Origin of the sequence: Neobacillus pocheonensis, from assembly GCF_050477905.1 — a bacterium.
Classification (GTDB): Bacteria; Bacillota; Bacilli; order Bacillales; family Cytobacillaceae; genus Neobacillus; species Neobacillus pocheonensis_A.
Genome location: NZ_JBCNAD010000033.1, coordinates 57,672 through 173,014 on the forward strand (window position 1 = coordinate 57,672; position 115,343 = coordinate 173,014).

120 protein-coding genes and 1 pseudogene (2 of these 121 cut by a window edge) are annotated in these 115,343 nt (G+C 43.1%); 97 read left to right on the top strand and 24 right to left on the bottom strand.

All coding sequences use genetic code 11. The features are described 5' to 3' along the window. From ABES02_RS18440 to ABES02_RS18485, 10 genes are all read left to right on the top strand, one after another. Positions 1 to 1,693, top strand: the 3' portion of a protein-coding gene (locus ABES02_RS18440; protein WP_430138031.1) for a (Fe-S)-binding protein. Its footprint begins 419 nt before the window's first position; 1,693 of the gene's 2,112 nt are visible here — the last part of the coding sequence; its start codon lies off the left edge, out of view; its stop codon occupies positions 1,691 to 1,693. Between the two features lie 256 nt (positions 1,694 to 1,949). After that, positions 1,950 to 3,137, top strand: coding sequence for an acetyl-CoA C-acetyltransferase (locus tag ABES02_RS18445; RefSeq protein ID WP_430138034.1), 1,188 nt, complete (start codon positions 1,950 to 1,952; stop codon positions 3,135 to 3,137). Between the two features lie 271 nt (positions 3,138 to 3,408). Further along, complete coding sequence (locus ABES02_RS18450) at positions 3,409 to 4,260, top strand: 3-hydroxybutyryl-CoA dehydrogenase (protein WP_430138036.1); 852 nt, start codon at positions 3,409 to 3,411, stop codon at positions 4,258 to 4,260. A 171-nt stretch (positions 4,261 to 4,431) separates the two neighbouring features. Then, positions 4,432 to 5,562: an acyl-CoA dehydrogenase gene (locus ABES02_RS18455; protein ID WP_430138039.1), complete on the top strand. Its 1,131-nt coding sequence runs from the start codon at positions 4,432 to 4,434 to the stop codon at positions 5,560 to 5,562. 78 nt (positions 5,563 to 5,640) lie between these two features. Continuing rightward, entirely contained in the window at positions 5,641 to 6,780 is a 1,140-nt protein-coding gene (locus ABES02_RS18460) for an acyl-CoA dehydrogenase (protein WP_430138042.1), read from the top strand. A 168-nt stretch (positions 6,781 to 6,948) separates the two neighbouring features. Continuing rightward, positions 6,949 to 7,587, top strand: coding sequence for a TetR/AcrR family transcriptional regulator (locus ABES02_RS18465; RefSeq protein ID WP_430138044.1), 639 nt, complete (start codon positions 6,949 to 6,951; stop codon positions 7,585 to 7,587). Between the two features lie 25 nt (positions 7,588 to 7,612). Beyond that, positions 7,613 to 10,879, top strand: a complete 3,267-nt coding sequence (gene icmF, locus ABES02_RS18470; RefSeq protein ID WP_430138047.1) for a fused isobutyryl-CoA mutase/GTPase IcmF — start codon at positions 7,613 to 7,615, stop codon at positions 10,877 to 10,879. Between the two features lie 118 nt (positions 10,880 to 10,997). Next, the gene (locus tag ABES02_RS18475; protein WP_430138050.1) at positions 10,998 to 11,159 is read left to right on the top strand and encodes a hypothetical protein; all 162 of its coding nucleotides are present in this window, start codon (positions 10,998 to 11,000) and stop codon (positions 11,157 to 11,159) included. 138 nt (positions 11,160 to 11,297) lie between these two features. Next, positions 11,298 to 11,873, top strand: coding sequence for a DNA-directed RNA polymerase subunit delta (rpoE, locus tag ABES02_RS18480; protein WP_430138053.1), 576 nt, complete (start codon positions 11,298 to 11,300; stop codon positions 11,871 to 11,873). Between the two features lie 367 nt (positions 11,874 to 12,240). Further along, complete coding sequence (locus ABES02_RS18485) at positions 12,241 to 13,836, top strand: CTP synthase (protein WP_430138056.1); 1,596 nt, start codon at positions 12,241 to 12,243, stop codon at positions 13,834 to 13,836. 202 nt (positions 13,837 to 14,038) lie between these two features. On the opposite strand, the gene ABES02_RS18490 is transcribed toward ABES02_RS18485, so the two are convergent. Next, positions 14,039 to 14,545, bottom strand: coding sequence for a DUF2529 domain-containing protein (locus tag ABES02_RS18490; protein ID WP_430138059.1), 507 nt, complete (start codon positions 14,543 to 14,545; stop codon positions 14,039 to 14,041). Between the two features lie 179 nt (positions 14,546 to 14,724). Between ABES02_RS18490 and ABES02_RS18495 the strand changes: the two genes are divergently transcribed. The 36 genes from ABES02_RS18495 (at position 14,725) to ABES02_RS18670 (ending at position 48,750) form a co-directional block, all read left to right on the top strand. After that, on the top strand, positions 14,725 to 15,096 hold the full coding sequence (locus tag ABES02_RS18495) for a response regulator (protein ID WP_223594925.1): 372 nt from the start codon (positions 14,725 to 14,727) through the stop codon (positions 15,094 to 15,096). Positions 15,097 to 15,387: 291 nt separating this feature from the next. Further along, positions 15,388 to 16,245, top strand: coding sequence for a class II fructose-bisphosphate aldolase (locus ABES02_RS18500; protein WP_430138061.1), 858 nt, complete (start codon positions 15,388 to 15,390; stop codon positions 16,243 to 16,245). A 134-nt stretch (positions 16,246 to 16,379) separates the two neighbouring features. Beyond that, positions 16,380 to 17,024, top strand: coding sequence for a fructose-6-phosphate aldolase (fsa, locus tag ABES02_RS18505; protein ID WP_430138064.1), 645 nt, complete (start codon positions 16,380 to 16,382; stop codon positions 17,022 to 17,024). Between the two features lie 284 nt (positions 17,025 to 17,308). Further along, on the top strand, positions 17,309 to 18,598 hold the full coding sequence (locus tag ABES02_RS18510) for a UDP-N-acetylglucosamine 1-carboxyvinyltransferase (RefSeq protein ID WP_430138067.1): 1,290 nt from the start codon (positions 17,309 to 17,311) through the stop codon (positions 18,596 to 18,598). A gap of 162 nt (positions 18,599 to 18,760) precedes the next feature. Beyond that, positions 18,761 to 19,723, top strand: coding sequence for a class II fructose-bisphosphatase (glpX, locus tag ABES02_RS18515; protein WP_430138070.1), 963 nt, complete (start codon positions 18,761 to 18,763; stop codon positions 19,721 to 19,723). A 286-nt stretch (positions 19,724 to 20,009) separates the two neighbouring features. Further along, positions 20,010 to 21,275 carry a transcription termination factor Rho gene (gene rho / locus ABES02_RS18520; RefSeq protein WP_430138073.1) on the top strand — a complete coding sequence of 422 codons (1,266 nt, stop codon included), beginning with the start codon at positions 20,010 to 20,012 and terminating at the stop codon, positions 21,273 to 21,275. Positions 21,276 to 21,465: 190 nt separating this feature from the next. Then, positions 21,466 to 21,678 carry a 50S ribosomal protein L31 gene (gene rpmE, locus ABES02_RS18525; protein WP_430138076.1) on the top strand — a complete coding sequence of 71 codons (213 nt, stop codon included), beginning with the start codon at positions 21,466 to 21,468 and terminating at the stop codon, positions 21,676 to 21,678. Positions 21,679 to 21,801: 123 nt separating this feature from the next. Beyond that, the gene (locus ABES02_RS18530; RefSeq protein ID WP_430138079.1) at positions 21,802 to 22,413 is read left to right on the top strand and encodes a thymidine kinase; all 612 of its coding nucleotides are present in this window, start codon (positions 21,802 to 21,804) and stop codon (positions 22,411 to 22,413) included. A gap of 128 nt (positions 22,414 to 22,541) precedes the next feature. Beyond that, positions 22,542 to 23,015, top strand: coding sequence for a hypothetical protein (locus tag ABES02_RS18535; RefSeq protein ID WP_430138082.1), 474 nt, complete (start codon positions 22,542 to 22,544; stop codon positions 23,013 to 23,015). 111 nt (positions 23,016 to 23,126) lie between these two features. Next, positions 23,127 to 24,200: a peptide chain release factor 1 gene (gene prfA, locus ABES02_RS18540; protein ID WP_430138085.1), complete on the top strand. Its 1,074-nt coding sequence runs from the start codon at positions 23,127 to 23,129 to the stop codon at positions 24,198 to 24,200. Beyond that, positions 24,193 to 25,056: a peptide chain release factor N(5)-glutamine methyltransferase gene (gene prmC, locus ABES02_RS18545; RefSeq protein WP_430138362.1), complete on the top strand. Its 864-nt coding sequence runs from the start codon at positions 24,193 to 24,195 to the stop codon at positions 25,054 to 25,056. Before prfA ends, prmC begins: the two co-directional genes overlap by 8 nt. Positions 25,057 to 25,149: 93 nt before the next feature. Beyond that, on the top strand, positions 25,150 to 26,064 hold the full coding sequence (spoIIR, locus tag ABES02_RS18550; protein ID WP_430138088.1) for a stage II sporulation protein R: 915 nt from the start codon (positions 25,150 to 25,152) through the stop codon (positions 26,062 to 26,064). A gap of 110 nt (positions 26,065 to 26,174) precedes the next feature. Beyond that, entirely contained in the window at positions 26,175 to 26,621 is a 447-nt protein-coding gene (locus tag ABES02_RS18555) for a GNAT family N-acetyltransferase (RefSeq protein WP_430138091.1), read from the top strand. Between the two features lie 184 nt (positions 26,622 to 26,805). After that, on the top strand, positions 26,806 to 27,849 hold the full coding sequence (locus ABES02_RS18560) for an L-threonylcarbamoyladenylate synthase (protein WP_430138094.1): 1,044 nt from the start codon (positions 26,806 to 26,808) through the stop codon (positions 27,847 to 27,849). A 532-nt stretch (positions 27,850 to 28,381) separates the two neighbouring features. Next, entirely contained in the window at positions 28,382 to 28,939 is a 558-nt protein-coding gene (locus ABES02_RS18565) for a manganese efflux pump MntP family protein (protein ID WP_430138096.1), read from the top strand. A 353-nt stretch (positions 28,940 to 29,292) separates the two neighbouring features. Then, positions 29,293 to 29,736 carry a low molecular weight protein arginine phosphatase gene (locus tag ABES02_RS18570; RefSeq protein WP_430138099.1) on the top strand — a complete coding sequence of 148 codons (444 nt, stop codon included), beginning with the start codon at positions 29,293 to 29,295 and terminating at the stop codon, positions 29,734 to 29,736. 98 nt (positions 29,737 to 29,834) lie between these two features. Beyond that, positions 29,835 to 30,281, top strand: a complete 447-nt coding sequence (gene rpiB, locus ABES02_RS18575) for a ribose 5-phosphate isomerase B (protein WP_430138102.1) — start codon at positions 29,835 to 29,837, stop codon at positions 30,279 to 30,281. Positions 30,282 to 30,317: 36 nt separating this feature from the next. Beyond that, positions 30,318 to 30,884, top strand: coding sequence for a TIGR01440 family protein (locus tag ABES02_RS18580; RefSeq protein WP_430138104.1), 567 nt, complete (start codon positions 30,318 to 30,320; stop codon positions 30,882 to 30,884). A 170-nt stretch (positions 30,885 to 31,054) separates the two neighbouring features. Further along, positions 31,055 to 32,296 (top strand): serine hydroxymethyltransferase, encoded by a 1,242-nt coding sequence (gene glyA, locus ABES02_RS18585; RefSeq protein ID WP_430138106.1) that lies wholly within the window; start codon positions 31,055 to 31,057, stop codon positions 32,294 to 32,296. 126 nt (positions 32,297 to 32,422) lie between these two features. After that, the gene (upp, locus tag ABES02_RS18590; RefSeq protein ID WP_430138109.1) at positions 32,423 to 33,052 is read left to right on the top strand and encodes a uracil phosphoribosyltransferase; all 630 of its coding nucleotides are present in this window, start codon (positions 32,423 to 32,425) and stop codon (positions 33,050 to 33,052) included. 319 nt (positions 33,053 to 33,371) lie between these two features. Next, positions 33,372 to 35,567, top strand: a complete 2,196-nt coding sequence (locus ABES02_RS18595; RefSeq protein ID WP_430138111.1) for a S8 family serine peptidase — start codon at positions 33,372 to 33,374, stop codon at positions 35,565 to 35,567. Between the two features lie 291 nt (positions 35,568 to 35,858). Next, positions 35,859 to 36,083: an AtpZ/AtpI family protein gene (locus tag ABES02_RS18600; protein WP_430138113.1), complete on the top strand. Its 225-nt coding sequence runs from the start codon at positions 35,859 to 35,861 to the stop codon at positions 36,081 to 36,083. 2 nt (positions 36,084 to 36,085) lie between these two features. Continuing rightward, entirely contained in the window at positions 36,086 to 36,460 is a 375-nt protein-coding gene (locus ABES02_RS18605; RefSeq protein WP_430138116.1) for an ATP synthase subunit I, read from the top strand. 22 nt (positions 36,461 to 36,482) lie between these two features. Further along, positions 36,483 to 37,196: a F0F1 ATP synthase subunit A gene (gene atpB, locus ABES02_RS18610; RefSeq protein WP_430138119.1), complete on the top strand. Its 714-nt coding sequence runs from the start codon at positions 36,483 to 36,485 to the stop codon at positions 37,194 to 37,196. A gap of 51 nt (positions 37,197 to 37,247) precedes the next feature. Beyond that, the gene (gene atpE, locus ABES02_RS18615) at positions 37,248 to 37,460 is read left to right on the top strand and encodes a F0F1 ATP synthase subunit C (protein ID WP_223594889.1); all 213 of its coding nucleotides are present in this window, start codon (positions 37,248 to 37,250) and stop codon (positions 37,458 to 37,460) included. A 118-nt stretch (positions 37,461 to 37,578) separates the two neighbouring features. Then, on the top strand, positions 37,579 to 38,109 hold the full coding sequence (locus tag ABES02_RS18620; RefSeq protein WP_430138122.1) for a F0F1 ATP synthase subunit B: 531 nt from the start codon (positions 37,579 to 37,581) through the stop codon (positions 38,107 to 38,109). Next, the gene (locus ABES02_RS18625; RefSeq protein WP_430138125.1) at positions 38,106 to 38,642 is read left to right on the top strand and encodes a F0F1 ATP synthase subunit delta; all 537 of its coding nucleotides are present in this window, start codon (positions 38,106 to 38,108) and stop codon (positions 38,640 to 38,642) included. The genes ABES02_RS18620 and ABES02_RS18625 overlap by 4 nt, the downstream gene beginning before the upstream one ends. Before the next feature lie 26 nt (positions 38,643 to 38,668). Beyond that, positions 38,669 to 40,177 carry a F0F1 ATP synthase subunit alpha gene (atpA, locus tag ABES02_RS18630; protein ID WP_430138127.1) on the top strand — a complete coding sequence of 503 codons (1,509 nt, stop codon included), beginning with the start codon at positions 38,669 to 38,671 and terminating at the stop codon, positions 40,175 to 40,177. Between the two features lie 192 nt (positions 40,178 to 40,369). Then, positions 40,370 to 41,227 carry an ATP synthase F1 subunit gamma gene (gene atpG / locus ABES02_RS18635; RefSeq protein WP_430138130.1) on the top strand — a complete coding sequence of 286 codons (858 nt, stop codon included), beginning with the start codon at positions 40,370 to 40,372 and terminating at the stop codon, positions 41,225 to 41,227. Between the two features lie 204 nt (positions 41,228 to 41,431). Further along, positions 41,432 to 42,853 (top strand): F0F1 ATP synthase subunit beta, encoded by a 1,422-nt coding sequence (gene atpD, locus ABES02_RS18640; protein ID WP_430138133.1) that lies wholly within the window; start codon positions 41,432 to 41,434, stop codon positions 42,851 to 42,853. Between the two features lie 21 nt (positions 42,854 to 42,874). Next, the gene (locus tag ABES02_RS18645; protein WP_430138136.1) at positions 42,875 to 43,285 is read left to right on the top strand and encodes a F0F1 ATP synthase subunit epsilon; all 411 of its coding nucleotides are present in this window, start codon (positions 42,875 to 42,877) and stop codon (positions 43,283 to 43,285) included. Positions 43,286 to 43,569: 284 nt separating this feature from the next. Beyond that, a complete protein-coding gene (locus ABES02_RS18650; protein WP_430138139.1) occupies positions 43,570 to 44,853 on the top strand; it encodes an ABC transporter substrate-binding protein in 1,284 nt (427 codons plus the stop codon). 128 nt (positions 44,854 to 44,981) lie between these two features. Further along, positions 44,982 to 45,824 (top strand): carbohydrate ABC transporter permease, encoded by an 843-nt coding sequence (locus ABES02_RS18655; RefSeq protein ID WP_430138365.1) that lies wholly within the window; start codon positions 44,982 to 44,984, stop codon positions 45,822 to 45,824. A gap of 2 nt (positions 45,825 to 45,826) precedes the next feature. Next, complete coding sequence (locus tag ABES02_RS18660) at positions 45,827 to 46,747, top strand: carbohydrate ABC transporter permease (protein WP_430138142.1); 921 nt, start codon at positions 45,827 to 45,829, stop codon at positions 46,745 to 46,747. 80 nt (positions 46,748 to 46,827) lie between these two features. Continuing rightward, positions 46,828 to 47,841 (top strand): SIS domain-containing protein, encoded by a 1,014-nt coding sequence (locus ABES02_RS18665; protein WP_430138145.1) that lies wholly within the window; start codon positions 46,828 to 46,830, stop codon positions 47,839 to 47,841. 72 nt (positions 47,842 to 47,913) lie between these two features. Then, the gene (locus ABES02_RS18670) at positions 47,914 to 48,750 is read left to right on the top strand and encodes a PfkB family carbohydrate kinase (protein ID WP_430138148.1); all 837 of its coding nucleotides are present in this window, start codon (positions 47,914 to 47,916) and stop codon (positions 48,748 to 48,750) included. 168 nt (positions 48,751 to 48,918) lie between these two features. Here the strand turns inward: ABES02_RS18670 and ABES02_RS18675 are convergent, their stop codons facing one another. Next, entirely contained in the window at positions 48,919 to 49,905 is a 987-nt protein-coding gene (locus tag ABES02_RS18675; RefSeq protein ID WP_430138150.1) for an SIS domain-containing protein, read from the bottom strand. Between the two features lie 346 nt (positions 49,906 to 50,251). Between ABES02_RS18675 and ABES02_RS18680 the strand changes: the two genes are divergently transcribed. Continuing rightward, a complete protein-coding gene (locus ABES02_RS18680; RefSeq protein WP_430138154.1) occupies positions 50,252 to 50,971 on the top strand; it encodes a GntR family transcriptional regulator in 720 nt (239 codons plus the stop codon). A gap of 65 nt (positions 50,972 to 51,036) precedes the next feature. Here ABES02_RS18680 and ABES02_RS18685 read toward each other — a convergent pair whose 3' ends face one another. Further along, complete coding sequence (locus ABES02_RS18685; RefSeq protein WP_430138157.1) at positions 51,037 to 52,443, bottom strand: sigma-54 interaction domain-containing protein; 1,407 nt, start codon at positions 52,441 to 52,443, stop codon at positions 51,037 to 51,039. Positions 52,444 to 52,635: 192 nt separating this feature from the next. On the opposite strand from ABES02_RS18685, the gene ABES02_RS18690 reads away from it, so the two are divergent. The 18 genes from ABES02_RS18690 (at position 52,636) to spoIID (ending at position 71,206) form a co-directional block, all read left to right on the top strand. Next, a complete protein-coding gene (locus tag ABES02_RS18690; RefSeq protein ID WP_430138160.1) occupies positions 52,636 to 53,967 on the top strand; it encodes an aspartate aminotransferase family protein in 1,332 nt (443 codons plus the stop codon). A 5-nt stretch (positions 53,968 to 53,972) separates the two neighbouring features. Then, a complete protein-coding gene (locus ABES02_RS18695) occupies positions 53,973 to 55,394 on the top strand; it encodes an aldehyde dehydrogenase family protein (protein WP_430138162.1) in 1,422 nt (473 codons plus the stop codon). A gap of 113 nt (positions 55,395 to 55,507) precedes the next feature. Further along, positions 55,508 to 55,714 carry a hypothetical protein gene (locus ABES02_RS18700; RefSeq protein WP_430138165.1) on the top strand — a complete coding sequence of 69 codons (207 nt, stop codon included), beginning with the start codon at positions 55,508 to 55,510 and terminating at the stop codon, positions 55,712 to 55,714. A 660-nt stretch (positions 55,715 to 56,374) separates the two neighbouring features. Then, the gene (locus ABES02_RS18705) at positions 56,375 to 56,749 is read left to right on the top strand and encodes an NADH-quinone oxidoreductase subunit A (RefSeq protein WP_430138167.1); all 375 of its coding nucleotides are present in this window, start codon (positions 56,375 to 56,377) and stop codon (positions 56,747 to 56,749) included. Continuing rightward, the gene (locus ABES02_RS18710) at positions 56,740 to 57,252 is read left to right on the top strand and encodes a NuoB/complex I 20 kDa subunit family protein (protein ID WP_430138170.1); all 513 of its coding nucleotides are present in this window, start codon (positions 56,740 to 56,742) and stop codon (positions 57,250 to 57,252) included. Before ABES02_RS18705 ends, ABES02_RS18710 begins: the two co-directional genes overlap by 10 nt. A 3-nt stretch (positions 57,253 to 57,255) precedes the next feature. After that, a complete protein-coding gene (locus ABES02_RS18715) occupies positions 57,256 to 58,614 on the top strand; it encodes an NADH-quinone oxidoreductase subunit C (protein WP_430138173.1) in 1,359 nt (452 codons plus the stop codon). Between the two features lie 3 nt (positions 58,615 to 58,617). Further along, complete coding sequence (locus ABES02_RS18720) at positions 58,618 to 59,718, top strand: NADH-quinone oxidoreductase subunit D (protein WP_430138175.1); 1,101 nt, start codon at positions 58,618 to 58,620, stop codon at positions 59,716 to 59,718. Beyond that, the gene (nuoH, locus tag ABES02_RS18725; RefSeq protein ID WP_430138178.1) at positions 59,718 to 60,722 is read left to right on the top strand and encodes an NADH-quinone oxidoreductase subunit NuoH; all 1,005 of its coding nucleotides are present in this window, start codon (positions 59,718 to 59,720) and stop codon (positions 60,720 to 60,722) included. The genes ABES02_RS18720 and nuoH overlap by 1 nt, the downstream gene beginning before the upstream one ends. Before the next feature lie 59 nt (positions 60,723 to 60,781). Next, a complete protein-coding gene (gene nuoI / locus ABES02_RS18730; RefSeq protein WP_430138181.1) occupies positions 60,782 to 61,201 on the top strand; it encodes an NADH-quinone oxidoreductase subunit NuoI in 420 nt (139 codons plus the stop codon). Next, positions 61,198 to 61,716 carry an NADH-quinone oxidoreductase subunit J gene (locus tag ABES02_RS18735; RefSeq protein ID WP_430138184.1) on the top strand — a complete coding sequence of 173 codons (519 nt, stop codon included), beginning with the start codon at positions 61,198 to 61,200 and terminating at the stop codon, positions 61,714 to 61,716. The genes nuoI and ABES02_RS18735 overlap by 4 nt, the downstream gene beginning before the upstream one ends. Continuing rightward, positions 61,713 to 62,027, top strand: coding sequence for an NADH-quinone oxidoreductase subunit NuoK (nuoK, locus tag ABES02_RS18740; RefSeq protein WP_430138186.1), 315 nt, complete (start codon positions 61,713 to 61,715; stop codon positions 62,025 to 62,027). The genes ABES02_RS18735 and nuoK overlap by 4 nt, the downstream gene beginning before the upstream one ends. A 59-nt stretch (positions 62,028 to 62,086) precedes the next feature. Next, entirely contained in the window at positions 62,087 to 63,958 is a 1,872-nt protein-coding gene (nuoL, locus tag ABES02_RS18745; protein WP_430138189.1) for an NADH-quinone oxidoreductase subunit L, read from the top strand. Next, entirely contained in the window at positions 63,955 to 65,460 is a 1,506-nt protein-coding gene (locus ABES02_RS18750; protein WP_430138192.1) for an NADH-quinone oxidoreductase subunit M, read from the top strand. The genes nuoL and ABES02_RS18750 overlap by 4 nt, the downstream gene beginning before the upstream one ends. A 6-nt stretch (positions 65,461 to 65,466) precedes the next feature. Beyond that, a complete protein-coding gene (nuoN, locus tag ABES02_RS18755; protein ID WP_430138195.1) occupies positions 65,467 to 66,978 on the top strand; it encodes an NADH-quinone oxidoreductase subunit NuoN in 1,512 nt (503 codons plus the stop codon). 218 nt (positions 66,979 to 67,196) lie between these two features. Continuing rightward, positions 67,197 to 67,430 (top strand): DUF1146 family protein, encoded by a 234-nt coding sequence (locus ABES02_RS18760; protein ID WP_430138199.1) that lies wholly within the window; start codon positions 67,197 to 67,199, stop codon positions 67,428 to 67,430. Between the two features lie 236 nt (positions 67,431 to 67,666). Beyond that, the gene (locus tag ABES02_RS18765; RefSeq protein WP_430138202.1) at positions 67,667 to 68,485 is read left to right on the top strand and encodes a YwmB family TATA-box binding protein; all 819 of its coding nucleotides are present in this window, start codon (positions 67,667 to 67,669) and stop codon (positions 68,483 to 68,485) included. Positions 68,486 to 68,517: 32 nt separating this feature from the next. Then, a complete protein-coding gene (gene murA / locus ABES02_RS18770; protein ID WP_430138205.1) occupies positions 68,518 to 69,828 on the top strand; it encodes a UDP-N-acetylglucosamine 1-carboxyvinyltransferase in 1,311 nt (436 codons plus the stop codon). Between the two features lie 340 nt (positions 69,829 to 70,168). Continuing rightward, complete coding sequence (spoIID, locus tag ABES02_RS18775; protein WP_430138207.1) at positions 70,169 to 71,206, top strand: stage II sporulation protein D; 1,038 nt, start codon at positions 70,169 to 70,171, stop codon at positions 71,204 to 71,206. A gap of 281 nt (positions 71,207 to 71,487) precedes the next feature. Here the strand turns inward: spoIID and ABES02_RS18780 are convergent, their stop codons facing one another. Continuing rightward, positions 71,488 to 71,616, bottom strand: coding sequence for a hypothetical protein (locus tag ABES02_RS18780; protein WP_430138209.1), 129 nt, complete (start codon positions 71,614 to 71,616; stop codon positions 71,488 to 71,490). 427 nt (positions 71,617 to 72,043) lie between these two features. On the opposite strand from ABES02_RS18780, the gene ABES02_RS18785 reads away from it, so the two are divergent. From ABES02_RS18785 to ABES02_RS18795, 3 genes are all read left to right on the top strand, one after another. Continuing rightward, positions 72,044 to 72,877 (top strand): peptidoglycan DD-metalloendopeptidase family protein, encoded by an 834-nt coding sequence (locus tag ABES02_RS18785; protein WP_430138212.1) that lies wholly within the window; start codon positions 72,044 to 72,046, stop codon positions 72,875 to 72,877. A gap of 113 nt (positions 72,878 to 72,990) precedes the next feature. After that, positions 72,991 to 73,446, top strand: coding sequence for a hypothetical protein (locus ABES02_RS18790; RefSeq protein WP_430138214.1), 456 nt, complete (start codon positions 72,991 to 72,993; stop codon positions 73,444 to 73,446). A gap of 43 nt (positions 73,447 to 73,489) precedes the next feature. Beyond that, positions 73,490 to 75,487 carry a penicillin-binding transpeptidase domain-containing protein gene (locus tag ABES02_RS18795; RefSeq protein ID WP_430138217.1) on the top strand — a complete coding sequence of 666 codons (1,998 nt, stop codon included), beginning with the start codon at positions 73,490 to 73,492 and terminating at the stop codon, positions 75,485 to 75,487. Between the two features lie 96 nt (positions 75,488 to 75,583). On the opposite strand, the gene ABES02_RS18800 is transcribed toward ABES02_RS18795, so the two are convergent. Beyond that, positions 75,584 to 75,892: an MGMT family protein gene (locus ABES02_RS18800; RefSeq protein ID WP_430138220.1), complete on the bottom strand. Its 309-nt coding sequence runs from the start codon at positions 75,890 to 75,892 to the stop codon at positions 75,584 to 75,586. A gap of 67 nt (positions 75,893 to 75,959) precedes the next feature. Between ABES02_RS18800 and ABES02_RS18805 the strand changes: the two genes are divergently transcribed. The 6 genes from ABES02_RS18805 (at position 75,960) to ABES02_RS18830 (ending at position 80,511) form a co-directional block, all read left to right on the top strand. Next, positions 75,960 to 76,553 (top strand): pyroglutamyl-peptidase I, encoded by a 594-nt coding sequence (locus ABES02_RS18805; protein WP_430138223.1) that lies wholly within the window; start codon positions 75,960 to 75,962, stop codon positions 76,551 to 76,553. A 517-nt stretch (positions 76,554 to 77,070) separates the two neighbouring features. Beyond that, positions 77,071 to 77,343 (top strand): sporulation transcriptional regulator SpoIIID, encoded by a 273-nt coding sequence (gene spoIIID / locus ABES02_RS18810; RefSeq protein WP_007086083.1) that lies wholly within the window; start codon positions 77,071 to 77,073, stop codon positions 77,341 to 77,343. A gap of 301 nt (positions 77,344 to 77,644) precedes the next feature. Further along, complete coding sequence (locus ABES02_RS18815; RefSeq protein WP_430138225.1) at positions 77,645 to 78,646, top strand: rod shape-determining protein; 1,002 nt, start codon at positions 77,645 to 77,647, stop codon at positions 78,644 to 78,646. 552 nt (positions 78,647 to 79,198) lie between these two features. After that, positions 79,199 to 79,504 carry a DNA-directed RNA polymerase subunit beta gene (locus ABES02_RS18820; protein ID WP_430138227.1) on the top strand — a complete coding sequence of 102 codons (306 nt, stop codon included), beginning with the start codon at positions 79,199 to 79,201 and terminating at the stop codon, positions 79,502 to 79,504. A gap of 94 nt (positions 79,505 to 79,598) precedes the next feature. Further along, positions 79,599 to 80,033: a 3-hydroxyacyl-ACP dehydratase FabZ gene (fabZ, locus tag ABES02_RS18825; protein ID WP_430138230.1), complete on the top strand. Its 435-nt coding sequence runs from the start codon at positions 79,599 to 79,601 to the stop codon at positions 80,031 to 80,033. 130 nt (positions 80,034 to 80,163) lie between these two features. After that, positions 80,164 to 80,511, top strand: a complete 348-nt coding sequence (locus ABES02_RS18830; protein ID WP_430138233.1) for a hypothetical protein — start codon at positions 80,164 to 80,166, stop codon at positions 80,509 to 80,511. A 35-nt stretch (positions 80,512 to 80,546) separates the two neighbouring features. Here the strand turns inward: ABES02_RS18830 and ABES02_RS18835 are convergent, their stop codons facing one another. Beyond that, positions 80,547 to 80,801 carry a hypothetical protein gene (locus tag ABES02_RS18835; protein ID WP_430138235.1) on the bottom strand — a complete coding sequence of 85 codons (255 nt, stop codon included), beginning with the start codon at positions 80,799 to 80,801 and terminating at the stop codon, positions 80,547 to 80,549. 87 nt (positions 80,802 to 80,888) lie between these two features. Beyond that, positions 80,889 to 81,320, bottom strand: a complete 432-nt coding sequence (locus ABES02_RS18840; protein ID WP_430138237.1) for a YwpF-like family protein — start codon at positions 81,318 to 81,320, stop codon at positions 80,889 to 80,891. 246 nt (positions 81,321 to 81,566) lie between these two features. Between ABES02_RS18840 and ssb the strand changes: the two genes are divergently transcribed. Both ssb and ABES02_RS18850 read left to right on the top strand, forming a co-directional pair. Next, positions 81,567 to 82,010: a single-stranded DNA-binding protein gene (gene ssb, locus ABES02_RS18845; protein ID WP_430138239.1), complete on the top strand. Its 444-nt coding sequence runs from the start codon at positions 81,567 to 81,569 to the stop codon at positions 82,008 to 82,010. Then, entirely contained in the window at positions 82,000 to 82,233 is a 234-nt protein-coding gene (locus ABES02_RS18850; protein ID WP_430138242.1) for a hypothetical protein, read from the top strand. The genes ssb and ABES02_RS18850 overlap by 11 nt, the downstream gene beginning before the upstream one ends. A 210-nt stretch (positions 82,234 to 82,443) precedes the next feature. Here the strand turns inward: ABES02_RS18850 and ABES02_RS18855 are convergent, their stop codons facing one another. Further along, positions 82,444 to 82,884, bottom strand: coding sequence for a helix-turn-helix domain-containing protein (locus ABES02_RS18855; protein WP_430138367.1), 441 nt, complete (start codon positions 82,882 to 82,884; stop codon positions 82,444 to 82,446). Between the two features lie 179 nt (positions 82,885 to 83,063). On the opposite strand from ABES02_RS18855, the gene ABES02_RS18860 reads away from it, so the two are divergent. Both ABES02_RS18860 and ABES02_RS18865 read left to right on the top strand, forming a co-directional pair. Further along, positions 83,064 to 83,513, top strand: a complete 450-nt coding sequence (locus tag ABES02_RS18860; protein WP_430138245.1) for a hypothetical protein — start codon at positions 83,064 to 83,066, stop codon at positions 83,511 to 83,513. A 252-nt stretch (positions 83,514 to 83,765) separates the two neighbouring features. Further along, complete coding sequence (locus ABES02_RS18865) at positions 83,766 to 84,878, top strand: 3D domain-containing protein (RefSeq protein ID WP_430138247.1); 1,113 nt, start codon at positions 83,766 to 83,768, stop codon at positions 84,876 to 84,878. Positions 84,879 to 84,977: 99 nt separating this feature from the next. On the opposite strand, the gene ABES02_RS18870 is transcribed toward ABES02_RS18865, so the two are convergent. Next, a complete protein-coding gene (locus ABES02_RS18870; protein ID WP_430138250.1) occupies positions 84,978 to 85,349 on the bottom strand; it encodes a winged helix-turn-helix transcriptional regulator in 372 nt (123 codons plus the stop codon). 146 nt (positions 85,350 to 85,495) lie between these two features. On the opposite strand from ABES02_RS18870, the gene ABES02_RS18875 reads away from it, so the two are divergent. The 3 genes from ABES02_RS18875 (at position 85,496) to ABES02_RS18885 (ending at position 88,420) form a co-directional block, all read left to right on the top strand. Further along, complete coding sequence (locus tag ABES02_RS18875; protein WP_430138253.1) at positions 85,496 to 86,707, top strand: MFS transporter; 1,212 nt, start codon at positions 85,496 to 85,498, stop codon at positions 86,705 to 86,707. Next, positions 86,708 to 87,544 (top strand): aldo/keto reductase, encoded by an 837-nt coding sequence (locus ABES02_RS18880; protein WP_430138256.1) that lies wholly within the window; start codon positions 86,708 to 86,710, stop codon positions 87,542 to 87,544. 387 nt (positions 87,545 to 87,931) lie between these two features. Then, positions 87,932 to 88,420 carry a DinB family protein gene (locus ABES02_RS18885; protein ID WP_430138259.1) on the top strand — a complete coding sequence of 163 codons (489 nt, stop codon included), beginning with the start codon at positions 87,932 to 87,934 and terminating at the stop codon, positions 88,418 to 88,420. Between the two features lie 3 nt (positions 88,421 to 88,423). Here ABES02_RS18885 and ABES02_RS18890 read toward each other — a convergent pair whose 3' ends face one another. Continuing rightward, positions 88,424 to 89,818: a PLP-dependent aminotransferase family protein gene (locus tag ABES02_RS18890; protein WP_430138262.1), complete on the bottom strand. Its 1,395-nt coding sequence runs from the start codon at positions 89,816 to 89,818 to the stop codon at positions 88,424 to 88,426. A 115-nt stretch (positions 89,819 to 89,933) separates the two neighbouring features. Here ABES02_RS18890 and ABES02_RS18895 point away from each other — a divergent pair, with 115 nt between their 5' ends. Then, positions 89,934 to 90,857 carry a DMT family transporter gene (locus ABES02_RS18895; protein ID WP_430138265.1) on the top strand — a complete coding sequence of 308 codons (924 nt, stop codon included), beginning with the start codon at positions 89,934 to 89,936 and terminating at the stop codon, positions 90,855 to 90,857. Between the two features lie 86 nt (positions 90,858 to 90,943). Here the strand turns inward: ABES02_RS18895 and ABES02_RS18900 are convergent, their stop codons facing one another. Beyond that, a complete protein-coding gene (locus tag ABES02_RS18900; protein WP_430138268.1) occupies positions 90,944 to 93,835 on the bottom strand; it encodes a DEAD/DEAH box helicase in 2,892 nt (963 codons plus the stop codon). A 220-nt stretch (positions 93,836 to 94,055) separates the two neighbouring features. Beyond that, entirely contained in the window at positions 94,056 to 95,687 is a 1,632-nt protein-coding gene (locus ABES02_RS18905; protein WP_430138271.1) for an SWIM zinc finger family protein, read from the bottom strand. Between the two features lie 429 nt (positions 95,688 to 96,116). On the opposite strand from ABES02_RS18905, the gene ABES02_RS18910 reads away from it, so the two are divergent. From ABES02_RS18910 to ABES02_RS18920, 3 genes are all read left to right on the top strand, one after another. Next, positions 96,117 to 96,581, top strand: coding sequence for a VOC family protein (locus tag ABES02_RS18910; protein ID WP_430138273.1), 465 nt, complete (start codon positions 96,117 to 96,119; stop codon positions 96,579 to 96,581). Positions 96,582 to 96,704: 123 nt separating this feature from the next. Next, a complete protein-coding gene (locus ABES02_RS18915) occupies positions 96,705 to 97,094 on the top strand; it encodes a YmaF family protein (RefSeq protein WP_430138275.1) in 390 nt (129 codons plus the stop codon). Positions 97,095 to 97,213: 119 nt separating this feature from the next. After that, complete coding sequence (locus ABES02_RS18920; protein ID WP_430138277.1) at positions 97,214 to 97,510, top strand: RNA polymerase alpha subunit C-terminal domain-containing protein; 297 nt, start codon at positions 97,214 to 97,216, stop codon at positions 97,508 to 97,510. A gap of 576 nt (positions 97,511 to 98,086) precedes the next feature. On the opposite strand, the gene ABES02_RS18925 is transcribed toward ABES02_RS18920, so the two are convergent. After that, on the bottom strand, positions 98,087 to 98,695 hold the full coding sequence (locus tag ABES02_RS18925) for a cupin domain-containing protein (protein ID WP_430138279.1): 609 nt from the start codon (positions 98,693 to 98,695) through the stop codon (positions 98,087 to 98,089). Between the two features lie 340 nt (positions 98,696 to 99,035). Between ABES02_RS18925 and ABES02_RS18930 the strand changes: the two genes are divergently transcribed. Then, positions 99,036 to 99,182 (top strand): hypothetical protein, encoded by a 147-nt coding sequence (locus tag ABES02_RS18930; protein WP_430138282.1) that lies wholly within the window; start codon positions 99,036 to 99,038, stop codon positions 99,180 to 99,182. A 63-nt stretch (positions 99,183 to 99,245) separates the two neighbouring features. Here the strand turns inward: ABES02_RS18930 and ABES02_RS18935 are convergent, their stop codons facing one another. Together ABES02_RS18935 and ABES02_RS18940 are read right to left on the bottom strand one after the other, a co-directional pair. Beyond that, entirely contained in the window at positions 99,246 to 99,431 is a 186-nt protein-coding gene (locus tag ABES02_RS18935) for a hypothetical protein (protein ID WP_430138285.1), read from the bottom strand. A 163-nt stretch (positions 99,432 to 99,594) separates the two neighbouring features. Then, positions 99,595 to 100,800, bottom strand: coding sequence for a LysM peptidoglycan-binding domain-containing protein (locus ABES02_RS18940; RefSeq protein WP_430138288.1), 1,206 nt, complete (start codon positions 100,798 to 100,800; stop codon positions 99,595 to 99,597). 511 nt (positions 100,801 to 101,311) lie between these two features. Here ABES02_RS18940 and ABES02_RS18945 point away from each other — a divergent pair. The 5 genes from ABES02_RS18945 (at position 101,312) to ABES02_RS18965 (ending at position 104,024) form a co-directional block, all read left to right on the top strand. Further along, positions 101,312 to 101,677, top strand: coding sequence for a DUF805 domain-containing protein (locus ABES02_RS18945; RefSeq protein ID WP_430138291.1), 366 nt, complete (start codon positions 101,312 to 101,314; stop codon positions 101,675 to 101,677). A 348-nt stretch (positions 101,678 to 102,025) separates the two neighbouring features. Continuing rightward, the gene (locus ABES02_RS18950) at positions 102,026 to 102,370 is read left to right on the top strand and encodes a DUF805 domain-containing protein (RefSeq protein ID WP_430138293.1); all 345 of its coding nucleotides are present in this window, start codon (positions 102,026 to 102,028) and stop codon (positions 102,368 to 102,370) included. A 71-nt stretch (positions 102,371 to 102,441) separates the two neighbouring features. Further along, a complete protein-coding gene (locus tag ABES02_RS18955; RefSeq protein ID WP_430138295.1) occupies positions 102,442 to 102,846 on the top strand; it encodes a Gmad2 immunoglobulin-like domain-containing protein in 405 nt (134 codons plus the stop codon). Between the two features lie 126 nt (positions 102,847 to 102,972). Then, complete coding sequence (locus ABES02_RS18960; protein ID WP_430138369.1) at positions 102,973 to 103,476, top strand: acyl-CoA thioesterase; 504 nt, start codon at positions 102,973 to 102,975, stop codon at positions 103,474 to 103,476. A 164-nt stretch (positions 103,477 to 103,640) separates the two neighbouring features. Further along, positions 103,641 to 104,024: a cupredoxin domain-containing protein gene (locus ABES02_RS18965; RefSeq protein ID WP_430138297.1), complete on the top strand. Its 384-nt coding sequence runs from the start codon at positions 103,641 to 103,643 to the stop codon at positions 104,022 to 104,024. Positions 104,025 to 104,338: 314 nt separating this feature from the next. On the opposite strand, the gene ABES02_RS18970 is transcribed toward ABES02_RS18965, so the two are convergent. Beyond that, the gene (locus tag ABES02_RS18970) at positions 104,339 to 105,760 is read right to left on the bottom strand and encodes a PQQ-dependent sugar dehydrogenase (protein WP_430138300.1); all 1,422 of its coding nucleotides are present in this window, start codon (positions 105,758 to 105,760) and stop codon (positions 104,339 to 104,341) included. A gap of 181 nt (positions 105,761 to 105,941) precedes the next feature. Here ABES02_RS18970 and ABES02_RS18975 point away from each other — a divergent pair. Next, positions 105,942 to 106,169, top strand: a pseudogene (locus ABES02_RS18975) (cupin domain-containing protein); the annotation flags it as partial. 165 nt (positions 106,170 to 106,334) lie between these two features. Here the strand turns inward: ABES02_RS18975 and ABES02_RS18980 are convergent. From ABES02_RS18980 to ABES02_RS19000, 5 genes are all read right to left on the bottom strand, one after another. Then, positions 106,335 to 106,586 (bottom strand): hypothetical protein, encoded by a 252-nt coding sequence (locus ABES02_RS18980; protein ID WP_430138301.1) that lies wholly within the window; start codon positions 106,584 to 106,586, stop codon positions 106,335 to 106,337. A gap of 338 nt (positions 106,587 to 106,924) precedes the next feature. Continuing rightward, complete coding sequence (locus tag ABES02_RS18985; RefSeq protein ID WP_430138304.1) at positions 106,925 to 107,020, bottom strand: YjcZ family sporulation protein; 96 nt, start codon at positions 107,018 to 107,020, stop codon at positions 106,925 to 106,927. Positions 107,021 to 107,172: 152 nt separating this feature from the next. Then, positions 107,173 to 107,304, bottom strand: a complete 132-nt coding sequence (locus ABES02_RS18990; RefSeq protein ID WP_430138306.1) for a YjcZ family sporulation protein — start codon at positions 107,302 to 107,304, stop codon at positions 107,173 to 107,175. Positions 107,305 to 107,648: 344 nt separating this feature from the next. After that, entirely contained in the window at positions 107,649 to 107,798 is a 150-nt protein-coding gene (locus ABES02_RS18995) for a hypothetical protein (RefSeq protein WP_430138308.1), read from the bottom strand. A 327-nt stretch (positions 107,799 to 108,125) separates the two neighbouring features. After that, positions 108,126 to 108,209 (bottom strand): YjcZ family sporulation protein, encoded by an 84-nt coding sequence (locus tag ABES02_RS19000; RefSeq protein WP_430138372.1) that lies wholly within the window; start codon positions 108,207 to 108,209, stop codon positions 108,126 to 108,128. Positions 108,210 to 108,517: 308 nt separating this feature from the next. On the opposite strand from ABES02_RS19000, the gene ABES02_RS19005 reads away from it, so the two are divergent. The 3 genes from ABES02_RS19005 (at position 108,518) to ABES02_RS19015 (ending at position 111,563) form a co-directional block, all read left to right on the top strand. Beyond that, positions 108,518 to 109,627 (top strand): lactonase family protein, encoded by a 1,110-nt coding sequence (locus ABES02_RS19005; RefSeq protein WP_430138311.1) that lies wholly within the window; start codon positions 108,518 to 108,520, stop codon positions 109,625 to 109,627. Between the two features lie 321 nt (positions 109,628 to 109,948). Next, positions 109,949 to 110,434, top strand: coding sequence for a DinB family protein (locus ABES02_RS19010; protein ID WP_430138314.1), 486 nt, complete (start codon positions 109,949 to 109,951; stop codon positions 110,432 to 110,434). Positions 110,435 to 110,471: 37 nt separating this feature from the next. After that, complete coding sequence (locus tag ABES02_RS19015) at positions 110,472 to 111,563, top strand: low temperature requirement protein A (protein WP_430138315.1); 1,092 nt, start codon at positions 110,472 to 110,474, stop codon at positions 111,561 to 111,563. A gap of 163 nt (positions 111,564 to 111,726) precedes the next feature. Here ABES02_RS19015 and ABES02_RS19020 read toward each other — a convergent pair whose 3' ends face one another. After that, positions 111,727 to 112,167: a YaiI/YqxD family protein gene (locus tag ABES02_RS19020; RefSeq protein WP_430138317.1), complete on the bottom strand. Its 441-nt coding sequence runs from the start codon at positions 112,165 to 112,167 to the stop codon at positions 111,727 to 111,729. Between the two features lie 210 nt (positions 112,168 to 112,377). Between ABES02_RS19020 and ABES02_RS19025 the strand changes: the two genes are divergently transcribed. Continuing rightward, positions 112,378 to 112,932: a DUF3231 family protein gene (locus ABES02_RS19025; protein ID WP_430138320.1), complete on the top strand. Its 555-nt coding sequence runs from the start codon at positions 112,378 to 112,380 to the stop codon at positions 112,930 to 112,932. 151 nt (positions 112,933 to 113,083) lie between these two features. On the opposite strand, the gene ABES02_RS19030 is transcribed toward ABES02_RS19025, so the two are convergent. Continuing rightward, positions 113,084 to 113,578 carry an undecaprenyl-diphosphatase gene (locus ABES02_RS19030; protein ID WP_430138322.1) on the bottom strand — a complete coding sequence of 165 codons (495 nt, stop codon included), beginning with the start codon at positions 113,576 to 113,578 and terminating at the stop codon, positions 113,084 to 113,086. Between the two features lie 2 nt (positions 113,579 to 113,580). Continuing rightward, the gene (locus ABES02_RS19035; RefSeq protein ID WP_430138325.1) at positions 113,581 to 114,369 is read right to left on the bottom strand and encodes an alpha/beta fold hydrolase; all 789 of its coding nucleotides are present in this window, start codon (positions 114,367 to 114,369) and stop codon (positions 113,581 to 113,583) included. Positions 114,370 to 114,908: 539 nt separating this feature from the next. On the opposite strand from ABES02_RS19035, the gene ABES02_RS19040 reads away from it, so the two are divergent. Then, positions 114,909 to 115,343, top strand: partial view of a YdcF family protein gene (locus ABES02_RS19040; RefSeq protein WP_430138327.1) — the 5' portion only. 267 nt of this gene lie beyond the right edge of the window; the window shows 435 of its 702 coding nt (coding positions 1-435); it begins with the start codon at positions 114,909 to 114,911; its stop codon lies off the right edge, out of view.

The following is a 115,343-nucleotide window of genomic DNA, read 5'->3' on the forward strand; positions in this document are numbered from 1 at the left end:
TAAACGCAATTTCAAATCAGGTCTTGTCCTATTATTTATCGGCGGCTTGATGGTTTCGGTTTTAATCGGAAATGGCATGGGCATCATCTGGCACGGCGAAGAAACTACTTGGACAGAGCCGGTCGCTTCGGTGATTTCCGTTATTTTTTCAGGCATTGGTGAAACCGCCTCCATTGTGATCTTCTATATCGCCTGGTGGGCGCATCTCTTGTTCTTGTTAACATTCTTAGTATACGTACCGCAGTCCAAGCATGCTCACTTAATTGCCGGTCCTGCGAATGTTTATTTTAACCGTTTAGAAAAACCAGGTAAGCTGAAAAAAGTTGATTTTGAAGACGAATCCCAAGAAACCTTCGGGGTTGGAAAAATTGAAGATTTCACCCAGCACCAAATGATCGACTTTTATGCCTGCGTCGAATGCGGTCGTTGTACTAATATGTGTCCGGCTACTGGCACAGGAAAAATCCTGTCACCGATGGATTTGATTGTGAAAATGCGTGACCATCTCACCCATTACGGTGCGGCGGTTACTCAAAAGCAGCCATGGGTGCCGACCTTTGCGTTTGCAGGAACGAAGGGGAATCAAATTGCTTTGGCCGCAAGCGGACAAGGAGCAGAAGAAACAGCTGCTGCGCTTGCTTATAATCCAAGCTTAATTGGTGATGTCATTACCGAAGAAGAAATCTGGGCATGTACAACTTGCCGCAACTGTGAGGACCAATGTCCGGTTATGAATGAGCACGTTGATAAAATTATCGACCTTCGCCGTTATTTAGTTTTAACAGAAGGAAAATTGGACGCTGATGCACAGCGTGCGATGACCAATATTGAACGCCAAGGAAATCCTTGGGGCTTAAACCGTAAAGAGCGTGAAAGCTGGCGCGAGGTGCGCGACGATGTTCATATCCCGACTGTGAAGGAAATGAACAAGGCCGGCGAAGAATTCGAATACTTATTCTGGGTGGGATCGATGGGCTCCTACGACAACCGCAGCCAGAAAATTGCTTTATCATTCGCGAAATTGATGAACGAAGCTGGCGTGAAATTCGCCATCTTAGGTAATAAAGAGAAAAACTCTGGTGATACACCGCGCCGTCTTGGTAATGAGTTCTTGTTCCAAGATCTAGCGGCGAAAAATATCGAGGAATTTGAAAAGGCAGAGGTTAAGAAGATCGTCACGATTGACCCGCATGCCTATAATATTTTCAAAAATGAATATCCGGATTTCGGCTTAGAGGCAGAGGTTTACCACCATACAGAAGTTCTATTTGAGCTTGTGAGGGATGGCCGCCTTGTACCGACACAAACTGTCAACGAAACAATTACATTCCATGACTCTTGTTACTTAGGCCGTTACAACGATGTATACGATGCACCTCGTGAAATCTTGAAATCCATTCCGGGCGTGAAGCTCGTGGAAATGGAGCGCAACCGTGAAAAAGGAATGTGTTGTGGCGCCGGCGGCGGGTTGATGTGGATGGAGGAAGAAACAGGCCACCGCATTAACGTAGCGAGAACAGAGCAGGCACTCGCCGTCAATCCTTCCGTAATCAGTTCCGGATGTCCATACTGCTTAACGATGATTACAGATGGAACGAAGGCGAAGGAAGTGGAAGAAAAGATTGCCACTTATGATGTTGCCGAACTGTTGGAAAAAGCGGTTTGTGGTGAGTTAAAGTCAGTCGCATCTTAAGAATTTAAATAGTAGAGGTTGACTATTTTCGTGAATTCATAAAATTTTAGGAATTTTGCGTAAAAATATTTCAACTTCTACTTCTTTTTATGTAAAATATAATGTAGAGGTAAAACGCTTACATTTCCTTTTTTATGAAACGCTTTGACGCGTTAATTTTTTAGCAGTGAATTGAGCGAGCGTTCAGTCGCTCTAATCGAGTGCAATTTTTTTAAAAAGTTATGACTGAATATTGGGAAAAGGGAGAGTGTTTTGAATGGGGAAAACGGTTATTTTAAGTGGGGTTAGAACACCTTTTGGAAAATTCGCAGGGGCATTGAGCAGCTTCACGGCATCGGAATTAGGGGGAATTGCTGTTAAAGAGGCTTTAGTACGTGCAGATGTGAAGCCGGAAGAAGTGCAAGAGGTGATTCTTGGTACCGTGTTACAAGGGGGCCAAGGCCAAATTCCATCCCGTCAAGCAGCTCGGCATGCGGGTTTGCCGTGGGAAGTGAAAACAGAAACAATCAATAAAGTTTGTGCATCTGGTATGCGCAGTGTGACCTTGGCTGATCAAATCATCCGCGCAGGCGATGAAGAAGTGATTGTCGCAGGCGGCATGGAATCGATGAGCAATGCACCGTACATTCTGCCAAAAGCTAGATGGGGACTGCGCATGGGTGACGCCTCCGTCAAGGATTTAATGCTTCATGATGGTTTAAGCTGCAGCTTTACCGGTGTTCACATGGGCACATACGGAAATACAACGGCTTCTGAGATGGATATATCCCGTGAGGCACAGGATGAATGGGCATTTAGAAGCCATGAGCGTGCGATTGCAGCGATTGAAAGCGGCAAGTTTGCTGAGGAGATTGTTCCAGTTGAGGTGCCACAGCGAAAAGGAGCGGCGCTTGTTGTGGAGCATGACGAGGCACCACGGAAAGACACGTCTTTAGAAAGGCTTGCGAAACTTGCACCTGCTTTTAATTCATCAGGAACGATTACAGCAGGAAATGCCCCAGGCGTCAATGACGGTGCGGCTGCCCTCGTGCTGATGAGCGAAGAGCGCGCTGCCCGTGAAGGCCGTGCGGTTGAAGCGGTCATTTTGGGCCATGCGGCGATTGCGGTGGAAGCGAAAGACTTCCCACAAACACCAGGAATTGTCATCAATGAAATTTTACGAAAAACTGGGCGCAGCTTAGAAGAAATCGACCTTTTTGAAATCAACGAAGCTTTTGCGGCTGTTGCGTTAGGGAGCGGCCAGATTGCCGGACTTGACCTCGAAAAGGTAAATGTTAATGGCGGTGCGGTTGCCCTTGGACATCCGATTGGCGCAAGCGGGGCGCGTATCATTATTACTTTGATGCATGAACTGAAGCGCCGCGGCGGCGGTATCGGAATTGCGGCGATTTGCTCCGGCGGCGGTCAAGGCGATGCTGTGATGATTGAAGTTCCGAAAGGCTGATCTACTTATGAAAAAATGGATTCGCCGATAAATGAAGCAAATTCGCCGATAAAATGGAATATTCGCCGATAAATTAGGAAGAATCGCCGATAAATTTTGATTTTTCGCCGATAAATTTTGGTGCTATCCCGATTAAATAGTGTTTCGCAGATAAAGTATCGATTTTCGAAGATAAACCATGATTTTCCGCAGATAAACTCAGGAGAATCTATCAAACTTGTCAAAATATAGGGCCGAACACCTTATTCGGCCCCCATTTGGAGGGGAAAACATGAAAGTATCTAAAGTAATGGTCATCGGAGCAGGACAAATGGGCTCGGGAATTGCCCAAGTATGTGCGCAGGCAGGCTACAACGTGTTATTAAATGATCTCAAGCCAGAATTCGTCCAACGCGGCTTAGGAGTTATCAATAAAAATCTTTCTCGTAACGTCGATAAAGGACGGATGTCGGACCCTCAAAAGCAAGAAGTATTGGCAAGACTTACTATGTCAACCGACCTTAACGATGCAGCGGAGGTCGATCTTGTCATCGAAGCAGCTGTTGAAAACATGGAAATTAAAACGAAAATTTTTGCACAGTTAGATGATATTGCTCCGGCACATGCGATTTTAGCGAGCAACACTTCGTCCCTGCCAATCACCGAAATTGCAGCAGCAACGAAGCGCCCGGAGAAAGTTATCGGCATGCATTTTATGAATCCGGTTCCAGTGATGAAGTTGGTGGAAATTATCCGCGGCTTAGCGACAGCCGATGAAGTCTATCAAGTGATTGAAGACATGACAAAAACCTTAAGCAAGGTGCCAGTAGAAGTAAATGACTTCCCCGGTTTCATCTCGAATCGCATCCTTTTGCCAATGATCAATGAAGCGATTTATGCCTTGTACGAGGGTGTTGCCACGAAGGAAGCGATCGACGAAGTGATGAAGCTCGGCATGAACCACCCGATGGGGCCGCTTACCTTGGCTGATTTTATCGGCTTAGATACGTGCCTATATATTATGGAAACACTTCAGGAGGGCCTTGGTGACGACAAATATCGTCCATGTCCACTCCTACGAAAATATGTAAAAGCTGGCTGGCTTGGCAAGAAATCAGGCCGCGGTTTTTATACGTACGAATAACCGAGACAAGGTTCGTTTCCCCAATCGATTGCATTTTTTATACCAACGATATGATGGGGAATCTTGCGATAAAAATATATTTAGAAAGCCCAGTTCCACTCTATTTTTCGAAAAAGGGGTTGTTTGAGGATGAATACTGCCACTTTAGATTCTCCAAAAGGAGAGTTCAGCATGAATCTTACATTCACAGAAGAACAGGAAATGATGCGAAAAATGGTCCGCGATTTTGCTGAAAACGAAATTGCTCCATTTATTGAAAAAATGGAAAAGGGTGAATTTCCACGTGAAATTCTTCGCAAAATGGGGGAACTGGGCCTGATGGGGATTCCTGTTCCGGAAAAATACGGCGGCGCTGAAATGGATTTCACCTCGTATATCATCGCCATTAATGAGCTTTCAAAGGTAAGCGCCACTATTGGCGTTATCCTTTCGGTTCATACCTCCGTAGGGACGAACCCAATTCTTTACTTTGGTACGGAAGCGCAAAAGCAAAAATATTTGCCAAAAATGGCTTCTGGAGAGTATTTAGGAGCATTTTGTTTAACTGAGCCAAGCTCAGGATCCGATGCAGCGAGCTTAAAATCGCGTGCGGTTATGAGCGGCGATCATTATGTGATTAACGGCTCGAAGGTGTTTATCACCAATGGCGGTGAGGCCGATGTTTATATTGTTTTCGCTAAAACAAATCCAGAGTTAGACAGCAAAGGAATTTCTGCTTTTATTGTGGAAAAAGGGACTCCTGGCCTCATCATTGGCAAGGATGAAAAGAAGATGGGCTTGCACGGCTCAAGAACCGTTCAGCTTACATTTGAAGACATGAGGGTACCGGCTGAAAATCTTCTTGGCGCAGAAGGGGATGGCTTTAAAATTGCGATGGCCAATCTTGACGTCGGCCGCATCGGCATTGCCGCACAGGCACTCGGAATTGCTGAGGCAGCATTGTCGGCCGCAACTGCTTATGCGAAGGACCGTATGCAATTCGGAAAACCAATTGCCGCCCAGCAAGGGATTGGCTTTAAGTTAGCTGATATGGCAACTAGTGTGGAAGCGGCAAAACTATTAGTCTATCGTGCTGCTGATTTGCGTGGGCGAGGCGTGAAGTGCGGCCTTGAAGCGTCGATGGCGAAGCTGTTTGCCTCTCGGACGGCTGTTGAAGTCGCAACGGAAGCGATACAGGTTTTCGGAGGCTACGGTTACACAGAGGATTATCCAGTTGAACGATATTTCCGCGATGCGAAAATTACGGAAATTTATGAGGGCACGAGCGAGATTCAGCGGATCGTGATTAGTAAGAATCTTTAATTTTTATTGTAGAATTCAGCCCTATTTTTGTAGAATACACACTAAATTTTGTAGAAAGATTAAAGGAGGACTTCCAAAATGAACTTCAAACTATCTGAAGAACATGAAATGATTCGTAAAATGGTTCGTGATTTTGCTCGCAACGAGGTGGCACCAACAGCGGCTGAGCGAGATGAGGATGAGCGCTTCGATCGTGAAATTTTTGACAAAATGGCGGAGCTAGGCTTAACAGGAATTCCGTGGCCGGAGGAGTATGGCGGAATTGGCAGTGATTACTTAGCGTATTGCATCGCAGTAGAGGAGCTTTCCCGTGTCGACGCATCAATCGGAGTAACTCTATCAGCCCACACTTCATTAGCAGGCTGGCCAATCTATAAGTTCGGCAGTGAAGAACAAAAGCAAGCCTACCTTCGCCCGATGGCAGAAGGCACAAAAATTGGCGCGTATGGTTTAACAGAGCCTGGCAGCGGTTCGGACGCAGGCGGGATGAGAACAACAGCCCGTCTTGAAGGCGACCATTACGTTCTTAACGGTTCCAAAGTCTTCATCACAAACGGCGGTATCGCTGACACATATGTCGTATTTGCCTTAACCGATCCATCTAGCAGACAAAAAGGAACAACCGCGTTTATCGTTGAAAAAGATTTCCCAGGCTTCTCAGTTGGGAAAAAAGAAAAGAAGCTCGGCATTCGTTCATCACCAACAACAGAAATTATTTTTGAAGATTGTCGTGTGCCAGTAGCTAATCGTCTTGGCGAAGAGGGCGAAGGCTTTAAAATCGCGATGATGACCCTTGATGGCGGACGAAACGGCATCGCGGCACAAGCTGTTGGAATTGCTCAAGGCGCCCTTGATGCTGCTGTTGATTATGCAAGAGAACGCCACCAGTTTGGGAAGCCAATCGCGGCCAACCAAGGAATCAGCTTTAAATTGGCTGATATGGCAACAGGAATTGAGGCTTCAAGACTATTAACCTATCAAGCAGCATGGCTCGAGTCTAACGGACTTCCGTACGGAAAAGAGTCCGCGATGTCGAAGCTGCTTGCTGGCGATACAGCGATGAAGGTAACAACTGAAGCGGTTCAAGTATTTGGCGGCTACGGTTATACGAAGGATTATCCGGTGGAACGATTCATGCGTGATGCGAAAATTACGCAAATCTATGAAGGCACACAGGAAATCCAACGCCTCGTAATCTCAAGAATGATAACCAAATAAAAAGAAAAGCGGAAGCGCCTTGACCAGGGAAAAAAGCAGTTCATTTTTTCCTTGGGGCGACAAGCATAAGACGAGCCGGTGAGAACGTTGCACTTTAACCTTCTTGCCGGATTGGCTTAGACCAAAGAGCCCCTAGGCGCTGGAGCTAGACAAAGGTAGGGCAAAGGGATGAAAAAACGGGAGGTTCAGGCCTCGGTCAAGGATGAGCGCCTCGTTCAAAAAAGGCGTGACCAAATGATCAAAGGGGCCGTAGCACTTTTTAAACAAAAGGGGTTTCATCGGACGACGACAAGGGAAATTGCCAAAGCTGCTGGCTTTAGCATTGGCACATTGTATGAATACATTCGCACAAAGGAAGATGTTTTATATCTGGTTTGCGACCAAATCTATGACCACGTAAGCGAGCGCCTTGAGCAGGATGAGGCCATGAAAAAAGGGACATTGGAAAGCCTAAAGCTTGGTATCGCAAACTTCTTCCAAGTCATGGACGAAATGCAGGCCGAGGTGCTCGTCATGTATCAGGAAGTGAAATCGTTGTCCAAGGATGCACTACCTTACGTGTTAAAAAAAGAAGAAGCAATGGTGGCGATGTTTGAAAACCTGCTCTCCCGGTGCATAGAGAATGGGGAGCTCGATCTAACGGAGCAACAAGTCAAAATCATCGCCCATAATATCTTTGTCCAGGGGCAAATGTGGAGCTTCCGCCGCTGGGCCTTACGAAAATTATTTACAATCGAAGAATACACTGAGCTGCAAACCGAGCAGTTATTATTAGGTTTAAAGCAGCAACAGCCACAAAAAGGCTAATTTTTAAAATAGGGGGACTCCGGGAGTGAAAACCACGGGAAAATACCAGCCGAAGCATCATATTCGCTTTGTAACGGCGTCAAGTTTATTTGACGGTCACGATGCTTCCATCAATATTATGCGCAGAATTCTTCAGTCAAGCGGAGCAGAGGTCATCCACCTTGGCCATAACCGCTCGGTCGAGGAAGTCGTTAACGCTGCGATTCAAGAGGACGCCCAAGGAATCGCGATTTCTTCCTATCAAGGCGGACACGTCGAATATTTTAAATACATGCACGATTTACTGAAAGAAAAAGGTGCACCGCACATTCGCCTTTACGGTGGCGGGGGCGGTGTCATTATCCCTCGGGAAATAAATGAGCTTCATGAATACGGAATTGCCCGCATTTTCTCGCCAGAAGACGGCCGCACGCTTGGCCTTCAAGGCATGATTGACCAAATGATTAAGGAATGTGATTTTTCAACCATTAACTCCGATATCAGCGAGCAAATCGAAAAGCTTCCAACTGGCGATGTGAATGCCATTGCTAAGCTAATTACCTTGGCAGAGCTTCATGTTGATAAGCGGAACGAAGCAGCAGCAACAGCGGAAGAAGTGCTTGAACAAGTGAAGTCGCTTGAGAAGGGTATCCCGGTAGTCGGTATTACAGGTACCGGCGGAGCCGGAAAAAGCTCGTTAACGGACGAATTAATCCGCCGCTTTATCAACGAACTTCCTGACAAAAAAGTCGCGATTCTATCCGTGGACCCAACTAAGCAAAAAACAGGCGGCGCGCTCCTTGGTGACCGGATTCGCATGAATGCAATTTTTTCACCAAATGTCTATATGCGCAGTCTAGCGACAAGACATTCAAAAAACGAGCTTTCACTGGCCATTAAAGACGCCGTTGCGGTGACAAAGGCTGCTGGTTTTGACCTTGTTATCGTTGAAACAAGCGGGATTGGCCAAGGTGACGCTGAAATCACCGAAATTTGTGATGTATCGCTATATGTGATGACCTCTGAATTCGGGGCGCCGTCCCAACTGGAAAAAATCGACATGATTGATTTTGCCGACCTAATTGTTATTAATAAATTTGAACGTAAGGGTTCAGAGGACGCCAAACGTCAAGTGCAAAAACAATACCAGCGCAGCCATATGCTGTTTGAAAAAGATTCATCAGAAATGCCGGTATACGGAACGATTGCCAGCCAGTTCAATGACCATGGCACGAACGCCTTGTTCGCCGCCCTTATTGAAAAAATTAACGAAAAAATGGACACCGATTGGGTGACTTCTTTTAACAAAAATGCCGTTGTGGAAAAGCAAAATGTAATTATCCCAACCGACCGCCGCTATTATTTGCGTGAAATCTCGGAAACAGTGCGCGGTTATCATAAGAAAGCCGAAGAGCAAGCGAATTTGGCCCGGAAAATATTCCAGCTCGAGGGGGCGATGGCGGCTGTCCTCGAACGCGACCCTAGCGGTGCGGTGTATCCAGCGTTAGAGGTCCTTAAACTAGAGGCTGAAGCACAATTAACGCCAGAATCAAAGAAAATTCTCGACAGCTGGGAAGAAACAAAGAAAGCCTATTCCGGCGATCAATTTGTCACCAGAATCCGTGATAAAGAGATTATTACCATTTTAAAAACAAAGAGCTTATCTGGACTGGATATTCCAAAAGTAGCTCTGCCGAAATATAAGGATTACGGTGAAATCCTCCGTTGGGTGTACCGCGAAAATGTACCGGGGTCCTTCCCTTATACAGCAGGCGTTTTCCCATTCAAGCGGGAAGGGGAAGATCCAAAACGTCAGTTTGCTGGAGAAGGAACACCGGAAAGAACGAACCGCCGTTTCCACTACTTATCGAAGGATGACGATGCGAAACGTTTAAGTACTGCATTTGACTCAGTGACGCTTTACGGTGAGGATCCCGATTATCGCCCAGATATTTATGGAAAAGTCGGCGAAAGCGGCGTTAGCATTTGTACGTTAGACGATATGAAAAAGCTATATGACGGCTTTGACCTTTGCCATCCATCGACGTCAGTATCGATGACGATTAATGGTCCGGCACCGATCATTTTAGCGATGTTCATGAACACAGCGATTGATCAGCAGGTTAAGCGGAAAGAAGAAGAACTTGGCCGTGTGTTAACGGTAGAAGAGTTCGCCGAAGTTCGCGCTTATACACTGCGGACCGTTCGCGGAACTGTGCAGGCTGATATATTAAAAGAAGACCAAGGTCAAAACACTTGTATTTTTTCAACCGAATTTGCCTTAAGGATGATGGGGGATATTCAGCAATATTTCATTGACCATCAAGTGCGCAACTATTATTCCGTTTCGATTTCCGGCTATCACATTGCCGAAGCAGGAGCGAATCCAATTTCGCAATTAGCGTTTACCTTGTCAAACGGCTTTACCTATGTGGAGTACTACTTAAGTCGCGGCATGAAAATCGATGATTTTGCTCCAAACCTGTCGTTCTTTTTCTCTAACGGCTTAGACCCTGAATATACCGTCATTGGCCGTGTGGCCCGCCGCATTTGGGCGACGGTAATGCGCGATAAATATGGCGCGAATGAACGAAGCCAAAAGCTGAAGTACCATGTTCAGACATCCGGCCGTTCGCTGCATGCCCAAGAAATCGACTTTAATGATATTCGCACGACGCTGCAGGCATTAATGGCCTTACATGATAACTGTAACTCGCTGCATACGAATGCTTATGATGAGGCAATTACAACGCCAACTGAAGAATCGGTGCGCCGGGCAATGGCGATTCAAATGATTATCACAAAAGAACACGGTTTAACGAAAAACGAAAACCCGCTTCAAGGTTCGTTCATTGCCGAAGAATTGACAGACCTAGTCGAAGAAGCCGTTTTACAAGAATTCGAACGCTTGAATGACCGCGGCGGCGTACTTGGCTCCATGGAGACACAGTACCAGCGCGGCAAGATTCAGGATGAATCGATGTACTATGAAATGAAAAAGCATACCGGTGAACTGCCTATTATCGGCGTTAATACGTATATGAATCCGAATCCTCCGTCTGAGGAAGACGTCAACAATATGGAATTGGCTAGGGCCACGATCGAGGAAAAGGAACTGCAAATTCATAATTTGCGCGCCTTCCAGGAAAGTCATGCCGGCGAATCTTCAGAGGCGCTTAAACGTCTCAAAGCAGCGGCCGTTAACAATGGCAATGTTTTTGCCGAATTAATGGAAACTGTAAAAGTAGCCAGTCTAGGCCAAATTACCCGCGCTCTTTACGAGGTGGGCGGGCAATACCGAAGAAATATGTAAGTAATGGCACCATGTGGAGATTTCACATGGTGCCTAAAACCGTTGTTTTACAAAAAGCAATTATCTTATATAATCGAACTAGTGGACAAACTTCGTAGATCATGGCAGGTGTGGACGAATGAAGTTAAGAACGATGATCATCATTTTAATAATTTTTGCCTGGCCATTATACTATTTGTATGAACTTCAATTAGGCGCCATTTCGTTTTTGCTACTAGCCATCTTCTTTCTTGTTATTTCCATCAAGGAATTAAAAAAATTCAAGAACAAAGACGACTAGCTATAAAATTCGAGGGATTGGTCAACTAGAACTAGCATAAACGGCAAGAATTTGTTTATAATGAAGAATATGCAAAATGGTAGAAATGCCCTTAATCACTCAATAAAGAGTGTTAAATAGAGAAAGGAAGTGCCAATATTGAGTTTAGCACAATACTCAAAAGAGCAATTGCAAGAGTTATCGCTCATCGAAATGGCTTACGAATTTTTAAAAAATAGCAAGCAACCAATCTCCTTCCATGATTTAGTGAAAGAAATCCAAAAGGCTGCTGATATTTCTGAATCAGAAGTCCGCTCACGCTTGGCACAATTCTATACAGACATGAACATAGATGGCCGCTTCCTATCATTAGGAGAGAATCGCTGGGGGCTTCGCGTTTGGTATCCAGTTGATACGGCGGAGGAAGAAGTTGTGACCGCTGTGAAACCGAAGAAGAAAAAGGCGAAGAAAGTGGTCGATGAAGAGGATCTTGACGATTACGATGAATTGGATGAAGAAGATTACGATGACGTCGATGAATTTGACGAAGATGATCTGCTTGATGATGAAGAAGAGGCCTTTGATGAAATCGATGAAGTGGATGAATTTGAGGATGATGACGACGAAGACGTCATTGAAGACGAAGAGGAATTTGAACTTGACGAAGAAGATGATTTAGATGATGACCTTGATGATGAGGCTGAATTAGACGAAGAAGAAGACGAAGACTTGTAATTTTTCGTCGGGTATCGGCTTGACTTTTCATCCGTGCCCTTGTATTATCTTTTTTGGGCTCCTTAAAAAAGGACGATACATTATTTACTAACTATGCGCTCCCTTACCAATGCGTAAGCGGAGCGCTTTTTATTTTGATTGAAATTTTTCATTGACTTTGAGAATGGTCCAGCTACAGCGCCTAGGGGCTCGAGTCATAACCCAATCCGTCGAGAAGGTTAAAAGGCAACCTTCACGCCGGCTTGTCTTATGCTTGTCGCCCCTGAACAAGGCGCTTTCGCTTTTCTGGTTTCGTTTGAAAAATTTTTGCAAAACTCCCATTAACAATCCGAATAATGTACAAACTGTATAAGAGGGGGAATATTTAATGACAAAATATATTTTTGTAACCGGTGGTGTCGTTTCATCACTTGGAAAGGGAATTACCGCAGCATCCTTAGGGCGCTTATTGAAAAATCGAGGGTTAAATGTAACGATTCAAAAATTTGACCCGTACATTAACGTGGATCCAGGAACGATGAGTCCTTATCAGCACGGTGAAGTGTTCGTAACCGATGACGGTGCAGAAACGGATTTGGACTTAGGCCACTATGAGCGTTTTATTGATATTAACCTAAACAAGTACTCAAACGTAACAACTGGAAAAATCTATTCAACCGTTTTACGCAAAGAGCGCCGCGGCGAGTATTTGGGTGCAACTGTTCAGGTTATTCCGCACATTACCAATGAAATTAAGGAGCGCTGTTTCCGTGCTGGCAACGAAACGAATGCCGATGTGGTCATTACGGAAATCGGTGGAACAGTGGGTGACATTGAATCACTGCCGTTTTTAGAAGCGATTCGCCAAATCAAGAGTGATATCGGCAGCGAAAACGTTATGTACATTCATTGTACGTTGATCCCGTATATCAAGGCAGCTGGTGAAATGAAAACAAAGCCGACCCAGCACAGCGTGAAGGAGCTTCGCAGCCTTGGTATTCAGCCAAATATCATCGTCGTTCGTACGGAAATGCCTGTTTCTCAGGACATGAAGGACAAAATCGCCTTGTTCTGTGATATCGACTCTAAAGCAGTCATTGAATGCCGTGACGCCGACACACTTTATTCGATTCCACTCGCCCTTCAAGAGCAAAATATGGATCAGATTGTCTGCGATCACTTGAAGTTAGCGACTCCGGAAGCAGAAATGACGGAGTGGAAAGCACTTGTCGACCGTGTGTTAAACCTTTCCGGCAAAACACGCATCGGCCTTGTTGGAAAATATGTTGAACTTCAAGATGCTTATATTTCTGTTGTTGAAGCCATGAAACATGCTGGTTATGCATTTGATACGGACGTTGAAATTAAATGGATTAACTCTGAAAACGTGACACGTGAGAACGTTGCGGAGCTCTTGGATAATGTCGATGGCGTCCTTGTTCCGGGCGGTTTCGGTGATCGCGGAATTGAAGGGAAAATTGAAGCAACCCGCTATGCCCGTGAACAGAAGAAGCCGTTCCTCGGCATTTGTTTAGGCATGCAGCTGGCGACGATTGAATTTGCCCGCAACGTGCTCGGGCTTGCTGATGCCCATTCGGCAGAGTTTGTGCCTGAGACAGCCCACCCAATCATCGACCTGCTTCCAGAGCAAAAGGATGTTGAGGATCTGGGCGGTACATTGCGTTTAGGACTCTATCCTGCTCGTCTGGTTGAGGGTACAAAGGCAATGGAAGCTTACGAAGAAAAGGTAGTGTACGAACGTCACCGCCACCGTTATGAGTTTAACAATCACTTCCGTCAAGAAATGGAAGCGGCAGGCTTGGTGTTCTCAGGTACAAGTCCTGACGGCCGTCTAGTAGAAATCATCGAGTTAAAGGACCATCCGTGGTTTGTGGCATCCCAGTTCCATCCGGAATTCGTCTCAAGACCGACACGTCCACAGCCATTATTCCGTGATTTTATTAAAGCAACGATTCAAAAATAAAGAATTTTGGTAAAGGCCAGTCCTCGGACTGGTCTTAATTTTTGTAAATAATGTCTAAATGGACAAAACCATATAAAAAATAGACAAAACATCGGAAAAAATAGACAAACACTTTGAAAAAATAAACAAAACACCGAAAAAAATAGACAATCATGCCTCAAAAATAGACAAAACAAAAAAACGGCCCCTGTTTAAGGCCGTTTTACTCCTCATATTCTGCCAAAATCTCATCAATCGTGAATTTTAAGCCATGATACACAAACAAACCAGCCATCCCAGCCGGATATCCGTATCGATTTCCGAAATCATCGGGTAATAAGCCTTTCGTCAGCCGCAAATCGATATGAACATCGGCAAGCGCATCCAATCCGCCCTCAGCATCAACCGTAGAAACCGCAACAAACGGGATTCCTTTCTCTTGAAGCTGGCCCGCAAGCTCCAAAGCCGATTCATCATCAGAACGGCGCGTAAATATCAGCACCCGGTCGGCTGCACTTAGCCCGTCGACACTTGTGAAGCTTTTTGCCAACTTAAGCGGTTCCGCCCCTTCTAAAGCCTCAAATTCAACAGCCTTCATTTCTTTCGCACCATAAATATAAATTGAACGCCCCTGAGCAAGCAGTCGGGCCCCATCCTCAAAGGAAAATTCCTCTTTTTCCTCAAGCCTCTTAAACAAACCTGTTAATTGAGTTGTGAACATTTTTAACATGATAATCCTCCTTATCGCACCCCTATTATAGCCTTTTTGAAAAAATTCCACAAAATAACATTATTCTAGGCGAAATTTATGCAGGAATTTATAATTAAAAAGTAGAAGTATAACAAGTGAGTGATTAGGTGAATTTTACTAAAAATTTAGAATCTATCAAATCGGGAAGAGGTGGAAGTATGAAAGAGAAAATTTTAATCGTTGACGATCAATTTGGTATTCGCATTTTACTTAATGAGGTATTTCAGAAGGAAGGGTATCAAACATTCCAGGCGGCGAATGGCGTGCAGGCACTTGATATTGTAACAAAGCATGACCCTGACCTAGTCCTATTGGATATGAAAATCCCGGGAATGGACGGAATCGAAATTTTGAAGCGAATGAAAGTCATCGACCCAGACATCCGAGTGATCATTATGACCGCCTACGGAGAATTGGATATGATTCAGGAAGCAAAAGACCTTGGTGCCATCACTCATTTTGCTAAACCATTTGATATTGACGATATCCGTGCTGCCGTACGAAAGCACATTCCACAAAAAGCAAACTAAGCTTTGCAAAATCAAAACGTCATTGTTCAAAAAAAATAACCATTTTACCAGACAAAAAGGCAGATAAATGCCTTTTTTTCATACATAAAGTGCAAATAGTAAAATGGCTACGCTTTCATTGTGACACTTTTAAAAACACTGTTCGATTAATAGCATTTCTACTTTTATTCTGATATGATACATATGAACTTTGACCCGGTTGCTATCTTTTCTCAGTTGAATACATATTCAATAAATTTAGGGAAATCATTTATATGAAAAGATATCGACTTACTTTAAGGAGGAATAGAAATGCCATTAGTTTCGATGACAGAAATGCTTAACAAGGCGAAGGCGGAAGGCTACGCGGTTGGGCAATTTAACCTTAATAACTTAGAGTTTACCCAAGCAATTCTTCAAGCTGCTGAAGCAGAAAAATCACCAGTTATCCTTGGTGTATCTGAAGGGGCAGCTCGTTATATGTCCGGCTTCAAAACAGTAGTAAAAATGGTAGAGGGCTTATTGGAAGATTTAAAAATCACAGTTCCAGTAGCAATCCACTTAGACCATGGTTCAAGCTTTGAAAAATGTAAAGAAGCGATTGATGCAGGTTTTACGTCTGTTATGATCGATGCTTCCCACCACCCATTTGAAGAAAACATTGAAATTACTTCTAAAGTAGTGGAATATGCTCATTCAAAAGGTGTTTCTGTTGAAGCAGAATTAGGAACTGTCGGCGGCCAAGAGGACGATGTTGTCGCTGAAGGTGTTATCTATGCAGATCCAAAAGAGTGTGATGAGCTAGTGAAGCGCACAGGCATCGACTGCCTTGCTCCTGCATTAGGTTCAGTTCACGGCCCTTACAAAGGCGAACCAAACCTTGGTTTTGTGGAAATGGAAGAAATCGGCAAGATTACTGGACTTCCGCTTGTTCTTCACGGTGGAACTGGTATCCCTACAAAGGATATCCAAAAATCTGTTTCACTAGGAACAGCTAAAATCAATGTGAACACTGAAAACCAAATTGCCTCTGCACGGGTTGTTCGTGAAACATTGGCAGCTAAACCAAATGAATATGATCCACGTAAATACTTAGGACCAGCTCGCGATGCCATTAAAGAAACAGTTATCGGCAAAATGCGTGAATTCGGTTCTTCAGGCAGAGCGTAAGACAAAAACGCCATTTATGGCAGTTTTTGTTGTTTGCTGTATTTGTGATAAAATAAAAACCGCCCTTACCTTGAGGGCGGTTTCAGTGTGTTAAAAAGAAACAGAAAATTTTGTCGAAAAACGGAGGAGAAACTATGAAATTTTTTATTGATACAGCAAATTTAGATGAAATCCGTGAAGTACATGAACTAGGCTTATTAGCTGGTGTTACGACAAATCCATCCCTTGTTGCCCGCGAACAAGGCGTTTCGTTCCATGACCGTATTCGAGAAATTGCGGCACTCGTTCCTGGGTCTGTCAGTGCGGAAGTTATCGCCCTTGATGCAGAAGGCATGATTCGTGAAGGAGAAGAGCTAGCGGCGATTGCTCCAAATATTACGATTAAAGTTCCAATGACTCCAGACGGATTAAAAGCATGTCATCATTTTTCAAAAAAAGGAATCACTACAAACGTAACCTTGATTTTTAATGCCAATCAAGCATTGCTTGCAGCACGAGCAGGCGCTACATATGTTTCCCCATTCCTTGGCAGATTAGATGATATCGGCCAAAATGGTTTAGATCTCATTTCACAGGTTGCCGATATTTTTGCCGTTCATGGTCTTGAAACCCAAATCATCGCAGCCTCTATTCGCAACCCAATCCATGTAACAGAAGCAGCATTAAGAGGAGCGGATATTGCGACCATTCCATACAAAGTATTAATCGGCTTGTTCCATCATCCATTAACAGATAAAGGAATCGAAGGATTCTTAAAAGACTGGAACTCTCGTAAATAAGCTTAATAACTATGGGAATTTCAGTAAGCCTGATTTACTGGATTCCTAATATCTTCCGCAGTTTTTCCATTTTCGAACAAATTTTTTTATTATGGATACATGAAAATAAAATTTTGGTGTAAACTAAAGGATAGACAAGCTGTCGGAATTTGACTTTTTATGTTGGAAAAATATACCTTGAGCCTATTTCGCTAATAAAGATGTTTTTTTATAAATGAGTGTAAGCGCATTCGGAAAACAGCTCTTTAGATGCGAAGACTTTTAAGCTTAGAAGGGAGTCGAAAATGGAAAAACTTAAAATTGCCGGGGGATATCCACTAAAGGGAACGGTTCGAATTAGCGGAGCTAAAAATAGTGCCGTTGCCTTAATTCCCGCTACCATTTTAGCAGAATCACCAGTGACAATCGAAGGCTTGCCAGAAATTTCGGACGTGGAAATCTTAAAGGATTTGCTTGAAGAAATTGGCGGCAGCGTAGAAATATCGAATGATGAAATGACCGTTGATCCATCAAAAATGATTTCGATGCCACTACCAAACGGAAAAGTTAAGAAACTGCGGGCCTCTTATTATTTAATGGGTGCAATGCTCGGGCGCTTTAAAAAGGCGGTCATCGGCTTGCCGGGGGGCTGCCATCTAGGACCTAGACCGATAGATCAGCATATTAAAGGCTTTGAAGCACTGGGTGCACAAATCACAAACGAACAAGGGGCGATTTATTTGCGGGCCGATGAGCTTCGCGGTGCACGAATCTACCTCGATGTCGTCAGTGTTGGTGCCACCATTAATATAATGCTGGCTGCGGTCAGAGCAAAAGGCCGGACGGTCATTGAAAATGCCGCAAAAGAGCCGGAGATTATTGATGTAGCTACCCTGTTAACGAACATGGGGGCGAAAATTAAAGGTGCCGGAACTGATGTTATCCGAATTGATGGGGTCGAAACCCTGCACGGCTGCCGCCATACGATTATTCCTGACCGAATTGAAGCAGGAACGTATATGATTTTAGGGGCTGCCGTTGGTGAAGGTGTCCTCATCGACAATGTCATCCCGCAGCACTTAGAATCGTTGATTGCCAAACTGCGCGAAATGGGCGTTTATATCGAGTCAGGTAACGATCAGGTGTTTGTCGACGGCGGGGTTGCGAAGCTCAAGGCCGTTGATATCAAAACGCTCGTCTATCCTGGTTTCCCAACCGACCTGCAGCAGCCATTTACAACTCTTTTGACAAAAGCTACAGGCTCAAGTGTCGTCACCGATACCATTTACGGGGCTCGCTTTAAGCATATTGATGAATTGAGAAGAATGAACGCCAATATTAAGGTCGAAGGGCGCTCGGCGATTATTAACGGCCCTGTTCAGCTGCAGGGGGCGAAAGTGAAAGCAAGTGATCTCCGTGCTGGAGCGGCTCTCTTCATTGCCGGGCTCATGGCAGAAGGAATTACCGAAGTAACCGGCCTTGAGCACATTGATCGCGGCTACTCAAGCCTAGTTGAAAAATTAAATGGCCTGGGCGCTACAGTATGGCGTGAATCTTTAACAAAAGAAGAAGTAGAACAATTGAAAAATACTTAGAAAAGCGGAAGCGCCTTGTCCAGGGGCGACAAGCATAAGACGAGCCGGCGTGAAGGTTGCTTTTTAACCTTCTCGACGGATTGGCTTATGACCTCGAGCCCCTAGGCGCTGTAGCTAGACAGTAATCGAATTTATATAACGAGAAAACGGGGGATGGAATTCATGGAAAGAAGCTTAACGATGGAACTTGTCCGCGTCACAGAAGGAGCAGCACTTGCATCTGCTCGCTGGATGGGCCGCGGGAAAAAGGATGAAGCCGACGGTGCAGCCACATCAGCAATGCGCGATGTATTCGACACTGTTCCAATGAAAGGTACCGTTGTCATTGGTGAAGGGGAAATGGATGAAGCTCCAATGCTCTACATCGGCGAAAAGCTCGGAACCGGCTACGGTCCGCGCGTTGATGTGGCTGTTGACCCGCTCGAAGGCACCAATATTTTAGCTTCTGGCGGCTGGAACGCTTTGGCTGTTCTAGCGGTTGCCGATCATGGAAACCTTCTTCATGCACCGGATATGTACATGGAAAAAATTGCAGTTGGCCCAGAAGCGGTTGGCTTGATTGATATCAATGCTTCGGTATTGGACAACCTTAAAGCTGTTGCCAAAGCGAAAAATAAGGATATTCAAGATGTCGTTGCGACGGTATTGAACCGTCCGCGCCACGAGCACATCATTGCCCAGCTTCGTGAAGCAGGCGCAAGGATTAAGCTGATTAATGATGGTGACGTCGCTGGTGCCATCAATACAGCATTCGACGATACCGGTGTCGATATCCTGTTTGGCTCTGGCGGTGCACCAGAGGGCGTTATTTCGGCGGTGGCGCTGAAATGCCTCGGCGGCGAAATCATGGGTAAACTTCTGCCGCAAAACGATGCCGAGCTTGAGCGCTGCATTAAAATGGGCTTAGATGTTAACCGTGTGCTCCGCATGGAGGATCTCGTCAAGGGTGACGACGCCATTTTTACTGCAACCGGCGTAACGGACGGCGAATTATTGCGCGGTGTTCAATTCAAAGGATCACATGCATCGACACACTCGATTGTTATGCGTGCCAAATCCGGCACCGTTCGCTTCATTGAAGGCCGTCACAGCTTGAAAAAGAAGCCAAATCTAGTTATTAAATAAAGATAGATATAAAGGGGGATTAGCCGACGGCTAGTCCCCCAAACTCCTACAACTCCAAGAGGAATCCTTCCGGGAAAAATTTCCAACTGAAGATCGAAAAAAATCTAGTTGATTATTTTTTTATATAGGGGGTAAAATAGATATTGTTTTTTATTGTTTTCTGCAAATCTATTCATTTCAATTCTACTTCTATTTCAATTCCTCTATTCTCTTAATTACCTATTGACTTTTCTTTACAAAAAGAAAGAGCGGATTCGAAGGAAAAATTTTAAAGTGTGGTGTACTAATGGACTTAACAATTTCTAGTTTAGAAAATATGAAGCTGAAGGAGCTTTATGAGCTTGCGCGCGAATATAAAGTGACCTATTACAGCAAATTAACAAAAAAAGAATTAATATTTGCGATTTTAAAATCCCGTGCCGAGCAGCAGGGCTATTTCTTCATGGAAGGCGTACTCGAAATCATTCAGTCGGAAGGTTTTGGTTTCTTACGTCCGATTAACTATTCGCCAAGTTCAGAGGATATTTATATTTCCGCCTCACAAATCCGCCGTTTTGACCTGCGCAACGGGGACAAGGTTTCTGGTAAGGTTCGTCCGCCAAAGGAAAATGAACGCTATTACGGCTTATTGCATGTGGAAGCGGTAAATGGCGAAGATCCAGAATCGGCGAAAGAACGTGTCTATTTCCCTGCGTTAACACCATTGTATCCAGATCGACAAATGAAGTTGGAAACGACTCAAAAGCATCTTTCAACAAGAATTATGGATGTTGTCGCACCGGTTGGTTTTGGCCAAAGGGGTCTGATTGTCGCACCTCCTAAAGCAGGTAAAACGATGCTGTTAAAAGAAATTGCTAACAGCATTACGACGAACCATCCTGATGTGGAATTAATCGTGCTATTGATTGATGAGCGTCCGGAAGAGGTTACCGATATCGAGCGTTCTGTTGCGGGTGATGTCGTCAGCTCAACGTTTGATGAAGTACCGGAAAATCATATTAAGGTCGCGGAGCTTGTGCTTGACCGTGCGATGCGTTTAGTAGAGCACAAACGTGATGTCGTGATTTTGATGGATAGTATTACACGTCTGGCACGTGCTTATAACCTCGTGATTCCGCCAAGCGGACGTACTTTGTCTGGTGGTATTGACCCAGCAGCGTTCCACCGTCCGAAGCGATTCTTCGGCGCGGCCCGTAATATTGAAGAGGGCGGCAGTTTGACGATTCTTGCTACGGCTCTTGTGGATACAGGTTCCCGTATGGATGATGTCATTTATGAGGAATTTAAAGGGACAGGCAATATGGAGCTGCATCTTGACCGTCAGCTTGCTGAGCGCCGTATTTTCCCTGCGCTTGATATCCGCCGTTCTGGAACGCGTAAGGAAGAATTGCTTATTCCGAAGGATCATCTTGATAAATTATGGGCGATTCGTAAGTCGATGTCCGATTCCCCGGATTTTGCGGAACGCTTCTTGAAAAAATTAAGACAGACAAAATCGAACGAAGAGTTCTTCGCGCAGCTGAATGAGGAACTGAAGTCACGCCGTTCCTAGTCTGAATAGAGGGGCTAGCCTGGTTTAGTCACTGGCTAGAGTTCCTTTTTCAAAAAAATCCCAACTTGCAAAAGTGGGGTACCCTTGTTATAATGGGTCCAGTGTGTTTTTAGTATTTCATGCTTGTTTTTCAGACAGGCATTTATATAACTCTGTTTCGAAAGATTCAGGGCGGAAGGAGATGAAAAGAATGAAAGCAGGAATTCATCCAAATTATAAAACAGTAACGGTGACATGCGCATGTGGTAACACATTTGAAACTGGTTCTGTTAAGAAAGAAATTCGCGTTGAAACTTGTTCAGAATGTCATCCATTCTATACTGGACGTCAAAAATTCGCTGAAGCTGGCGGACGTGTTGACCGTTTCAACAAAAAATACGGAATTAAGACTCAACAGCAATAATAATCGCCCAGAACAGGCAAGAGGAAACATTGACTTGCCTGTTTTTTATTTGAAAAAATTAACGTTTTTTACTATAAATAAGTTCTTGAATCAGGGTTCGTTTAGTGGAAGGAGACGCCGTTTATGTATTTAATGAAGCAAAGCGGATGGGTTGAGGTTATCTGCGGCAGTATGTTTTCTGGGAAGTCGGAGGAATTGATTCGTCGGGTTCGGCGGGCTCAATTTGCCAAACAAAAAATAGCTGTGTTTAAACCAAAAATTGATAATCGCTACAGTGAACAATCTGTGGTATCCCATAATGGCTCTTCTTTTCATGCGAAGCCCATTTCCCATTCGATCGAGATTCTTCATCATGTTGAAGCGGATATGGACATTATCGCGATAGATGAGGTTCAGTTTTTTGATGAAGGTATTGTACGCGTTGTGCAGCAGCTGGCTGACAGCGGCCACCGCGTTGTTTGCGCCGGTCTTGACATGGATTTCCGCGGCGAGCCGTTCGGGCAGATGCCAGAGTTGATGGCAATTGCGGAAACAGTGACAAAGCTTCAGGCTGTTTGTACGGTTTGTGGTTCACCTTCGAGCAGGACGCAGCGCCTGATTGACGGACGTCCTGCCTCATATCATGACCCGATAATCTTAGTGGGTGCGTCAGAAGCGTACGAGCCTCGCTGCCGTCACCATCATGAAGTGCCAAAAACAGCATCCTACCGCTCGGTTGTTGAGCAGGAAGTTTAGTTTGATACATAACTGTCTGGGAAGATTCTCGGGCAGTTTTTTGTGGTGTAAGATAAACTTAAGTCTGGAAAGAATTCACTTGTTCAGTCAATCAGAATACCGGGCATGATAGTACTGGGAGGTGTTTTATGCTGAAAAAGTGGATGTTTCTCTCAGTATTAATGCTTTTCACGTTGAGCGGCTGTCAGAGTAATCGCGATGATGACGCCAACAATTCTGCTTTTGACCTGCGAAAAGACAAAACAACTCCTAATTTTATGTCGAATCGTAATAATGGAGTCGAGCGCGATGTTGTGGAAGATGACATTACCGATCGAAATCCCAACTTTCTTAACCTAAACAGGTCGGGAGATCGAGCGGAATATGACGGCATAAATAATGGCAGTGATGTCGACAAGGCTAAAAAGGTTGTTAACGGAACGGACGAGTTTGTCATCGATTCCGTTTGGATGAATGGCGACCGAATGTGGGTGTCTGCTTATAAAAAAGGTATGCTCACAGACAGAGAAAGAATCGACGCCGAAGCGCGCCTCCATCGCAAGCTTGTTCAGGCCTTACCGCGTTACAATATTGAAGTTCGAGTGAAGGAAGATAGAAGATAACATGCTCTGTTTACAGGGCATGTTTTTTTTGTATGGAAAAATTGGTTTTGACGGAGGTTAATGCCTATACTATAATTAGAATGTTATGGACTAAAACTCGAGGTGAATAACTTGTTTGATCGTCTTCAATCCGTTGAAGATCGCTATGAAAGATTAAATGAACTTTTAAGCGATCCGGAAATTATTAATGATTCAAAAAAACTACGTGAATATTCAAAAGAACAATCTGACATACAAGAAACTGTGCAAACGTACCGCCAATACAAAGAGGCTCGCGAACAGCTTCAGGACGCAAAGGTAATGCTTGATGACAAGCTTGATGCCGACATGCGTGAAATGGTGAAGGAAGAAGTTAGTGAGCTTGAAGCCCAAATCGAAGAATTAGAAGCAAAAATGAAGATTCTTCTTATTCCGAAGGACCCGAACGATGATAAAAACGTTATCTTCGAAATCCGCGGTGCAGCTGGCGGAGATGAGGCAGCGTTGTTTGCGGGTTCGCTTTATCGTATGTATAGCCGTTATGCAGAAGCGCAGGGCTGGAAGACAGATTTGATTGATGCCAACCCAACAGGTCTTGGCGGCTACAAAGAAATCAGCTTTATGATTAATGGTACGGGTGCTTACTCCAAATTGAAATTTGAAAATGGTGCGCATCGTGTGCAACGTGTTCCGGAAACGGAATCAGGCGGACGCATTCATACTTCAACCGCAACGGTTGTTTGTTTGCCGGAAGCAGAAGAAGTGGAGATTGAAATCCACGATAAAGATATTCGTTTTGATGCGTTTGCCTCCAGCGGCGCTGGCGGACAGTCCGTTAATACAACGATGTCAGCCGTTCGTTTAACGCACATTCCAACGGGAATCGTGGTATCGTGTCAGGATGAGAAATCTCAGCATAAAAACAAAGACAAAGCGATGAAGGTATTACGTGCACGTGTGTACGATAAGTTCCAACAGGAAGCGCAAGCGGAATATGATCAAGTGCGTAAATCTGCGGTTGGTACGGGCGACCGTTCTGAGCGGATTCGTACCTACAACTTCCCGCAAAACCGCGTGACGGACCACCGCATTGGTTTAACGATTCAGAAGCTCGACCAAATATTAGAAGGCAAGCTTGATGAAATCATCGATGCGTTGATTATGGATGATCAAGCGAAAAGATTGGAAGAGGCCTCCAATGAGTAAAAAAGTATTTGAAGCTCTTAAATGGGCTTCTTCTTTTTTAATAAAAGCCAATCGGGATGAGAATGCAGGGGAATTGCTGCTGAGACATTTCACGGGGATGTCGCGGTCGCAGTTGTTTGCTAGTATGCATGACGTTTTAGAGCAGGAAGTTTTGACCCGCTTTGAGAAAGCCGTTCAGGAGCATATCGAAGGTGTACCGATTCAGTATATCATCGGTTCCGAAGAGTTTTATGGTCGGACGTTCCTAGTGAATGAAGAGGTGTTGATTCCGAGGCCGGAAACGGAGGAACTTGTTCATGGAACGCTGGAGAGAATCGAGCGGATGTTCCAGGGGCAAACCGAAATTAAGCTTGTTGATATCGGCACCGGCAGCGGAGCGATTGCGATTAGCTTGAAGCTGGAACAGCCAAACTTAAAGGTATTTGCGTCTGATATTGCGGAAGAATCCTTGAAAGTCGCAAAAGAAAACGCCCGCCTGTTAAACGCGGAAGTCGAATTCGTTCAAGGGGATTTGTTAAAGCCTTTTATTGGCGGCACGTTTGATGTCGTGATTTCCAATCCGCCCTATATTCCGACGGGCGATATCGTGACGATGTCCGAGGTGGTCACGGAGCATGAACCGCACCGGGCTTTGTTTGCCGGCGAGGATGGACTTGATTTTTATCGCCGATTCATGCACGAGCTGCCTGAGGTACTCGCGCCGCGCGCGTTGGTATGTTTCGAAATTGGGGCCGGTCAGGGCGAAGCGGTAGCGGAGCTTTTTCAAAAGGCCTTTGAAGAAGTTAAGGTTGAAATTGTGAATGATATAAACGGCAAGGACCGGATGGTGTTTGCGGAAATTGGCTTCGGAGAGTAGGGCTCCGGGGTCTTTTTTACTATATTAAAATTTACTAGTTTAAGATTCTTGGTTTCTGTCCACAATGAGGATAACGAAGGGACGGTGCTGAGAGTGAGAAGCAAAATGGTGGTTTGGGCTTACTTAGTGGTTTTATCATTGGGAACAATGTTGAATTTATATATGCCGAAGACGGAAGCTGCACAGAAGGAATCGATTGTAATTCCAGGGGAAGCGATTCGCCTCCGCATCTTAGCGAATAGTGATTTTGAGAAGGATCAGGCGATTAAGCGGAAGGTGCGCGACGCGGTGAATGCGCAGATTACCCTTTGGGTGCAGGATTTAACGTCGATGGAAAAAGCAAGAACGGTTATCAACGCGAAGCTGCCAGAGATTCAAGCGATTGCGGAGAAGGTTGTCGCGGAGCAGGGTTCAGACCAGTCGGTGAAAGTGGAATTTGGCAAGGTTCAGTTCCCGACAAAGCTCTACGGTCAGTTTTTATATCCTGCGGGAGAATATCAAGCGATTTTGATTACGTTAGGTAAAGGTGAAGGAGCGAATTGGTGGTGCGTGTTGTACCCGCCGTTATGCTTTCTGGATTTTTCAAATGGGGTTGCGGTAAGCAAGGGTTTTGATGAGAAAGAAAAGGTAGAAGCGCAAACGGTTACTGATGTGGAAGTGGAATCGGTAACGGAAAAAGCAGCAAAAGTGAAAGTCGATTCAGAAGTTACAACGGTAAAGAAACACGTAGCAACCGATCGACCTGTTAGAAAACAAGTAAAAGTGAAAGAGACTGTGGATAAATCAGCAAACGTTGTGGAAAATTACGCTTTAGCGAAGCAGGAAAAAGAATTTGCTGAACAAGCTGTTGAAGAGCCTGTGTATGAAAGAGATTTGGCTGAACAAGCTGTTGAAGAGCCTGTACAGGAAAAAGAAACACACAAAAAACCAGTGTACACAGCAGAGGACGAACAACCAGTAAAAGTGAAATTCTTCGTCGTTGAGATGTGGGAAAAGCTATTTGATTAAACTGCCAGTTCCAAAAATGGGACTGGTTTTTTTAATAGATTTGCTGGTTCTATTTTTTCTACCTTTTTAATATTCATAGAGTAGGAAATCATTAAAAGAGGTGGATAGGGATGGCAACATTCATTCGCAAGGCTGGTAAAGAGGACCTCGGTAAGTTGAGAGAGTTTTTGGAGAGGGCGAATCTTGGGACGGATGGAGTAAATGAGGAATCGATGGGTTGCTTTTTATTGCTAGAAGACGAGGAGGGCGCGCTTCAGGGCACGCTTGGCATGGAGGCTTACACGAATTTCGGTATGCTGCGCTCGCTGGTTGTTACGCCTGGACAAGCACAAAAGGAAATTTTCGTTTTGTTTGATCAGATGGTGCAATTGGCGAAAGAAAAAGGAATGCAAAGTCTATTTTTGGCAACAAATAAGAGTGCGACCTTGCCGTTTTTTGAATTAATGGGCTTTCAGAGAATCGGGCGGGGCGATTTGCCAGAGGAATTTTACGGCTCAAAACATATTCGACACGTTTTAAATGTGGATAACTCGTTATTTTTAAAATTTTCTTTATAGTTGTGGATATATCCACAAAGTTATCCACTATTTTCGGAAACTTATACACAATTTGTGGATAAAACTTGTATTTATCCACTCCTTCTTTTATACTTTCAAACGTACTAGGTGAAAAATATGAGTCTAATCGCCGTTTTTCGTCAAATTTCGATAAAAGACTCGTTTCTGATAAAGGTGGATAATGATGAATACGAAGGTTTGGAAAGTGGATAAGTTTGTGGATATCTTTGAAAGTAATCCACATATTGTGGATGCAGCGAATTTTTTACGGGAAAATGAAGTGGTGGCCTTGCCGACGGAGACGGTTTATGGCTTAGGGGGCAACGCCGAAAGTGATGAAGCGGTGGCGAAAATTTTTGCCGCAAAGGGCAGGCCTGGGGATAATCCGTTAATTATTCACATTGCGGATCGGGAACACCTTAATAGATTTGTGAAGGAGATTCCTCTGACGGCAGAGCGGTTAATGGATGCGTTTTGGCCGGGGCCGCTGACGATTATTTTTAAAAAGAAGGAAGGCGTTCTGTCGGAAAAGGCTACGGCAGGCCTAGGGACTGTGGCGGTAAGGATGCCGGATCATCCGGTGGCCCTGGCGCTGCTCCGTGCTTGCGAGTTGCCGATTGCGGCGCCCAGTGCAAACAGCTCTGGAAAGCCAAGCCCAACGAGTGCTGAGCATGTTCTCGATGATTTAAACGGGAAAATTGCCGGCGTGGTTGATGGAGGGGCGACAGGAGTTGGGGTTGAATCAACGGTGGTCGATTGTACGGATGGTATTCCAGTCATTTTGCGACCGGGCGGGGTGACGAGAGAGCAGCTTGCGGCAGTGATTGGCGAGGTGCAGGTGGATCCAGCTTTGATGGATGGGGCTGAGCGGCCAAAATCGCCGGGAATGAAATACAAGCATTACGCACCCAATGCCCCACTTTATTTGGTGTCAGGCACCAGCGAATTTTTTCAACGGATAGTGGAGGAAAAGGAGCGGGAAGGGCTTAAGGTCGGAGTGTTGACGACGGAAGAGTGTGAGGATCTGTTTGATGCGGATGTCGTGCTCGCTTGTGGACGAAGAGCGGAGCTGGAGACGGTTGCGGCGTCCCTGTATGATACGCTGCGCCGCTTTAATCAAATGAAGGTCGATATTATTTTCAGCGAGATGTTCCCGAATGAGGGCGTGGGACATGCGATCATGAACCGCCTTTTGAAGGCTGCTGGGAATAAAATAATTAGTGAATAGACTGACTGGCGCAATTAAAACATCTTGTCCTGCTATTGTGGGATTGGGTGTTTTTTTGTTGGCTAATATTTTTGATATTCCTGTTTCCTACGTGACCTAAAATAAAGATTTGCTCCCTGTTCGGTCACATAGCGGGGCTTTACGTTACCCAATACGCTGCTCCGGGCAAAGTTGGGTCGCGTAGACGGGCTCTACGTTACCCGATACGCTGCTCCGGGCAAAGCAGGGTCACGTAGCCGAGCACTACGTTACCCGATACGCTGCTCCGGGCAAAGTAGGGTCACGTAGCCGCGCTCTAAGTTACCCAACCAGGTGAGCCGGGCTGAGTTTGGTCACATAACCCTCTGAATATCCTTCTGCTCTCTGTTACTGACATCATTTTGAAATACTTTAGGGGAATTCCCAAGTGGGAGATTCCGTATAATTAAGGGGGGCGCCCAAATCGAGCCAAGCATCCAAATCGACCTCATGACTTCTAAAACATTTTGGACGTGCATATGCTGAAATAGTTAGTCCAAGGGGGCGAAGACAGATGTCGGAGATGTTCGGAGAAATCGTGACACTACTATTAATGGCATTTGCACTAGGTATGGATGCCTTTTCGGTCGCGCTCGGCATGGGGATGCACAAACTGCGGCTCAAAAAAATAATTGAAATTGGCATAACAATCGGCTTATTCCATGTATGGATGCCGCTTTTAGGCCTGGTTGCAGGGAAATTTTTATCAGCTAAATTTGGAGCCTTTGCCACCTTTATTGGCGGCTTACTTTTAATCATATTAGGCGCGCAAATGATATGGGCAAGCCTTAAAAAGGGTGAGGAAAGGGCTATGACGCCTGTAGGGTTTGGCCTACTCCTATTCGCGTTAAGTGTCAGTCTCGACAGCTTTTCTGTCGGCCTATCCTTAGGTATCTACGGCGCCAAGACGATTTTGGTGATATTATGCTTTGGAATTGTTGCCACCGTGCAAACATGGGCGGGACTGCTGCTCGGAAGAAAGGTCCGCGGCTGGATGGGGGCCTATAGCGAGGCGCTTGGCGGTGCAATATTACTGGCTTTTGGCTTAAAATTGCTCGTGTCATTTTGGTAATTTTTCTAAAAATTATCAGGTTTGCCTTCTCGATATGATAGAATTATAGAATATATGAATCTATTAAGTTTAGAGGAGGGGCAGCAGGTGCAGCCCAAAAAATTTGTATGGCTCTGATCGTAATCTCTTATTCATTAGTTCCGGTACTAGCACCAGCCGAAACGGCCTCAGAAATCCATTTATTCGAAAAAGTAACCGACCAAACGATGGTCATTTAAGGGAAAACGATTGAAAGTGCAAACGTGTCAGTGGATAACAATGTTAACGGTGTCAGGCACCAGTAATCATAAATGGACGTTTGGCATGGTTTGAATGGTGGGGATTTGTTTTATAATAGGAGGAAGGGGGCGTTTATGGTGCAGCGCATTTTGTTTGTTTGTACGGGGAATACGTGCCGAAGTCCGATGGCGGAAGTGATATTAAGAAATAAGAAGGTCAATGGGATTGAAGTCAGGTCCGCGGGAATTTACGCGGCCCATGGCAGTGAGGCGTCGGCGCATGCGAAACAGGTGTTAGATAACAACAAGCTGGAGCATGACCACCGTTCTACATTATTAACGAAAAAAGAGGTAGATTGGGCGGAATTGATTTTAACGATGACCTCTATCCACAAATTTGCCATCCAGCAGCAATATCCTCATTCGCTCGATAAGGTGTTTACGCTGAAAGAATATACCGGGGAATCATTCGATCATGATGTCAGCGATCCATACGGTGGCAGTTATGCCGTATACGAACAAACCTATTATGAACTGGAAAAATTAATCGATAAAACAATTGAAAAAATAAAATCTTAAGCAAGCTCTCTTCGAAAGAGGGCTTTTTTCCTTTATATTTTTCAGGCGGTATGTCAAAATTAAAAGAAGATGAGTTGATTTTCTAGGAGGGTTTTTAAGTGAAAGTAGCATTAGCATCGGATCATGGCGGGATTAATATTCGGAAGGAAATTGCCCATTTGCTTGATGAATTAAAAATAGAATATGTGGATTTTGGCTGTGAGTGTGAAACATCTGTTGATTATCCGGATTATGCGCTCCCTGTTGCCGAAAAGGTCGCTAGCGGCGAGTTTGACAGAGGGATCCTGATCTGTGGAACGGGAATTGGCATGAGTATTGCCGCGAACAAGGTAAAAGGAGTCCGCTGTGCTCTTGTACATGACACGTTCAGTGCGAAAGCAACACGGGCACATAATGATTCCAATATGCTTGCGATGGGTGAACGTGTTATTGGTCCAGGACTTGCCCGAGATATTGCGCAAATTTGGCTTACGGGTGAATTTGAAGGCGGACGCCATGCTGGTCGTGTCGGTAAAATCACGGAATACGAAAATAAGCATCTGTAAGGTAAAAACTTTTTTTCCAGAAAGGTCGAGGTGTCGATGATTCAAGAATGGGAAAAAGAACTTGAAACCATTTTATCCGAATTTAAAGAGATTGCGTCGTTGAAACCGGGAGAGCTGCTGGTAGTTGGCTGCAGCACGAGTGAGGTTATCGGCGAGCGCATCGGGACGGCTGGTACCTTTGACGTCGCCGCGATGATTTTTCGCAGTTTAAAAAAACTTCAGGCGGACACGGGTATCGAGTTGGCGTTCCAATGCTGCGAACATCTTAATCGGGCCTTGGTTGTGGAACGTTCAGTGGCCGAAGAGCGCCGTTATGATGAGGTTTCCGTTGTTCCTGCTCGTACGGCAGGCGGGGCAATGGCCACTTATGCTTTCGAAAGCATGGACAATGCGGTTGTCGTGGAGTTCGTAAAGGCGGAGGCGGGAATTGACATTGGCCATACGTTAATGGGGATGCACTTGAAACATGTCGCTGTACCGGTGCGAGTGAAGCAGAAAAGCGTTGGACATGCCCACGTTACGCTGGCGAAAACTCGGCCGAAGCTAATTGGCGGAGCTAGAGCGGTATATGAGCGAAAAGACGAAAATTCGAGTTGTTCTTAAGTTTAATGTTCGTAATTTGAACTTGAACAAATAGAAAAACAGAATTTTCTTTCGGTATTTTATTGAAAAAACGAAAAATGTTTCCCTTTTATTTTGCTTGGGTTTCGTGTTAAAATAAAAAAGGAATTTTCGAAATAGTCCATAGTTTTTTACATACAAGGGGGATAATCATGAAGCATTTGTCTCAAGCCGACGAACAGGTATTTCAAGCGATTCAAAAAGAACTTGGCCGTCAACGTTCTAAAATCGAATTAATTGCCTCAGAAAACTTTGTAAGTGAAGCCGTAATGGAGGCACAAGGGTCAGTTTTAACGAACAAATATGCAGAAGGCTATCCAGCTCGCCGCTACTATGGCGGTTGTGAATATGTTGATATCGTCGAAGATCTTGCCCGCGACCGTGCGAAGCAAATTTTTGGAGCAGAATATGTCAATGTTCAGCCTCATTCCGGAGCACAAGCCAACATGGCGGTTTACTTCACCATCTTAGAGCAAGGCGACACAGTGCTTGGCATGAATTTATCCCACGGCGGCCACTTAACACACGGCAGCCCAGTTAACTTTAGTGGTATTCAATATAATTTCGTTGAATACGGTGTTGATGAAACAACACACCGCATCAATTATGATGACGTTCGTGCGAAAGCGTTAGAGCATAAGCCAAAGCTCATTGTTGCTGGTGCCAGCGCCTACCCGCGCGCCATCGATTTTGCGAAGTTCCGTGAAATTGCCGATGAAGTCGGCGCTTACTTAATGGTGGATATGGCGCACATCGCTGGTCTTGTTGCAGCAGGTCTGCACCAAAATCCAGTGCCATACGCAGATTTCGTGACTACAACTACACATAAAACATTACGCGGTCCTCGCGGAGGAATGATTCTTTGCAAAGAGGAATTCGGCAAAAAGATTGATAAATCTATTTTCCCTGGCATCCAGGGCGGTCCGCTTATGCACGTAATCGCAGCAAAAGCCGTTGCTTTTGGCGAAGCACTGGAGGACAGCTTCAAAGAGTATGCTGGAAACATTATCGCCAATGCCCAGCGCTTAGCTGACAGCCTTGTAAAAGAAGGCTTAACTTTAGTATCCGGCGGTACTGACAACCACTTATTGTTAGTGGATGTGACAAGCCTAGGTTTAACAGGAAAAGTGGCTGAAAAAGTATTGGACGAAATCGGTATCACCGTTAATAAAAACACGATTCCATTCGATCAGAATAGCCCGTTTGTGACAAGTGGTGTTCGTATTGGAACAGCAGCAGTTACTTCTCGCGGCTTTGGTTTAGCGGATATGGACGAGATTGCTTCGATCATTGCCTTCACTTTGAAAAATCATGAGGATGAAGCAACGCTTGCAGAAGCGCGCGGACGCGTTGAAGCCTTAACTAGCAAATTTACATTATATCCAGAATATTAAACAGCAGAGAATCGGCCTAACTATGTTCAAGTTAGGTCGATTTTTTTTGAATAATCAAACTGTTGCTCAATGGTTTTTTTTTCTGTAAAATGAGACGAAGTTAATTTTAATAAAGGGGCGATTATTGTGGCAAAGGTATACGTCTTCGACCATCCACTTATTCAGCATAAGCTTACTTACATACGTGATAAACATACGGGAACAAAGGAATTCCGTGAATTGGTTGACGAAGTGGCAACATTGATGGCGTTTGAAATCACAAGGGATATGCCGCTTGAAGATATCGAAATTGAAACACCAGTATGCAAGACGAATTCAAAGGTTTTGTCAGGGAAAAAATTAGGCTTGGTGCCGATTTTACGTGCAGGCATCGGCATGGTCGATGGCATGTTGAAATGTATTCCAGCAGCGAAGGTGGGCCATGTCGGCTTATACCGTGACCCGGAAACATTGAAGCCTGTGGAATACTATGTGAAGCTTCCGAGCGACGTTGAAGAACGTGATTTCATTGTTGTTGATCCGATGCTGGCAACAGGTGGTTCTGCGATTGATGCGATCCATGCCTTGAAAAAACGCGGCGCTAAGAACATCAAATTTATGTGTTTGATTGCCGCTCCTGAAGGCGTAGAGGCGGTAAAAACAGAACATCCAGATGTTGATATTTATATCGCTGCCTTGGATGAGAAATTAAACGACCACGGGTACATCGTCCCAGGTCTTGGCGATGCCGGTGACCGGTTGTTTGGAACAAAATAAGGTTTTGAAAAAGTCGAGTGGACCTAGGTCTGCTCGGCTTATTTGTTTTCATTGCCCGAGGAAGTTCACTTTTGATGAGTAGGGTAAATGCAGGGGTATTTCATTGCTCGAGAGAGCCTATATTTTGGGGAAAACGTAAATGGATCACCCTTCATTTGCCCATAAGAGCTTGCTTAAATAGTTTTAAGGCAATGAGCATTACATATATAACTCGCAAACCCCAATTGTAACCACGTTTTACCAATAGGAATTTTAATGAGCCTGGCCGCATACTTTCCCCGCCCAAGGAAAACGATATGAAAAAAGGGGAAATTTTCATATGAGACTTCTACTCGCATTGCTTCTTGCCCTGCAAATTCCGGCATCGGCACCGGCTTTTCAACCTTCAAAAATCCTAATTCATCCTCCCATTCCAAAAACAACAACGGTTGCAATAGTTGTGTTGGACAAACCGCAATCCGAGCAAGAAATCAAAATGCTCCTTCAGCCATATAAAGATGTAAAGTTACGGCGTGTGTTCCATGAAGCTATCAATGGTTTTTCCATCGAGGCCAATCCAGAAACAATTGCCCAGCTCGCCAAGCACAAACCAATCGTAAATGTCTCGCCCATCCATCAATACCAGGCCGAGACAGAGGAAAGTGTGAAAATTATCGGCGGGGAAGAGGTTCGCAGATATTTTGACACACAAAACGAACGGCTGACTGGGAGGGGAATCAAAGTGGGCGTCATCGATACAGGTGTGGATTACACTCACCCTGACCTGCAGCGGAATTATGCCGGCGGCCACGACCTCGTTGACAACGACCGTGACCCGATGGAGACGAAAGCCTTAGGCAGAGCAACCATCCATGGCACCCATGTTGCCGGCATCATTGCCGCCAATGGAAAAATAAAAGGCGTCGCGCCTGAAGCGAAAATTCTCGCCTACCGCGCACTTGGCCCTGGCGGGGGCGGGACAACGGAGCAGGTGCTCGCCGCCATTGAGCAGGCGATCAAAGACAAAGTGGATATTGTGAATCTTTCGCTTGGGAATGATATCAATGGTCCTGACCTGCCAATTAGTCTCGCTCTTAACCGAGCAGTTGATAAAGGGATTGTTGCTGTAGCGGCTTCCGGCAACTCGGGACCGGATGTGTGGACGGTCGGTTCACCGGGGACGGCCTCAAAAGCGATCTCTGTTGGTGCCTCGACACCAACGATGAAAATTCCAAAGCTATTAATAGAAGGAAGTTGGGCTAAATTTCGGATTCAGCCGCTTGAAGGCTCGGGTCAATGGGATCTCGACCGCTCGACCGACCTAGTCGACGGCGGCATCGGACGACCGCAAGATCTAAAAAACGTCACAGGCAAAATTGCCCTCATCCAGAGGGGAACCTTAACGTTCACGGAAAAAGCAGAAAATGCCCGAAAGGCGGGCGCAAGAGCTGTGCTAATCTACAATAATATGAGCGGAAACTTCATGGGAAACCTGGAATCTGAGCTGACCCTCCCGGTCGGAGCACTCACGAAGTGTGACGGAGTCTTTTTGAAAAAAGAATTAAGTAAGCGAAGTATCATGGCACGCCTAGAGGTTACCGAGGAAGTGGATCGTCTTGCGGATTTTAGTTCACGGGGACCGGTGACGGGGACGTGGGAGATTAAGCCGGATATTGTGGCGCCAGGGGTGGCGATTAATTCGACGATTCCGGGCGGATACCTGAGTTTGCAGGGGACGAGTATGGCGGCGCCGCATGTGGCCGGGGCTTGTGCGTTGATTAAGCAGGCGCACCCGGATTGGACGCCGGAGCAAATTAAGGCTGCTTTGATGAACACGGCTAAGCCGTTAAAGAAGGCCGACGATCTCTATCGCACGTATGAACAAGGAGCGGGCCGGATTCAGGTTGATGAAGCGGTTAAGGCGGAATCACTTGTAACCCCTGGCTCTATCCATTTTGGAAAATTTACAGACAATCATGACCAGCATAAGACCTTTTTACACATTGAAAATACAAGTAATCACGCCACTCGCTACACCTTCGACATTCCACACCAAGTTGACGGACTCAGCTGGAGGTTCCCGCTTGCGTTTACACTTGAGCCAAAGGAGACAAAGGATATCACGGTGGAGCTAATGGTTGACCCCGTCCTTTTCAAAGGAAAGGTCCAGGATGGTTATTTGAGTTTGCACGCTGGGGCAGACACCGTTCAAATTCCGTATCTTTATGTGCTGGAGGAACCTAATTATCCGCGGGTCATGGGATTTGATTTTGTCGTCGGCGACAAACCGGGGCAGTATCGGTATGAGGTGTATTTGCCAGGCGGAGCGGAGGAATTTGGGATTGCCCTTTTTAACCCGGAGGATTATCGGTTTGTGGGATTCCTTGATTCGGGCTTTAATCTCAAAAAGGGGCAGATTCAAAAAGACCTCGCTAGCGAGCTGCTGCCACCAAAAGGAACCTATATTGCTAAAGTATTTGCGAAAAAGGCAGGCCGGGAGGATTTTATTGAGGCGATGATTACAATAGCAAACTAAGATTATTTCCCGAACTTTCTGAAAACATTGTTCACAAAATAGACACAAAAGGGTCAAAAAATCTTCATTATTTGCAATACAATTAAAGTGATATAAATCACATCTGGATGGAAGAATTTTTGGGAAATTGTTTGTGGCATATTTCACGTAAATTCATTGACATTGACAAGTCGCTATTGTATGCTAACAAAGGGTGTAAATGATAGGGTTTTCACAATATTGATACATTTTTTTTGTGTATTAAATTGCCTCTTACCCGCTTGACATTCTCTTGGAGAGAGGATCGATAGTATGCGTCAAAATAACCGCAACCCATTTCAAGCAATGGCTTTGATGTCCGCAATTGTCTCCCAGTTAGTCGGTTCCATTCTCATAGGTATATTTGCAGGAAGATGGCTGGATCGACATTGGGGTACCGAGCCAATTTTCTTAATAGTCGGATTGTTGATTGGACTTGCAGCAGGAACCTATTCCATGCTTCTTTCAATCCGCCATTTTTATTCAGGAGAAAAATAACGATGCCAGATTTTCGAAAGATGTACAACAGGCAAAAGAAATGGATTTTTTACTTGTTGTCCATTTATGTTCTTGGCTGGGGTTTTACCGATTACAAAACAATGTTTTTAGGACTGATTCTTGGGACTGTGTTCAGCTTCCTGAATCTTTGGTTATTGGTGCGGAAAACTGAAAAGTTCGATAAGGCTATTTCAGAAGGGAAAAAAGTACGCTCTCTAGGGTCGCTGCAAAGAATGGCGACAGCTGGAATCGCAGGCGTCATCGCTTTACGATACCCTGAGTATTTCCACATCATTGGTGTAGTGATAGGACTAATGACATCCTATATTGTCATTATGATAGATTATTTTTACCATGCATTGCATGTACATAAATGAATGGGAAGCGAGGTGAGTTTATATGCATCATGGAGCTCCTGAGTTTGAATTTATGGGTCTATGGTTTAATGGTGCTAATATCCTGATGATTACAGTTGCAAGTTTAGTTGTTTTTCTTATTGCCGTGCTTTCTACCCGCAGGCTTGCAATGAAACCAACAGGAATGCAGAACTTTTTAGAATGGGTGCTTGACTTTGTCAAAAGCATCATCAACAGCACGATGGATTGGAAGGAAGGCGGCAGATTCCACGTCCTAGGGCTAACGCTAATTATGTATATTTTTGTATCCAATATGCTAGGTTTGCCATTTTCAGTCGTCATTGATGAAAAGTTATGGTGGAAATCGCCAACTGCAGATCCAGTCATTACCTTGACTTTGGCCTGTTTGGTGGTGGGATTATCCCATTATTACGGCGTCAAGTTAAAAGGCGCAAAGGGATATGGAGAAGGCTTCTTCCAGCCAATGAAATTCTTATTCCCGTTGAAAATCATTGAGGAATTTGCAAACACTTTAACACTTGGTCTGCGTCTTTACGGAAACATCTATGCCGGTGAATTATTACTTTCACTATTGGCAGCAGGATTAGCCCATCAAGGTATCGCCGGTATGATAGCAGCAGTACCGTTGACACTTGTATGGCAAGGTTTCTCTGTTTTCGTCGGCAGTATCCAGGCTTACATCTTCACTATGTTAACGATGGTTTATCTGTCTCATAAAGTCAGCCATGACCATTAATATATTTAAACAAATAAACTTATTCATACACTTTTAAGGAGGAACAAAATAATGAATCTTATAGCAGCAGCAATCGCAATTGGTTTAGCAGCAGTAGGTGCCGGTATCGGTAACGGTCTAATCGTAGGACGTACAGTAGAAGGTATCGCTCGTCAGCCACACGCTCGTGGTCTATTACAAACAACTATGTTCATCGGGGTAGCGTTAGTTGAAGCCCTTCCGATCATCGGTGTTGTAATTGCGTTCATGGTATTGAACCGATAAAATGACAAAAACTCCAGATGGCGAAGCGCGTAAAAACTTCGCCATTCCTTTATGTCTGTTATTTTTATAAGGTTGTTTTACTATCGCTTAAGCGACTCTTGAAAGGAGTGAACCCGGGGTGTTAACGAACAGTCTAGTATTGGGGGCTGCAGCGGAAGCTGGCCACCATGTAAATTATGGAGATATCATTTTCCAACTTATAATGTTCATCGTTTTGTTAGCATTGCTTAAAAAGTTTGCTTGGGGTCCATTAATGGGCATTATGAAGCAGCGTGAAGAGCATATTGTTAGCGAAATCTCTGCGGCTGAAACCAGCCGTCAGGAAGCGAAAAAGATTTTAGAAGAGCAAAGAAATCTTTTAAAAGAAGCTCGTTCAGAAGCACAAGTTTTAATGGAAAATGCGCGTAAGCAAGGCGACATCCAACGTGAAGAAATCGTTGTTGCCGCTCGTACTGAAGCAGAACGCATTAAAGAAGCTGCCAAGCTTGAAATCGAGCAGCAAAAAGAGAAAGCTGTTGCCGCTATCCGCGAGCAGGTTGCTTCTCTATCAGTTCTAATTGCTTCTAAAGTAATTGAAAAAGAATTGACTGCAGCAGATCAAGATCAGCTGATTAACGAATATCTTAAAGAGGCAGGAGAAGGGCGATGAGCAACTCCATGGTAGCAAAACGCTACGCATCAGCTCTTTTTCAAATTGCAAAAGAACAGCAGATTCTAAGTAACGTAGAAGAAGAACTTCGTGTAGTAAGAGAAGTCTTGGACTACAATGCCGATTTGAAGGCTGTTTTAAAATCTTCAAAGCTTACAAATGAAAAGAAAAAGGAAATTATCCGTAATGCTTTTTCATCTGTAAATGCTTATGTTTTAAATACGTTAATGATTTTAATCGATCGCCATCGCGAAGATGAAATCGTTGAAGTGGTTAACCAATTTATCGACCTTGCAAATGAGGAAATGGGTATTGCGGAAGCAAAAGTCTACAGCATTCGTCCATTGACAGACGCTGAAAGAGACGCTGTTTCTACTACATTTGCTGAGAAAATTGGCAAGAAATCATTAAGAATTGAAAATATCGTAGATTCCGATTTGCTCGGCGGCATCAAGCTCCGCATCGGAAATCGTATATATGACGGCAGCTTGCGCGGCAAGCTCGATCGTTTAGAACGTAAATTGTTAAGCTAAGATTCGAAAGAATAGGGGTGAAACTCATGAGCATCAAAGCTGAAGAAATCAGTGCCCTGATTAAAAAGCAAATTGAAAACTATCAGGCAGAAATTCTAGTGACTGATGTCGGTACAGTTATCTCCGTAGGTGACGGTATCGCTCGTGTTCATGGCCTCGACAATGTCATGGCTGGAGAACTAGTTGAATTTTCAAACGGCGTTATGGGTATGGCACAAAACCTTGAAGAAAATAACGTCGGTATCATTATCCTTGGAGCTTTCACTGAAATCCGTGAAGGTGACGAGGTTCGCCGTACAGGCCGCATCATGGAGGTTCCAGTTGGTGAGGAACTAATCGGACGCGTTGTGAACTCATTAGGACAACCAATCGATGGTATGGGTCCAATCAATACAACCAAAACTCGCCCTGTTGAAGCAGTTGCTTCAGGCGTTATGGCACGTAAATCCGTTCATGAGCCATTACAAACAGGAATTAAAGCGATTGACGCGCTAGTACCAATCGGCCGCGGACAACGTGAATTAATCATCGGTGACCGTCAAACAGGTAAAACATCTGTTGCGATCGACACCATCTTGAACCAAAAAACTGAAAACATGATTTGTATCTATGTTGCGATCGGACAAAAAGAATCAACTGTACGTAATGCGGTTGAAACTCTTCGTAAGAATGGCGCATTAGATTACACAATCGTTGTTTCTGCATCGGCATCACAGCCAGCTCCAATGCTATTCTTAGCACCATATGCGGGTGTTGCGATGGCAGAAGAGTTTATGTACAACGGCAAGCACGTATTAATCGTATATGATGATCTTTCTAAGCAAGCGGCTGCATACCGTGAACTTTCCCTATTACTTCGCCGTCCTCCAGGTCGTGAAGCATATCCAGGGGATGTATTCTACTTGCACTCCCGTTTATTAGAGCGTGCAGCGAAATTGAACGACACACTTGGTGCTGGTTCAATCACTGCGTTACCGTTCATCGAAACACAAGCAGGTGACGTTTCTGCTTATATCCCAACAAACGTTATCTCCATCACGGATGGACAAATTTTCTTACAATCAGACCTATTCTTCTCTGGCGTACGTCCAGCGATCAATGCTGGTCTATCCGTATCCCGTGTAGGTGGTTCTGCTCAAATCAAGGCGATGAAGCAGGTTGCAGGTACACTGCGTCTTGACCTTGCATCATACCGTGAATTAGAAGCATTTGCTCAGTTCGGTTCTGACCTTGATAAAGCAACACAAGCAAAGCTTGCTCGTGGTGCACGTACGGTTGAAGTTCTAAAACAAGATCTTAACAAGCCGCTTTCTGTTGAAAAACAAGTAGCGATTCTATATGCATTAACACGCGGATTCTTAGACGATATTCCTTTAGCAGATATTCGTCGCTTCGAATCTGAATTCTTAAACTGGTTAGACCACAACCGCAAAGAGTTGTTAGACCATATTACAAAAACGAAGGTTCTTCCTTCTGATGACGATATGGCTTCTGCAATCAACGACTTCAAAAAGACGTTTGCAGTTAGCGAATAATAGGGTCTGACAAATTGAACAGCGATGGTGTCAGGCACCACAAAAAGACATTTCCTCAATTTTGTCCTCTGTGGAAGGACAGTTTCCGAGTTACTCGAAATTGTCCACTCCAGGAAGACAAAAGCGTTGGTTTGTCCACGGGTGGTGCCTGACACCAAAGCTACATTCTTTGAATGAGGGTGGTGAGAACCTATGGCATCATTACGCGATATAAAAAATAGTATTAATTCTACGAAAAAGATGAGTCAGATCACGAAAGCGATGGAAATGACGTCTGCTGCGAAATGGAACCGCGGCGTTATGAATGCGAAGTCATTCGTACCGTACATGGAAAAAATCCAGGAAGTAACGGCGGCAATCGCTCTCGGCGCACAAGGGATGGCTCACCCAATGCTTGAAGCCCGTGAAGTAAAGAAAACGGGTTATATTGTTATGACATCCGACCGTGGACTTGCTGGTGCATTTAACAGCAACGTCATCCGTCGTGTTTATCAGACAATCCAAGAACGTCATAAATCGAATGATGAGTTTGCGATTATTGCAATCGGACGTGTAGCACGTGACTTTTTCGTCAAGCGCGGCATGAATGTGGCTCTCGAGATCGTCGGGATTTCCGATCAGCCGAACTTCAACGACATTAAAGATATTGCTTCTAGCACCGTTGGCATGTTTGCAGATGGCACATTCGATGAACTATATATTTATTACAGTCACTATATCAGTGCGATTTCACAAGAAGTAACTGATAAGAAGCTGCTTCCGTTAACGGATATCTCAACTTCTAACAAGCTTACTTCCTATGAATTCGAACCGTCTGCAGAAGAAATTCTAGAAGTTCTCCTGCCGCAATATGCTGAAAGCTTAATTTACGGTGCTCTATTAGACAGTAAAGCAAGTGAGCATGCTGCCCGGATGACGGCGATGAGAAACGCAACCGATAATGCGAAAGAAATGATCAAGAACTACTCACTCATTTACAACCGTGCCCGTCAGGCAGCGATTACCCAAGAGATTGCGGAAATCGTCGGCGGTGCGGCAGCACTCGAGTAGAAGTAGCTACCATAAGTTAGCCTCGCGGCGAACCTTATGCTTTATTTTTTAAAAATGTACCCTATACAGGGACCTTGATAAGTGATGGCCTTAGGGAATGAGTCTATCGTTCCCGACTCCATTTTGGACGGATCAAAGAAAAGTGTGATTCCAAAGTTCCTTTTTCAAAAAAGATCTTTGGAGAGTAAGATAGGAGGGAAAACGATGAACATTGGACGCGTTGTTCAGATTATGGGTCCGGTTGTTGACGTTAAGTTTGAAAACGGCAAGCTTCCAGAGATCTATAACGCATTGAAAATTAGTTCCAAAGCGCGTAATGAATCAGAAGTTGATATCAACTTAACTCTTGAAGTAGCCCTTCATTTAGGTGATGATACTGTTCGTACGATTGCGATGGCTTCTACTGACGGTTTAACTCGCGGTTTGGAAGTACAAGATACTGGTAAAGCGATTTCGGTACCGGTTGGGGATCCAACTCTTGGCCGTGTATTTAACGTTTTAGGTGAAGTTATTGACTTGAAGGAAGAGATTCCGGCAAGTGAGCGTCGTGATTCGATTCACCGTGAAGCGCCAACTTTTGAAAATCTTTCTACTGAAGTAGAGATCCTTGAAACTGGTATTAAGGTAGTAGACTTGCTTGCTCCATATATTAAGGGTGGTAAGATCGGTCTATTCGGTGGTGCAGGTGTAGGTAAAACCGTATTAATCCAGGAATTGATCAATAACATCGCTCAAGAGCACGGTGGTATTTCCGTATTCGCCGGTGTTGGTGAGCGTACTCGTGAAGGTAACGACCTTTACCATGAAATGACGGATTCAGGCGTTATCAAGAAAACAGCGATGGTATTCGGACAAATGAACGAGCCGCCAGGAGCACGTATGCGTGTTGCCTTGACTGGTTTGACTATGGCTGAATATTTCCGTGATGAGCAAGGACAGGACGTTCTTTTCTTCATGGATAACATCTTCCGTTTCACGCAAGCAGGTTCTGAGGTTTCCGCGCTACTTGGCCGTATGCCATCAGCGGTAGGTTACCAACCGACTCTTGCTACTGAAATGGGTAAATTACAAGAGCGTATCACATCTACTAACGTAGGTTCTGTTACATCAATCCAAGCGATTTACGTTCCAGCCGATGACTATACGGATCCGGCTCCTGCTACGACTTTCGCTCACTTGGATGCAACAACTAACCTTGAGCGTAAGCTTTCTGAGATGGGTATCTACCCTGCGGTGGATCCTCTTGCTTCGACTTCTCGTGCATTGTCACCAGAAATCGTTGGCGAAGAGCACTACGCTGTATCTCGTAAAGTACAACAAACATTACAACGTTACCGTGAATTACAGGATATCATCGCGATCCTTGGTATGGACGAACTTTCTGATGATGATAAGTTAGTCGTACTTCGTGCGCGTCGTCTGCAATTCTTCTTATCACAGAACTTCCACGTTGCTGAACAGTTCACTGGCCAGCCTGGATCTTATGTACCTGTTAAAGAAACGGTTAAAGGATTTAAAGAAATCCTTGATGGTAAGTATGACCACCTTCCAGAAGATGCATTCCGCTTAGTCGGCCGCATTGAAGAAGTGGTTGAAGCCGCAAAACGCATGGGTGTAGAAGCCTAAGAGGCGCCAGGAGGGTAAAAAATGAAGACAATTCGTGTCAATGTTGTTACTCCCGATGGCCCGGTGTATGATTCAGAAGTGGAAATGGTTATTGCAAAGGCTATTAGTGGTGAACTAGGTATTTTGCCTGACCACATTCCTTTGGTTGCTCCGCTCGAGATTAGCGCTGTTCGCCTGTTGAAAGATGGGAAAGAGGAACTGATCGCAGTTAGCGGTGGATTTTTAGAAGTCCGTCCTGATCAAGTGACGATTTTAGCTCAATCTGCTGAAAAAGGTTCAGATATTGATGTTGAACGTGCTCTACGAGCGAAGGAACGTGCCGAGCAGCGTCTCCAAGAACAGCGCCAGGATCAAATCGATTTCAAACGTGCTGAGCTTGCCCTGCAACGCGCCATCAATCGCCTCGCCGTATCGGAAAGAAAAGTATTATAGTTTAAATAATGAAACCCCTCCCGATTTGGAGGGGTTTTTTGTTTTTATTGTTTCAAATGAACTAATGATGTACTAAATTTTTGATCGTCCCAAATTATTTGAAAATTCCCCTAATTTTGATATTGACTAGAAACGTTATATTATGTAATATAATCTTATAATACATTAAGTCATGAAATATGACAGTATGATAAATGGGGGGATGATAACCACTGATTTTTGAAAAGCTTAACCAAAGTTGTAAGCGTTTTATTTCAGGTGTAGAAAGAATAATTATTGGGGGTATGTATGTGAAACGTTGGTTTACTGTAGCAGTTGGTTTTTTCATGGTAATCTCATTAATTTTGGCAGGATGTTCCTCAAGTAGCACTACTTCATCCAAATCAGAAAATGGCAAGAAGACGATCACATTTTTCTACCGCTGGCCAAATGAGCCGTATAAAACTTATTTTAATAGTGTGATTAAAGAGTTTGAAAAGGAACATCCAGATGTTCATGTTGAACAGGTAACAGCATTAAACGATGATTACAAACAAAAAGCAAACGTGCTTCTTGGAAGCAAAAATCCACCGGATATTTTCTTCACATGGGCTGGGGAATATGGCCAGAAGTTTATCCGTGATGGTGTAGCATTAGACCTTTCAAAATACTACCAAGATGACAAAGCTTGGTCAGACAATTTAATCGCATCACAGGTGAAATTCTTCCAAAAGGATGATAAAACCTATGGTGTTCCACTATTTACCGACAGTAAGTTATTCTTCTACAACAAAGACGTGTTTGATAAATTAGGTTTAAAAGCACCGACTACTTGGGATGAATTCATCACAGTTCTAAATACGATTAAAAAGAGCGGCACAACGCCAATCATTTTAGGAAATAAATCACCATGGGCAGCAGCTCACTATGTAACAGCATTAAATCAGCGAATTGTACCACAGGATGTATTAGCAAAGGATTTAAGCTTTAAGGGAGCAGAGTTCACTGACCCTAGTTATGTTGAGGCATTGAAGAAGCTGGATCAATTACGACCTTTCTTTAATGAAAATCCAAATGCGACTGCACATGATGAAGCAAGAAACCTGTTCCTAGGCGGAAAAGCAGCGATCATGTTCTTGGAAACACAGGAAATTACGTATATGAAAGACGCAGCGTTTAAATGGGATTCCTTTAAAGTGCCGACAATCGACGGCGCTAAAGGCGACCAAGGCGGCCTAATCGGAGCTCCAGAAGGATTCATGGTTCACAGCAAATCACAACACCCTAAAGAAGCCGTTGAGTTCTTGGAGTTCTTAACCTCAAAGGCAAACGGGGAAAAATTGGCTAAGGATACTGGTATGCCAAGTACGGTTGAAGGTGCGGTTAATGCCAATACCGCAACGGAAGCTGATGTAAAAGCGATGGATATGATTAAAGAACAGCCAGATATGCTTATTTGGACAGACAGTGCATTAGATACTCGAATTTTCAAACCTTATGGCGATGGAGTTCAAGCTTTAATTGGCGGAACAATGAAGCCTGAACAAATCATGAAGGCTGTTCAAGATGCAGCGAAGCAAGTGAAGTAATTAAGAAAAATGCATTCTATAAAAGTGTCGGTTTATAGTAAAAATGCTTCCTATTAAACCGGCATTTTCATAGATGTTGATGGGAGGGGTATAGATTGCGAAGAACTAGAATAGTCCCGCTTATTTATATGGCACCTGCCTTATTGATGCTGGCCCTATTTGTATATTATCCTTTGGCTCGAAATATCATCAATGGCTTTTATGAATGGAATCCATTCACATTAGATAGAAGCTTTGTTTCACTAGATAATTATACACGCTTGTTTAAAGATCCCGTCTTCTTCACGGTACTTAAAAATAATCTCCTTTACGCCATTATCTCCGTTATCCTCCAGGTTGGGCTTGGATTGGTGATTGCAGCGATTTTAGAAGATAAGATATTCAGGAGATTTTCCACCTTCTTCCGGACAACCTTTTTTATCCCGGTTCTCATTTCGATGACGGTCATTGGGATCCTCTTTAGCTTTATTTATAATCCTGATGTCGGCTTATTAAATAGCTTTCTCAGATTGATTGGTTTAGGAGAATGGACTGAAGGCTGGCTTGGGAATCCAAAGACATCTATTTTTGCAGTCATTGCTGTTTCCCAATGGCAAAGTATTGGTTATACCGTTATGTTGTATGTGCTCGCTGTTCAAAAAGTCCCAGGGGAATTATATGAGGCTGCCACCATTGACGGTGCGGGGAAGATCCGGACATTCTTCAGCATTACGGTGCCACAGGTAAAAGAAATGACGTTTGTTCTATTAATCTATACAGTAACAGGATCCTTCTTGGTGTTCAGTGAAGTGTATGTATTAACACAGGGTGGTCCCAGCAACTCATCACAGGTGTTTAGTACATACCTGTATCAAAAGGCGTTCATCGACAATGAACCTGGATTTGCTTCAGCGATTGCCAACGTGATTTTGGGGATCACACTCATTTTCTATTTTGTTCAAAATAAGTTCTTAAAAACGGGGGAGGAGTAAAGATGAAGCCGATGGAATCACAAAGAGATTCACAAATGGTTAGTCAAAAAGGAAAAGTCTTAAAGTTTCCGAGTGCAAACTTGAAGGCTTCCAAAAGAAAGCCAGGCATATCGATTACAGTCGGACTAATCTTTCTATTCCTGACCCTCTACTTTATTGCGATTGCTTATCCGTTATTTTGGATGATTGTCAATTCCTTCAAAAATACTGTTCAGATTTTTAACGACAGCTGGGGGCTTCCGAAGGAATGGCTTTTTTCAAACTATACGACCGCCTGGGAACAAGGAGTTTCAAGCTACTTTGTGAACAGCTTGATTATCACGGGAGGTACGTGTCTTCTGACCGTTTTGATCAGTGCAGCCTGTGCTTTCGGTTTGACTCGGTATCAACTCAAGGGCGGAAAATTCCTGCTGCTGTTCGTTTCAGCCGGACTAATGTTCTCTCCGCAGAGCAGTTTAATCCCGCTTTATGAATTAGTTCAAAAGCTGGGAATTTTCGATACGTATTGGGCCCTGATTTTAACGTTTACGGCTTATCGGATTCCATTAACAGTGCTATTAATACGCTCCTTTTTCTTGTCGATTCCAAAAGAGCTGGAGGAATCAGCTTATCTGGACGGGGCGACAAGCTTGGATGTATTTGCAAGAATATTTATCCCAATGAGCAAGCCGATTATGTTTACGGGTGTCATTTTAACCGCTTATTATGCGTGGAATGAGTTTTTATTTTCAATCCTTTTCATTCAAACAGAAGATGTCAAGCCGATTACTTCCGGTCTATTAGTCTTTAAAGATGCGCTTAATACAAACTGGGGAGTGTTAATGGCTGGTTTGGTTATTTCAGCCCTGCCGCTTATCGTGATCTTTATTCTCATGCAGAAATACTTTGTTCGCGGTTTGGCAGAAGGAAGCGTCAAGGGATAAATGGGGGATATTCCCCTAATCTGGGCCAATAGTATAACGTATTATAATGTATTATATAAAAATAATAGGGAGTGGAAGCAATGTTGAATTTTAGCAGAGAAAAGTATCTTCAAGTGACTGGCGGGGCTGTTGGCCTACGAGAGGAAATTGAAAAGGTAGCAGATAAGGTTTTTGAAAAAGGGTTTAAAAATATTTTCTTAATCGGATCAGGCGGTGCCGTGGCAACTTTTTATCCATTTGAATATATGGTTAACTCGACCTCAACGATTCCGGCTTATGCTGAGATCGCAGCTGAATTTGTACTGCAAAACCATAAACAATTTACAAAGGATTCGCTTGTGATTCTTTCTTCTCTATCAGGAACAACAGAAGAGACAGTAGCAGCAGCGAAATACTGCAAAGAGAGAGGCGCTACTACGATTGGTTTAACAGGTGAGTACAATAAGCCGCTTGCTGATTCGGTAGATTTTCCATTAGTCAATTTCGCGGAAAATGATTTTGCCAGCGATTCCAATCAGTTAGTTCTTTATTTATTGATTTTTAAATTAATGAATAAAAATGGTGATTTCCCTAACTATGAAGCATTTGCAGCGCAGTTAGAAGCACTTCCAGAGAAGTTAATTGAGGTAAAAGAACAGTTCGAAGCCAGAGCAGAAGCGTTTGCGAATAGCTATAAAGATGAGCCTTATCATATGGTGGTTGGTTCTGGTACTACATGGGGCCGCGCTTACTCCTATGCGATGTGTGTACTAGAGGAAATGCAATGGATCAAAACAAAATCGATTCATGCAGCCGAATTCTTCCATGGCACATTGGAGTTAGTTGATGAGGACACAAGCATGATTTTGTTGACAGGTGAAGATGAAACTCGTCCGCTGATGGAACGTGTAGAACGCTTTGCTGAAAAGTATACAAAGAAAGTAACCATTCTTGATACGAAGGATTACGAGTTAGAGGGCATCAGCGAAGAGTTTAGAAAATATTTAACACCAATTGTGACGTCTACCCAGCTGCAAAGACTCAGCGTCCATTTAGAAGACAAGCGTAATCACTCGTTAGAGATTAGAAGATACTATCGTACTGTGACATATTAATAGATTTTGGAGAAAGATACAATTTTCTAAGTTGTATCTTTCTCTTATTGATAGAAGTGGGAGGATTTGAAGATGAAGTTAATTGCGGTTGGCGATAATGTAGTCGATTTTTATGATGATCGGCAGGAAATGTTCCCAGGCGGGAATGCTGTGAATGTCGCGGTATTTTGGAAACGGTATGGCGTGGATGAGGTTTCCTACATCGGGATTGTCGGAAATGATGAAGAGGGCGAGCATATCGTCCATTCGTTGGAGCGGGAAAACATTGATGTTTCTCGGGTGCGCAAAGTGTTTGGACCATCCGGTGAGGCCGTGGTCGCTTTGGACGAACAGGGAGACCGTAAGTTTGTAGGGTCGAACAAGGGCGGCGTTCAAACGCTAGTAAAATTGAATTTCACGGAGGCGGAACTGGAGTATATCAGCACTTTTGAGTTGCTGCATACGAGCGTATATAGTCATATTGAAGCAGAACTGCCTGTATTGAGTAAGTATATTGATGTTTCATTTGATTTTTCAACCAGGTATGATGATGACTATTTAGAACGTGTCTGTCCGTATATAAAATATGCGATTTTCTCTGGAGGCGACTTAACTGAGGAAGAATGTGAGGCGCTGTTGGTAAGGGTTCATGCCGCTGGAACACCGAATGTCATTGTGACGAGGGGATCAAAGGGATCGTTATTCTCTGATTCCAAAGAGGTTTTTGATCATGGCATTATTGAGGCCGATGTCGTTGATACACTCGGAGCAGGGGATACGTTTGTGGCGGTGTTCCTAAAGGAATATTTGCTGCATTTGAAGGCCCATCGAGCGATGGAAAAGGGGGCAGCCGCTGCCGCCGAGACATGCGGGCGCTTAGGTGCTTTTGGGTATGGCAAGAAGCGGGCTAGCAAAATTGTGATTGGGTAAGGTTCTGGGTTGACCCGTTCTGTTTAGGAGCGGGTTGTTTTTTATATATGGCATAAGCTCAGAGTGCCCGAGATAGGTTAAAAAAGGTGTCGACGGTCACTGTGGAAGCTCACCAGAACAATTAAATGAAAAAAGCCCTTGAGTCTAAACTCAAGAGCCTCGTTAGTATTAATATTCCACTTTCCACATATAACGTCTTTTTGATAGCGGATGGTTGCGGGCTTCAGCCAATTGTTCTGCATATCTGCGAAGAACATGATTTAGTACAAGCGGTGCAATATAGCCTTTTAACTCTTCGTCAATGCCAGTGAGATCAAGATCTTTGGCATCAAGAACGACTAATTTTTCGCCGTATTTTTTTGAGAAGTCTAATGCTCTTTCGTCTAACGGACGAGTCTCATCCAGACCTAAGAGGATAATAAATGGTACGTTTTTATCAATTATTTCGAAAGGTCCGTGGAAGTATTCACCTGCATGAACGGCATTGGAGTGAATCCATTGCATTTCCATTAGGATACAGATGGCATAAGAGTAAGCGATTCCATAGTTTGCGCCACTTGCCATTGTGTAGATGACTTTTTCGTCTTTATATTCTTGGCCGAATTGCAGCGCCTTGCTTTCGTATTGTTTAGCTGCTTTTTCAAATAATGGCTGAAGATTGGTTAAGCTGCTCACCGCTTTATCAAACTTATCATTTCCTTCTAATACGTTTAATACCCCAAACGTTAATTGATAAAGAAGTCCTAAGTTTGTGTTAAAAGCAATTGATTCAGTGCCCCATTCGTATTTCACAACGAATTCGCTTTCCTGGGCAAGCGGGGAAGTTGGCTGGTTCGTGTAGCCGACTGTTAAAGCGCCTTTTTGACGGGCAAATGTTGCCGCTTTCACAGTTTCCGGTGTTGTACCTGACATGGAGCATAAAATAACTAGTGAATTCTCGCCAAGTTTTCTAGGATTGCGGTGAATAAATTCATTAGAGCTGTATACGTCTGAGGTAATATTTACGGCTTCACGATCCATAATGTACTTGTTTGGATACATGATGGCAGAAGAACCTCCGCATGCCACAAAATAAACATGATTAATCGTACGACCTTTTAGAGCCTCTAATACATTTTGAACCTGTGGATCTACAACTACTTGTGAATTTACCATTCGTTTTTCCTCCTTGGATTCTTTTGTATTGAATATAATAATACATTATATAACATTATGTTATTCCTATTATGGTGAATTGTCAATGTTTTTTGAAGATTAAATTTACTGTTTTTATATCCTAAATTGACTTAAAACATAATATAATGTTATATTATAGTCAGATATTTCGTTTATCTAAAAAACAAAGGCCATTGAACTGTCATGGGCTTGAAAAACAAAATTGATAGCTTAAGTGAAATTATATATACTTATAGTATAAAAACATGTCAGTTTTTAGGGGGAATATGGGGGAAAGCGCTCATATTAAAATATTGACATTGTTAATAGGGGGCAGGTGAAACAAATGTTAAGACAGGATGATCAAATTCCATTGTATGTCCAATTAAAGGAGTCTATCCGCGGTTCGATTGTAAATGGCGAACTAAAATTTGGAGATAAAATTCCAACTGAATTAGAGTTAAGCGAAGAATATAAAATTAGCAGGATTACGGTAAGAAAAGCGATTGAAGAATTGGTGGAAGAAGGCTACCTGGTAAAAAGGCAAGGTAAGGGAACATTCGTCAATAAAAGGAAAATCGAAAGAAAGATTGTTCATTTTTTAGGCTTTAGTGATGCCTGTAAAGCAAATGGCATGAAAGCAAGCAGTAAAGTAATTAAAAAGGAAATTATCCAGCCGACATCCATGGATAAGAAAATGCTTCAGCTCGAAGATGGAGACGCAGTGATCTATATTCAAAGAGTAAGATATGCCAACGATTCGCCCATCATGATTGAGAATAACTATTTTTCCTATAAAACCTATCATTCGTTATTAAATGAAAGCCTTAAGGGTTCACTCTATAATTTATTGGAGGAAAAACTGGGGATCAAACCAGCCGGTTCTGGTGAGCTTTCGATTGAGATCGTCAGGGCAGGCGAAGAGGAAATGGGACTGCTCAATGTCGGAAGCGGTGAGCCGCTATTTTATATGGACAGTACGATTGTTGATGAAAACGGCCAGCCTGTGCATAGAGGCAAACAGTATATCCTAGGTGATAGTTATAAATTTATTCTGAAGAAATAGGAATATGAAAGCGTTTTAATGGTGAAAGAAGCCGAAGTTCCTCACGAATGGGAACTCGGCTTCTTCTATTTTAAAGAAAGTTTCTCCTTATACTTTTTTAATTTGTAGATAATAGTTGGCTGGCTGATCCCTAGATATTCCGCCATTTCGTAGGTTGTTTTGCATTGCCTGTAGGCCCTTGAGAGTAACTGAATCTCGACCTCTTCGAGTGCATCTTTTAAATTCAATTTTTCAATGCTCTCCTTGACCAACTCCCAAGGTGAATGAGAGATTTCTTTCATATTCCACTTTAAGTCAAAAGGAAGATGCTCAGGCAAAATCATTTCATCCTCAATAGTCAGAATCAACCGTTCAAGTAAATTCTCCATTTCGCGGACATTGCCTGGCCATTCGTAATCGATTAACAGCCCATAAGTGGAGGCGTGCAATTTTTTAGACTCCTTATACTTGGCATTCAGCAATTGCAGGTAATGCTTCAAAAGAATTGGAATGTCATCTTTTCGTTCCTTTAATGAAGAAATGTGAATCGGAATGACATTTAATCGATAGTAGAGGTCCAGTCTAAATTTTCCCTCATCAACCATCTGTTTCAGGTCTTGATTGGTGGCGGTGATCAGTCTGAAATTGACATGAAGTTCTTTTTTTCCGCCTACCCGCATGAACTTTCTTTCTTGAAGGACTTTTAGCAATTTTACCTGCATCGCCAGTGGAAGCTCGGCAATTTCATCTAAAAATAACGTTCCTTGATCTGCCTGTTCAATCAGTCCTTGTTTTCCTGCCTTTTGTGCCCCGGTAAAAGAACCAGGCTCATATCCGAACATTTCCGATTCAAATAATGTTTCCGGTATCGTGCTGCAGTTGACTTCAATAAATGGTTCTTTATGCCGTCCGCTTTGGTCATGGATGAAGCGGGCAAGCGTGCTTTTTCCCACTCCGGATTCCCCTAAAAATAAAATCGCCGCGTCGGTTGGGGCCACCCGCTGCAGAGTCTTAAAGATTTGCTGCATGCTGGTGCTTCTGAAAAGAATTGGATGATCACTCGCTTCTTTTTCGCGCAGCTCTTCGACTTCTGTTTGAAACCCGGCAATTTTTGCCTGCAGCTGGCTGTATTGCTCCTGCAATTTGACGATCTCTGTTTGGTCTTGGCTGTAGCTGATAGCTCTGATTAATCGTCCTTCCTGATTAAAAACAGGATAACCGGTCGACATGACGACTTTTCCTAATTTCGTGTGCTGCATGATGCGGACAACCTTTTTCTCTTTTAATACAAGGGCATTAATGGACGGGGAGAGAAAGCCTTCTTTTTCTAAATCATAGACCGACCTTCCGATATAGGAACCCGGTTCTAACCCGTACATGTTCCAATGCTCTGGATTGGACCGCAAAATAATGCCATTTTCATCTGTGATGGTAATGTTGTTGTTGGAGGTTTCAATGATTTTTTCCAGCTCCAGTCTTACTTCTTCGTCCATTTATGGCTCCACCTTCCGATGTTATTGATTTAATTTTCAATCAAAATAGAGGATTAATCAATAATTAAATTAAAGATGATTAAAAATTAAATCAATTGTCGTGATAAACGTTGTTTTTTCTGACCGAAAAAGTTGGCATGCTTTTTGCATTATTAACTAGTAAACAACTATTTTTGGAAGGAAGTTTAAACAATGGAAAACTATATTCGTAATTTAGAGGAACTAGATAAAAAGCATTTTCTTCATCCGACCTCGCCAATCCAGCAGCAGCAGACAGATGGGCCTGGGTTTATTTTTACAAAGGGTGAAGGAGTCATTTTAGAAGATATTAAAGGAAATAGAGTCATTGATGCGATGTCCTCTTTGTGGAATGTGAATATCGGCCATGGCCGGGAGGAAATCGGTCAAGTGGCGATGGAACAAATGTCCAAATTAGCCTTTAATTCTTGTTTTTCTACCTACAGTAACGAACCGGCGATCCGCTTGGCGGCTAAACTGGCAAAAATTGCGCCTGGGGATTTAACGGCTACGTTCTTTACTTCTGGAGGTTCTGAATCGAATGATACGGCTTACAAGCTTGCAAGGCATTATTGGATATTAAAAGGTCAGCCGGACAAGATAAAGATTATCACGAGAACAAGGTCTTACCACGGGGTGGCGATGGGGGCAACAAGTGCAACCGGATTAAAGCCGTTCCGCGATTTCACCAATTCGCTGGCGCCTGATTTTTACTATGTCGATCATTTTTCGGCTTATGGATTAAGAGAGTTGATCGAATCGGAGGGACCTGAAACGATCGCGGCTTTTGTTGCCGAGCCAGTTCAGGGTGCGGGCGGCGTTCATATCGCACCTCAGGATTATTTCAAAGAAGTCAGAGAGATTTGCGACGAATACGGGATTTTGTTTATTACCGATGAAGTCATTACAGGATTTGGGCGGACAGGTGCATATTTTGGAATGGAGCATTATGGCGTGGCGCCTGATATGATGTGCTTTGCCAAAGGCGTGACAAGCGGGTATGCCCAGCTTGGCGGTGTGATGATTTCTGAAAAAATGCACCAAGATTTTAAAGAGCTTTCAACAGGAACTTTATTACATGGTTATACGTACAGCGGCCATGCGATGGCCTGCAGTGTGGCGTTGAAAAATCTTGAAATTATTGAACGTGAAAATTTAGTTGAAAATGCGAAACAGATGGGCACGGAAATGCTGGCAGGGTTTAAAAAGCTGCAAAGCAAACATAGCATCATTGGTGAAGTAAGGGCTTTGGGACTAATGGGAGCGATTGAAGTAGTTAGAGACCCGCTAACAAATGAGAGGTTCGCTGCTCCTTTGGCGCCCGTGATTGTAGCAGAAGCAGCGAAACGGGGAGTTGTGGCCCGGGCAGTTGTTTTTGATGGCCAGGATACGATTGTATTTGCACCGCCATTAATCATTACAGCGGATGAACTTGGACAAATGATGGATATTTTGTCAGAGACCCTTACAGCGGTTGAGGACGCGCAAAAAATAGTGAGGGGCTGAGGGTTATGAAGAAGGATTTATTTATTAACGGAAAATGGCAGGAGGCAAAGCGCTATACGACGCTTGTGTCGCCATACAGCGGGGAAGAAATTGCCCGGGTCGCGGCGGCAGATGAAGACGAGACAGATTTGGCCATTGCTGCGGCTTTTGCGGCCAAACGGACAATGGCGAAAATGCCGAGTCATCAGCGGGCACTGATTTTAGAAAAGGTGGCCAGGTTGCTGGAGGAACGATCCGATGTGGCAGCAGAGCTGATTGCAATGGAGGCGGCAAAGCCTGTCACGATTGCGATGGGGGAAGTGCAGCGGACGATTCAAACATATAAATTCGCGGCGGAAGAAGCGAAACGGATTCATGGGGAGACGCTGCCGCTCGATGCCGCCCCGGGTGGCGAAGGGCGTGTGGCGTACACCGTCCAAGAACCGATTGGCGTGATTGGGGCAATTACACCGTTTAACTTTCCTATGAATCTAGTAGCACATAAAGTAGGTCCCGCACTCGCAGCCGGAAATACCGTTGTTCTGAAACCGGCGAATCAAACGCCTTTGTCAGCCTTTTTTATCGCTGAATTATTTGCGGAAGCAGGTCTGCCGGCAGGGGCTTTGAATGTGGTTACGGGGAGTGGCTCCTTGATTGGTGAAAGGATAGTAGCGGATGCACGGGTCAGCAAAATTTCTTTTACCGGAAGTCCTGCTGTAGGGATTGGGATCCGGAACAAAGCCGGATTGAAGCGTGTTACGTTGGAGTTAGGTTCCAATGCCGCGGTCATTATCGATAAAGGCGTTAATCTCGAAAAAATCATCCCGAGATGTGTAATGGGCGCCTTTTCTTTCCAAGGTCAGGTTTGTATTTCCTTGCAGCGCATTTATGTGGCCGAGGAGCTTTATGAGGAGTTTGTGACGAGATTTGTGGAAAGCACGAGGCAGTTAAAAATCGGCAGCCCGTTGGACCCTGCTACCGATATTTCGGCGCTAATCAGCCCGAAGGATGTCGAGCGGGCTTTGTCCTGGATTGAAGAGGCGATAGCGCATGGGGCTCGAGTTGCGGTTGGCGGCACCGCGGAGGATAATGTGTTGCTGCCTACTGTTTTATTAGAGGTGGAACCGTCTCAGAAGGTGTCCTGCCAGGAGGTGTTTGCGCCGATTGTGTTGATTAATAGGGTGCAGGATGTGAATGAGGCGATACAATTGGTCAATGATTCCCGATATGGCCTGCAGGCCGGCATTTATACAGACAATATCCATACGGCATTGGATGCGGCTGAAAACCTTCATGTTGGCGGTGTATTGATTAATGATATTCCTACTTTCCGTGTCGATCATATGCCTTACGGCGGTGTAAAAGAAAGCGGTGTGGGTCGTGAAGGTGTGAAGTATGCGATTGAAGAGATGACGGAAAAGAAATTGGTTATTTTTAATCGGAATTAGAAAGTTGATTTGTCCGAGAGCCGCTTCGTGGTTTAAGAGGAAAAAGTTAGTTGGGCCAGTCTTTCGACTGGCTTTTTGAATTTTAGTGCAGTGGTTGGATGAGTTTTGGGGTAATGAACGATAAAACGGTGAAAGCGACCGATAAATCTTCAAAAGCGGTCGATAAAATTGTGAAAGTGACCGATAAACTCAGAAAAGTGATCGACAAACTCAGAAAAGTGATCGATAAAAAGGAAAAACCGACCGATATGTGTTTCGTCCTCCCCAAAAAGGTAATGAAAAAGTTGGTTTTGCTGGTGACTTGCCTTGAAGTTCAATAAAAAACAGAGAATAGTTAGTTGAGCCAATCTTGCGACTGGCTTTTTTGGTTTTTTTGAGACAAGATGTTGTGAACACTGCATGAAATGAAGTCTTTTGAATAGGATTGTAGGGGGGAGGAGTACTTGAAAAGGTGATTTAGGTTGTTGATTTTTAAAAGATATAAATGAAAGGGCTATAGGGTCATTTTTTTACAATATCAATAAGGAACTATGAAGTTTAATTAATGTTAAGTGAACATTTAATGACAAATCTCACTGACTTGGATGATATTTTGTTGTTTAATAGGGGTTGTTGTCGAATTCTTTGGGGTTCTTGCGAACCCTATTCTAGGCACGTCATCTTCCGCTGACGCTGCAGATCACGTGCATTGAGTGCCTCCGTTACAACTATCATGTGCCAATTCGCTCTTGCGTCATCTCTGAAGTGAAATCAAGAAGCGAAGCAGCGAGATCACGCAAACGCTTCAGCTTGCGAAAATCCCCCCATTTAAGGCCATTCTGAGAGCGAGCTCTCAAGGCCTTAAATGGGGAAATTTTCGCGGCGGTAGAATTAAAATTTAACTTAAAATGGCTTGTCGACAGGGGTTTGTAACAATGCTATAATGAATTCGGTTACAATATTCATTAGTATGAAAATTTACAACATTGGAGGGGATAGACATGGAACTTTTGAATGTATATCAGAATAATTATCTGATAGTTTTTGTGTTCCTATGTCTTGGGGTGTTGCTGCCGGTGGTGGCATTATTTTTGGGTAAGCTTTTGCGTCCGCATAATCCTAGTGATGCGAAGTATACCACATATGAGAGCGGTATTGAGCCATTTCACGATTCCCGTGTACAGTTCAATGTCCGCTATTATATTTTTGCCCTAATGTTTGTTATTTTTGATGTAGAGACGGTGTTTTTATATCCATGGGCAGTGGCCTATGATAAGTTAGGACTATTTGCGTTAATTGAAATGTTGATTTTCGTGATTATGCTGGTCATTGGCTTAATCTATGCTTGGAAAAAGAAGGTGCTACAATGGATTTAAAACTAGAAGACCTTTCTCCTCAGGAAATGAAAGAGTTAGAACGAAATGTATTTTTCGCGACGCTGGAGCAAATTAAGGCTTGGGCACGAAGTAATTCTTTGTGGCCAATGACATTTGGTCTGGCTTGTTGTGCGATTGAGATGATGGGTACTGGGGGAGCAAACTATGACCTCGACCGTTCTGGAACGATCTTTCGTACGTCGCCTCGACAATCGGATTGTATGATTGTTTCTGGAACCGTGACAAAGAAAATGGCGCCGATTTTACGCCGTTTGTACGATCAAATGCCAGAGCCAAAGTGGGTAATTGCCATGGGTTCTTGTGCGACTGCCGGCGGCCCGTATGTGAAATCGTATTCCGTTGTTAAGGGTGTCGATCAAATCGTACCTGTCGATGTTTATATCCCTGGATGCCCGCCAAACCCAGCTGCATTAATTTATGGCATTAATAAGTTAAAGGAAAAGATTCGCTATGAGGCGAAGACTGGGAAGAAGGTGATTTAATCAATGAGCGGGGAAAAGGACATCGAACAATTGAAAAGAGAAGCCGCAGAAAAGGCAAAAGCAGCGGCGCTCGCTAAGCGTCAAGCAAAGGCTGCTGGTGAAGCTCCTCCAAAGCCAGTGGAAGAGTCACCGAAAGCAGCAGAACCAGTTTCATCTGGCGGAGATGCCGATGACTTAGCGAAGAAAAAAGCAGCTGCGGCAGCGAAGGCGAAGGCTGCTGCACTCGCAAAGAAGAAGCGTGAAGGAATCGCCGATGAGCCAGCTGCACCTACAGTGGAAGCTCAAGCCCAGCCGGAAGAGCCAGCCGCACCGTCGGCCTCATCAAACGACGCCGATGATCTAGCAAAAAGAAAAGCGGAAGCAGTGGCGAAAGCGAAAGCCGCAGCGGCAGCGAAACGGAAAGCCATGGAGCAGGCAGGAGGCGCCGCACCGTCGACACCGAGTGAAGCACCAGCCGAACCGGAAGCACCAGCGGCAGATGCGGGCGAAGACGACCTTGCGAAGAAAAAAGCAGCGGCAGTAGCAAAAGCCAAAGCGGCGGCTGCAGCGAAGCGAAAAGCGATGGAATTAGCCGGAGGCGATACACCATCAGCCGATGCGGGTGAGAGTGCACCTGCAGGAGATGATGCGAAAGCCAAAGCGGCAGCAGCAGCAAAAGCAAAGGCAGCGGCGGCAGCCAAGGCCAAAGCAGCAGCAGCGGCGAAGGCGAAAGCGGGCGTATCGGGTGGCGATACATCAGCAGGCGCAACCGATGATGAAAAAGCAAAAGCAAAGGCAGCAGCGGTAGCCAAGGCCAAAGCAGCGGCAGCAGCCAAAGCGAAAGCAGCAGCGGGAGGAAAAGCCGGTGATACAGCGCCAGCCGCATCGGAGGCCGTAGCACCGTCACCAAATCAGCCATTTTTAGATAAATATGTGAAGGTTATTACAGAGAATCTGGGATCGGATGTTTTAGAAGATTCTTATATTAATAAACTATCCAAAGATGTTCCGACACTTGTGGTTAAGAAAGATACATATTACAAGGTGGCTCAATTTTTAAAGTATAATGAGCTTCTAGGATTTGACTATCTGTCTGAACTGCATGGTACGGATTTTGTTACGCATATGGAAGTGTATGTTCACTTATTCTCATACAAAAATCGCCAATCGGTGGCGTTAAAAGTGAAAATTGACCGTGATGAACCAACAATCAATTCCTTGCAGCCAATTTGGGCTGGAGCCAACTGGCCTGAATGTGAAGCCTATGATTTACTCGGAATTAAGTTTGAAGGACATCCGAATTTACATCGGATTATGCTTGGAGAAGATTGGGTTGGCCATCCACTGCGTAAAGATTATCAACAGTATGATGTGGAGGTGTAGAGGATGATCAGAACAGAAGAAATGTTACTAAACGTCGGTCCTCAGCATCCTAGTACGCACGGAGTATTCCGGCTAGTCATTAAAATCGATGGAGAAATCATTACCGAAGCAACGCCTGTCATCGGATATTTACACCGAGGAACAGAAAAAATTGCGGAAAACCTGCAGTATACGCAGATTATTCCCTATACGGACCGAATGGACTATCTGTCAGCCATGACCAACAACTATGTGATCTGTCATGCGGTTGAAACCATGATGGGAATTCAGGTTCCTGAACGTGCGGACTTCCTGCGCGTTATTGCCATGGAATTGGGCCGCGTTGCCAGTCACCTTGTTGCTTGGGGCACTTATATTCTTGACCTTGGCGCAACAAGCCCATTCATCTATGCTTTCCGGGACCGCGAAATGATTATCAATATGCTGAATGAGCTATCGGGAGCGCGCCTGACGTTTAACTATATGCGTGTTGGCGGCGTGAAGTGGGATGCACCAGAAGGCTGGATTGAAAAGGTGAAGGACTTTGTTCCTTATATGCGCGAACAGCTTGCAGGGTATCACAGCCTTGTCAGCGGCAATGAAATCTTTTTGGACAGGGTAAGGGGTATTGGCAAGTATACAAAAGAAGAGGCCATTCAATATTCACTCAGCGGTCCAAACCTTCGCTGTACCGGCGTGAAATGGGATCTTCGTAAAGATGAGCCATATTCAATTTACGATCGGTTTGAGTTTGATGTTCCGACATCAGAGGATGGCGATTGCTTAGCCCGGTACAATCTTCGTTTGGATGAGATTGAACAATCACTGCGCATCCTTGAGCAGGCAGTGGAGCAATTCCCAGCCGAAGGCGAAATTCTTGCGAAGGTGCCAAAGATCATTAAGGCGCCAAAAGGGGAAGCATTTGTCCGAATTGAATCACCTCGTGGGGAAATCGGCTGTTATATTGCCAGCGATGGTAAAAAAGAACCGTATCGCTTGAAGTTTAGAAGACCATCATTCTATAATCTGCAAATTCTCCCGAAATTATTAGTAGGCGAAAATATTGCAAACCTGATTGCTATATTAGGGGCAATTGATATTGTCCTTGGGGAGGTGGACGGCTAATGATTGAAGAGTTGCTCCAATCAAGTCCGGGATGGGCTAATTTTGGAATCTTCTTTTTGCTCGGAGTTGTCTTGCTTTTAATCGTACTTGGATTCGTTACCTACGGAATCTTAGCAGAACGGAAAGTTATGGGTTACATGCAATTGCGCCACGGTCCAAACCAACTAGGCGGCCCTTGGGGACTACTGCAAACTGTTGCCGACGTTTTGAAGCTCTTACTGAAAGAAGATATTATTCCAAAGGCAGTAGACCGGCCACTATTTATCATTGCACCGGTTGTTGCGTTTGCACCATCGTTCGTGGTACTTGCGACATTACCTTTTACCGATAAGTTTCAATTCGCAGATATTGGCGTTGGCTTGCTTTATTATATTGCCGTTTCCGGATTAACAGTGTTTGGGATGCTGCTGGGCGGTTGGGCATCGAATAATAAGTACGCCCTCTTAGGGGGCATGCGGGCAGCGGCACAGATGATTTCTTATGAAATTCCGCTTGTCATGGCTGTTCTTGGGGTTATTTTGTTAACTGGAAGTTTGAATTTAAATGATATCGTTGATGCTCAAAAGGGCGGATGGTTCATCCTTTTGCAGCCGATTGGGTTTATTGTCTTTTTTATCGCATCGATTGCAGAATTAAACCGTACGCCATTTGACCTTCCAGAGTCAGAAAACGAACTGGTTGCCGGTTACTTCGTCGAGTATTCCGGATTTCGCTGGGCGTTCTTCATGCTTTCAGAGTATGTGTATGTATTTGGAATGGCGACACTTACTACGGTTGTCTTTTTAGGAGGGTGGCTGCCGCCGTTTAGTTTCCTTGGTTTTATTCCGGGCGCAGTATGGTTTGCCCTTAAATTTTGTACCGTCGTCTTTGTTTATTTCTGGATTCGCAGTACGCTTCCTCGTTTCCGCGCGGACAGACTGATGGAATTTGGCTGGAAGGTTCTTCTGCCAATTGCCTTAGGAAACATTTTCTTGACGGCCTTGATTAAATCGTTATTTTTCTAAAATGCAATAACGTGACGGACACATTAAACAATTTTTAAACTGAAAAAGGGGTGAAAAACGTGCTTGGATTAGCAAAAGGCTTAAAATATACCCTAAAACAATTGTCTCGCGAAAAGATCACATATGACTATCCGAATAAGCCGCTTCCGCTGCCGGACCGCTTCCGCGGGATTCAGAAATTCTATCCGGAAAAATGTATTGTCTGCAATCAATGTATGAACATCTGTCCGACAGAATGTATCAACTTGACAGGTAAAAAGCATCCGGACCCAGCGAAAAAAGGCAAAATTATCGATACCTATGACATCAACTTCGAAATTTGCATCCTTTGTGACCTATGTACGGAGGTTTGCCCGACTGAAGCCATCATCATGACGAATAATTTTGAGCTCGCTGAATACAGTCGCGATATGTTATTTAAAAACTTAGAATGGTTGGATGAAAACGACGAAAATATACGGAAGGAGAATAAAGCATGACCTTTTCAGGCGAATTTCTCGCTTTTATGGGCCTCGCCCTAGTAGCGATCATCGGCGGCGTGCTCTTATTGAACCTTACCAGAGTTATTCATATGGTCGTTGCCCTCATCTTCACGTTCGTTGCCATTGCCGGAATTTACGTGTTGCTTTCTGCGGAATTCATTGCAGCTGTGCAGATCTTAATCTATTCCGGTGCCATCACGATCATCATGCTGTTTGGCATCATGTTAACGAAGCATGATGACGAGGGTGAACCAAAAACAGGCAAATGGAGAAAGTTTCTTCTATTATTAGGCGTTTTGGGCTTTGCCTTTGCCATGTATCTTGGTATCTACAATTTCAACATCGACCAGGTTCCGACCACACTGCATGAAAACAACACCATGCAAATCGGTAAAGCACTATACTCCAAACACATTATTCCGTTTGAGTTAGTTTCTGTTTTACTATTAGTTGCTTTGGTTGGTTCAATTGTCTTGGCTAAAAAAGAGGATAAGGAGGCGGATAAGGAATGAGTTCAGTTCCCGCTTCAGCCTTCCTGGCACTAGCACTGATTTTATTTTGCATCGGCTTATACGGTGCATTGACAAAGAGAAATACCGTTATCGTTCTCATTTCGATCGAATTAATGCTTAATGCTGTGAATATTAATCTGGTCACCTTCAGCAAATACGGCATGGCGCCATCGATTACAGGTCAAATCTTTGCACTGTTCGCGATCAGCGTTGCTGCCGCTGAAGCAGCGGTCGGCCTAGCGATTCTCATCGCACTTTACCGCAACCGCAAAACCGTCAACATCGACGAAATCGATTCAATGAAAAACTAGACAGACAACTTTGGGTGCCATTTTTGGGTGTAAGGGCACCATTAAAGGGGATAGTGATAATGATGGAAAATGCATGGCTAATTCCGCTTTTCCCGCTATTATCGTTTTTGATCCTTCTTCTATTCGGTAAGCGATTGAAGGAAGCGAGTGCGTATGTCGGGATTCTGCTTACGCTGGCATCGCTTATTTATTCGATTTTAGTGCTATTTGAGCGCTTTTCAGAGCCGACCTATGTCACGAAGTTTGACTGGCTCACGATAGGAGATCTTCATCTAACAGCGGGCTTTGAAGTGAATCAATTAAATGCATTAATGCTGTTTATCGTATCGCTCGTCAGTTTCTTGGTACATACCTATTCAAAGGGTTATATGCACGGAGACGAGCGCTTTCATGTGTTTTATGCGTACTTAGGATTATTTACCTTTGCCATGCTTGGCCTTGTTATTTCGCCAAACCTGCTGCAAACGTATATTTTCTGGGAACTTGTCGGAGTCGGTTCCTTCCTATTAATCGGTTTTTATTTTTACAAAGAAGAAGCAAAGGCAGCTGCGAAAAAGGCGTTCATCATGACCCGTATCGGGGACGTTGGCCTCTTTATCGGGATGGCCCTTCTCTTCTGGCAAACAAAGAGCTTTGAATATAGTGATATTTTTGCGGCTGTTGACGCAGGTCAAGTGTCTGGCACGATGATCACGTTAACTGCCATCCTGATTTTTATCGGGGCAATGGGTAAATCAGGTCAGTTCCCGCTCCACACATGGCTTCCGGATGCGATGGAAGGTCCGACACCAGTGTCGGCGTTAATCCACGCTGCGACGATGGTTGCTGCCGGGGTATACTTGGTTGCGTCCTTATTCCCATTGTTCGCCGCCAGCCATACTGCCCTTATGACCGTTGCCGTCATCGGCGGCTTTACCGCAATTTTTGCGGCCAGCATCGGTCTTGTACAAACAGATATTAAACGAGTTCTTGCTTACTCAACTGTCAGCCAGCTTGGCTACATGATGCTCGCGCTAGGTTCTGCCGGTTATGTCGCAGGTGTTTTCCACCTGATGACACATGCATTCTTCAAGGCATTGCTTTTCTTGGCTGCAGGTTCCGTTATTCATGCGGTGCATACGCAGAACATCGAGGAAATGGGCGGGCTTTGGAAAAAGCTCAAACTGACTGGACCATTATTCTTAATCGGAACACTCGCCATTAGTGGTGTGCCATTATTATCCGGTTTCTTCAGTAAAGATGAAATTTTAGCAGCGGCCTGGGAAGGCGGACATCCGGTTCTCTTCGTCCTTGCTTTAGTCGCAGCCTTCTTTACCGCATTTTATATGTTCCGCCTGTTCTTCATGGTCTTCACTGGTGAGGCACGCGGCGAGCAAAAACATGTTCATGAATCGCCATCTGTGATGACGTTCCCAATGATTATCCTGGGCGTTCTCGCTGTGGTCGCTGGTTATGTGAACACACCTTGGTTCGGCACTTTCCTTGGTGACTGGCTCGTTGATGGCAATGAAGCACTTGCCAGCCATGGCCACCACGAAGGTCCAGTATGGATTATGATTCTAGCAACAGTTGTATCTTTGCTCGGAATCTACCTTGCATGGTTAATTTACGGCAAGCGCTCCGTTTCCCGCAATTGGTTGAGCGGCAGCGGCGACATGCTGCACACCGTGCTGTTAAACAAATATTACGTCGACGAATTCTATCAACTTACCATCGTCGCTATCACTAAAGGAATCAGCTACTTTTTACGTTTCATTGATACCTTCCTTGTGGAAGGCATCGTCAAAGGCATCACCGGCATTGTCCAAGGACTTGGGGCAACAGGTTCGAAATTGCAAACCGGCCAGGTGCAAACGTACGGAGCAGTGGCGTTTATAGGACTGGCGTTACTCGCCGTCATCTATGCATTAACAGGGGGGTACTTACGATGAATTTACATGCTGTTCTCTCAATCCTAGTATTCTCCCCTTTACTAGGTATCGCCGTGTTAGCGTTCATGCCAAAAACGCAGGAAAAATCAATCAAATTGGTTGGCTTCTTGGCGACCCTGCCGGCATTATTACTAGCACTTGCAGCTTACGCACATTATCTTGCCGGTAAACATTTGAGTGATTTCTCTGTTTCTGCTGCATGGATTCAATTCCGCGGCATGAACATGGAGAAGCCATACTTCGCGGTTAACTACGAACTTGGCCTTAGCGGCTTCCAGTTGCTTCTAGTCGTACTAACAGCAGTTGTGGCAACGCTCGCAGCAATTGCCGCCCGTTATATTAAAAAAGAATGGAAAGGCTTCTTCATGCTGTTCCTTCTTTTAGAAGTAGGCATGCTCGGCGTGTTCACAGCGGAAAACCTAATTCTATTCTTCATCTTCTTCGAGGTGACGCTCATTCCGACGTTCTTCTTAATCGGAAAATGGGGTTATTTTGAAAAAGAAAAAGCGGCATACAGCTTCTTGATTTATAACGGTTTGGGTTCTGCGGTTCTTCTTATCGTGATCATGATCCTGTTTGCAAAAACAGGCACAACCAATATCAATATTTTAAAAGACATTCTGGCAGATCCAAGTGCACCGCTTTCCGGGGACTTAAAGCTCGGCCTCTTCATTGGACTGTTAGTGGCTTTTGGAGTCAAATTACCGATTTTTCCATTGCACAGCTGGATGCTTCGTGTCCACGTACAAGCACCCGTGCCAACGGTTATGATTCACTCAGGGATTCTTTTAAAAATTGGTGCGTACGGATTAATTCGTTTTGGAATGGGGTTGTTTCCCGAGCAGTTTGAGTCTCTTTCGACGCTCATTGCTGTTCTTGGAGTGATTAACCTTCTCTACGGGGCGTTCCTTGCGTTCATTCAAACAGACTTTAAAATGGTTTTGGCTTACTCGTCGATTTCTCACATGGGAATCGTGCTAATTGGACTTGCGGCAATGAATGAAGCCGGTGTTCAAGGGGCAATTTTCCAAGTGATTTCACACGGTTTGATTTCGGCTTTATTGTTCTTCTTGGTGGGTGTTCTCTATGAGCGCACCGAAACGTCGCTTATTGGAAACCTTGGCGGAATGGCGAAGGGGATGCCGGTTGCGGCGGGCTTCTTGCTTGCCGGGGCAATGGCATCACTCGGACTTCCTGGTATGTCTGGATTCGTCAGCGAATTCATGGCGTTCCTAGGCTTGTTTAAAGAAATGCCTTGGCTTGCGGCCGTTGGTACAATCGGGATCATTATGACAGCTGCGTACCTGTTACGCGCCGTGCTTGGCATGACGTTTGGCAAGTCGCACCGCGAATTTACCGGCGTGCTTGACCTTAAGGGCGTTGAATTCGTGCCAGTAGTGGTACTGATGTTGTTAATCGTGTTAATTGGTGTTTACCCAAGTGTTCTAAGCTCACCGCTGCAAGCCACACTTGAGACGATCATGCCAGGGCTAGGAGGGTGATGAAGGATGAGTATTGAGACATTAAGTCAGTATAACTGGAGTGTCATGCTTCCTGAGTTCATTATCCTTGGTGTTGCAGCACTTCTGACAATTATGGATTTATTTATGCCGAAGGGGCAGGACCGCCGCATTCTCGGCTGGATCAGCATTGCAGCTATCATCGCTGCCATCGTTTCAACAGCCAGCTTAGCGGGTGGCGCGGTTGTTTCGATTTTGGATGATACTTTCCGCCTTGATAGCTTTGCGATTGCGTTTAAACTGCTGCTCTTAGGTGGGGCAGGATTGGTCATGTTCCTTGCTGTCAGCTATCCGGCTAAAGATGGCATGGAAGAGTACCGTGGTGAATTTTACTATCTATTCTTAACCGCCTTGCTCGGTGCGATGTTTATGACATCGAGCGGTGATTTAATTACCTTATTTATCGGGTTAGAATTGTTAACTGTTTCTTCTTATGTTTTAGTGGGTATTCGTAAGCATCATCTTGGCTCAAACGAATCGGCAATGAAATATGTCATCAACGGCGGTATTTCCACAGCGATTACGTTGTTCGGAATGAGTTATGTTTACGGTTTAACAGGCTCAACGAACTTGCTTGCCATTGCGCGAAGCTTATCAGGGCTGACCGATGGCCAGCATGTGTACCTGTTAGGGTTATCATTTTTGATGATTTTCGTCGGCTTAGCGTTTAAACTAGCTGCGGCGCCGTTCCATATGTGGGCACCAGACGTCTATCAAGGCGCGCCAACACCGGTTACTGCGTTCCTAAGCGTTGTTTCTAAAACGGCCGGCTTTGTGATTGTGATTCGAATTTTGTTAACGGTATTTGGTTCTGCGGCTACGAAAGGCCCAGGTTCAATGCCAATCCTGCTCGACATGCAGGATTACATCGCGTTCATCGCTGGTGCAACGATGATCATCGGTAACGTGGTGGCCTTGAAGCAGTCGAACATTAAACGAATGTTTGCCTACTCAAGTATTGCGCATGCAGGTTATATTTTAGTGGCCGTAACATCACTAACATCGAATATGTTCTATTCCATTTGGTTCTACCTGCTTGCTTACTTGTTCATGAACCTTGGTGCCTTTGCGGTCATCCAAGTGGTTTCGGAAAAAACAGGCTCAAGCAAAATTGCCGATTTCGCAGGGTTGTACCGCCGCTCACCAGGCTTGGCTGTGGTGATGGGAATTCTCCTTATTAGCTTGGCAGGTTTCCCGGGAACAGCCGGCTTTATTGGTAAATTAAACATCTTTATCGGAGCGTTTTCAGGTACTCCGCATTATGTGTTAGCATCGGTCATGATTGCGACAACCGTCGTGTCATATTTCTACTATTTTGGTGTGATGACACAAATTTTCTTCCGCCCAGCAGCTAGTGAAGAGAAGTTCCACATTCCTGCTGGAATTCTCGTAGTCTTGATTGTTGCTGTTGTTGGAAGCATCCTGTTCGGCGTAATGCCAAACATCGCTTTAGACTTTATGAACAACAACTTAGATATCTTAGCGGACTTTTTTAGCTAAGGTGGAAAAAACGGGCGGCTTTGGGGAAGGTCGCCCGTTGGTTAAATTAAAAGGGGTAGTTTTTTAAAAGAAGAGGTGGGGAGCCTCTTCTTTTTTGTGTGGAGATTTTTTAAAAAATGTCACATTTATCGTGAAAATAGAAAAATTTAGAAATTGTTACGTTTTTCACACGTTGATGTGATAGAATAGTCATTGTGTAAAAAGGAGGGAGCCGTTGGATGAATGATTTCGGGCAAATAGCGTTAGTCAGTATTCTGTCGCATTTAGTGTTCATTGCGCTGTCATGGTGGGCATTGCAGGCGATTCGCTTGGAAAAACTGCTGCGGCCAAACCATGTGTTTCAGGCGCGGGTACTGTACATATTATTAGCCATTTTCATTGGATCATCTGTTAGTAATTTTTTCCTTGATTATTTGCAATGGTCCCAGCAGCTGCCTATGCTTTTACAATAAAAATGCTAATTTGGTAAAAATTTAGGTCTTCGTACATGTTCCAATTTGTCCATATTTTGAGTACAATTCTCTTTGTGTGGAAAAATAATAGCAGTGGTTTAATGTGATAAAGTGAACATTTGAATCTTTTTGTTCTATCACTCGTATATAGTTTGAAACTTGTCTAAAAGTGACGACATTTCCCAAGTATGCTTAGCTCCTCCTTGGAAACAATGGTAGTAAGGGGGAGTAGAGAGATGAAAAGAAATTGTAAGATTTTTTTAGGTATGGTTTCAATTTTATGCTTGATCCTGGTTGTGATTGGGAACCGAACAACTGAAGCGAACGGCGGACTGGATTCTTTAAAAATAGGAAAAAGTCGCGACGACAATGCGTCTTTTTTTCAAAACAGCGGCGGACAGGATTTAGCGAAAATGGGCTCTGTTTTACAAGCCGAACATATTTTGCTCAATGAATGGTCGTATTATGCACGAGAACATCTGGTTGGCCTGAAAAGTGAGAAGGAAGTTCAGGAATACGTAGATAAGCTTCAGCAAAAATTCCCCGATTGGAAATGGTCTGTGAAAAATACCAGCGAATATCGGGAAGTCACAGCAGTATCTCCAACAACTAAACACCACGACGAAATGCTTCAAATTATGGCAACCCACACAAAACAACCTAGCGATGCGTATATAGTTTATAGAGTCAGCGGGAAAGAATGGAACAAGGAGTCAGAGGCCTTTTTCACCACTGAGAAATTTAGAAGTAGGCTATCTGACATATTTAGTGGAAAACCGACAGTTTTCTCTTGTATGAAAGGCGTTTTCAGTGATAAGATTGATAAGGCTTTATCTAAGGCATCAAGCAGGATAATGTCAAGTTTTAATGCAACAGAGATCGAAGCGTTAAAAGAGGAGACTTTCATGTCTGTTTCGGCAACATCGCCAATGTTTACAGGCTCCATAGATCATAAAGAAAATAACATGAATTTACAAATTGGCATACGCTCCGAAGGATTGGGCGGTGAAACTACCATTGTAGTTGGCACACCAATCATTACGATTGAATATTAATATAGAGAAAATGGACGCGGAGGGGAATACTCTTGGAAAAGATCATCGTCCGCGGCGGACAAAGGCTTACTGGAACGGTAAAAGTGGAAGGTGCAAAAAATGCCGTCCTGCCTGTTATCGCTGCAACATTATTAGCAAGTGATGGAAAAAGTGTAATTCGTGATGTACCTACACTCTCCGATGTATACACAATTAATGAAGTTTTACGCAACCTAAATGCTGAAGTGGTATTTGACAATAATACAGTTGTTGTTGATGCATCCAGAGAGTTAAAAGATGAGGCGCCATTCGAATACGTTCGTAAAATGCGCGCATCTAGCCTTGTAATGGGATCACTCTTAGCACGTAATGGCCGGGCTCGTGTGGCTTTGCCTGGCGGCTGCGCAATTGGATCCCGCCCTATCGATCAGCATCTTAAAGGCTTTGAAGCCATGGGTGCAAAGGTGAAGGTAGGAAATGGCTTTATCGAAGCGGAAGCAGATGGCCGCTTGAAAGGTGCCAAGATTTACTTGGATTTCCCAAGTGTTGGTGCAACCGAAAACATTATGATGGCAGCAACCTTAGCGGTTGGAACGACTATTATTGAGAACGTCGCAAAAGAACCAGAAATCGTTGATCTTGCAAACTTCCTCAACAAAATGGGAGCAAAGGTCCGAGGCGCTGGCACGGGCACGATTCGTATTGAAGGTGTGGACGTGTTGTTCGGTGCTGACCATAACATTATTCCTGACCGCATTGAAGCAGGTACCTTTATGGTTGCTGCTGCGATTACGGGCGGAGATGTGTTGGTAAAGGGTGCTGTTCCGGAACATTTATCTTCATTAATTGCGAAGATGGAAGAAATGGGTGTAGAGATTCATGAAGAAGAGGATGGCGTTCGTGTTATCGGTCCTGATCGTTTGAAGGCCGTTGACATTAAAACGATGCCGCATCCAGGTTTCCCAACGGATATGCAATCTCAAATGATGGCTTTATTACTTCGTGCTGAAGGAACTTCAATGATAACTGAAACGGTGTTCGAGAATCGTTTCATGCATGTCGAAGAATTCCGTCGTATGAATGCCGATATTAAAATTGAAGGCCGTTCTGTCATTTTAAATGGCTCTTCGAATTTGCAGGGTGCAGAAGTGTCTGCGACAGACCTACGTGCAGCTGCTGCTTTAATTTTAGCTGGATTGGTTTCTGAAGGCGTGACACGCGTGACCGAGTTGAAACACTTAGACCGCGGCTACGTGGATTTCCACGGCAAGCTTGCAGGATTAGGTGCCGATATTGAGCGCGTGAAAGAAGCCGAAGAGATCTTCGTTGAAGTTGAGAAATATGTTTCAGATATGAATGCTTAGATTTTGGTTATTATTATTTGATTAGTGGAAACCGAAGAATGTGTGGTGGTCTGATATCAGACCATCCTGCATGCTTCGGTTTTTTCGTGTTTATGGTTGAGTTGGGATTCGGTGTCAAATTTGGCGTCAAATTTGGTGTCAAATTTGGTGTCAGGCACCGCTCGTGGACATATGTCCATGGACGGTGCCTGACACCCTTTGTGTACATTTGTCCTCCTGTGGTGGATATTTGTGTTTGCAAAAAAAATCTGTAATAAATGCTTGTCCGCTTCCATATGTTTAAGTGAGATGCAATCCGGCAGAGTGTCAGGTTGTGAAAATACAAACTGGAGGCACAATCATGAAAAAAATCAAACCACTCATCGCACTAGCAGCAGTCCTCATTGCCTTGACTCTAATCATTCCCGCTGTACTTGTATTACCCTTTTCAGATGTACAAAAGGCAAGTGGAAAGTTAGGCGAGAATCTAACCAAATCCCCGGACAAAGTAACCAATGTAACGTCCCCATCCGCAGATGCAGCCGTAGAGGTCGCTGTCTATCGATCATCGAAATCCAAAATCGAAAATGTCGATTTAGAAAATTATCTGATTGGAGTGGTGGCAGCTGAGATGCCTGCTGATTTTGAGGAGGAGGCCCTCAAGGCACAGGCGTTGACAGCGAGAACCTATATCGTCAATCGATTGATTACTAAGGATACGATGGGAGCGCCAAAAGGCTCTCATGTTACCGATACTCAGATTCATCAGGTATACAAGAGCGATGATGAACTGCGGAAGGAATGGGGAATGAATTATGACTGGAAAAAGAAGAAAGTCTTAGAGGCCGTTCGGGCAACAAGCGGGCAAATTTTAACCTATGATGGCAAGCCGATTGATGCCTTGTTCTTTTCTACCAGTAATGGATATACGGAAGACTCCGAAGATTACTGGTCAGGAAGCATTCCCTATTTAAGAAGTGTATCGAGCCCATGGGATAAAAATTCTCCTAAATTTAATAGTCAAAAAGTGATTACGGTAAAAGAGTTTGAATCGAAACTTGGGGTAAAAATCGGGTCTGGTAAAACGATTGGCAATGTGGTTGCAAAAACGACCGGGAAACGTGTGGCGAAGGTGAGTTTTAATGGTAAGGTTCTAAGCGGCAGGGAAATTCGTGATAGACTCGATTTGAGATCATCTGACTTTTCTTGGGAACGGAAGGGCAATAATATTGTGATCACGACGAAAGGCTTCGGTCATGGTGTCGGCATGAGTCAGTATGGCGCGAACGGCATGGCGGAAGAAGGCTCGGATTATAAGGAGATTGTGAAGCATTACTACAAAGGTGTCGAAATCACCTCGGCAGAAAACATGCTAGCGACGATTACGGCGCAGAAATAGGATTTGGGGAGCCAGGCAGGGATGCCTGGCTTTTTGGTGTGGTAGGTGGGGTAGGGTTAGATTTAGTTGGATTGGGTCAGTTCGGGTCGGGCAGGGCTGGAAAGGGTGAGTGACCGATAAAATTTAAATAGTGGTCGATAAAATATGAAAGTGCCCGATAAATTCCCAAAACCGGCCTATAAATGGTCAGGTCATCAAAAATGGTAACTAATCATGTGCATTTGGCAATGAATCTAGCATCAAATTCAGACTGAAAATGGATGGGGTATCAAAAAAGGTAATTAAAAGTGAGACTTTGCAACGGATCTAAGTCCAAATAGGGCTGATACTTCATAATAGGAGAAAACGCCTGCTATTAACCAGCCACACACCTGAAAATTTCGATATACTTGACCACTATCATCTTTCATATAAAGATATCCCCACGGGAGTCCAATGTCCTGACTGCCCCTTTATACCAATGAACTATAAAAATGGTAGATGGATCTGCCGGAATTTCAATTGCCATTCAAAAACTGCTCATATTCAAGCCATCTATGATTATTTTCTTCTCATTAAGCCCTCGATTACAAACTCAGAACTACGACATTTTTTACATATCGAATCCCCAACAAGTGCGAAGAGAATCCTCCATAAACTGGACTTCACCTTTTCAAGGGCCAATAAAAATAGAATTTACTTTATTAACTCTAGTAAACGCATAAAGGGCTGAAAAAATTTTTTCTCCATTTATGCATAAAAACTTCCTCAGTGTCGAAAAATAAGTTTTAAAAATTTTTTCAGACTAGTGTATATAATTCTACTTATCTGTTCAGAATGATTGCTGAGGTGATGAAAATGAGAGAGGAAGAAAACAAGCGATCTTCTCAAAGTTCCAGCGTTAAACGCTTTTTCAAAAAGCGTTGGGTATTTCCAGCCATTTATATTGCAAGTGCAGCAATCATTTTAACCGGAGTTCTTTGGTATCAAGCGAGCGGTAGTAACACAGATAAGTATGACTACAAGTCTACTGATATCGCGGGTAAAAAGAACCAAGCTCCAGCAGTAGAAGTTAACAAAGCACTAGAAAACTTCAAAATGCCGGTTGCAATGGAAGATGCTCCAGTTATCAAAACGAAATTCTATGATTTCAAGGGAAAAGCTGAAGATCAAGAAGCAGCATTAGTATACTACGATAACACTTACAACCAAAGTACAGGTGTCGACATTACGGCGAAAAACGGCGAATCATTTGATGTATTGGCATCACTTAGCGGAACTGTTACTCGTGTCGAAGAAGATGCTACACTTGGTAACGTGATTGAAATCGAGCACGACAATGGGATTGTGACCCAATATCAATCCGTAAAAGACATTCAGGTCAAGGTTGGCGAACAAGTAAAACAAAATCAAGTGATTGCCAAGGCTGGGCAAAGCTTGTTCAATGAAAAAGCTGGAACGCATGTACATTTTGAAATTCGCAAAGATGGCGTTGCTGTAAACCCAACAACATATTTTAACAAATCGTTGAGTGCTTTACAGGAAGACACACTTTCGAACGATAGCACAGAGTCAGTGGAAATGCCGAAACAAAAGCAAGAGGATCAAATGATTGAAGATCCAGATTCAACGGACACTCCATCTGATAAAGAAGACGAATCAACAAACTCAAAAGACAAGAAAAACTCTTAATATTGTTATAAAGGGGGAAGAGGGAACTCTCCTCTTTTTTTTGCATTTTAAGGATGGAAATACAATTTTTTGAAAAACTAACCTCGTGTAGACTTACTTCATGGGGGAGTATCATGCCAACAATTATTCGGATAGGATTAGTAATTATCTCTTGGTTGACCATCTTTTATCTGCCAAAAGAAACTGTGAAAAAGTATACACCAGTAGCCACTTTTTCATCGCTGCTGGTATTAATATTAAGCATGCTGTCATTTCGGTTTAAATGGTGGAAAGTAAAAGGCGGCGTCTCGCAGAAAATCTTTAACGACTTTAGCTTCATTTTTGGACCCTATTTTATCGGCACGATTTGGATATTCCATCTGACCTTCAGGAGATTCTGGTTATATGGGTTGGTCAATATATTCATGGACACCATGCTATTATATCCGCTTAATACACTCTTTGAAAAATTAGGACTATATAAATTAACCCGGATTACACCAAAACAGCTTCTATACACCACACTCAGTTTTGCACTAGGACTATATGGATTTCAACTATTCATAAACAAACCAAAATCCAGTGAATAAGCTGGATTTTTTTGTTAAAATAGAAGGACAAGGAGGGATTTTTTTGAAAAAAATATTCGGGATCCTGCTAATTGTGCTGATGTCCGCCTTGATTATCGCTGGCTGTAGTAAGGAACCCACACCCCAGGACAGATTCTCTGACTACATAGCCTTATGGAATCAGCAGAAGTTTGATAAGATGTATGATTATCTTTCAAATGATGCGAAACAGAAAATCACCAAAGACGAATTTACAAACCGCTATCAAAAAATCTACCAAGACCTTCAGATTCAAGACCTCAAGATTGACTTCAAAAAACCAAAAGAGGATAAGCAGGCTGACAAGGAACAAGCCCAATATTCTTTTACCGCTAAAATGAGCAGTATTGCTGGATCTATTCAATTTACCCACAAAGCTACTTTGCAGAAGGAAGACAGAGACGATAAGAAGAACTGGTATGTAGACTGGAATACTGAGTACATTTTTCCAAAATTGAAGGAGGGGGATACGATTGGCCTGAGCACGGTTGCGCCGAAACGGGGCGAGATTGTCGACCGGAATGGCAATGGGCTGGCAGTGAATGGACAGGTGTATGAGGTAGGCGTGATTGCCGGGAAGGTGAATGAGCCTGTCATGGCACAGCTTGCGCAGTTGCTCCAGATGACACCTGAGCAGATCAATAAGGCGCTCAGTGCGAGCTGGGTGAAGCCGGAGTTGTTTGTGCCTCTGAAATCTGTATCGATGGACGATACGGAGCGTATCGCTCAGTTGGTGGCGCTGGAGCCGGTGCAGACGCGAAAGGTCGGGGCACGGATTTATCCTTATGGACAGGCTGCGGCGCAATTGGTCGGGTATGTTGGGCCGATTACGGCGGATGAGCTGGAGAAGCGGAAGGATAAGGGCTACACGAGCCGTGATGTGATTGGCAAGCGCGGGTTGGAGCAGGTGCTGGATGAGCAGCTGAAGGGCACGAGCGCCGTGAAAATCGCGATTAAGAAGAAAGATGGAAGTTCAGCGGTGGTGCTTGCGGAAAAACCAGTGGTGGATGGGAAGAATGTTAAACTGACCATTGACGCGGAGATGCAAAAGACGATCTTTGATGAAATGGGCGGGGAGGCCGGTGCTGCGGCGGCGATGAATCCTGTTAGTGGGGAAACTTTGGCGCTGGTTAGCTCACCGTCCTTTGACCCGAACCAAGCGGCGCTCGGCTTCACAGCGGACGAATGGAAGGCGCTGCAGGAGAATCCGAAGAAGCCACTGACGACCCGATTTAAGCAGGCCTATGCGCCAGGATCGGTCATGAAAGCTATTACGGCCTCAGTGGGGCTTGAGAGCGGGGCCATATCGCCTGGCGATACGGAGACGATACAGGGCAAGAAATGGCAAAAGGATGCATCGTGGGGCGGTTATTTTGTCACGCGGGTGCATGAGGGCAGCCCGATAAATTTGGAGAAAGCGTTTGTGTTTTCGGATAATATTTATTTCGCCCAGGCGGCCTTGAAGATTGGCAAGGATGCGTTTGCGAGCGGGCTGAAGAAATTTGGCTTTGAGGAAGAACTCACCTATCCATATCCGCTGGAGACTTCGAGAATTGGCGCGCTGGACAGCGATATATCGCTAGCCGATACGGGCTACGGACAGGGGCAAATCCAGATGAGCATTGTCCATTTAATGGCTGACTACACGCCATTTATCAACAATGGCAATATGATTAAGCCGATATTGTTGGACGAAGAGCAGCGGAGCCAAGTGTGGAAGGAAGCAGTGGTTTCGAGTGAACACGCAGGGCTAATCGCAGCTGACTTAAGGAAGGTGGTGGGCGATACGGGCGGTACGGCTCATGCCGCCGATATGGCTGATTATCCTTTGGCCGGAAAAACAGGCACGGCTGAAATTAAGCAGAAGCAAGGTGAAACGGGCACCGAAAACGGCTGGTTCATTGCCTACAACACGAACAATCCGAGTCTGATGATGGCGATGATGATCGAGGGTGTGCAGGGCCGAGGCGGATCGCAGGTGCCGGTGAAAAAAGTGAAGAGTGTTTTTATGAAATGGAAATGATTTTTGTAGACCAATTCGCGCGGCGAGTTGGTCTTTTTGAAGTGGTGAAGTGGGAACCATCAGTGTTTCCTGCTTAAACTGATACCAATTTTGACCTTAAGGCAGCCTATATTGATATTTTTCCAGGTCAATCACTCCATTTAATCCTACTTCAACTCCCTCTGCCTCTAAAGACAGCAATTGTTCGTGATAGGATTCATCGTCTTGAAGGGCGATTTGCCCCTTAGCGCTGATGACGCGGTGCCAGGGCAAGCGATGCTTTTTGCTCATGGAATGAAGGATGCGGACAACCTGGCGCGCTGCACGTGGACTGCCAGCCAGTTTGGCAATCTGACCATAGGTCATGACCTTTCCAGCAGGAATATTGCGAATGATTTCAACGACATTTTCGGTAAAGGGTGTCACGATGATTGATTCCTTTCTAGCAACGTATAACCATTATATAATATTGATAAAGGAGCGGGGTATCGAGATGAAAACATTACTTTTAACAGGGTTTGAACCATTTTTAGATTTTCCGATAAATCCAACTGAAAAAATTGTCAACGAGCTTGATGGAACGGTAATCGCAGGATTTGTGGTAAAAGGATTGCTGCTGCCTGTCGAATATGAGTCGGCTGGAAATCGAATGTTAGAAACTATAAAACAAATAAATCCTGATGCCGTGCTTTCACTTGGTCTAGCTGCAGGCAGAGCGGTCATCACTCCCGAGCGAGTGGCGATCAATTGCCGTGATGGTGAACCGGATAATAACGGTGTCGTTCTCCAGGATGCGCCAATTATCGAAGATGGTCCGACAGGTTATTTTTCCACACTGCCAATAAGGAAATTCGTCAATATGCTCAATGAAAGAGGATTACCGGCGAAAATTTCGAATACGGCCGGAACGTATTTGTGTAACAATATCATGTATTTGCTTTTGCACGAGCTGAAGGAGAGGCCGACGGGATTCGTGCATATTCCAGCTTCACATGAGCTGGTGCTGTATGGAAAAAAAGAGATGCCATCCTGGTCGCAACGAGATTTATTAGAGGCGGTTAAGGTAATGATTGAAGCTTTGGACTAGCAATACAGCAAGAAAAATGACACTTTTGAAAAATCTTTTCATCGACAAATTTCTCAGGAAATAATAAACGGGCGAGAAGTATTTCCCTTAGAAACCCTGGCAGAATAAGGGGTTTACTCATTTTCTTATGATTGTCGAAAAAAATGAAATTGTCCTATTTTCAAAAAACTTCTGACTAGCCCTTGTCCTGATTGTGGATTTTGTGCATAAAGCTTTATCCAAGCTAATAAAATGGTTACAAACCTTTACAAAGAGAGTGTTTGAGGTGAAGAGTCGTTTGAAGTTAGCGGGTATTTAGCCGGGGACATGATTATTCATTGTATGATAAGAAAGTAAATTACTTTCTGCCGCATGGTGATCCATCATAAAAGAAAGTGTCCACCCTACGTGGACAAAATGGTGGGAATGTCTTTTTGTGGTGCCTGTCACCATTAAAATATGCGGAAGCAGAATTCGTCGAAGTGATAAGCGGGTCTCATTTCACACTACTCACATCCAATTTAGGGAGGGCGAGAGTGTGCACGATTACATCAAAGAGCGAACTATCAAGATTGGAAAGTATATCGTGGAGACGAGGAAAACGGTTCGCGTGATTGCGAAGGAGTTTGGCGTATCCAAAAGTACAGTCCATAAGGATTTGACAGAGAGACTTCCTGAAATTAATCCAGAGCTGGCAAACGAAGTAAAAGAAATTTTAGATTATCATAAATCGATTCGTCACTTGAGGGGCGGCGAGGCGACAAAAATGAAGTATCAGAAGGAAGAAAAAGAAGGAGAGGCTGTCAAATAGTCCATGCCGACACCTTCAAAAGAAATTCCAACATAGTCAATTTTGGGGGATGTTTGAAATTCGTTTCAAGCATCACTTTTTGTGTCATAAGCCGTACAAATGATCGGGGTCAATTTGAAAAAATTTTTCGAACAAACCTATATTTATCATGGTATTCCCTTGTATTTCTCTCCTAACCGACAGTTTTCCGCAAATTTCTACGTAATTATTTTAAAACGTTATGGAAATTGTAATGAATATGATACAATAGACAATTAGGAAAAGTATGTGGAATTCCGCTTTGAGGAGGAAAGAAAAGAGAATGTTTGCAAGGGATATTGGGATTGATTTAGGAACGGCTAACGTGCTGATTCACGTAAAAGGCCGTGGAATCGTATTAAACGAGCCTTCTGTCGTTGCCATTGACAAAAATAATAATAAGGTACTAGCCGTAGGTGAAGAAGCACGCCGGATGGTTGGACGTACACCTGGGAATATCGTTGCGATCCGCCCGCTTAAGGATGGCGTCATCGCTGACTTTGACGTAACAGAAGCAATGTTAAAACATTTTATTAATAAACTTAATGTAAAAGGCTTTTTATCAAAACCGCGCATCTTGATTTGCTGCCCAACCAACATTACAAGCGTGGAGCAAAAAGCAATCCGCGAAGCGGCAGAAAAGAGCGGTGGTAAAAAGGTTTATCTAGAAGAGGAGCCAAAAGTGGCGGCAATTGGTGCCGGCATGGACATCTTCCAGCCGAGCGGCAATATGGTAGTGGACATCGGGGGAGGAACGACTGATGTTGCAGTTCTTTCAATGGGCGATATCGTGACTTCTTCCTCCATCAAAATGGCCGGTGACAAGTTCGACATGGAGATCCTCAATTACATCAAGCGCGAATACAAGCTGTTGATCGGGGAACGCACCGCTGAAAATATTAAAATTAACATCGGTACGGTATTCCCAGGTTCACGTTCAGAGGAAATGGAAATCCGCGGCCGTGACATGGTGAGCGGTTTGCCGCGTACGATTACGGTTCGTTCAGAAGAAATTGAAGGAGCATTACGCGAATCTGTGGCTGTTATCCTTCAGGCTGCAAAAAGTGTTCTTGAGCGCACACCGCCAGAACTTTCTGCTGACATCATTGACCGTGGCGTCATTTTAACAGGCGGCGGAGCATTGCTGCACGGTATCGACATGCTGCTTGCGGATGAACTGAAGGTTCCCGTTTTAGTTGCGGAAAATCCAATGGACTGCGTGGCCATCGGAACAGGCATCATGCTAGACAACATCGATCGTATTCCGAACCGAAAATTTGGATGATTTTTTGAAAAATAGATCTGAGTTCTGAACAGAAATTAGGTTATTTTTTGAAAATAGGTCTAAAATTCCCAACCGGAAAAATTTTTGGGGACATTCAGCAGTGTTGTTGTATGACCTCTGACAAATAATTCAAACAGCAAAAAGTCTAATGTAGCAGGCTAGGACAAGCCTCAGTCATTGGACTTTTTTATTTAAGCTATGTTAAAGAACATTGTTGATTTTCGAAACTCGTTGATTGGAGCGGAAGGCGCGAAGACTCCTGCGGGAGTACGGGGCAGGGGAGACCCCGCAGAAGCGAAGCGACGAGGAGGCTCCCCGGCACGCCCGCGGAAAGCGAGCGCCTGGAGCGGAAATCAACAGCCAATTGGACAGGGCCTTAAAAAAAAATTCCTCATTTTTTCGGGGATTTTTTACATGGATTGACTTTTTCCTGTAAAAAGTTAATGTGTAATTATGAATATTTTTTTATAATAGAATAAATGTGACATAATATGTATTAACTCACTGAATCCGCAGCTAGTTTGTGGGATTAGGTTAAAGGGGAAATAAAGCATGTCTGTAAATAATATAAATCGCGAACAAATGCGAACGAGAGAAGAATATAAAAAGGCCAATTTCGAAGCGGTTCAAAAAACAAAGGACGAAAAGACCGCAGCGAAACCGCAAAAAGGCAAAGAGCGGGTCAGGGTCCGCTTGATTCCGATTTGGCTTCGTCTTGTGCTCCTCGTCGTATTTGTTTTTGTTAGCTTAGCGGCTGGAGCCGTCGTAGGCTACGGGGTGCTTGGAAATGGAAAAGCAGCAGATGTTTTTAAAGAGTCGACCTGGACACATATTCGCGATTTAATTGATAAAAAATAAATGAAAGGAAGGGAGCTAATTCCCTTCCTTTTTGTGTACCTTAAGTAGTAGAATAAAGAATAAACATCAGATACTAGTAGGAGGTACTAAACACATGCTTGATATCGATCAAATTAAAGAAATTATCCCCCACAGATATCCATTTTTGTTAGTAGACCGCATTTTAGAAGTGGAAGAAGGCCAGCGGGCGGTGGGCATAAAAAATGTTTCCGCCAATGAAGAATTTTTCAATGGACATTTTCCTGACTATCCAGTAATGCCTGGGGTCTTAATCGTAGAAGCACTCGCTCAGGTTGGGGCAGTGGCCATGCTGAAAAAAGAAGAAAACCGCGGCCGTTTAGCCTTTTTTGCAGGAATTGATGGCTGTCGCTTTAAAAAGCAAGTAAAACCTGGCGACCAGCTTCGCCTTGAGGTAGAAATCACTCGCCTGCGCGGACCAATCGGAAAAGGAAAAGCCGTTGCGACCGTGGATGGCGAAGTCGCATGCGAAGCAGAAATCACCTTTGCCTTAGGGGACAAAAAAGAATAAGTTTCAGAAAACATAGCCGGGGCATCCCGGTTGTTTTTTTTCAAAAAAGTTCCATAAAACATTTGCGGTGCCCTGGGGAAACTAATAGCAGACCAAAAGGTCAAACTTTAGTGGAAAGGGGCTTTCTGCCTTGAAGAAAAGAATATCATTACTGCTTTCAGGGTCTATCCTATCTGCCATGTTGGTTGGGTTAACTGGATGTAATACCAATACCAAAAATGATATAAATCCTCCGACGCCAACCAATAACAATATCGATAATGATTTGGATAATGATGGTATTAATGACAGATACGAAAATAATTTGAATAACCGTAATTTAAGGGACAACAATGTCATTGACCGAGACCATTATCCAGAATCTGAGGACAAAAATAGGCCTACGGACAAAGACCCATCGAAAGACAACAATACCCCTCGTGAAGAAATTATCGAGGATGATATTGACCGCCACGACGCAGATAATAAAGACGAATAAGAAAGAAGGGACAGCCCCTAGCGGCTTGTCCCTTCTTACAGTTGTGAAAAAAATACGGCTCCTAATATAACCAAGAGAATCAATAAAATATAACCCAGTCCGAAGAGAATCGTCATAATCCAGCCGAGCACCTTCCGATTTGTACGAATTAAGTAAATCCCCAAGGCAATCGGCCCAAAAAGAAATCCTAGAATCGCCCAAAGCCAGCGGCTCTTATGATGCTTAGGAGCATCGATTGCCAAGTAAACCGCAATGGCAATGGCAATAAGCAAACTGATCGTACCGCTCAAAATGTTCCACTCCTTTTATACCTTTACTCTAAGTATGTCTTGGTATCGGGAAAAAATGTATAAAACCAGTCCGAGGACTGGTTTGGATTAGGTATTCTTCACTTTCAGCTTTGGCTTGCTCTTCATTTTGTCCTTGAATTCACTGAGCAGGGCTGGGCCAGCTAGGCCCTTTTGGAGAAGATTTTCAAGCAGAAGCTCGGAATAGTCGCTCTTATTGCGGCGCAAATGGCCTTCAAAAAGCACACTGATATGCTTTTCAAATTTCGTTAACGAGCTAATTTTGGTCTGAAAATACGCCGGAGCGTTCTCTTTTTTTGTGATGACCGCCTCAACAATGATGTCGCGATTTTGATCTAAAATGTTTTTGAAATAATCATAGAGGGCGAGATCGGTATAAGCTTCCATCAGCCAGGTGGAGCGGTCGTCTTCTTTATTGAGAATCAAGCCATCTTCTAACGGGACTTCAACCGAAGTGTCATCTTCTACAACTTCCAACGAGAATAACTTAAACGATTTCATCGTAACCTCCTGTGTTTATTTTTTCCTAATTATAGCATACGCTTCCCGAAAGCAAATGTCGAAAAATATTTGTCGAATTAAGTAAATATAGTCTTTTTTGAAAAATTGCTAGCTTACTTTGACAAATTCCCCCTAGAAAAACGGTTTTTCTTGTGAAAATGGCCCGGAATAAGTCCTGAAGTCGGTTTTACAGTAGGGAAGACCGGGTTGTATGATGAAACCATCAAACGAGAAGGAGTTGTAGACATGATTAATCAAGTCACTCTTGTCGGAAGGTTGACGAGGGATCCGGATTTAAAGAAGACGACGGAAGGGACTGCGGTCACCCACATCACGTTAGCGGTGAATCGCCACTTTCGCAACCACAATGGCGAGATTGAAGCTGACTTCGTACAGTGTATACTGTGGCGAAATGCGGCCGAAAACACCTACAAATATTGCCGAAAAGGCGCCTTGATAGGGATAACTGGCCGCCTGCAAACGAGAAATTATGATAATAAAGAGGGGAAACGCGTGTATGTGACAGAAGTGGTCGCTGAAACCGTACGCTTTCTCAGCGGAAAGCCCCACGATACAGTGCCTGAGCAAAAACATGATTTTGCCCATGAACAAAAACAAAATCCTGTCAGTGAGCCAAAACATGACCCCGTACCTGAACAAAAAAGGGAGGAAGTCACCATTGGATTTTAACAAAAAGGATGCTGCCAACTTAGAGCAGCTGCTAGAAAGTTTGATCAAAATGGTTGGAAAAGCAAATCATACTGTCGACAGCCTGCAAAAGCGCGTCGGTCAGCTGGAATGCCTCATTATGGAGGAGCAGCTTGAAAACAGGGAAAAAGGCCTCATTAGAATCCACTCTAAATACCCACACCAACGCTCCAATTCCAAAAATAATCCGATTCACATCAGCTAACCTGTGATTTCCCCATTCATAGAAAATCAAGCATGTCTACGCGAGTATCCTCAAAGTTGAATTCCGGCTATGGCAGCCGGAATTTTTTTGCTGTAAATCGATTTTGTCAATGTGTGTATAAAAAATAAAGAACTGGATATACTAATTGAAAAACCCCCCTGTTTTTTTTATAGAGAAGCCGCTGAACACGTGTCAGCGGCTTCTTTGATGTTACATTTTATCTTTGTGATTCTTTTCTAATTTAATAAAGTTTACAATCCCATCCGTAAAAAAAGGCTTGGCGTTTTGGTGTGAATAATTGGAATTCGACAAGTGCTTTTTTAAATCCGGATTATTCTGTAATAGTTGAAGAATGATGGAAATATCCGGACCCTCAAGCTTTTCCTTCAGAACAAACCCAGGTGCCTCCACGTTTGGCAGCAGTTTATCGAGCCCATCCACTAAATATTCTTTATCGATCTTATATATTTCCGCAAAGCGGATAACCGTTTGGTAATTTGGTACGGCTCTGTCTGTTTCATATCGACCAACAGTTGAACGGTGCATTTCCATCATTTTAGCCAGCGTTTCTTGTGACCAGTTTGCTTGTCGCGAAGCCCTCTTAGTTTTTCCGATAAAGACATTTTTCTCACCGCCGTAAAAACAATTGATGTTTTTAACTTAACGAGAAAAAGGGTTCGAAGGTTTAAATGTGTGCACAATGCACGTTTGTTAATGTGAAAATGTTGCACGAATAGATCTGTGTGGGTAAATAAGACTAGTCCAAATGGAGGAATATAGAAATTTTTGTCGAATAATAAAGGTCGAAGTGATATTTAGGGGGATTTTGATTGAAAAATAGCCATTCATTGATTTTTATTGGAGAACGAGAAGATAAGCAAAACCTGAGAATAACGAGAAAACCCAGTTTTTTCGATGCCATCTTACTTTCAAAACAATTATCTCACCCAACTAGAACCCCTTCCTATGAAGCCATCCCGCTAGGCAGTAACGCAAACATTTCCATCCATTTCTTTGATTCCAACATCCATCTCATCTACAAAGAACAATCATTACAAATTTTTTCCCGTAATTATGATCTAACCGAATCAGAAGTCTTCGACTTTTTTAACCATTTTGCGATTAAAGAAGGGAGTACCATTTCCTATCTAAGCCTTTTCCCACGTGGAAAAACAAGCAGATTAAAAAAGAAGAAAGCCCGCGTTTTATCGGAGGAAAAGGAACTGGAGGTAAGTGAAGAAAGGGAATTTTATGGTGAATTCCGAAGGGAAACAACCTGAATCAGGTAAATGCAATGAATGATTTGTTGCTGTCCTCCCTCCGTGGACAAATAAGAGAGAATGTCCACGGGCGGTGCCTGTCACCATTGATGTCACCATTGATTGAACAGTTCGAAAATCTGACACTGTTATGACACAGAAATGACACTTTCCATTGTATTATGACAATTTGTGATACTCTTTTAATCTATTTGTAACATAACTGGTACATTGTTCTGGTATAAATAGATTACTAAGGAAAGGGGAAAGCGTATGCAAACGACAATAAAGCGTATCATTCTCGCGTTACTTACAATTGTGTTGTGTGAATCAGGAACAATGGTTACATATGCACAAACAAATAGCCAAGCCCTACATAATGCTCAGCAGCAGCTTGAGCAAAAACAAAGTTTAGTAGAGCAGAAAGCACAAGAAAAACAAACCGTAAATAAAGAAATCGAATCTATACAGCAAGAATTAGAATCACTATATACATTTATTACACAGAACAAAGAAGCTATGGCTAATACGCAAAAGAAAATCGATGCAACCAACCAGTTGATCGAGAAGAAAAAAGAGGAAATTATCGCCCTTGAGGATAAAATCCTTGCCCGTAAAGGGATTATGAAGCAAAGAGCAGTCGCTCTTCAGCAGAATGATAGCGTAAGTTTAATCATCAATCTTTTCTTCGAATCAGACAGCATCTCTGAATTCATTCAGCGAGCAAGTGCGGCATCCGCATTAATGGACGCGGATAAAGAAATTTTAACAGCGCAGAAGGAAGACCTTCAAAAGATTGAAGACGATAAAAAAGAGATTGATAGACAAGAACAGGTTTTACTAGGAGACCAAAAGGTACTCGCTGCACAACAGGCTGAGCTTGATCAAAATATGCAAAAAAGGCAGCAATCTTTAACCGCTATGCAGCAAAAATATAATCAAATCGTGCAACAAATGGCGCTTGCCGAGAAGGAAAAAGCAGGCATTGAGTCACAGATGAAAGACATCCAAGCGAAGATTGCGAGCGAACAAGCTGCCTCACAAGCACGACCTGTATCAGCTCCAACTCAAAGCAAACCAGATGCAGCGGTAAAGGGCAAAGAGATATATGTAACGTCAACCGCGTATACTGCTTCCTGCGCAGGATGCTCAGGTATAACTACTTTAGGCTACAATTTAAAGGCCAATCCAAACATTAAATTGATTGCCGTTGACCCAAGTGTTATCCCTCTAGGCAGTAAAGTATGGGTAGAAGGCTATGGCGTTGCAATTGCAGGCGATACGGGTGGGGCTATCAAAGGCCACAGAATCGACGTGTTTATGCCAACCCAATCTCAAGCGTTATCATGGGGCAGAAGATCAGTGAAAGTCGTCATCTTGCAATAGAGAATATAATTAAGTAAAGATCCACAAACTTATAGGGTTTGTGGATCTTTTTTTGGATGGATTTTGTTGCCGTGATTTGGTTTTCATTGACCATAGAATTTATTTAAGGTTATTATTCAGAATATTGTCCTCTAGAACGGAGAATTTGTCTCCATATACCTTAGTGATATGCTTTTCTCCCCAAGCACAAAGTGAATTCAGAATACCTTCCAGGCTCCTACCGTATTCACTTAGCTCATACTCTACCTTTGGCGGAACTTGATTGTAGACAATCCGATTGATGACGCCATCCTCCTCCAGCTCCCTCAATTGCTGGGTCAGCATTTTTTGCGTAATATTCGGCATCAGTCGCTTCAAATCACTGGTCCGTTTCTTCCCATGCGTTAAATGGCAAAGGATCACACACTTCCACTTACCCCCGATTACCTCAAGCGTCGCTTCTACCGATATATTATATTTCTTTCTCTCCATAATTACCTCCTAATGAATAGGCACCAAAAAGTATCTATAGCACTTACAGGTACCTATAGCACTTTTAAGTACGTACTTTCTTATGTAACTCATATACCTCATAATAACATTTGCAAGTCGAAAAACAAACATAAGGAGGATACACCATGCCTTTAAATAAAAAACAAAGCACACTTGCACTGCTAGCCTTAGCCGTAAGTGCCTTTGCCATAGGAACCACCGAATTTATCAGCGTCGGATTGCTGCCGCTGATCTCGAAAGATTTACACATATCCGTCACCACCGCAGGACTGACGGTTTCTCTATACGCACTCGGGGTCATGTTCGGTGCACCCATCCTGACATCAATGACATCGCGCATGTCACGCAAAACCTTACTGCTATGGATCATGATTATTTTTATCATCGGCAACAGCATCGCTGCCAGCGCCACATCCATCGCCGTACTGCTGGCCGCACGAGTAATCTCTGCCCTTTCGCACGGCGTCTTTATGTCGATCGGATCCACCATTGCAGCTGACCTCGTCCCGGCCAACCGCCGCGCGAGCGCCATCTCGATCATGTTCTCCGGCCTCACCATCGCCACCGTGACCGGCGTGCCATTTGGAACCTTCATCGGCCAACAATTCGGCTGGAGGCTCGCCTTCATCCTGATTGTCGCGGTCGGCATCATCGGCTTGATCGCTAACCTCGTTCTCGTTCCTTCTTTTTTGAAAAAAGGAACTCAGAACAGGCTTCGAGATCAGTTCAAGCCCCTGACCAATGGCCGTCTCTTACTTCTTTTCAGCATCACGGCACTTGGGTATGGCGGGACATTCGTTGTCTTCACCTATTTATCACCATTGCTACAGGATGTAACTGGTTATAAAGAAGGAACTGTGGCGATCATTTTACTCGCATACGGTCTTGCCATTGCAATTGGAAACATGGTGGGAGGGAAGCTGTCGAACCGAAATCCAATTGGTTCCTTGTTCTATATGTTCATCGTCCAGGCCCTTGTACTTTTTGCCTTGATGTACACAGTACCTTTTAAAATCGCCGGCTTAATAACAATTATTTTAATGGGGCTACTCGCATTTATGAACGTCCCAGGCTTGCAAGTCTATGTTGTGATTTTGGCGGAGCGTTTCGTACCGAGTGCTGTAGACGTGGCATCGGCGCTGAACATCGCAGCATTTAACGCGGGCATTGCCATTGGTTCTTACCTTGGCGGTTTGATTACTGATTCGATTGGGCTTATCCATACCACATGGATTGGCGGGTTGATGGTCCTGGGAGCGGTCGTTTTAACCGGAGTGAGTCGAGCGTTGGAACAGCGTGATAACAATAGTTTTTCAAAATTAGAGGAGGTTTGTTAAATGAACTTACAATCAACAACAACATTAAGCAATGGTGTGAAAATGCCATGGTTCGGTTTAGGCGTATTTAAAGTGGAGGAAGGTCCTGTGCTGGTGAATGCAGTGAGGTCTGCGATTCAACATGGATATCGCAGCATTGACACAGCAGCCATCTATGAAAATGAGGCTGGAGTCGGACAAGGAATCCGTGAGGGGATGGAAGAAGCAGGTATCTCTCGTTCCAATCTATTCGTCACATCAAAAGTTTGGAATGCTGACCTTGGCTACGAATCAACGATCGCCGCTTATGAAACAAGCTTAGAGAAACTGGGATTGGATTATTTAGACTTATACTTGGTGCATTGGCCGGTTGAGGGTAAATACAAGGAAGCTTGGCGGGCACTGGAGACGCTGTATAAGGAAGGGCGCGTAAAAGCAATCGGCGTCAGCAATTTCCAAGTTCATCATCTTGAAGATTTGATGGGCGCGGCGGAAATCAAACCAATGGTAAACCAGGTGGAGTACCATCCGCGCTTATCACAAAAAGAAGTTCAGGCGTTTTGCCAAGAAAATGGAATTCAAATGGAGGCATGGTCTCCATTAATGCAAGGGCAGCTGCTGGATAACGAGGATTTGCGAGAAATAGCAGGTAGGTATGGGAAATCTGTGGCGCAGGTAATTTTGCGTTGGGACTTGCAAAACGGCGTTGTTACCATCCCAAAATCGGTCAAAGAGCAGCGCATAATCGAAAACTCACAGGTATTCGACTTTGAGCTTTCTGCAGAGGACATGAAACGGATCGACTCCATGAACCAAAACCATCGCGTCGGACCAGATCCTGATAATTTTGATTTTTAATAGATCTATAGAGTTTGAATTTTGGGTGTGAATTAGGGGTTTCGCGAAATTAATCGTGATTTCGGCGAAATAAATCAAAAATTAGGCGAAATAAATTGGACTTTCCGCGAAATAAACAAGAAATTCCGCGAAATTAAACCAAAAATCAGCGAAATAAAAAACCAAACCAACGAAAAAGGGTTCCGGCAAACACCACCGGAACCCTTTTTCATAACAAAAATCACTATCTGTACACTGCACACAAACATATGTCCACTAAAGGTGCCTGACACCCATCTCAACCAAAAAAAGAGGTTACTTTTTTCATCGTTTCTTCTATAATTATCCAAAAGTGGGTTTGGTTATTTTTTTAAATGTAATAATCATTTTAAGAAAGCAGGTGTATGTATGCATCAAAACGAATATACTTGGGTCCAGCAGACCCGGAAAATCTTGCTTGATTTTTGCGAGGAGCTGGAACCTGAGGATCTTACCCGTCAAAATGGATTTGGCTTTCAAAGTGTGAGAGACACATTGGTCCACATCGCCGATTGCTATCACGCATGGCTGGGCTCCTTTGTTTTATTAAAAACAACGAAGCCGCTTACTCCCAAAGAAGATTTGCCAAAAATGAATTTATCTGAAATAAAAGCAAGTTTTGAACAGGTGGATTCTTATGTTAACCAGGTATTTGAAGTAATCGGTAAACAATTGAATGTGCCGATTCAAAGGAACATCCCATGGAGAGAAACACCAGAACCACTCACCATCACGCCTGCAAAGTTGCTTATGCATACCATCACCCACGAATATCATCATAAAGGCCAAATCGTCGCGATGATGCGCCAAATGGGTTATCAACCGCCAAATACAGATGTTTTAGGTACTGATGATTAAATATCACTTCAAAAGAGTCTGTGCCACATCCACAAACTTACTCACCCCTTCACGCAGCTGCTTCTCATTCACATAAGAATAACTTAAACGGATCCAGGAGGAGCGCTGTTTTAACGGATCACAAACTTGCCCCGGCACAAAGGATATCGAATGTTCGATGCTTTTTGTTAATAATTCTTCAGTATTAAGTTGATCAGGCAACTTCACCCATAAATTCAGTCCACCTATAGGACTGGTCCAGTGCCAATCCGTTGCTTTCAGTTCTTCCTCCATGATTTCTTTACGAATTTGCAGGGCGATCCGGAGTTTCGCCAAGTGCTGCTGCATTCGTAGGGATGAAAAATAGTGGAGGAATATTTTTTGATTGAGAAGCGGTGATCCATTATCGGATAACGATTTTACCGTGATAAGGGATTGCATTAACGATGACTGGCAAATAACCGCCGCAATCCGTAAACCAGGTGAGATATATTTGCAAAAGCTGCGGATATAAATGACGGTCCCGGCCGTATCATAGGTGTAAATCGGCGGCGGAGGGGCCTGACCGAAATAGATGTCATGGTAAGCATCATCCTCAATTAATAGACAGCGATATTGTTCCGCCAATTCCACCAATTTTTTACGCTGAGCGGCTGGAACCGTATAGCCAGTCGGGTTATGGAACGTTGGGTTGAGATAGAACAAGCGCGGTTTAAATTTTTTAAGAAATAATTCCACTTCCGCTAAATCGTACCCATCTGGATGAATCTCAACCGCTTCGATTTTTGCTCCATGTGCACGAAAAATATCAATCGCTGCACTATAGCTTGGTCGTTCGAATAGCACAAGATCTCCTGGCTTAATCAAAGCTTGCGCAATTAAGTGAATCGCCTGCTGGGATCCGGAAGTGATTAACAGATAATCGGGATGGATATAGGTTTTATACTGGTTGATAAAATATCGGCTAAGTGTCTCGCGTAGCTCTGTATCCCCCTGAACGGTTGAATAGGTGGCAAGAACTTTGGGATAAAGGTCAAACACTTTCTTGACGTAATCCGAAAAATAATGATTGGGCAAAAGATTGGGATCAATTAACGCTTGTGAAAAATGATAGGAAACGGGCGATTGATGGATTTCCGATAAATGATTCTTTTGTACATAGGCAGAAACGATGGGGTTATCGAAATGTTCCAGGTTTTCCGTCCCTTCAGGTTGGACGAAATAGCCTGACTTATCTTTTACATATACTTTGCCATTTTGTTTTAGTAATTGGTATGCCTTTAAGATCGTTAATCGATGAATATCCATTTCAGAGGACAATTGGCGGACGGAGGGAAGCTTGTCATGCTCTTTCCATTCTCGACGCTCGATTCTATGCACGACATAATCATAGACTTTTTGAAAAAGATAATCTTTCACTTTGATTCCCCCTCATTAAACTGATTTTACCACGATTCAAGCCAATCTGTTCTATCTGATACCATCTGTTCTATTGCCCTTCTATTATGATAGAAAAAAAGGAGGAGTTATCGGAATGGTTGTAATGAATTTTGTCTTGATGTGCTTAATTTTTGGAACGACATTCCTGGGGATAAAAATTGGTGTGGATGCAGGGGTGCCGCCCTTTTTATCTGCTGGTCTACGATTTTTCATGGCTGGCTTGCTGCTGTTTGGCTTTATGCATTGGAAAGAAAAAACGCAGCTAAGGCTATTATTTAGGAAAGAAGTGTTTTTAACAGGAGTTTGTTTAACGTTTGGGACGTTTGCCACCCTATACTGGGCTGAACAATATGTGACATCAGGGATTGCCGCTGTCTTATCGGCGACAGGCCCAATGATGATTTTAGTGATTCAAACAGTGATTTTGAAGCAAAAAGGGAACCGGTTATCCTTCATGGGCTGTTTGGTCGGGCTCATCGGTGTTGCGTTGTTGATTTTGCCTAGTTTTTCAATCAAGGTAAGTCCCTTTTGGATGATTGGGTGCTTTGCCATTCTAGTTGGAGAGGTTTTTTACGCAACCGGGGCGATTTACACAAAGCATGTCGTCCAAAAATTTGAAACGACATCGCCGATTGCGTTGAATGCGGCGCAAATGATGCATGGCGGGATATTATTAATCTTGTTATCTCTTTTCACCCAGGACATTCAGAGTGATAAACTCTTAAGCCCGGCTTCCATTGGTTCACTTTTTTATTTAACGATTGTTGGTTCGATGATCGGCCATACCATTTTTTATTGGCTGGTCTCACGGACAAATCCGGTCTTTCCTTCTACATGGTTGTATATCTCACCGTTAATTGCCGTTATCCTGGGAGTGATTTTCTATGATGAATATATTTCGTGGCTAACCGCGATAGGGACGGTGACGATAATTGCTGGAACGGTATTAGTTAATTTTAAAACATTACGGGAGCTGAGATTGAGGAAGCGGGCTGCTTTTTGGGATGTAAAACATTAAAATTAGGGCCCTTCAAACTTTTTTTCTCCGAAGAGCGAAAAAATAAAAAAATGCTCGGTTATAAAAACCGGGCATTTTTGCTGGGTTCACCCCAAATATACCAAATCCTTCAGTTCATCTGTGGACAGTTCGGTAATCCAGTTTTCGCTTTGGATGATCTGGTCGTTTAAAAATTGTTTTTTCTCAAGCATAGCATCGATTTTTTCCTCAAGTGTACCCGTGCAAATCAGCTTATGCACGTGCACAAAGCGCGATTGGCCAATGCGGTAGGCGCGATCGGTCGCCTGGTTTTCAACGGCCGGATTCCACCAGCGGTCGTAGTGGATGACGTGGTTCGCCGCCGTCAGATTCAGGCCGGTTCCGCCAGCTTTCAATGACAGCAAGAACACTGGGAACTCACCGTTTTGGAACCGCTCAATCATATTATCACGCTGCGTCTTCGAAACACTTCCATTAAGGAATGGCACTTCGACACCAAATTTCTTTTTCAAGGTCGAACGAATCATTTCACCCATCTCAATATACTGTGTGAAAATCAGACAGCTTTCGCCTTGCTCCAACACCGCCTCAATCAGGTCGACAAGCTTCTCCAATTTATTGGAACGATCCAAGAGCTGCCTATCCGTCGACTTTTCTTTTAAATAGAGGGCAGGGTGGTTGCACAGCTGTTTTAGGCGGCTTAGCATTTGTAAAATTAACCCCTTGCGCTCAAAGCCGGACAATTTTTCAATCTCAGCAAACGTATCATGGATGAGCTGCTCATACAATGAGGCCTGCTCCGCGGTAAGTGGGCAATATTCCTTTTGCTCCTGTTTGTCTGGAAGATTGAGAGCGACCTCTTCATCCTTTTTCGTGCGGCGCAGTAAAAATGGCCGAATCAATGACTGCAGTTGTTGCACTTTTTCCTTTTTCTCATCTTTTTCAATCGGAATGACAAACTTTTTCTGGAATTGTCCCAAGCTGCCAAGATAGCCATGGTTGGTAAAATCAAAAATTGACCAGAGCTCGGATAAACGGTTTTCCATCGGTGTTCCGGTCAGCGCGATGTGGTGTCGGCCGCGCAGCTTGCGTACGGCTTTCGATTGCTTGGTCTGCGCGTTCTTAATGTTTTGCGCCTCATCAATGGCAATCGAGCTCCAAAGCTTGGACTCGAACTCTTCAGAATCCAAGTGACTCAGTCCATATGAGGTGAGCACAACGTCAGCGTCTTGGACTTTTTCAGAAAAAGCATCCTCTTTGAGACGATTCGAGCCGTAATGCAAATAGACGTTCATTTCAGGAGCAAAGCGTTCTAGCTCCTTCTGCCAGTTTCCAAGCACAGACGTCGGACAGATGATGAGTGCAGACTTGGTCGGAACTTTCGCAGGTGTATCCTCTTTATTTTTCCCCTTCTGGGTAGTGGTAATGGTGTCAGGCACCGCATCCTCATCCCTCACCTTCAGCAAATATGAGATAAGCTGGACAGTTTTGCCGAGTCCCATGTCGTCGGCGAGGCAGGCGCCGAATCCGTATTGACGCAGAAACCAGAGCCAGCTCATGCCCAGCTGCTGGTAGGGACGGAGTTCGCCGTTCAGCCCTGAAGGTACATCGACAAGTGGAATTTCGTGCACCTCGGAAAGCTGTTTGACCATTTGCTTCCATTGTCGGTTCAATTCAATTTGAATCTTCGCGAACGCCTTTGGATTTTCCAGTTCATCCTCGGATTCAGTCGGTTCAACGAGTTCTTGCTCGAGTAAATCGCGAACGTGCAGACCTTCTTTTTCCGCCCGCTTCATCAAATCCTGAATCTGGCGGATGAACTGCGGATCGAGCTTGACCCAGCGGCCACGAATATACACAAGCCTTCTTTTTTCCTCCACCAGCTGTCCGAATTCATCTTCCGAAAGGTCAACTCCGTTCATCGAGAACCGCCAGTTAAAGTCAAGCATGGCCTGCAGTCCGACGAACGATGGCCGGTGGCTGGACGTCCCTTTTAATGATGCCTTCACCTTGAGGTTGGCGTTTTTCATCGCCTGCCACCAAGAAGGGAGGAGGATTTCCACATCGAGTGCTAAAAGCGTCTCACTTGCCTCCGTTAAAAACATCCACGCTTCTTCCTCGCTAAGATGGGTTTTAAAGTAGTCGTCCTCACTCAACCAGGGAATCAATCGCACCCAGCGTTCCTGCTCGCGGTCGACTTTTTCTAAAAAGGGCCGCCACTTTGCAGGGATTTTGGCAACACCTTCAATATCATAGACTTCATCGGTATTTTTTTTACCACGCAAAAAGACATCAAGCGTCCAGGCCCCTTCACCTTCAATTGGTTCATCCAACCGGAGCCCGATAGTGAACGGGGTATCGCTTTCCTTAATTCCGACCCAGACAAGCCAGCTTTCTTCATCGAAGTAGCGGGCTAGTTCTCCACCAGAGATGTTCTGCTTTTTCAGGAGGTCGAGTTTTGGCCCGAACAGCTCCTTCATCGCTGAATTCCTTGTGAGGTAGGCATCGAGGGCGCTGTTGTACAAATCAGAAATATAGGAGCTTGTGGTTTGGGAGGCATTTGGTTCAACCTCTTGCTCCCAAAAAGACGGATCAAACTCATCCTGGACCCGTTCCGGCAGCTTCCAGCGGAACTCACCATTCTCCCATACCGAGAAATCCGGCAGCCAGTCTTTTTCCAAAATGCCTTCATGAAGGGAAGCCGCCGCGGCAAGACAAAGCTCTGATTGTTCATTCCAGTCCCATTCAATAAAGCGGTTGAACGACTCTTTGGCAAAAAGGGAAACCAGCTGCCAGCCGCTGACGGACACACCTTCAATCCCATCGACGGTCTCGGTCTCAAGCAGCGTTCCAAAAAAGCTTTCCTCATGGTTGCTAAAAACAAGATTCTTCCACGTGGACGGGTCCATATGGTGGCCATGTTCGTCCTGAGCCGTAAGAAAAAAGCGGTCATCTCCTAATTTAGTTGTCAGCAATTTCATAAACCTTGTTTTAAGCATGTTACACGAACTCCTTTAATTGGGAAGGGGCATTATAAGGACCCATTTGGATAGTTGGATATTTCCAAATAATGTTTAATTAGACAAAGCACATTAAAAAATAGACAAAACTTATAAATAAATAGACAAAGTCACCGAAAAAATGAACAAAACCTCTGAAAAACTAGACAAAACAGTTAAAAAAATAGACAAAACCTAAAAAACTTGAAAATCAACAATATCAAACATCAATTAACTTACTCCGTTTACACTCTTCATGAAAAGCACGCAATCGTTTGGTCCGTTCCATCAAGGTATCTAAAAAATACTGCCAGTCATCAACGCGCTTCAGTTTCTTGTACAACGTCCTCAACTTCTTCAAATGCCTTACAGCCATTCGATAGCTGGCGCGGTTTTTTTGGTCGATTTCACGCTGAGCAGTTTGGTGGAGCATCGCCAGCAGCACTTCTGGCCGCTCCTTCTCAATCACCTTTAACCGGTCCTTCGGTAAATCATAAAATTCCATTCCGGCAAATGCATGAAGCTCGCCCCAGCGATCATACTGCCCACGCTCAAACAGCAAATACTCATATTCCGCAAAACTGTAAGGGAGCGTCTGCAGCAAGGCCCGTTCATACAAATCCAACCGATCGTTTTCCGCACAATAAGAGGTAATCGAGCGGAGCGCCGTGCGCGTAAACGTCGTGCAGCTGCGGTAACCGCCCAACTCCTCTAAATAGCCTTTTAATTTTTGCAAAAATAACTCGACCAGCGGCCCGACCCGCCGCCACGCCTTCAATTGGGTCAAATAATCAATCCAGTAAACCATATAGGGCGTGAACGAAGCATCCTCAATCATTCCAAACATTTTTAAGGCCAACTCATCATTCTGCAGCAGAAAATTTAAATGAATCCTTCCAGCCACAAGTGGAAGCGGATTTTCCCAGTCCTGCAGCGACTTCCCGCGGACTTGAATCTTCTCCAATTCCTCCTCGCGCCAAGGCTTCTTTTTAAAAAGTTGAGCCCACAGCAGGCGATATAAGTAAATTCGTTCGTATTCCAACACCGATGCACAGGTCAACAACTCGAACGCATCGTCCTTCAATTTCTCAATAAATTCATCAAAGGCAAATGGCAGCGATTGAACGCCAAATTTTTCGACAAGCTCCTCGGCATCATCCATCATGTTATGGAAGAGATGGAGATAGACGCGCTTAACCATATCCTCACCATGGTTAAGTTGCTCAGTCAGCACGCTCAGTTTCCGAAAAGAAACTACAATTCCGATCAATTCATATAGCATACGCCACTCCTGCTCAACGGGAGCGCTGGCATGAATACGCCGAGAATAGATATCGAACAACTCGGGAATGACATACGGACTCGTGTACTTTTTCGAAGCAAGCAGGGTATCGAAGCTGACCTCAAACGAATGCACCCAGCGACTGTAATCCGGCTTCAGAACCCCATTGGCTTTAATCAAATCCTTCGCCGTCTGCATCCCCCAGTTAGAGAGATCCTTCTGCTCCTGCATTGGTTCGCGCCACTCGGAAACCCAATCCGAAACACTCCCCACCTTCGCATAGGCGGCAAAAAATACAGCCATTTGATGGCGGCACCATCCTTCGTGAGGGCAAGAACACTCACTCATGGTATAAAAGGTGAGGTCCAAAAGCACCTTAACCGGCATCACATCCTGGACGACCGCCGTGACCTCATCCTTCTCTTTATGTAATTGCGTCACCAGCCCTTGCCGGTACAGCATTAACCCCTTTTGGACGAGCCGCGCATCCTCGGCCGAGTTCGGGCTCAGCAAATCTCGAATTTCTTCTGAAAAGTCATCCATCAATTCATTTTCAGGTGTCGACTCCAAGGCCGCGACCCCCTTTTTTTGAAAAATAAATATCTAAAACCGTTCTGCTTTTATATAAAAATAATCTAAAAAAATCCATATTCCTTTATTATACCCAAAAATTCGCAGTTAGAGGAGGGGGGAGCTTGGAAAGCAGGTAATTACATTTCCGCCGGTTAAAAAGAGTTCAAAAGCCAACTTACACCATTAGTGCTATAAGCCTATCGGTCAATTTCCCCATTTTATCGGTCATGCCCTCACGAAAAAGAAAGCCGTGAGGACCATTCCACAAGTACCTGCATGATTCTAAAGGGCTCATGGCCAAAGGCAGATCCACAAAAGATTAACCTAAGACTTTTGATGGAGAAAAGTTCCCACCAAAGCACAATGCCTCCACACCAAAATGCCACTAAAATAAAATTATAAATTAAAAGATTGGTGGTATGCCAAATGAAAACAGCTAAACTTTACGAAACCCACGTTTACTCAAAAAACCTTGAAAAATCAATTGAATTCTATCAGTCTCTTGATTTAGAATTGGCCTATGTTATCCACGAGAGAAGAGTCGCCTTTTTCTGGCTTGGGGAACCCGGTACTAAAGAGCAAATGCTAGGGGTTTGGGAAGTACCAGAGGATCAATTTTTCAAAAAGCATTTTGCCTTCACCATTTCACTAGAAGAGTTACTTGACTTACCACAATTCCTAGCAGGCAAAGGAATCAATCTGCGTCCGTCATTTGGTTTGGACGAATCAGAGCCGGTTGTTCATGCCTGGATGCCAGCTGCATCTTACTACTTTGAGGATCCAGATGGAAATTCATTAGAATATATATCAGTATTGGAAGGAACGCCGCAGCCTGAACTAGGGGCCATCCATTTCAGCAAATGGAACCAACTTCAAAGTGCCAATCAATAGTGAACGAAGAACTACGGGGAGTCGCTTCATTAGAATTAATTAAAAAAATAAAGTTAGTCTCATGAGTGACTTTTCTTCTGAATATAATTTTGACGTATGCATCAAAAGGGAGGAAAGGTACTCATGAGTTGGAATCAAGACAATGTTAATGCAAATCGAAAAAAGACGAATGTTACTCGACCAACGAGCACGGATGAGCAAAATACCGTCCAAACACATGTCCATGAATTTACGGCCAGTACGAAACTGGCCGAAGAAGAGGAAGATCGGCATAATCATCGGTTTGCCGGTGTGACCAGTGAAGTCATTCCGATGGGGGATAGTCACGTTCATAACATCATGGTGAATACGGATTTTCTCGATCACCATCATGAAGTCGCCATCACAACCGGACCAGCAATTCCTGTCGGCGGCGGAAAACATATACATGTAGTAAGTGGCACCACCACTTTAGACGATGGCCATGTCCATGAATTGTTTTTCACTACTTTAATAGACGCACCTCTAGTCTGAATGGCAAGTTTTGAAAAAGAAGAAATGGTCCCGTCTTATCTGGACGGAGCCATTTCTTCTTTTTATTTTTTCGTTCTGATAGAATATAAAAAAGTTCTAAGGAAAAGGAGCCATCAAAAATGACAGCTTCAACGAAAAGTTTAAGGACTTGCACCCAAGGACACCAATACTATAAAAGCAGCGACTGCCCAGTCTGCCCGATTTGTGAGCAAGAACGTAAACCTGACAACGGATTTCTTTCACTCCTGTCAGCACCAGCGAGAAGGGCATTGGAGAACAACGGAATCACCGCTTTGCAGCAACTATCAACATTCAGCGAAAAAGAGATTCTGCAATTCCACGGAATGGGACCAGCTTCTTTACCTAAACTTAGGAAAGCTTTGGAGGCAAATGGGTTATCGTTCAAACCCAAATAGGGGGATTGTAGGAATACCTTAGTTAGGTGTCATTGCACAAAACGGGTCCATTTCTTCAGGAATTGGCTGCCATTGGAATGGTGGCTTTTCTTATCTCTGAACAAATAATTAGAAGGGGGGATTTAAAGGTAATAGAATTAAATGAACAACAAAGATTCCCCAGGTTCGCTTATTATTTTTTTTAAGTTTTAGTAGGGACTTAAAAATAATATTTAATAAGATCGAACTACCTAGTGTAAGACATAACCCTATAATTGGAAAAGTATTTTTCTGGGTTCCTTCTGTGTATTTTTCTTGAACTAACCACGTTACTTGAATAAGAAAAAACGATTCTTCTTACTGAAGAATCGCACCCGTTTCAACAAAACATGATTAATTATAACCCGTTAATTTCTTTCATAGTTCAACGAGTCTACCTTCGGATTTTCAATCCAAATAAACTTTCCAAATTCACTAATCTCTTTTTCCTTGAATTCTATTGTTAACTTACTAGAGTCCTGACGATTGGAACCTTTTATCATGTTAGGGTTCCATTTCATATATTTTTTTCTTAAACACACTATCAATCCATAATACTCATTTGCCCCAATATGGCTGATATGAATGAACATAGGGAGAATGGTGATTAACAAACGGGGGAGGGGATTTTCCTCTGTTGCAGTCATTATATGGGCCAATATACGTTGAGGGTTTAACAGGTGCAACGACTTGCTTCCATTGATTTTCATCGAGACAATACGTATGTGCCATGATATTTGCAGGAGTAAATTTTAAAATATCAGATCCTAAAATCACCTCTGGCGTTGGTGCATTAAAAATCGCCAAAAGATGAGTGTGATCGACTGTAGCAATCTCATAATGCCACCAGCCTTGTGGGACGTTAGCTACTTGCCCTGGGGTAATTGGGTAATTGAGTATTTGTTTCGTAAATGGGTTCAGAATCGATACAATCGCAGCACCAGAAATGCAATAGACCAATTCGGCTGCATTTTGGTGATAGTGCGGTTCAACCACGTTATTCGTGCTAAGAAAAATGTCCAGCAAAGATACATTTTCCAAAGTATTCAACTGGCTAATACCTAATACGTTGATATAGTTTTGATTATCTTTTACAAACAAGGGGCTTTTGTTAACATCAAAAGTGTATTGTCTGTCTGGAGATGTATAATCCATATAGGATGACATAAATTTCTTCACCTCTTTTAGTGGGCCTAAAATAAACCTATAGGCATGTTATGCACATGGATCATGTTCGGTGTGAATTAGCATCCGTATTCAACAAAAAAGCCAGTCCCGCGACTGGCGATCATTTTAATTATGGACCTGCTTTGTATGAAAGTAGAGGCCACACTAGAAAAAGGTAGAAAAATAGGGAATTCGTTAGTTCCTTTCTCTATTTCTCGCATAAATTAATAGTAAGCATAGATATTTTACGAGCAAATTTAGGACAACCCCCTAATCGGACTTCTATTTTCGGAATATTTAGAATCTAATAATATAAACAAACTTTTAAGGAGGTGTTAGGTTGGAAGTACAATGCAATCAACCTTGTGAAGAATACATTTATTGTATACACTGTGGATTTCCAATTGACCAAGATGAACCTTATTTCGTTTATGTGGAAAAGGATATAGAAGGTCATATTGTTTATTGCTGCGATGACTGTACTTAATGATAAGTGCAGTCTTTTTTATGATCGAGTTTTTAAACTATATGAACGTAAAAAAGCCAACCCTTATTTTGGGGCTGGCCCGGTGCTCATATTGTCGCCTTTTGATAGATTAGAAAATACCTCAAATAATTGCGTAATGTAGCGATTTAGCTCGAAACCATCTTCTGTAGCAAACTCAGATAATAACAACTTATTCTCCGTCATCAGCTTTTCCACCTCGATTTCTGAACTTAGCATCATTATCGCCAAACTATTAGTCTCTTATACATGCAAATAGGATAAACATTTTCATATCTGAATGCGGAGTGGACAAAAAAAATCCCCTCAAAACGAGGGGAGAAAGGGAATAATCTCTTGGTATCTATATATTTAACAAAATAGTTGTTTTTTATACCAGTCTATTAAAAAATTTTTAATAAAACCGCTTAAACCCATCAAAGTGTTGCGTCCAATAGGAATTGCTTAAATTACTAATGGTCACGACAGGTTCACCGGCATGAATAAATTGGTTGTCACCAAGGTAGACTCCCATGTGGGAGATTCCTGGTTTATATGTATTTTCGAAAAAGACAAGATCGCCAGGCTTCGGCTGGTCGACATAGTAAGTGCGGTTGTAATAGCCTTCAGCGGAATAACGGCCGATGTTCTTGCCCGCTTGATTTGCTACATAATAGATGAAGCCGCTGCAATCAAAGCCGGAGAGGGAGCTGCCTCCCCAAACATATGGCGTGTCCATCAAACCTTTGGCAACCGAAACCATCGTTTCGGCAAAATCGGCTTGTTGTGTTGGAGTGGTGCTTACATTACCCGAGACCTTCAGCTTCTGACCCACATAAATCATGTCAGAAGTAAGCCCGTTTAACGTTTTCAAATCCTTTACCGTCATGTTAAACTGCCCGGAAATCTTTCCAAGCGTATCACCGCTTTTGACTGTATATTCCGAGACAGTTGCTGGTGCAGGTGTAGGTGCTGGTGTTGTCGGTACGGTTGGGTTTGCGGTGTTCGTTTGTGCCGTAACCTTCAGTTTTTGCCCGATATAAATCATATCGGATGTCAAGTTATTCAAGGTTTTTAACTGTTGAACCGTCATCCCGAATTGCACACCAATTTTGCTCAAGCTGTCGCCACTCTTTACGGTGTATTCGCTTGTTGTCGTGGAGGACGAGGGCGGCGGCGTTGTAGGTGTTTGTGCTGGCGCGGTTGGCCTCGTTGTTGTTGTTGTTGTTGTTGTTTGTGAAGGTGCCGAAACCTTCAGGACTTGTCCGACATAAATCAGATTGCTATCTAGATTGTTCCATTGCTTCAGTTCGCCGACGGTAACTTGAAAGCGGTTGGCGATTTTAATAAGAGCATCGCCTTTTACGACCGTGTAAGTGGCTGACTCCGGTGCCTGGGTATTGGAGTCAGTGGAAACTTTAAGAGTTTGATTTTCATATATAAAATCGGATTGCAAGCCGTTCATTGTCTTTAAATCTTGAACACTCGTATTATACTTCGAGGCAATTTTTGATAAGGAGTCACCTTTTTGAACTTTATATGTATCAGCGAGGGCGGACCCAGCAAAAAGCGTCGAAAAAAGTGCGGCTGTCGACAGAGTACGAACAATGGTTTTCTTCATCTTGTAAAAATCACCTCAATATCTCTTTTTTTTTACCATTTTACCATAGTTTGCTATTATTTTGGGAAAAATTTGCTAAAAAATGACGCAATCTTACCAGTTTGGCGGAATAAATCGGGAACTTGGCGGAATTACGTCTTTAATTGGCGGAAAAAATACTAGTCTAGAATAGATAGCAAAAAATTTATCGCTCACTTTTGGGGAATTGTCGGTCAATTTTAGGAATTTATCGGTCAATTTTATAATTTATCGACCACTTTCAGAAATTTATCGGTCACATTAAAAATATCTTGATACCACCCCCTTGTTCCCAAACGAAACCCTATCCAATCCACCAAAAAAAAGACAAAAAGCCAGGCGTCCAGCCTGGCTCAGGTAACTTTTACACAACATCATCGAACAAAATCTCTCAAAATACAACAAATTCTTCAACATTAAGTTCTATCAAACTGATATACTCATTATGTAATAATTATAAGATTTTGGAAGTATTTTCAAGAGGTGATTAGAAATGCAATGGTTTTTGAAAGTGGTAAAAAACTATGCGGGATTTGCGGGGAGAGCGCGGCGGAAGGAATATTGGATGTTTATTCTTGTCTATTTCATTTTTAACATCGTGCTTTCAATCGCGGAAACCATCTTTGATATCAATCAAGTATTAACAACTCTTTTTGGTTTAGCGCTGCTGTTACCGACGTTAGCAGTTACAGCCCGCAGACTACATGATACGGGAAGAAGTGGATGGATGCAGTTGATAGGTCTAATCCCGATCATTGGCAGCATTATTGTGATCGTATTTTTGTGCAAGGACAGCCAGTCGGATGATAATCGTTTTGGACCAAATCCTAAGTATTCTGGCAAAGCCGCAATTCTATAGGCTAGGTGAAAAGCTCGCGCCAAGCTTTATTAATGTTTAAACAACCTTAATGATTAGGTCATAGTTTGTTCATAGTTTGGGGGTATGATAAATACATGCAGAAGGAATGCTTAATCAAACTTCTCATAACCCCCTTATAAAAATATTTGTTGCATCCGGCCTTGTGCCGGATATTTTTTTGCCAAAAGGGCAGAAGCGTGCTGCCTGGCACGGGTACCTTTCCGTTATCATTGAACAATTTCCCCAAAATATGACAATATCCCTTAACATGAAATCCTAACATCTTGATATACTTAATATTGTAATAATTCTTATATTTTGGAATTAAGTCCAAAGGGGGAATCGAAAGTGGATTGGTATGTGAAGGTGTTAAAGAATTACGCTGGTTTTGAAGGAAGGGCACAACGTAAGGAATACTGGATGTTTATCTTAATCAATATGGTTATCTCCATCATCCTCTCAGCCATTGAGCGTATGGCAGATATAGGAACAATCATATCAGGGCTCTATTCATTAGCCGTTTTGATACCGACCATTGCTGTTACAGCCCGAAGGCTCCATGATACGGGAAGAAGCGGATGGATGCAGTTGATTGGGCTTATTCCGCTTGTTGGTTGGATCATTGTCCTTGTATTTGTGTGCCAAGACAGCCAGCAGGGCGACAATCGATTTGGATCAAATCCTAAATATTAGTTGAATTATGTCCAAAAGCCGCTTACGCAGTTTAGCGGTTTTTATTTTTTATAAAAAAGGGGAAATCAAATTTGAAAAAAGTCGTTTATTTGTTGGCTGTTTTAGCAGCTATTATTGGTTTGGCTTCGTGCAATCAAACAAATCAAAATGAGCCAACTTCACATGTACCAAAGGATAAGGTCTATCAAAACAAAGTGTTTAAAGATGTGGTCGTAACTGAATCAGGAGATAAAATCATTGTAACAGGGAAGGCTCAGGTATTTGAAGGCGTGTTTCAATATGCTCTTTATGATGGAGAAAAAGTGTTGATAGAAAATCACTACCAAACAGATGGGGCACCTGCTTGGGGAGAATTTGAAATCAGCTTTGAAAAGAAGCTAGTAGCTACAAATGATAGTAAACTCGAATTATTTGTCTTCTCAGCAAAAGATGGTTCGAAAGAGAATACTTTAGAGATTCCAATTCCAAAACCTTAGTTATATGGGGAATGCCAGATTCATTTTATACCTGAATCTGGCAAACGTAATGGACGCAATTTGTACAGGTTGGTATGATGAGTAAGAAAAATCCTACTCTTCTTGAAGCGAAAGGAGCCAATCATGATGGAAAAACTAGCCTGTAGTGTATCCAGAACTATTCAGACCGACCTCGTCCTACCGAATGATACAAACTCACATCACACCTTGTTCGGAGGTGCCCTCATGAGCCGGATCGACCGTGTCGCGGGAATTGCCGCTATGAAACACTGCCGAAAGGCCTTGGTAACAGCGAGCACAGATTCAGTGGATTTTTTGCATCCGATAACGCTGAAAGACGCGGTTACGCTAGAAGCCTTTGTTACCTGGACCGGGAAGAGCTCGATGGAGGTATTTGTGAACGTGACCGCTGAGAACGCCCTTACTGGGGAAAGCCGGACGGCAGCGACTTCCTTCTTAACTTTTGTCGCTTTAGATGAAGAAGGAAATCCAACCGCTGTACCTCCTGTTTTTCCGGAAACGGAGGAAGAAAAATATTTGTTTGAAACAGGGGAAGAGCGGGCACATAACCGGAAACTCCGAAGAGGACAGAGCAAGCATTTAGCCCAGACGTTCGGACGAAAGAAATAAGTCGACTCTAAATAAGACAGATTGGACATATCCGAAAAACCCTGAATTGATTCCAAAAGATCGCCATTAGAGTCGATCTTTTTTCTTTGGCAATTTTTCAAATAATATCGTGATAATAATTTATTAATTGGAAAAAAATAGTTCTTAGGAAGGAGGGATTGCGAATGTCTATGAAAAAGTGGTTAACAGGATTAGTCGTTTTACTAGCGATGATTGTGGGTATGGCGACTCCTGGCACACTCACCGTATTTGCCGAATCCGGCGTCGAAACACAGCCTATGGTAAAAGCGATTGAGGTCCAGATGAACGATAATTACTTTAATCCGAAAGTCATCACTATTCCTAATGGAACAACGACAACGTTGATATTGAAAAACAAAGGTAAGAAAGAGCACAGCTTCACAGTGGAAAAGCTCAGTATTGACGTCGAAGTTCAGCCGGGAAAAGAAAAAACCATTACCGTGACTCCGAAACAGCCCGGTACATATGAACTGATATGCCGGTACCATTACCAGGAAGGAATGGTTGGAAAAGTAATCGTAAAATAAAAAGCAGGGCCCAAATATAAATCGGGCCCTGCTTTTTTAATAGGCAACAGTAGCTTGCCTATTATGAAAACAAATGCTCATTTCTAAAAGATTGTTGCTTTTTATGATTCGCCGATAAAGTGTTTAGATTCGCCGATAAAATTAAAAATTCGCCGATAAAGTCTTAAATTAGCCGATAAAATTATGAAATTCGCCGATAAATTATATAACTCAGGGAATGGGTTATAATTTTACATCGAAAAATTCCCTTTTTGGAGTTTGAAGGCTATAAAATTAACATTTTTTACGAAAACAAAAGAGTTTTCCGGTAGGAATCATAGAACAATTTCAAAAATAGTTCCTTGGTTAAAATCAGTCACTTTCATCGAGCCATATACCCCTAAATATAGTCTGGATTGATCCCGATTTGTTCCCAAATTAACATAATAAGCGGATTGAGACCCAAAATCATAATCGGTTTCAATCACACTGAAATCATTTAATTTACCATCTGTTCTTACCCTGGTATACGCTAAAACTCCTCTAACCGGAGGCCGTGATTCTTCACGCCGGGCAAGATCGGTAAACACAACGCTTCCCGTCAAATCGGGGATTCCATTTCCCATATAGGCTTGCACGCCTGTAAGTGCAGTTCCCCCAAACTTATCGGGCCTTTCATCCTTATGAAAATAACTCGTTAAAGGCGGAATACGCTGCACGGAAGTTTTTATTGCTTCATTGTAATAAGCCGTTGTTATCTCATCCAAACTCGGATTTCCAGAGCAGCTCCTTTTAATCGCAGTAGGAAAAGCACCTTCCCACCCTCGCCAGCCAAAGTTAATCAATCCTTCTTGGTCAGAATCGGATATCGTTGAAGAAGCCTGAACAAGCTGAGGAACCGGGATTGGTTTATAATGAACGAATGAAAAAATCGACTCCACCAAATCCTGTCCGACCTGTCCGACATATTTGAAATACTGATTATAAAACCGTTGAAAGGAGATGCCTGATATATTGCGGACCCCTTTGGCCATTACCATAAGCGTTTCTTGAATAGATGCGGGAAGTTCATGAAAACGTGTGACTACTGGTGGATTTTCGATAAATATATTCTTAGCGACATCAATTTCAATAATTTTTCCGGCGATTTCCATATCATCCTGGCTTAGATTAAATGGATCATAGCCTGATCCACCATCCCCGGTTGTTAAAATAAGTTTCCCTGTTTCGGGTGAAAAGTTTAAGCTATTGAAACCATTATGATTCATAAATGGCCTTCTTATGTTAAGCAATGTCCGTCGTTTTTGAGGCTGACCATTCGATGGTAAAATCCATTCTTCAACCGTATCAATATGATCATATTGAGTTTCTCTATTAGCCCATCTTAAATTTAAAGTTTTGGGATCACACGGGTCAGGGCTAAAACCTTCAGCAGGAGTCCCAGTCCCAGGACCTTGTGTTCCAGCTACTGAATAATGAAGATAAAACAGCCCGTTATAAAAAAATTGGGGATGAAACGCCAGCCCTAGCAAACCCCGTTCATCATATCCACCACCAGAAGCACCTAATTTTATGATCCGCGAGCGAATATCTAAAAAAGTCCTTATATCCCCATTTCCTATGTAAAAAATCTCTCCTACCTGGGTGGCAATAAATAATCTTTCGACTGAGTCACCCGGGAGGATAGTTGTTTTCAAAACAGTGGGTAAATTTAGCTTACTAACAATGGGACGTAAATGAACCTTAACTTTTTTCACCTAACTTTACACCCCTTCTTATTGTTTTCTCCTACAAGAATATGATTAGAACGGTTCTATTAGTACCAAATTAGGGACGGGGAATCTGACAAGGCATTACACCTTTTTCCGCACCAGCGTACTTAAACTAAAGAGTGCAAGAATCTAAGAAAGGGACTGCTTAGATAATCCCATTGTTAAATTAGATCAAGGGGGATGGTCCCGTGAAATCACGGTGAAAGAACTTCCTGTAGCAACCACCCTTGCAGGAGTTAATAGGAGTTTGACGGCCGGCGGTGTGCGTGAACTCCACTGGCATAAACAAGCAGAATGGTCTTATATGCTGTTAGGAAGGGCACGTATAACTTCGGTAGATCAACAAGGACGAAATTTTATAATATCAACAATAAATCAGGGAGAGATCGGCTTTTTGTGGTCTTTAGTATAAAAGGGCAAGCACCAATAGGTAGCTTGCTTCAAAACTAATTCTAATGAACATAAAAAAGGTGTCACCGTATCTGGCAGCACCAATTTTTATTATTTAAAGTCAGTTTTCATCTATGGGAATTTAAATTCTACCATTAAAAAATGAAGGTTAGGCAATATGGCAACTACACTCAATCCCAACTTGTTCGGATTGTAATAAATCATTTAAGGCATGTTGATTAATCACTTCATTAAAATCAGAGGGTTGGTCTAAGGAAATTCCTCTCCGATTAGCAACAGAAATAATGATGCCTAATTCATAATACATATTTTTCGTAAGAATTCCTTTTTCCATGTTTTTAATAATTTCATTATAAAAGCGAATTAAAAACTCAACAGGTAATTTTTCATAGAAATTCATTATCAATCCACCTCAAACGTCAAACGATTGTAAACCCTTTCCTGAATTATAACATTATTCGTTTTAGTTAAATTGTTAAAATTGTGTAAAAAATCAAAAATAATATGATTATTGTTATTGCAAAATACCGAGTACATACACTTTCAGGTGCATTACTTGATTAACTACAATCGTTTTTCTTATTAATGTAACGGAGTTTAGTTGATTAGAAAGTTGATTCTTTAATGTCGCATCTGACTCAAACTGCGCATTACATCCGATTAAAGAAAAAAGAAGCGTTTCATAGACGCTTCTAATAATAAGGATAGTTGGTTTTATTTTGTTCCGTAATTCAATAACTAGTAGTATCCACGCATAAAGGATGCACCAACAATAATTAAAAGGATGAAAAGCACCACGATTAAAGCAAAACGAGAACCATGACCGTCTGACATAGTGTATCACCTCCTTTAATAAAAAATAGTAAATCGTATGTCAATACGATTAATATCCAAATGGACAAGCATGGTATTATATAAAATAGATTAAAGTGGTGTACTGTTAGGATTTTACTTGCCCCAAATTATACCGTTGGTTCTAATAAACATTAAACCCAACTGGAAAGAACGATAATTAACAGAATGAACAATACTACGATTAATACAAAGCTGCTGCCACCGTAGCCATAACCGCGGTAACCGTAACCACCGCAACCGCCGAATCCTCCGAACCAACCCATTTTTTTCACCTCTAATCGAACAAAGTTAATTCTCTTTATGTATATTTTTTAACTCAAGGATTGTTTGGACAATCATCATCATTTAGGAAAAAATTGCGATTTTTCTAGAAATGCAAGAAACGTCTGCTTTTTATGCAAACGTTCCTTTGGAGGTAACTTAATACCGATTTGGTTATGGTGTAGTAATAACATATGTACAAGATATTAAAAGTGAATGGACATGCGCTGATTAAAAGTAAATTATGATGGGGATTTTTATTTTGGTGAATATCCTGAAAATATAAAGTATGTAGGAGAGGATCGGGACATCCCATATCCTCCACAGATATTCTATTATTTGTCTTTTAACAACAGTAGCCGTAATGATGCCAAGGATGATGGAATCCGAAACCACCATAGAAAGGGTGATGGTGATGATGGTGAAAACCATAACCATACGGATGATAGCCATATCCCATCATTGGATAACCGAATGATCCATAGTAAGGGGGCATTTAGACACCTACTTTCAATAATTTTTAATTACACTATAGACATATGTCTTATGGGTTAGAAATGAGCATTTCTTATATAAAAATAGGCAATCCTTTTTATTATTCATGTTCTTGTGGTATTAGGAATAGAAATGATCATAAAAAATAAGGGCTTAATCTGATGATACTTTATATAAACGGAAGCATAAGCTAGTAGTGAGCATCAGCAATGCCGCATACATTTTACTTCCTCAGTGCTTTATATGCGTTCGGTGCATTAAAGCCAGATAAAAAAGCCCTAAAACAAGAGCTTCTTTATTTGAAAAAAATTAGGTTGGATGCTTTTAATTAATAAAAAACAGTTGCTCCAATGATAATTAATAAAATAAACAAGACAACAATTAAGGCAAAACCTCCGCCAATAGACCATATTCAAGCAAAGACATAGACCGTAAAACTGGGATAGTTTCAATCAATAAGAAGCCCTTCAAGAAAGGGCTTTTTTAGTTTCTTCTTAGAAACAAATTACTGCACTTACCATTATTGATACGAATTGCCTTTGGGGTTAAGGTAGGCTAAGGGAGGAATTTAAATTTGTGAAGAAATGTACAAAAAGTAACGGATTAGTGGGATAGATGGCTGATAATCGACCTCTCTGTTGAACCAATTATTAATCCAATTGGAGAATTTAAATGGCAAAAGCACCATATAAAATTATGAAGGGAGGAGAGTCATAAAACATGCGGATTATGAACAAATATTTTCGTGGAACTGTTAGTATGGTTTACATGATGACCAATAATGAAGTAATGAATCGAATCATTGCCTTTTCCAGGGACGCGAATGGAATGCTCACTTTTGTTGGATCATACCCAACTTATGGTATAGGTACTGGAACAAAGGAAGTCTCCACTGCAACAGCTAACGATGGTGTCGATCCTCTTACTTCGCAAGGGGCCCTAACTTTGTCCCGTGATGGACGGTTCCTACTTGCAGTTAACGCAGGAAGCCATAGTATCAGCAGTTTCATCATAACCGACAACGGAACACTTGTCATCACGGATGTAAAGCCATCTGGAGGTGCTCAGCCCAATAGTGTAGATGTGTTTGGTAATCTTGTTTATGTATCCAATGTAGGTAATCCCGCAAACAATTTTACATCCAATATTACAGGTTTTCACATCGATGATAACGGACGCCTTACTCCTTTTCCCGGATCCACCCATTCCCTCAGCACTTTCAATGCTCAACCGGCGCAGGTTCTCTTTACTCCGGATGGTAGTAAAATCCTTGTAACCGAACTTACTTCAAACCATCTTAGTGTATTCCGTGTTCATAAAAATGGAATGATTACAGGACCAATCGTTAATAATTCTTATGGTCAAGGACCATTGGGCGCTTATTTTTTATCCTCTGGAATCCTCTTGGTCACAGAAGCAGATTCAAATGCGCTGTCATCTTATTCATTGAGCGATGACGGGATCCTTCATGTGATCAGCGGCTCTGTACCAAACGGATATAAGACGGCATGCTGGGTTGTGCCAACAAAGGATGAACGTTTTGCATATATTACCAATACTTTGAGCGGCACCATATCCACTTACCGAATCGAGCCCAATGGAGTGCTGTCGGTGGTAAAGCATATTACCAGTACACCGCCAGGAACAGCACCTGGACTGCCGATGGATGTCGGAGTGAGTAAAGATGGGCGGCATTTTTACACCCTTAACGGAAATCAGGGCACAGTATCAGTATTTAATATCCAAGATGATGGTAGTCTTGTCAGAGTGCAGGTTGCTGCCTGGACCAGCTTTCCATATTTAGGATCACAAGGGTTGGCTGTTCTTTGAGAAATCTTAACCCCCTAGAGGATGAGCTGGAAAACTATCAGAATGTTACATATTCCTTGATACAAGAAGGTGAATCGAAAAGGCAAACAATTACACAAGATAATCCCAAGACAGAGGAAGCACAACAAAGTTGTGAACTAAACTGGAGATATGTAAAGTTCCAGCTGCCATCGAAGCAGCTGTTTTTATTGAGCTAACGGACGGATTGTGGATGAAGGAATTTAATCTATATTTGTAGAAATAGTAGTATTTTACAAGTTTTTTGTTGCTCTTTTAGTATTTTTACAGTGCGATCATTATCTAAAATTGGGAGGGGCTTTTTTGCAAATTTTTTTTAGATATAACTGGATGGTAAGAGAAGACTGGTATCGTTGGTGTGAAGAGTTAAGTGAAGAAGAACTTCTGCAAACCCGAACAGGTGGAATGGGAAGTATATTGCATACACTTTTTCATATAGTTGATGTTGAGTGGAGCTGGATACGTCTCTTACAAGGTAAAACTGACTTTCAGGAGAGTTTCGATGGTTATAAAAGCTTAAATAAGGTTCGAAAATTGGACGCTGAATTTCATTTGGAAGTGGAAAACTTTGTGAACAACTGGGATGCCAGTATGGAAAATCGTTTGTTTTACGATACTCTACCAGACGGTAGTATAGTGACGGATACTTGGGGTGAAATCATGCGACATACCATTGCTCATGAAATTCACCACATCGGGCAATTATCAATTTGGGCAAGGGAAATAGGAAAAAAGCCTGTTTCTGCGAACCTCATTGGTCGGGGTCTTTCCTCTTATTCCAATAAATAATTCAAATAGAAAGTTTGCTAAAAAGGTGGCAGAAAAAATGGAAGAAAAGAAAGTGACATGGCTAGAGCTATTTGAAGATTTGCTGTTTGTAGCAGCAGTTGCTACTGCCACTCATGTTTTGCTTCATGTTGAAAATGGAAAAATTCCTTTTGAATATTTATTGAAATTTATGCTGATATTTATCCCCATCTGGTGGGCATGGACCGGACAGACGATGTTCACAAACCGGTTTGGCAAAGACCTTTTGCATCATAGAATGTTCATGATTACTCAAATGTTCTTTGTTTTGATTATGATTTCGAGCTTATCAGTAGATTTTGATCAGTATTACCTATCTTTTCTGATTGGGTATATCGGATTAAGAGCACTGACAGCTGTACAGTATCTCGTTGTCCAACGACTGGAGCAAGGAGATGCAAAGAGAGTATCAAGATTCTTGGGAACATACTTTTGGATTGGAATAATCATTTCATCCCTTTCTATCTTTTTTAGTTCATGGGTTCGATATGCAGTGTTGTACGCAGGAATTCTTGTTGACATGATTGTTCCAATAATTGGCCGTAAGTATCTAGTAAAAGTTCCGACTCATACTGCCCATTTATTAGAACGTTTTGCTCTGTTGACCTTGATTCTCTTCGGAGAATCGGTGGTCAGCATCCTTTCTGTGCTAGAGCCCCAAAAAGGGGATTGGAATTCGATATCATTTTCTATCAGTTCATTCATCGTTATTCTCGCTATGTGGTGGCAGTATTTTGACAATGTAGAAAAGAAAGTGAATAAATCGGTTCAAGGGACAGGTCAAACCATTGTATATGGACACCTATTAATCCTCATGTCCATGAGCATGATTGCAGCGTCCATTAAACTAATGTTTTTACAAGAGTTGAGTTACTCGTATAGGATGTATTTCATATTCGGTTCGGTGCTGCTTTACTTCGTAGCGACAACTATTGTGTTTCATCAATATAGACACCAACAACATCGCTTGAAGCTGTATCATTTAGGCGGCTTTCTTGGAATTTTGGTTGTTTTTTTTACCATCAATCTTTTAACAGTTGTTCCAAATATCATGATCATGGGTGAACTGGCACTATTTTTTATAATCTACGCCAAAGTCACAACAGCGTAGTTGAAGAAGGGAAAGGGTTGATTTGAAGCTATAAGTAGTGCAGTTATTTTTTGGGCAGTGGTAGCTATCGCTCTAGAATGGATTTCATTGAAATTTCATGTTTTTACCTATATGGGTTGGAAATTGTATTATTCCTTTTTCATTTATTTGGTTGTATTTGCCGCTAATTAGAAATCACTCTTTTAAAAAGCACCCTAAATTTTTCCCTATCTTCTGATGTAAATGGTTTTGGCCCTTTTGTACGCTTTCCGCTTTTTCGAGCCATTGCACTCAAATAACGTGATTGTAATAATTGGTCAATGTTTTCATTTGTATAGCTATACCCATTATGGTGAAGAACCGTACACCCTTTTGCTAAACCTAGAGATGCTAGTCCATAATCTTGGGTAATGATGATATCTCCTTTTTCCGCTAACTTCATAATCCGATAATCCGCTGCATCTGCGCCAGAATCAACGTAAATCGTTTCCACTCCCGATGGTTGTTCCGCAGTAGAAAAATGAGAAAAGCTAGTAACAAGGATAACAGGAATTCCAGCATTCGTACCTTCAGAGATAACAATATCTTTTACCGGACATGCATCTGCATCAACATAAATTTTCATCTTGATCTCTCCCCTAAATAAGTTCGAATTGATAGTGATGATAATGTCAGATTAGGAATTTGTCAAACGATGAAGATTCTTTAGCTAGAATCATTTAAAAAACATAAACGATGAATACCAAGGAAATATCCAACCCATTCGTTTTCCTGTATAAAAAGTCTCTCCGTACAAAGAATATGTATAGTAACTACCAGTTTTGGAGGAAATCGCATGGTAAATATAATGGAAACAATCATGGATGCCATGAAATCAATGGTAGTTCAAGACGAAGACCAACCTCTTCATGTCGGTGAGGTGATGTCATGCTGGATTTACTTAGCGGGACTTGAATTAGCCAAAGTATCTGTTCAAGCAGGTATAAATACCACGACGGATGTTGAACTAAAAGCAATACTTGAAGAAGACATGAAACTAGGGACCAGTCAAAGGGAACGTCTTCATGCCTTCATGATTAAGGAAGGAATTACGTTACCACCTGCCCCTGAAGATATGCCAAACTCAGACCCTAAAAGTATTCCTCTTGGTGTTAAATTAACGGATGATGTGATAGCAAACGAATTATCTTTAAAAATTATTAGTTTAATTATGCGTGCTGCTGGTGCTGCTTCTGAATCAATTCGTACAGATGTAGGTTTATTGTTTATTCAGTTTCAAGCAGAAAAATTTGCTTTCGCAGCTAGATTAAAACATTTAATGCGTAAACGGGGATGGATTAAAGTACCACCTTTTTATGTTCCACCTGGTTCCCAACAACCATTAAGTTAGGAGTTTGCGTAGATAGTAACATTAATCTATTTGTTAAGCTAATGGTTGCAAGAGTTGAAGTTCCAGCTGCTATTTTGGCAGCTTTTCTTATTGAACAAACGGGCATTTTACTTAAATAAAGATAGATTGGCAATGAAAATTCTAAGAGTTTTCATTGCCATTTTCTTTGTAATAATTTATTAATAATCGCACTTGTTAAAGTACCTAATACAGCACTTCCTGCAACATCAGATGGATAATGATGTCCTACCCAAATTCGTGACAATCCCGTTAAAAAAGAAAAACCCAACATTATAGCTCCAAGGATACGTTCATTAAAGAAGACTATTGTTGAAACGGCGAAAGTTAGTAGTGTATGTTTACTTGGAAAGGACGAATCGAATTTTGAAGGGATAAGTATACCTACTCTCCCTTCTATAAAAGGACGGGGCTTAAAATAAAACAACCGAATTATAAAATGCATGAATAATGAAATCACGATAGACACTACTGCTTTAATAGTTACATTCTTTTTTTTAAAAAACAAAATCACTAAAATAAGAATGAAAACAAATTTCATCTTTTTGGAAATAAGTATCATTAATTTATCTATTAATAAATGACGTCCGGAAAGCAAATTTATTAGATGAAATAGTTTAACATCCAAGCTTATTCACCTCTATTTTGTACGATATTTTGGATAAATCGATAAATAACTTGATTCAATTCACTTGCTGCCTTTGTTGGGACCTGATGTTTAATGCCTTCAACAAAGGTTATTTCATTTTGAGGTAGTTTCGTATGTAGTAGCTGTGCATAACGATAAAATGTTTTATCTTTTCCGCCATAAATGAGGGAAATTGGCATAGTAATGTTCTCTAGTAGATCGGAAATGTTATAGTTCATACTGTAATCATAGTATTGCAAGATGTTTCTAGCATCACCTTTTTTAGCTTCTAGTAACATCTTGTCAAACAACTCTTTTGTATTTGAATTGCTATGGGATATTGACCGAGCTAAAGTAGGCAATGCCCCAATCTTTGCAAGGTTTTTAGCAAGGCGAATCCTGTTTTTTAGACGCCAGTCACTTACCTCAGACATTCCACTAATAATGATTCCACCTAACCCACGGTCTTTTGAAGGTGATAAAAAAAACGCCAATAGAATAGATGCACCGGTTGAATATCCGCATAAAAAGGCTTGCTTAATATCCAAATGGTCCATTAGTTTTTTTATATCCTCAACGATTAGTGGATAGGTAACAGGTTTTCTTGAAAAAGGACTCCTTCCATGTCCTCGTATATCAAAGGTGATCACCTGAAAATAACGAGATAGTTCTTCTATCTGATATATGAAATTTATTGAAGTAAGAACAGGTGGATGAATAAATATGATTGGCACCCCTTTACCTTTAACAGTGTAGTAAAGGGTACTCTCATCAACTTCGAGGATCGGCATAATATCACCTCAAATTAATAATACCTTGATTTGGTTTCATTTATTATTTGGTTCATTTTGTTGAATCATACAAAAAAAGCTAGGTCTCCCTAGCTTTTTTACAACTCAAATTCCTGGCAGCCTTTTCTTATTGAACTTGAGGGGTAGGTTGCTTCTCGGATTTATTTAACCCGTTATAAGCAATTACGATGGGGTTCTTATTTAACTAAAGTTTAGTTCAACGTGGAGAAAATGCTGAATATACTTCAAATAATCAAGAAACATTTAGAGTCTTATTTGTTGATTTATGTGTACCCTTATTTGTGGAAAACTGTTAATTCTAGTTTTTCTTTTACATCGGTTCATCCATCTATTACCAATATGACGTTGTTGAAGCTGCCTATCAGGAGGCAACTACTCTTGATCCGTACAGTCTGGATCTTAAATTCTCCCTTGCCTCAACACAAATTATCCAGAAAAAAATCCCGGAAGCATTAAATACATACAAGCAAATAGTAAATCTAGATCCTGCTAACTTCAATGCCAATCTGCTATTCGGTGTGTATTCAAAAATAAATGGAGATGAGGATGCCTATAAAAAATCAATCTCCACATTAAAGCAGATAGACGCTCTTAAAACAAATCTGTTTCTTCAAAAATTCGAAACAACAGACAATATTTTAAAAGAAAAGTTAAACACATCTGTTCCAGCCAATTTACCACAAAAAGATCATGCCATCGTGATCCTAGGTTATGCGCTTGCCGATGACGGAACGATGAGAGAGCCACTGATTGAACGTTTAAAGGCAGGCCTCGCAGTGGCAAATCAAAACCCTAATTCCAAAATTATTGTCACTGGCGGCGTTCCAAAACAAGGGAATACAGAATCGAAAGTCATGAAAGAGTGGCTCATTGCCAACGGAATTGATGAAGGACGGATTTTAACAGAGAATAAATCAACAGACACAGTGGAAAACGCGCTCTTTACAACAGCC

Bases quoted from the DNA above. Each gene is read 5' to 3' on its own strand.
- ABES02_RS18445 (WP_430138034.1), top strand. From the start codon at position 1,950: ATGGGGAAAACGGTTATTTTAAGTGGGGTTAGAACACCTTTTGGAAAA.
- ABES02_RS18450 (WP_430138036.1), top strand. From the start codon at position 3,409: ATGAAAGTATCTAAAGTAATGGTCATCGGAGCAGGACAAATGGGCTCG.
- ABES02_RS18455 (WP_430138039.1), top strand. From the start codon at position 4,432: ATGAATCTTACATTCACAGAAGAACAGGAAATGATGCGAAAAATGGTC.
- ABES02_RS18460 (WP_430138042.1), top strand. From the start codon at position 5,641: ATGAACTTCAAACTATCTGAAGAACATGAAATGATTCGTAAAATGGTT.
- ABES02_RS18465 (WP_430138044.1), top strand. From the start codon at position 6,949: ATGAAAAAACGGGAGGTTCAGGCCTCGGTCAAGGATGAGCGCCTCGTT.
- ABES02_RS18475 (WP_430138050.1), top strand. From the start codon at position 10,998: ATGAAGTTAAGAACGATGATCATCATTTTAATAATTTTTGCCTGGCCA.
- ABES02_RS18485 (WP_430138056.1), top strand. From the start codon at position 12,241: ATGACAAAATATATTTTTGTAACCGGTGGTGTCGTTTCATCACTTGGA.
- ABES02_RS18490 (WP_430138059.1), bottom strand. From the start codon at position 14,545: ATGTTAAAAATGTTCACAACTCAATTAACAGGTTTGTTTAAGAGGCTT.
- ABES02_RS18495 (WP_223594925.1), top strand. From the start codon at position 14,725: ATGAAAGAGAAAATTTTAATCGTTGACGATCAATTTGGTATTCGCATT.
- ABES02_RS18500 (WP_430138061.1), top strand. From the start codon at position 15,388: ATGCCATTAGTTTCGATGACAGAAATGCTTAACAAGGCGAAGGCGGAA.
- fsa (WP_430138064.1), top strand. From the start codon at position 16,380: ATGAAATTTTTTATTGATACAGCAAATTTAGATGAAATCCGTGAAGTA.
- ABES02_RS18510 (WP_430138067.1), top strand. From the start codon at position 17,309: ATGGAAAAACTTAAAATTGCCGGGGGATATCCACTAAAGGGAACGGTT.
- glpX (WP_430138070.1), top strand. From the start codon at position 18,761: ATGGAAAGAAGCTTAACGATGGAACTTGTCCGCGTCACAGAAGGAGCA.
- rho (WP_430138073.1), top strand. From the start codon at position 20,010: ATGGACTTAACAATTTCTAGTTTAGAAAATATGAAGCTGAAGGAGCTT.
- rpmE (WP_430138076.1), top strand. From the start codon at position 21,466: ATGAAAGCAGGAATTCATCCAAATTATAAAACAGTAACGGTGACATGC.
- ABES02_RS18530 (WP_430138079.1), top strand. From the start codon at position 21,802: ATGTATTTAATGAAGCAAAGCGGATGGGTTGAGGTTATCTGCGGCAGT.
- ABES02_RS18535 (WP_430138082.1), top strand. From the start codon at position 22,542: ATGCTGAAAAAGTGGATGTTTCTCTCAGTATTAATGCTTTTCACGTTG.
- prmC (WP_430138362.1), top strand. From the start codon at position 24,193: ATGAGTAAAAAAGTATTTGAAGCTCTTAAATGGGCTTCTTCTTTTTTA.
- ABES02_RS18555 (WP_430138091.1), top strand. From the start codon at position 26,175: ATGGCAACATTCATTCGCAAGGCTGGTAAAGAGGACCTCGGTAAGTTG.
- ABES02_RS18560 (WP_430138094.1), top strand. From the start codon at position 26,806: ATGAATACGAAGGTTTGGAAAGTGGATAAGTTTGTGGATATCTTTGAA.
- ABES02_RS18565 (WP_430138096.1), top strand. From the start codon at position 28,382: ATGTCGGAGATGTTCGGAGAAATCGTGACACTACTATTAATGGCATTT.
- ABES02_RS18570 (WP_430138099.1), top strand. From the start codon at position 29,293: ATGGTGCAGCGCATTTTGTTTGTTTGTACGGGGAATACGTGCCGAAGT.
- ABES02_RS18580 (WP_430138104.1), top strand. From the start codon at position 30,318: ATGATTCAAGAATGGGAAAAAGAACTTGAAACCATTTTATCCGAATTT.
- glyA (WP_430138106.1), top strand. From the start codon at position 31,055: ATGAAGCATTTGTCTCAAGCCGACGAACAGGTATTTCAAGCGATTCAA.
- ABES02_RS18595 (WP_430138111.1), top strand. From the start codon at position 33,372: ATGAGACTTCTACTCGCATTGCTTCTTGCCCTGCAAATTCCGGCATCG.
- ABES02_RS18600 (WP_430138113.1), top strand. From the start codon at position 35,859: ATGCGTCAAAATAACCGCAACCCATTTCAAGCAATGGCTTTGATGTCC.
- ABES02_RS18605 (WP_430138116.1), top strand. From the start codon at position 36,086: ATGCCAGATTTTCGAAAGATGTACAACAGGCAAAAGAAATGGATTTTT.
- atpB (WP_430138119.1), top strand. From the start codon at position 36,483: ATGCATCATGGAGCTCCTGAGTTTGAATTTATGGGTCTATGGTTTAAT.
- atpE (WP_223594889.1), top strand. From the start codon at position 37,248: ATGAATCTTATAGCAGCAGCAATCGCAATTGGTTTAGCAGCAGTAGGT.
- ABES02_RS18625 (WP_430138125.1), top strand. From the start codon at position 38,106: ATGAGCAACTCCATGGTAGCAAAACGCTACGCATCAGCTCTTTTTCAA.
- atpA (WP_430138127.1), top strand. From the start codon at position 38,669: ATGAGCATCAAAGCTGAAGAAATCAGTGCCCTGATTAAAAAGCAAATT.
- atpG (WP_430138130.1), top strand. From the start codon at position 40,370: ATGGCATCATTACGCGATATAAAAAATAGTATTAATTCTACGAAAAAG.
- atpD (WP_430138133.1), top strand. From the start codon at position 41,432: ATGAACATTGGACGCGTTGTTCAGATTATGGGTCCGGTTGTTGACGTT.
- ABES02_RS18645 (WP_430138136.1), top strand. From the start codon at position 42,875: ATGAAGACAATTCGTGTCAATGTTGTTACTCCCGATGGCCCGGTGTAT.
- ABES02_RS18650 (WP_430138139.1), top strand. From the start codon at position 43,570: ATGTATGTGAAACGTTGGTTTACTGTAGCAGTTGGTTTTTTCATGGTA.
- ABES02_RS18655 (WP_430138365.1), top strand. From the start codon at position 44,982: ATGGCACCTGCCTTATTGATGCTGGCCCTATTTGTATATTATCCTTTG.
- ABES02_RS18660 (WP_430138142.1), top strand. From the start codon at position 45,827: ATGAAGCCGATGGAATCACAAAGAGATTCACAAATGGTTAGTCAAAAA.
- ABES02_RS18665 (WP_430138145.1), top strand. From the start codon at position 46,828: ATGTTGAATTTTAGCAGAGAAAAGTATCTTCAAGTGACTGGCGGGGCT.
- ABES02_RS18670 (WP_430138148.1), top strand. From the start codon at position 47,914: ATGAAGTTAATTGCGGTTGGCGATAATGTAGTCGATTTTTATGATGAT.
- ABES02_RS18675 (WP_430138150.1), bottom strand. From the start codon at position 49,905: ATGGTAAATTCACAAGTAGTTGTAGATCCACAGGTTCAAAATGTATTA.
- ABES02_RS18680 (WP_430138154.1), top strand. From the start codon at position 50,252: ATGTTAAGACAGGATGATCAAATTCCATTGTATGTCCAATTAAAGGAG.
- ABES02_RS18685 (WP_430138157.1), bottom strand. From the start codon at position 52,443: ATGGACGAAGAAGTAAGACTGGAGCTGGAAAAAATCATTGAAACCTCC.
- ABES02_RS18690 (WP_430138160.1), top strand. From the start codon at position 52,636: ATGGAAAACTATATTCGTAATTTAGAGGAACTAGATAAAAAGCATTTT.
- ABES02_RS18695 (WP_430138162.1), top strand. From the start codon at position 53,973: ATGAAGAAGGATTTATTTATTAACGGAAAATGGCAGGAGGCAAAGCGC.
- ABES02_RS18700 (WP_430138165.1), top strand. From the start codon at position 55,508: ATGAACGATAAAACGGTGAAAGCGACCGATAAATCTTCAAAAGCGGTC.
- ABES02_RS18705 (WP_430138167.1), top strand. From the start codon at position 56,375: ATGGAACTTTTGAATGTATATCAGAATAATTATCTGATAGTTTTTGTG.
- ABES02_RS18710 (WP_430138170.1), top strand. From the start codon at position 56,740: ATGGATTTAAAACTAGAAGACCTTTCTCCTCAGGAAATGAAAGAGTTA.
- ABES02_RS18715 (WP_430138173.1), top strand. From the start codon at position 57,256: ATGAGCGGGGAAAAGGACATCGAACAATTGAAAAGAGAAGCCGCAGAA.
- ABES02_RS18720 (WP_430138175.1), top strand. From the start codon at position 58,618: ATGATCAGAACAGAAGAAATGTTACTAAACGTCGGTCCTCAGCATCCT.
- nuoH (WP_430138178.1), top strand. From the start codon at position 59,718: ATGATTGAAGAGTTGCTCCAATCAAGTCCGGGATGGGCTAATTTTGGA.
- ABES02_RS18735 (WP_430138184.1), top strand. From the start codon at position 61,198: ATGACCTTTTCAGGCGAATTTCTCGCTTTTATGGGCCTCGCCCTAGTA.
- nuoK (WP_430138186.1), top strand. From the start codon at position 61,713: ATGAGTTCAGTTCCCGCTTCAGCCTTCCTGGCACTAGCACTGATTTTA.
- nuoL (WP_430138189.1), top strand. From the start codon at position 62,087: ATGATGGAAAATGCATGGCTAATTCCGCTTTTCCCGCTATTATCGTTT.
- ABES02_RS18750 (WP_430138192.1), top strand. From the start codon at position 63,955: ATGAATTTACATGCTGTTCTCTCAATCCTAGTATTCTCCCCTTTACTA.
- nuoN (WP_430138195.1), top strand. From the start codon at position 65,467: ATGAGTATTGAGACATTAAGTCAGTATAACTGGAGTGTCATGCTTCCT.
- ABES02_RS18760 (WP_430138199.1), top strand. From the start codon at position 67,197: ATGAATGATTTCGGGCAAATAGCGTTAGTCAGTATTCTGTCGCATTTA.
- ABES02_RS18765 (WP_430138202.1), top strand. From the start codon at position 67,667: ATGAAAAGAAATTGTAAGATTTTTTTAGGTATGGTTTCAATTTTATGC.
- spoIID (WP_430138207.1), top strand. From the start codon at position 70,169: ATGAAAAAAATCAAACCACTCATCGCACTAGCAGCAGTCCTCATTGCC.
- ABES02_RS18780 (WP_430138209.1), bottom strand. From the start codon at position 71,616: ATGAAAGATGATAGTGGTCAAGTATATCGAAATTTTCAGGTGTGTGGC.
- ABES02_RS18785 (WP_430138212.1), top strand. From the start codon at position 72,044: ATGAGAGAGGAAGAAAACAAGCGATCTTCTCAAAGTTCCAGCGTTAAA.
- ABES02_RS18790 (WP_430138214.1), top strand. From the start codon at position 72,991: ATGCCAACAATTATTCGGATAGGATTAGTAATTATCTCTTGGTTGACC.
- ABES02_RS18805 (WP_430138223.1), top strand. From the start codon at position 75,960: ATGAAAACATTACTTTTAACAGGGTTTGAACCATTTTTAGATTTTCCG.
- ABES02_RS18815 (WP_430138225.1), top strand. From the start codon at position 77,645: ATGTTTGCAAGGGATATTGGGATTGATTTAGGAACGGCTAACGTGCTG.
- ABES02_RS18820 (WP_430138227.1), top strand. From the start codon at position 79,199: ATGTCTGTAAATAATATAAATCGCGAACAAATGCGAACGAGAGAAGAA.
- fabZ (WP_430138230.1), top strand. From the start codon at position 79,599: ATGCTTGATATCGATCAAATTAAAGAAATTATCCCCCACAGATATCCA.
- ABES02_RS18840 (WP_430138237.1), bottom strand. From the start codon at position 81,320: ATGAAATCGTTTAAGTTATTCTCGTTGGAAGTTGTAGAAGATGACACT.
- ssb (WP_430138239.1), top strand. From the start codon at position 81,567: ATGATTAATCAAGTCACTCTTGTCGGAAGGTTGACGAGGGATCCGGAT.
- ABES02_RS18865 (WP_430138247.1), top strand. From the start codon at position 83,766: ATGCAAACGACAATAAAGCGTATCATTCTCGCGTTACTTACAATTGTG.
- ABES02_RS18870 (WP_430138250.1), bottom strand. From the start codon at position 85,349: ATGGAGAGAAAGAAATATAATATATCGGTAGAAGCGACGCTTGAGGTA.
- ABES02_RS18875 (WP_430138253.1), top strand. From the start codon at position 85,496: ATGCCTTTAAATAAAAAACAAAGCACACTTGCACTGCTAGCCTTAGCC.
- ABES02_RS18880 (WP_430138256.1), top strand. From the start codon at position 86,708: ATGAACTTACAATCAACAACAACATTAAGCAATGGTGTGAAAATGCCA.
- ABES02_RS18885 (WP_430138259.1), top strand. From the start codon at position 87,932: ATGCATCAAAACGAATATACTTGGGTCCAGCAGACCCGGAAAATCTTG.
- ABES02_RS18895 (WP_430138265.1), top strand. From the start codon at position 89,934: ATGGTTGTAATGAATTTTGTCTTGATGTGCTTAATTTTTGGAACGACA.
- ABES02_RS18900 (WP_430138268.1), bottom strand. From the start codon at position 93,835: ATGCTTAAAACAAGGTTTATGAAATTGCTGACAACTAAATTAGGAGAT.
- ABES02_RS18910 (WP_430138273.1), top strand. From the start codon at position 96,117: ATGAAAACAGCTAAACTTTACGAAACCCACGTTTACTCAAAAAACCTT.
- ABES02_RS18915 (WP_430138275.1), top strand. From the start codon at position 96,705: ATGAGTTGGAATCAAGACAATGTTAATGCAAATCGAAAAAAGACGAAT.
- ABES02_RS18920 (WP_430138277.1), top strand. From the start codon at position 97,214: ATGACAGCTTCAACGAAAAGTTTAAGGACTTGCACCCAAGGACACCAA.
- ABES02_RS18925 (WP_430138279.1), bottom strand. From the start codon at position 98,695: ATGTCATCCTATATGGATTATACATCTCCAGACAGACAATACACTTTT.
- ABES02_RS18940 (WP_430138288.1), bottom strand. From the start codon at position 100,800: ATGAAGAAAACCATTGTTCGTACTCTGTCGACAGCCGCACTTTTTTCG.
- ABES02_RS18945 (WP_430138291.1), top strand. From the start codon at position 101,312: ATGCAATGGTTTTTGAAAGTGGTAAAAAACTATGCGGGATTTGCGGGG.
- ABES02_RS18960 (WP_430138369.1), top strand. From the start codon at position 102,973: ATGGAAAAACTAGCCTGTAGTGTATCCAGAACTATTCAGACCGACCTC.
- ABES02_RS18965 (WP_430138297.1), top strand. From the start codon at position 103,641: ATGTCTATGAAAAAGTGGTTAACAGGATTAGTCGTTTTACTAGCGATG.
- ABES02_RS18980 (WP_430138301.1), bottom strand. From the start codon at position 106,586: ATGAATTTCTATGAAAAATTACCTGTTGAGTTTTTAATTCGCTTTTAT.
- ABES02_RS18985 (WP_430138304.1), bottom strand. From the start codon at position 107,020: ATGTCAGACGGTCATGGTTCTCGTTTTGCTTTAATCGTGGTGCTTTTC.
- ABES02_RS18990 (WP_430138306.1), bottom strand. From the start codon at position 107,304: ATGGGTTGGTTCGGAGGATTCGGCGGTTGCGGTGGTTACGGTTACCGC.
- ABES02_RS18995 (WP_430138308.1), bottom strand. From the start codon at position 107,798: ATGCCCCCTTACTATGGATCATTCGGTTATCCAATGATGGGATATGGC.
- ABES02_RS19005 (WP_430138311.1), top strand. From the start codon at position 108,518: ATGCGGATTATGAACAAATATTTTCGTGGAACTGTTAGTATGGTTTAC.
- ABES02_RS19015 (WP_430138315.1), top strand. From the start codon at position 110,472: ATGGAAGAAAAGAAAGTGACATGGCTAGAGCTATTTGAAGATTTGCTG.
- ABES02_RS19020 (WP_430138317.1), bottom strand. From the start codon at position 112,167: ATGAAAATTTATGTTGATGCAGATGCATGTCCGGTAAAAGATATTGTT.
- ABES02_RS19025 (WP_430138320.1), top strand. From the start codon at position 112,378: ATGGTAAATATAATGGAAACAATCATGGATGCCATGAAATCAATGGTA.
- ABES02_RS19035 (WP_430138325.1), bottom strand. From the start codon at position 114,369: ATGCCGATCCTCGAAGTTGATGAGAGTACCCTTTACTACACTGTTAAA.